Source organism: Azospirillum sp. (assembly GCF_050789165.1).
The window spans coordinates 52,607-166,471 of the sequence record NZ_JBOZRT010000093.1 but is presented as its reverse complement, the minus strand read 5'-3'; the positions used below and the strand labels follow the sequence as shown (position 1 = coordinate 166,471).

The following is a 113,865-nucleotide window of genomic DNA, read 5'->3' as shown; positions in this document are numbered from 1 at the left end:
GCGCCGAAGTCTTCGCGCCGGGTCGTGCGCAGCACGCCGCTGTCCACCAGCGCCGAGACCTCGCTGAGGATGCGGTGCTGCTCGACCATGTCCGGCGTGCCGAAGAGGGAACGGGTGAACATCAGCTCCCAATGCACCGACAGGCTCTTGCGCTTGAAGGGCACAATGTCGAACGTTTCCGGGTCGTCGATCAGCGCCAGTGCGCCCTGCGGCGCCAGGGCTTCCAAGATGGCGGCCTGGTGCCTGCCCGTCGCGGTCAGACCGGCGACGTAGCGCACCTGCGGAATGCCGATGGCCTTCAACCCTTCGTTCAGCGGCGTGCGGTGGTCGATGACGTGGTGGGCGCCCATGCCCAGGCACCACTCCCGCGTCTCCGGCCGGGAGGCGGTGGCGATCACCGTCAGGCCGGTTAGGCGCCGGGCGATCTGCGTCAGGATGGAGCCGACGCCGCCGGCGCCGTTGACGATCAGAATCGCATCGTCCGAGACCTTCCGCCCGTAGGGCACGCGCAGCCGGTCGAACAGCAGCTCCCACGCGGTCAGCGCGGTGAGCGGCAGCGCCGCGGCGTCGGCGAAGGACAGGCTGGCCGGCTTCGGCCCGACGATCCGCTCGTCCACGGCATGGAATTCGGCGTTGGTGCCGGGCCGGTCGATGGCGCCGGCGTAGAAGACCGCGTCGCCCGGCTTGAAGCGGGTGACCTCGGGACCGGCCGCCTCGACGATCCCGGCGGCGTCGAAGCCCAGGATGCGGGCGCTGCCCTCCGGCGGCGTGGCGGCGGCGCGCTGCTTCACGTCCACCGGGTTGACGGAGACCGCCTCCACCCGGACCAGCAGGTCGTGCGGGCGCAGCGCCGGCGCGGGCAGCTCCAGGTCGACCAGGGACTGCGAGGCCGCGATGGGGCCGGGGCGGTGGAAACCGATGGCTTTCATGGGCGGGGTCCTTTCACGGTGCGCATCCTCACCGTCCGTCTGGGCGGTGGTGAGGGATGGCAGGGTGCGCCCGCGCGACAAATTATTGAAACGCATAATTCAGATCGCATCGATCTGAAACTCTACTGGGTCAGCGCGCCCCAACCCCGCCGCCGACGCCGCTCACGACGATGGGGCGCCGGCGCGCAGCCGTTGCTCCAGGTTCAGGCTGTAGCGCGCCATGCCGTAGCACAGCACCCAGAACACCAGCCCGACGAACACGTATCCTTCGGAGGCGAAGCCCAGCCAGTTGGGGTCGGAGGTCGCGGTCTTGATCATGCCGATCAGGTCCAGCAGGCCGATCACCGCCACCAGCGACGTGTCCTTCAGGAGGCCGATGAAGGTGTTCACGATACCGGGGATGACGATGCGCAACGCCTGCGGCAGCACCACCAGGGCCATCACCGCCACGCGGCCCAGGCCCAGGCTTTCCGCCGCCTCGCGCTGGCCGGGCGGGATCGCCTGCAGGCCGCCGCGCACCACCTCGGCCATGTAGGCGGCCGAGAACAGCGCCACGCCGATCAGCGCCCGCAACAGCTTGTCGATGCCCACGCCCTCGGGCAGGAACAGCGGCAGCATGACCGAGGCGAGGAACAGCACGGTGATCATCGGCACGCCGCGGATGAACTCGATGAAGCCGATGCAGCTCAGCCGCACGACCGGCAGGTCGGAGCGGCGGCCGAGCGCCAGCAGGACGCCCAGCGGCAGCGACGCGCCCATGCCGGTCAGCCCGATGGTCAGCGTGAGGAACAGCCCGCCCCATTGCTCGGTCGGCACCACCGGCAGCGCCGGCCCGCCGCCGACCAGCAACGCGTACGCCAGCAGGGGGAACACCAGCGCCAGCAGATAGAGCGCCGCCGCCCGCACCGTCCGGAAGCGCAGCCCCAGCACGCCGGCTCCCAGCACCAGCGCGACCCACGCCGCCGCCCACGGCGCGCCCGCCAGCGCGCCTCCGGCCCAGCCCGCCGCCGCCGCGACAGCCAGCACGCCCGCGGCGCGCACCGGGGCGGAGCGCTGCCGCAGCCGGTCCAGCGCCGCGTGGTCGGCGACGAGCAGCAGCGGAGCCGCCAGGTACGCCGCCGCCAGCGCGGCGGTCCAGCCGCCGGCCGTCCATGCCAGCACCGCCCCGGCGAACGGAGCCCCGGCCAACGCCGCCACGCGCTGCACGACGGGCCGCCAGGGCAGCACCGCCGCCAGCGCCAGAACCAAGGTCAGCGCGACGGCATCGACGCGCCAGCGCTGCGCGACCGGGTAGAAGCCGTACATGAGCTGCCCGAAGCGAACCTTGACGAACACCCAGCACGCCCCCGGCCGAAGGCCGCCGGCCGTGTCCAGGCAGGCGTCGCGCGTGCTGCCGGCCCAGGTGGCGTCCAGCACCGCCCAGCGCAGCAGCGGCGGCGCCAGAACGGCGAACAGCGCGGCGAACAGCAGCGTCGCGACGGTGCTCCAGGGCGAATAGAACAGGTTCGCGCGCATCCAGCGCCAGGGGCCGGTGCGTACGACGGGCGGCGGCAGGCCGTCGGTGGAGGGGGGCGGGGTCATCGCCGGACGATCGCCATCTTGCGGTTGTAGAGGTTCATGGCGGCCGAGATCGCGAAGCTGACCACCAGATAGACCAGCATGGTCATGCCGATGGTCTCGATGGCCTGCCCGGTCTGGTTCAGCGTGGTGCCGGAGAACACGGCGACCATGTCGGGGAAGCCGATGACCACGGCCAGCGAGGAATTCTTGAGCAGGTTGAGGTACTGGCTGGTCATCGGCGGGATGATGACGCGCATGGCCTGCGGCAGCACCACCAGCCGCAGCACGCCCGCCGGGCCGAGGCCGAGGGCGCGCGCCGCCTCCACCTGCCCCTGCGGCACCGACAGGATGCCGGCGCGCACCGTCTCGCCGATGAAGGCCCCGGAATAGAGGGTGAGCGCCAGCCACAGGGCGATCAGCTCCGGCACCAGCGTCAGGCCGCCGGCGAAGTTGAAGCCCTTCAGCGCCGGCACTTCCCAGCCCAGCAGCACGCCGCCCCACGCCAGCGTCGCCACCGCCGGCAGCACCACGAGCGCCAGCCCCGCCCAGCCGACGGGCAGCCGCCGCCCGGTGATTCGCGTCCGCCGCGCCGCCCACAGCGCCAGCCCCAGCGCCGCGGCGGCGCCCAGCACGGCCGCCGCGCCGACCATCCAGACGGCGTCGGTGGTGAGCGGCCGCGGCACGGTCAGGCCGCGGTTGCTGAGGAACGCCACGCCGCCCAGCGAGATCGCGTCGCGCGGGCGCGGCAGCGGCGCCAGCACGGCGGTGTACCAGAACAGCAGCTGCAGCAGCAGCGGCATGTTCCGCACCGTCTCGATGACGCCGGCCGCGGTGCGCGACACCAGCCAGTTGCGCGACAGCCGCCCGACGCCGAGCAGGAAGCCCAGCACGGTCGCCGCCGCGATGCCCAGCAGCGACACGGTAAGCGTGTTCAGCGCGCCGACCACGAAGGCCCGGCCATAGGTGCTGGCCGGGCTGTAGTCGATCAGGCGGAAGTTGATGTCGAACCCGGCGCGGTTGCCGAGGAAGCGGAATCCGGAGGCGATGCCGGCCTTCTGGAGGTTGTGGATGGCGTTGTCGACGCCCCACGCCAGCAGGCCGAGCAACGCCGCCAGGATCACCCCCTGGATCGCCAGCGCGCGCACGCGGCGGGCGCTCCACGCCGGTTCGCGCGGCGGCGCCTGGGACGCCCCGCGGTCATCCGCGCCGCCGCCCGCCATCGTGCGCCCGGACACTCAGCGCACCGGCGGCGCGTACATCAGGCCGCCCTTGCTCCACAGCGCGTTGATGCCGCGTTCCAGGCCCAGCGGCGTCTTGGTGCCGACGTTGCGCTCGAACACCTCGCCGTAGTTGCCGACGTGCTTGACGATGCGGTACGCCCAGTCGCGCTCCAGGCCCCAGCGCTCGTTGCCCAGCGCCTCGTCGCTGCCCAGCAGGCGGCGCACGTCCGGGTTCTTGGCGTTGCGCTGCTCGTCCACGTTGGCCGTGGTGACGCCCAGCTCCTCGGCGTTGATCATGGCGAACAGCGTCCACTTGGCGATGTTGGTCCACTGCGGGTCGCCGGCGCGCACCGCCGGGCCCAGCGGCTCCTTGGAGATCACCTCGGGCAGGATGACGTGGTTGGCCGGCTTCGACAGCGTGGTGCGCCGCGCCGCCAGCCCCGAGGTGTCGGTGGTGTACACGTCGCAGCGGCCGGTGTCGTACAGCTTGGTCGCCTCGTCCGAGGACTCGAAGACGACCTGCTTGAAGGTGATGCCGTTGGCCGCGAAGAAGTCGGCGATGTTCTGCTCGGCGGTGGTGCCGGCCTGGATGCAGACGCTGGCGCCGTTCAGCTCCTTGGCGCTCTTCACGTTCAGGTCCTTGGTGACCATGAAGCCCTGGCCGTCGTAGAAGTTCGCGCCGACGAACTCGAGGCCCAGGTTGACGTCGCGCGTGAAGCTCCAGGTGGTGTTGCGCACCAGCACGTCGATCTCGCCGGTCTGCAGCGCGGTGAAGCGCTCGGTGGTGGTGACCGGGCGGTAGGTGACCTTGGCGGGGTCGTTGAAGACGGCGGCGGCGATGGCGCGGCAGTAGTCCACGTCCATGCCGGACCAGACGCCCTGCGCGTCCGGCACCGAGAAGCCGGGAACCTTGCCGCTGACGCCGCAGACCACGCTGCCGCGCTGCTTCACGGTGTCGAGCACGCCGGCCTGCGCGCCCGCGGCCAGGGTTGCGGTGAACGCCGCGACGGCGGCGGCCAGGATGAGTCTCACGGATGGTCTCCCTGTTCGTTTCGTTGGTGCTGGGATCCGGACGGCTTCGGCGGTCGTCCCCGACACACCCCCACGCCGCGAGGAGAGGGGGTCCGGATTGCGTACCGATGTTTGCGCTCGCAGGCAAGGCCGGCCGCCGCTGGGCGGGAATGCCGGCGGCGCAGGCCGCGGAGGATTGGACAGACCACCCTGCGCATCCATACAATGTTCCGGATTCCGTGGGTTCGCGCCGGAGTGAATGGATTGAGCAGCGTAAAGGGCGCAAGCGGCTGGGTTCCGCAGATCGGGAACCGGGACAAGCCGGTCTATCTGGCGATCGCCGATGCCATCGCCGACGACGTCCGGACGGGCCGGCTCGTCCCCGGCCAGCGCCTGCCGCCGCAACGCCTGCTGGCCGAGCGGATGGGCATCGACTTCACGACGGTGTCCCGCGCCTATGTCGAGGCGCGTCATCGCGGGCTGGTCGACGCCCGCGTGGGGCAGGGGACCTTCGTCCGCGCGCCCGCCGTGGCGGAGCGTGCCGGCGGGGCGCGGAGCGCCGCCGCCGCCGCGGCGCCGCGCGTCATCGACATGACGATGAACCAGCCGCCGCTGCCGGAGTCGGCGGACCTGCTCGGCCGGCTGCGCGACGGCATGGCGGCGGTCGTCCGTCAGCTCGATCTGTCGGAACTGCTGCATTACCCCGGGGCCGGCAGCGCGCCGGAGGACCGCGCGGCGGGTGCGGCGTGGCTTGCCGCGCGCCTGCCGGCCGTGCCGGCCGAGCGCATGATGGTCGCGCCGGGCACGCAGGGCGCGCTGCTGGCGCTGCTGACCGCGCTGACCCGGCCCGGCGACACGGTCTGCGCCGAGGCGCTGACCTATCCCGGCTTCAAGGCCATCGCGGGGCAGCTCGGCCTGCGCATCGTCGGCGTGCCCATGGACGGCGAGGGAATCGACCCGGACGCCCTGCGGCGGGCCTTCGCCCGGCATCGCCCGAAGGCGCTCTACTGCATTCCGACCCTGCACAACCCGACCACCGCCACCCTGCCGCTGGAGCGCCGCCTCGCGGTCGTCGCGGCGGCGCGGGAGCACGGCGTCCCCATCATCGAGGATGACGTCTACGGCCCCCTGCCAGCCGCCCCGTTGCCACCCCTGGCGGCACTGGCGCCGGAGGCCGTCCACCACATCGCCGGCCTCGCCAAGTGCCTGTCGCCGATGCTGCGGATCGCCTACGTCGTGTCGCCCGACGCGCGGCAGAGCCTGCGGGTGGCCGCGGCGCAGCGCGGCACGACGCTCATGCCGTCGCCGCTGACGGCGGCGGTCGCCCGCCGCTGGATCGGCGACGGCACCGCCGCCGCCGTCCTGGACGCCGTCCGCGCCGAGGCGGCGGCCCGGCGCGCGCTCGCCGAGGCCATCCTGCCGGCGGACGCCATCGTCACCAAGCCGGAGGCGTTCCATCTCTGGCTGTGCCTGCCCCGGACGTGGTCGCGCGGCGAGTTCATCGCCTATCTGCGCACGCGGGGCATCGCCGCGGTGGGCAGCGACGCCTTCGCGACCATGCCGGACACGCCGGACGCGCTTCGCATCTGCCTGGGCGCCGCGGCCGACCGGGCGGAAACCCGGCAGGTCCTGGACATCATCGCGGACGCCCTCGACCAGCTGCCGTCCGCGGCCGGCGTCATCATCTGACCGGCCGCGCGCCGGAGGGTCCCGCTGCGGCAGCTTGCCGCAATGCGATCAATCGCTCTTGCTCTCACCGTATTGTTTGCATACAATTTCCATGCAAACACGACGAAGGGCCGGGCCGGATTGAACGCCGGGACGGCGGCCGGATCGGCCGCGCCTTCGTAAGAAAAAACCACGAAGGCATCCTATGCAGAAACTCGCCCGGTCTGCGCGCGCAGACCATCGGGACGCCGCGCCCGCTCCGGCCGCGCCGGCTCCCGCCCCGCTCTACGCCGCGCACCGGAAGATCTACCCGAAGGCCGTCAAGGGGCGGTTCCGGCGGATCAAGTGGGCGCTCGCCGCCGTGCTCCTGGCGCTCTACGCGGTCTTGCCCTGGCTGAGCTGGGACCGCGGGCCGGGCATGCCGGACCAGGCGGTGCTGCTCGACCTCGCGGCGCAGCGCTTCTACGTGTTCGGCGTCGAGCTTTGGCCGCAGCACATCTACTACGTCACCGGCGCCATGATCCTGGCGGCGGTCGGGCTGTTCCTGGCGACCGCGCTGGCCGGCCGGGTCTGGTGCGGCTACGCCTGCCCGCAGACCGTGTGGACGGACCTGTTCGTGCTGGCCGAAGAGTGGATCGAGGGCGACCGCGGCGCCCGCATCCGGCTCGACGGCGGGCCGCGCACCGCCGCGTGGTTCCTCAAGAAGACGGCCAAGCACGCGGTCTGGATGCTGATCGCGGCGGCCACCGGCGGCACCGCCATCCTCTATTTCATCGACGCCCGCGGCTTCCTGGCCGATCTGGCGCGGCTGGAGGCGTCGCCGCTGGCGCTGGGGTGGATGCTGTTCATGGCCGCCTGCACCTACGCCATGGCCGGCTTCATGCGCGAGCAGATGTGCCGGTATGTCTGCCCCTGGCCGCGTTTCCAGGCCGCCATGCTGGACGACGAGAGCCTCGTGGTGACCTACCAGGACTGGCGCGGCGAAGGGCGCGGGCCGGTGCGCAAGGACCGCAGCTGGGAGGCGCGCCGGCTCTCGGGCCTCGGCGACTGCATCGATTGCGGGGCCTGCGTGCACGTCTGCCCGACCGGGATCGACATCCGCGACGGGCTCCAGATGGACTGCATCAGCTGCGGCCTGTGCATCGACGCGTGCGACGACGTGATGACGCGGATCGGCCGGCCGGGCGGGCTGATCCGCTACGACACGCAGGCGGCCCAGACCGCGAAGGCGGCATCCAGCGCGCCCGCCCCCTACCGCCTCGTGCGCCCGCGCACCATCGTCTACGCGCTGCTGCTGGTCGTCGTCGGCGGCGTGATGACCGCCGGGCTGCTGCTGAAGCCCACCGTCGATGTGGCCGTCCTGCGCGACCGCGCGCCGCTGTACGTGACGCTCGCCGACGGCAGCGTCCAGAACAGCTACCTGGTCAAGATCTCCAACATGAGCCTCCGGCCGCAGACCTATCGCATCGCCGTGTCCGGCATCGACGGCATCGCCGTGACCGCGCCGGGGGCGGACGCGCTGGCGAACGGGGAGCTGCAGCTTTCGGCCGGCGCCGACTCCGTGCAGACCTACCGCATCCACGCCCGGATCCCGGCCGGGGCGGTCGCCGCCCGCTCCACGCCGTTGAGCGTCACGCTGACCGGCGTGGCGGACGGCGCCACCCGCCGGGTGGATACGGTGTTCCTGGCCCCCTGAGCCCTCTGACGTGGCCCCGCCCTGCGAAAGCCGGGCGGCAGCCATGCCAATTGTCCGCGACAATATCGCCTATCAATCCATACAATAAGTGACGGTGTCGGTGCCCCCATGATGGAGCGTAGCATGACCACGGAGCCGCAGCCTCCCGCCAGGACCTCCTTCGCACTCGGAACGAAGGGGTGTTGCCCACGCTGCCACAAGGGCCGCCTCTTCAACGGATTCCTGAAGCTGGCCCCGCGCTGCGGGGTCTGCGGGCTCGACTACTCCTTCGCCGACCCGGCGGACGGCCCGGCGTTCTTCGCCATGTCCATCGCGAGCTTCCCGGTCGTCGGCTTCGCCGCCTGGCTGGAACTCGCGCTTCGGGTGCCGCTGCTGCTCAACATTCTTCTGACCTCGGCGCTGATCGTCGGCGTCTGCTGCGCCCTGCTGCGGCCGCTGAAGGGGTGGCTCGTCTGCTCGCAGTACGTCAACAAGGCCGAAGAGGGCCGCCTTGTCGTTGCGGACCGCGAGTAGTTCGAAGCGACGCTCCACATGAAAGCGGCGTTCCGGATGCGTTGATCCCCGATCGCCCGCCGTCGGCATCAGGGGGCCGGCGTGTCAGCCCTCATGGTCCGCTGCATCATGGCACGGAAGGCGCGGGGGCTGCGGTAGCCGACCGCGGCGGACACCTCGTGCGGGGCGCCGCCCTGGGCCTGCCGGGTCAGCGCCGCGAGCAGGCGGACGCGGCGGCGCCACGCGCCGAAGCTCAGGCCGGTTTCCTCGCGGAACCGCCTGGTCAGCGTCCGCCGGCTCATGCCCACGCCCTCCGCCCAGGCGTCGATGCCGCCGTCCAGGCCGGGATCGTCGATCAGCGCGCGGCAGAGCCGCCGCAGGCGCGCGTCCCGAGGCAGGGGCAGCGCGAACGGCGTGTCGGGAGCGCGGGCGATCTCGTCCAGCACCAGCGCCGCCAGGTGCCCGCCCCGCCCGGTCAGGTCGTAGAGCGTCGGCTCTGCGGCGAGCGCTACCAGAGTGGCATCCAGCAGCGGCGACACGCGGATGACCCGGCAGCCGGGTGGAACGACGGCGAGCGCCTCCGGGGCGAGGTAGGCCGTGCGCATCGTCACCGCGCCGTGCATGGCGACGTCGTGCAGCACGCCCGGCGGGATCAGGAGGGCGTGGCCCGTCGGCACCGCCCAGGTCCCGCCCTCGGTGGTCGCGACCATCAACCCGGCCGTTGCGTACAGGAGCTGGGCGCGGGGATGGCTGTGCCGCCCCGTCGCCGCGCCGGACGGGAAGTCCTTCGCCATCACCGCGACGAGGCGGGGGACGTCCTGGTAATCGTCGGCGAGGGTCGAGCGCATGGTGTCCGCGTGCAGTTTGGCCCGAACGCTGTCGAGATTGGCCCCACGCCGCGAACGGGTCAAGCTATACGGGAGTCCTGGCCCTCGACCGCCGGAAGGAAGCCATGGCCCCCGACGTCCTGTCCCGCCGCACGATCCTGTTCGTGAACATCGCCCACGCGCTCGACCACTTCGTGCTCCTGATCTACCCCACGGCCGTGCTCGCGATGGCGCCCGAACTCGGGCTGACCTACGCGGCGCTCATCGGCCTCTCGACGGGCACGTTCGTCGCCTTCGGCCTGTTCTCCCTGCCCATGGGCTGGCTCGCCGAGCGCTGGGGACGGCGCACCCTGCTGGCGGCTTTCTTCGGCGGCTGCGGCCTCTCGCTCCTGGGCCTCGCGGCCGCCTCCGCGCCGGTGGTCATCGCGGGATGGCTGCTGGTGCTGGGCCTGTTCTCGGCGATCTACCACCCGATCGGCTCGGCCATGCTGGTGAGCCATGCCCGCCGCCTCGGCCGCGACCTGGGGTGGAACGGGGTGTGGGGCAACCTCGGGGCGGGCCTCGCCTCGGGCGTCACCGCGCTGATCGCGGCGTGGCTCGGCTGGCGGGCGGCCTTCGTGGTGCCGGGTCTGGTATGCCTCGCGGCGGGAGCCGCCTTCCTGGCGTTGGTCCCGATGGACGGGGAGGGGCATGGCGCGGCCAAGGGCGGAGCACCGACGATCCCGGTGGCTCGCCCGCTCCTGCTGCTGGCGATCTTCGGCGTCGCCATCGTCGCCGGCGGCATGACGTTCAACGTCACCACGATCGCCTTGCCGAAGGTGCTGGACGAGCGGTTGGGGCTGGCGCTGCCGCTCGCGCTCACGGGCTCTCTGGCCACCCTCGTCTTCGTGTTCGGCGCGCTGACCCAGCTCCTCATGGGCCGGCTGGTCGATCGCTTCGCCCTGCCGGTGGTCTTCGCCGGTCTGGCGCTGCTGCAACCGGTGGGACTCGGGCTTGCGGCGGCGTCCACCGGCCTGCCCCTGCTCGTCGGCCTGATCCTCGCCATGGCGGCGATCTATGGGCAGGTGGTGGTCAACGACGCGATGGTGGCGCGCTACGTGCCGCCCCGGCTGCGGGCCAAGGCGTTCAGCGTGCGCTACTTCCTCGGCTTCACCACCAGTGGGCTCGCCGTGCCGCTCATCGCCCTGCTGCACGGGTGGGGCGGCTTTCAGGCGGTGCTCGGCGTCTCGGCGCTGTTCGGCGGGCTCGTGTCGGCCTGCGCGGCCGGGTTCTTCCTGGCGACCCTGGCCCGTCACGCCTGCTCACCGATGGAGGTGACGTCATCCGAGACCCGCTAGGCGGATGAGCACAAGGCTGGCGGCGGCGAGCACCGCCAGGGACAGCAGCGCCGCAACGGTGACGCGCCCTCCCGAGCGCCCCATCAGGCGGAGATCGACCTCCAGACCCAGCGCCGCCATGGCCAGCAGCGTGAGGTGGCCTGCCGCCGACGCGAGGACCGTGGTCACGGCCTCCGGAATCGTGTCCAGCGACCGCAAGGTCCCCAGCGCGAGGAAGCCCAGGACGAACCAGGGCACCATCGCGCGCATCGGCGGGCGGGGCCTCGTGTGGTCGCGACCGGCTAGGGACAGGGCGAACACCACAGGCCCGAGCATCAGGACGCGAACCAGCTTGACCAGCGTTCCGACCTGAACGCTCAGCGCGCCGACCGGAACCGTGGCGGCCAGCACCTGCGGCACCGCATAGACGGTAAGCCCGGCCAGCACCCCGTACTGGGTTTGGGAGAGGCCGAGCGGCTCCGCCAGCAGCGGCAGGCCGAGCACCACGGGAACGCCCAGCACGGCGGTGAAGGCGATCGCCAGCGCGGTCTCCTCGCCATCGGCGCGGACGGCCGGCGCCACGGCGATGATGGCCGAGTTGCCGCAGATCGAATTCCCGCAGGCGACCAGCAGCGCCAAGCGATGCGGCAGCCCGACCGTCCGTCCGGCCGCATAGCTTGCCACGATCGAAGCCGCCACCACGCCCGCGATCCCGGGAATCAGGATGGGGCCGGCGTCCAGAACCGCGCGGAACCCGAAGGATGCACCCAGCAGCACGATGGCGACTTCGAGAAGCGGCTTGGCCGCAAACCGCAGCCCCGGCCGCAGGGCGGGCGGCGGCACCCAGATGGTCCGGACGACGGCCCCCACGAGGATTGCCAGAACCAGCCCCTCCAGCCACGCCCGTCCGAACCATGCAACCTCCGCGGCTTCGAGTGCCGCTGCAGCCGCCGCGATGGACGCGCAGGCCGCCAACCCCGGCAACAGGGCGGCCGCCCTGCGCAAGACTGGTGCCGTTTCCGGAACGTCCGCCATCGTCCATCACTCCGCGTTCGGGGATTGACGGAATTCTGGGCGTCCGGAACCGTTCTCTCAAACGCATTGTCTTTGCCATTCCGTTCGATAATATCGAACAGACCAAGCGAGCGCGGAGGAACCATTGACGCTGGAGCAGCTGCGGATTTTCGTCGCGGTCGCCGAGCGCGAGCATATCCGCCGGGCCGCCGAGGCGTTGCACCTGACCCAGTCCGCGGTCAGCGCCGCGATCCGCGCCGTCGAGGAGCGGCACGGTGTCACCCTGTTCCACCGTGTCGGCCGGCGCATTGAGTTGACGGAGGCGGGCCGGCTGTTCCATGGGGAAGCGGCGGCGGTGTTGGCCCGCGCCCGGGCAGCCGAGCGGTTGCTCGAAGACCTCGGCACGCTCGTCCGCGGGACCCTGCCGCTCGCCGCGAGCCAGACGGTGTCCAACTACTGGCTGCCGCCGCGGCTGGTGCGGTTCCGCGCCGAGCATCCGGGAATCGCGACGGTGCTCCACGCCGGCAACACGGCCGAGGTCGTCGGCCGGGTTCTGGATGGCAGCGTGGATCTCGGCATCGTCGAGGGCGAGATCGATGCGCCGGCCCTCACGGGCCGGGCGGTCGCGCACGACCGGATGGTGATCGTCGTGGCGCCGGGGCATCCCTGGGCCCGGATGCCGCCCGCAGACGCCGCCGCGCTGGCCGAGGGCGACTGGGTGCTGCGCGAGCCCGGCTCCGGCACGCGCTCGGTGTTCGAGGCTGCCCTGCGGCGGCACGGGGTCGAGATCCCGGCGGCGCGGGTGGTGCTGGAGTTGCCGTCGAACGAGGCTGTCCGTTCCGCCGTTGCGGCCGGCGGCGGCGCCACGGCCATCTCCGAGCATGTGGTCGAGGCGCTGGTGGCCTCGGACCGTCTGGCCACCGTCGCTTTTGAGCTTCCGCCGCGCCGCTTCGTTGCGCTCCGGCACAAGGAACGCCAGCTCGGGGCGGCGGCCCGCGCCTTCCTGGAGATGATCGGATAGTCGGCCCGGCTCCTGACAGTGCCGTCAGCCGCTCGACGGGCACTCCTCCCGCGAACGGCCGGGTCGCGAAGATGCGTTCGCTGCCGCCCACAGGCGGGGGCGAATAAAGATTGACTTTCCTCTCTTTGCTCCTATTTTTTGATGCATCATGAATCGTACGTCGCGCTATATCCGCTTCATCAATCACGCGGGTTGCCTGAAAGCAGGCAATTAGCCACGGGTGTCGGCCTGTCAGTATCTGACGAGTCCGCTCCCGGCGTGCTGAACTCTTCCAAAACACTTGAACCCTGATTCGCGTTCTCACTGAGAGCGTGACCGAATCCCATGCCGGACCTTTCCGCATCCGTGCGGCGGGAGGCTGAGTATATGTTTGGGAGGCGTCCATGCGTTCCAATCCTGTCCCATGCCAAAAACGGGGCCGCAGGCACAGCGGCGCTCCAGCCGGGCAAAGTGCCGGGGCGCGTTTGGCGCTTCGAAGATCACGCCCTGATTGCCGAACCGTGCGTGGCTGACCGTACACCCGCAATCCTGCGAACCCGCTTGGCGCCCTGTCATGTGCGCCGATTGCCCGTGCTAACCGAAGGGGAAAGAATTGGTGAAATCCGCAGCTCTCATCCGTGTGGCGACGGACTTGGAGGCCCAGTCCAGGACGGCCCATGCGGAGGATCCGACGCTGGCTCCATCCAACGTCACGGCCGGTCCTTGGGGGGCTGGAGAGGGCCAGGACGCGTGCAAGGACCACTTCATCGCACGCAACGGAAAGCTGTTCGCGGGCTCGCACCTGATCATCGACCTGTGGGGCGCCGCGCGCTTGGACGATCTGACGCACGTGCGCGAGACGCTGATCGAGGCGGTGCGGGTCGCCGGCGCGACGCTGCTGCACATCCATCTGCATCACTTCACCCCGAACGGCGGGATCTCGGGGGTGGCGGTGCTGGCGGAGTCCCACATCTCCATCCACACATGGCCGGAGCGGGAATACGCCGCGCTGGACGTCTTCATGTGCGGCGACGCCGAACCCATGAAGGCGGTTCCGGTGCTGCAACGCGCGTTCACCCCGTCGCGGATCGACTGCGATGAGCTGCTTCGAGGCGAAGTCAACGAATGAGCGACTGGTATACGGAGACGCTCCATTCGGATGTGGCCCAGAGGCTCCGCATGGGCCGCATCCTTTTCCGCGACAAGACCGAGCATCAGGATCTCGTGATTTTCGAGAGCCCGACCCTTGGGCGGGTGATGGCGCTTGACGGTGTCATCCAAACCGCCGAGGGCGACGAGTTCGTCTATCATGAAATGCTCACCCATGTGCCCGTCCTGGCGCACGGACGGGTGCGGCGCGTGCTCATCGTCGGGGGCGGCGACGGCGGCATGCTGCGCCGGGTGCTGGAGCATCCTGGTGTCGAGCGGGTGACCATGGTGGAGATCGATCGCACCGTCGTCGATCTCGCCATCCGGTACCTGCCCTCGATCAGCGCGGGCGCTTTCGACGACCCGCGTGCCGAACTGGTGATCGCCGACGGTTGCCGGTTCGTGAAGGAAACGGACCAGACCTTCGATGTCATCATCATCGATTCCACCGATCCGCAGGGACCGGGGGCGGTGCTGTTCACGGAGGAGTTCTACCGCGATTGCAAGACACGCCTGACGCCAGGCGGCATCCTGTGCACGCAGAATGGCGTTCCGTTCCTTCAGCCGCAGGAGCTGCGCGACAGCCACGGCCGGTTGAAGCGGCTGTTCGCCGATGTGTCCTTCTTCGTGGCGCCGGTGCCCACCTACTACGGCGGCTTCATGGCCTTCGGCTGGGCCACCGACGATGAAGCCTTGCGCCGGTGGACGGAGGCGGAGATCCGTCCGCGGTTCGAGGGGGCGGGATTGAAGACCCGCTACTACACGCCGGCGATCCACGCCGCCAGCTTTGCGTTGCCCGCATTCATGCTGGAGATTCTGGGCCGCTCCGGGGAGTCGGGGGAGCACAGGTGACGTCTCCGTCGATGGTAGGACGCGGCGGGTCGCCGGCTCCATCGACAGGGAGTGGGCCGCTGACAGACGTTCATGTGCATGGCCCGAATTCGTGGCGGTCATGATGACGAAATAGGTTTAATCATTGAATTCAGGAAGTAGCCCACCCATGAGAACGCCTCCGCAAGCCGGTTGCCCAGTGAAGGGCTTGACAAAAGGGCGCGGTGGCTCAATTATTCATGCCATCATGATCACAAGCCAATCCGTCAGCCGCTTCCTTTTGTTTTCGGGTGGCCTGCTCGCAGGATAGCTTGCCCTGGCGTCCTGGGCGGAACCAACCCGCTTGACCAGGATCCAGGGCCTCTGCTGACGTCGTGATCGCGCCGAACGTCGAAGAGACGGTCGGCGTCGCCGTGCAGCAGTCACTCACAATCCCGGATAGTTGACACGCTTCGAACGTGGGCGTGCGTCCGTCGCAGGCAATGCTGGCGGGTGCGCACCCGTTCGACCGTCGCGGCATGGCCGGCCGCGCTGCCGCCGCCGCGTCCGGAGTGAGGACATCTCCCGCGTCTACCTGGCTTGGGTGAGGGTCATGCAAAAGAACGTGGAAGCCCCAGTGTCTGCCGAGGCCATCATCATTGGCCTGAGTGATTACCTTCGACTTGCCAACCTGCTGATCGCTCCCGGCTCAGCAATGCCACCCGAGGTGCGTTCATCCTTCCTGGAGGCGCTCGACGCCGCCATCATCGTTGACACCGAACACCTGCCCAGCGACGTGGTGCGGATCGGATCCTCCCTGGTCATGCGCGATTGCGCCACCGGAGAGGAGCGCGCCTGCATCCTCGGCTGGCCGGAGCATGGGGGCACAACCGACTGCGTCTCCGTCCTGACTCCTTTGGGCAGCGCGCTGATCGGCGCGGCTGAGAACACGGTCGTCGCCTTGAAGGAAGCCGGCGGTCGCGCCAGACGCCTCCGGATAGCGAATGTGGACAACAGTGGGCTGCTGCCGCGCTGGCGGCATGAAAACCTCATCTGACCGCCCTCGGTGTTGGTCGGCGCCGCCCCGGCGTTCGGCGCGGCTCGTCTTTGTAGGAAACGACAATGGAGGTGGCCATGTGTGTAGACCGCGTGGACAGCAAGGATCTTCCGCCCGTCGCCATGACGGATCGCGATTGGCGCAGGCTGCGGCGGTTGGTCAGATGTGCGGCGGCCTTGTACCATCCCGTGTCGGAACTCCTGGCACGGGAGGTCGGGCGTGCAACCGTGTGTCCCGTCGAAGAGATTCCTTCGGACGTCGTCACCATGAACTCGCGGGTGGTGTTCCGCACCGGACGCGGTGACGGCGTTCAGTCCCGGTTCCTGGTCTTTCCTGAACGCTACACGCCCAATGGATATTGCGTTTCGGTCACCAGTCCCCTGGGCGCGGCGCTGATCGGACTGAGGACCGGCAGCAGTTTCCACTACCGGTCCCTGGACGGGGAGCCCCGGTGCGTGTTCGTGCAGGACGTCGCCTATCAGCCGGAAGCCGCCACGCGGGAGCGCATCCTGCAGGATGCGTAGGAGGCGGCCTCTGCCGTGGGCCGTTTGTGACCCGGCGTCGCTTCGAAGCGCACCGGGGCAATCGGGGTGGCTGGAGTCCGGTTCGAGGTTGTCGTTTCCCTTTTCGAGCGCTCACGGGTGGAATCTGAAATGCGTCCGGCTCATCGAGCGCACCAGCCACAACCGGTTGGTGCCCTTCCGCCGCCTTGCGCCCCGCAGGATCGCGCGAGCGACCACGCGGAGGTGATTCCGCTATCCGCTTGGAAAACGGACGGGCATGCCGCGTCCGTGCGTGCCGTCGTTGCTTTGGAGGACAAGACGTCGGAGATGCCGCAGACACAACGCGCTTCGCCATCTCCGGTCGTCTCACGCCTGGTCTGGCCTGCAGCCGCTGTGCTGCTCAATGTGTCGCTTCTATACGGCCATCCTCTGATCCTTCAGGCCACCGGCGTGTCCGCAGAGGATCGGGCGGCGGTGATTCCCTATGCCGCACTGGCAGCGACCAGCTGTTTCTCGGTTGCGTGGTTGTCGGCGCGGCTCGTCGCGCTGGCGGTAGAGCATGCGAACCAGCGGCGGCGGCTGCCGAAGCTCTTTCAGGAGGCGGTGACGGCCGCGTTCTTCCTGGCCGCGCTCTTCGCGACCTTCGGCTTGGCGCAGGACGGAACCGTCATCGGCTCCCTGGCCACCTCCGGCGTGGTCATAGCGATCCTTGGCTTCGCGCTGAGGAACGTGATCGCCGACGTGGTCCTTGGGATGGCCCTGGGCTTGGAGCGCTCCTACCGCATCGGGGACTGGCTCAAGATCGACAACGGCGTCTGCGGCGTCGTCGTGGAGATCAACTGGCGGACCACACGGCTGCTGACGCGCAATCAAACGCACGTCATCCTCCCGAACAGCCGCATTGCGCAACGGCAGTTGATCAACTACAGCGCACCGAAGCGCCAATACCGGGATCAGCTGCGGATCTGCCTGCCGCACTCCGTGCCGGCCGCCGACGCGAAACGTGTCCTCCTTGCCGCTGCCCGGAGCGCCTATCGGAACCAATCGGGTCCTGCACCGGATGTGCGGGCCGTTGCCTATGCCCCGGGGGGGATCGAGTACGCCGTCCGCTACTGGGTGCCGAGCTACGCCGAGGAGGCCGACTGCCGGGATGTGCTTCTCACGGCCATCGACACGGGTTTGCGGCATGAAGGGCTGCATGTCCTCGGGGACGTGCTGGACGTGGCGATGCCGGGCTGTCCTGCCAGAAGAGCGGTGAATGCACGGCAGGATGAGAGTCCGCCCTTGCGTCAGGACTTTGCAAGACCGTCGAAAGAGGAGGCATAAGTGCGCGTGCTGCTCACCCGTCCTGCCAGCGACTCCGCGGAACTGGCGCGAGTTCTGGAAGGTCGAGGCTATCGTTGCCGGATAGCGCCCCTGTTCATCGTGGCGGAGTGCGGCTGGGATCCCGCGCTCCTTGACGGTGTGCACGCGGTCCTGCTCACGTCGCGGAACGCCGCGCGGCAGCTCGCCAGGGCATGGACTCTTTCCCGCGACGTAAAGGTCTTCGCGGTCGGGCCCGCCACCGCGGCGGAGGCGGGCGCCTTTGGCTTTCGAAACGTCACGGCGGCGGCTGGAACCGCCGAAAGCCTCCTGGATCTGGTTCGGCGAAGCCTCGCCCCGAACGCGGGGCGAATTGCCTATATGTCCGGTGCCGTCGTTTCGGTCGACATCGCGGCAGATCTCCGCCGCGACGGCTTTGCCGTAGAGCAGCTGGTCGTGTACCACACGATCCCCGTCAAGCGCCTGTCGCCATTGTCGATGGCCGAGATTCGCCTCGGGAACATGGATGTCGGGCTCTTCCTTTCCAGAAGGACGGCCCAGGTGTTCAGAGACTTGATGTGCGAGGCCGCGCTGGACCCGTACTGCGCATCGATGAGCGCCATCGCGATAAGCGCAAAAGTAGCTCAGGAGTTGCAGGATCTTCCGTGGCGTTCGCTTGAATATACGGATGAGCCAAGCCTGAATTCCGTGCTCGCCGCGCTGAATCGAATGAAGGGCGACAGGCGATGCGCGGAAGAGAGAGCCGGCAGGCACGTCCTCGCCGGCTCGGACTTGGGCGGACGCTGACGCGCACGGGATCGCCCGCCGGGCGTCGGGGCGTTGGCTGCCCCGCTGGCGCCGGGTCCTGAGCGTGCTGGAGCGGCGCCCGATCCCGGCTAATGCTTGGCATTGCATCCGTGAGATCGCGCGCCGGTTCCGGATTGCAAAAGGGGCTCAGGCGTCGTCCGCCATGATGTGGGTGCCCGTTTCGCCGCGCAGCATGGGGATCGCCTCTTCGAGGCGGCCGATCATCACGCGCCGCCCGCCGCCTTCGAGGAACTGGATGGCCGCGTCGATCTTCGGGCCCATGCTTCCGGGCGGGAAATGCCCCTCGGCATGGAGCCGGCGGATATCCGACAGGCTCACGCGATCGAGATTCCGCTGATCGGGCTTGCCGTAGTTGATCGCCACCCGCGACACCGCGGTGAGGATGATCATGTCCTTGATCCCGAGGACATTCGCCATCAACGCGGTGGTCCGGTCCTTGTCGATGACCGCCTCGACGCCGCGCCGTTGCCCGCGGCCCTCGCGCACGACCGGCACGCCGCCGCCGCCGCCGGCGATGACCACCGATCCGCTGTTGGCGACCGTCTGGATCAGGGAAATGTCGACGATGTGCTTGGGCAGCGGCGACGGCACGACGTGGCGCCAGCCGCGCCCCGAATCCTCGCGCATGTTCCAGCCCATCTCGGCGGAAAGCGCCCCGGCCTCCTCCTCGGTGTAGAAGTAGCCGATGGGTTTTGTCGGGTTCTGGAAGGCCGGATCGTTCGGATCGACCTCCACCTGGGTGAGCAGGCAGACCACATGGCGCGGGTTGCCCTTCGCGCGCAGCGCATTCTCCAACGCCTGCATGAGGAGGTACGCGATGCCGCCCTGGCTGTGGGCGACGCAGATGTCGAGCGGCATGGGCTCGACGCGGCCACGGGCGATGGCATGGCGCAGCAGCATCTTGCCGACGACGGGACCGTTGCCGTGGGTGATCACCAGCTCCGTGCCGAGTTCCATGACCGGCAGCAGGGACCGGGCGGTGTCCGCCGCGATCTGCTTTTGCTCCTGGGCTGAGCCGCGGCTTCCCTCGGGGTGCATGGCGTTGCCGCCGATGGCAATGATGAGACGATCGGGGATCTCTTCTCTCAACGACATTTCAATGTCTCCACGGGATCTCGGGAGCCGCGTGTCGCGGCCGGGTCTCGTCGCAGGCCCCTTCGGTGCGGTCCGCGGTTCTTCGCGCGGGGCGGAGCGAACCGCGGACCGTGCGGCACTTCAGCTTGCGCGCGCTTCCTTGTCGGCGAAGGCCAGCAGGGCCTTCTCGAAGCACTCCATCGGCGGGTAGGTGATGCCCGCGCCGATCATGCCGATGCCGGGCTCCTTGTGCGCGATGGCCGTATTGATGACCGGCAGGATGCCCGTCTGCAGGACCTTGCGGATGTCGATGCCGGTCGGGACGCCGCGGAAGTTCAGCAGCGGGATGGTGACGTTCGGGTTCTCCGCCGAGGTGATCTCGACCATCCGGGTCGAGAAGCCGATCGCCTCTTCGATGGTGCCGCCGACGAGCGCCACGATGGCCGGGGCCGTGGCCATCGCGAAGCCACCGATGCCGTAGGTCTCGGTGATCGCGCTGTCGCCGATGTCGAGGCCGGAATCCTCCGGCTTGTAGCCGGCGAACAGCGGTCCGATCACCCTCTGCGCCGGCCCGGTGAACCACGTGTTGCCCGGCATGCCGCTGACGCGGATGCCGAACTCGACGCCGTTGCGGCACATGGTCGTAACGATCGTGCTGTGCTCGATCCCGTGCGCCGCGTCGAGGGCGCACTTGCACAGCGCCATCCAGGTCGGGCCCGAGAAGTAGTCGCTGCTGGCGACGAAGTCGAAGACTTCGCGCTTTTCCCTGGTGGAGAACCCGGTCTCCAGGATGAAGGGCGTCAGCTTCTGGATCAGCAGCGCGGTGCCGGCGTTGTTGCGGTTGTGGCACTCGTCGCCCATGTGCAGCGCCTGGGAGAGGAGAAGCCGCAGATCGATCTCGCCGGCGAGCTCCATGGCGTCGCGCAGCACGGGGCCAAAGACGTCCCGCATCCAGTTCAGACGGGCAATGACGCTTTCGTCATTGGCGCCCATCCGCAGGATCTTCGCCATCTGCTCGCTGAGGTTCGTGAAGGCGACGTTGCCGTGCGTCTTGTTCCTGACCACATGCATGAACATCGACGCCGAGGTCACGCCGGCCATCGAGCCGACGCAGTCGTGTTCGTGGCACGGAGAGAACTCGATCTCTCCCGAGCCGGCGAGTTCGGCCGCCTCGTCGATGTTTCTGGCGAGCCCCTCGAACACCAGCGCGCCGGTGACGGCGCCGCGCATGGCCCCGTTCATGCGCCCCCAGGCGATCGGCGGGCCGGCGTGCAGGATCGTCTTCTTGGTCATGCCGGGCACGACGTCGATGGCGCGGCCGAAGCCGACCAGCACCGGGTGCGCGGTGATGATCCGCTCGACCGCCTGCTGGTTCGCCGCGGCGATCCGCTCGGCCGCCGCCGGCTGCGACAGGGATCCCAGGGCGGCGATCAGTTCCGGCTTGCCGCCGCCGGGCGGCCGCCAGTCGAGCTGCGTCACGCTGGCGCCCTGCCGGACAAGGTCGTCCTTGAACAGCTCGATGCCGACGTTGATGACGTTCACGCCCTGGAACAGTTCGTTGATCTTGCTCATCACTGCATTCCCTTTTCCACAAAGCCGCGGGCGAGCAGGCCGGCGTTGGTGCAGCTGCTCGCGATCGTCACGCCGGCGTCGGACAGCTTGCGCGTCTGCTCGCCCAAGGCCGGGGTGTCCAGTTCCGTCCCCAGCACGTAGCCGAGGATCTCCAGGTGCCGCCCCTCGGCCGCGGCAGCCCGCTTCGCGTCGAGGATGGCGGGCAGCATTACGCCCACAGGGTCGGGGTGCGCGCCGTAGCCGAGGATGAAGTCGAGGACGATGACGCCGACGGACGGGTCCCGCGCCTCCTCGACGAAGCGCGCCGTGCGCAGCGACGGGTCGATCATCGGGTGCGGCTTGCCGCGCGTGAACTCGTCGTCGCCGAAGTCGATGAAGGTGTGCTCCTGGCTGACGTTGACATTGGCCAGCTGCCGCGCCGGATCCTTCGCGATGTTGCTGTAGACGTTGGAATATTTTTCCTCAGCCAGCAGCATCATTTCGTAGCACAGCGTGCCGCCGCACAGCAGCGTGCGGATGTACTTCTGCTCCGGATTGAGCTTCGCCTTGATTTCCTCGATCAGGGGCAGGTTCAAGGCGCGCTTGTTGATCTCCTCTTCCTTCTTGCCGCCGAGGATCACGGCCTTGAGCGCCGCCTCCTTGGTGGTCTTCGCGAAGTGTGCCCCGGCCTTCACCACCGCCTCTTCCGAACCGCCGAGGAGGCAGACCACAACCGGTTTCCGGCACGCAGCGACCTCGCGCAGCACTTTCTCCTGCACCGCCTTGGCCGGCGGCTTGGACACCAGGACGATCACCTGGGTGGCCTCGTCGGCATCGAGCGCCCGCAGGGCGTCGATCATCATGATGCCGCCGACCTTCTCGCTCAGGTCGCGGCCGCCGGTGCCGATCATCTGCGTGAGCCCGCCGCCGAAGTCGTGGATGCGGGCGGCGATCTCCTGGCTGCCGGTGCCCGAGGCGCCGACCAAACCGATGTTGCCCTTGCGCACGGCGTTGGCGAAGCAGAGCCCGACGTGGCCCAGCATGGCGGTGCCGCAGTCCGGCCCCATCATCAGCAGGCCCTTGTCGTGGGCCAGCCGCTTCAGCGCCACCTCGTCGTCGATGCCGACGTTGTCGCTGAACATCATGACGTGCAGGCCGTTGTCGAGCGCCCGCTTCGCCTCCAGGGCGGCGAAGTCGCCGGGCACCGAAATGATCGCCAGGTTGGCGCGGGGATTGTGCGCGACGGCGGACTCGAGCGTGGCGTACGTCACCTGCCCGGTGCCGGCGGGAGCCGACTTCTGCTTGAACAGGACGTCGATCTCCTCCAGCGCCCGCTCGCCCGCGGCCTCCGTCTCGGCCCGGACGACGATCATCAGGTCGCCGCTCTTGGCTTCGGCCAGCTCGGGCGCCAGCATGCCGACGTTGTGCAGGACCTGCTTGTTCATTTCGGTCGCCATCGCCACGACCGCCTGCTCGACCCCGGCGATGGTGTTCGCGCGGGTCGACAGCGACATGAGCGACACCGAATCGAAGTAGGTGTTCTTCTTAATGACGATCTTGAGAGCCATGATGGTGTTCTCCAGTTGTCAGAGCCGCTTCCAGGCCGCACACGAGGCCCCAAGCGATGTCTGTTCCCGACGACGACCCGATCCGCAGGACGTCGTCGAGAGCCGGGCGGAACTGCCCCTGATGTTTGCCAAGCAGCTCGGACGCGAGCCGGGCGACGGAGTCCCGGACCCTGCCCTGTGCAGCCATTTTGATGGCCGCGTGACTGATGGCGTTGGTGTTGGCCTTGGACATCGGAACCACGCCGGCGCAGAAGCCCTGGATCGCCGGTGCAAGCGGCTCCGTGGCGTTGAGCGCTGCCAGGAGGCCGACCAGAAAGTCGTCTCCCGACGGCGTCAGGCCCGGGCCAAGGCCGATCAGCTGTCCGGCGTGCGTGAGAGCCGCCGCCAGATCCTGGCGTTTCACCGCATCCAGGAGCTGGTCACCGGCGTGCCGGAGCATCTCGCTGGTGACGCCGGAAATGGCCGGCCCGGACTGTGCCGGGATCATGCCGCCCCGCGTGCCGTAGCGTTCGATGTGGGCGCGGGCCGCGGTGAGCCGCACGCGCAGCGCGTCACTGCCGCACGTCCGGACCGGCGCCGTCATCCGCCATTCGGCCGCGTGGGTGAGGGCGACCGTGACCTTGCCCCGGATCGACAGCGCGCCATCGACGGCAACGGCGTCGTCGCCGACCATGACCCCGATTGCCTGGAAACCCGGCACCTCCACGACCAGCGTGTTCGGCCCATCGTCCATTCCGTCGGCCATCAGCGTGTAGAGGTCGGCGCTAGCTGCGCATTGCAGATTGACCGCCTTGTCGAACACGCTGTGAACGATCCCGCGGAACTGCGCCTGCCTGATGGAGCTGATGAACGCGGCGTCTCCGGAGCGCGCCTGTAGGATGGTTGTTTCGTGCATGTGTCCGTCGGGCCGTCTGCCCGCTCCTTCGGTCTCGGCCGGATCCCGGGGTCAGGCGACCCGGTCCAGGGCAGCGCGCAGTTCGGCCCGTTCGCGCCGGAGGTTGGCGTTCTCCGGTGCGAAGCCGGATGCGTGGTCGAGAACCCGCAGCGCGTCGGCCGGATGGCCCAGCAGCACCAGCGATTGCGCCTTGTGGCGGTGGTAGAGCGGGTTCGTCGGGTCGGCCGCGATGGCGTTCTCCATCGCGGCCACGGCGTCCTCATGCCGGCCGAGCGACCTCAGGCTGTTCGCCTTGTGGAACCAGAAATCGTAGCGGCGCGCATCGTGCGCCAGCAGCCGGTCCATCTCCGCGACCGCGTCCTCGTGGCGTCCGAGTTCGCGCAGGTAGTTGGACTTGTGGTAGCGATGGAACGGCAGGTCCGGCTTTCGCCCGATCGCCGTGTCGTATTCGCGCAGCGCCAGTTCCGGCTGCTGAAGCAACCGGTAGCAGTTCGCCGTGTAGAAGTAGAATTCGATGTCGCCCGGAGCGAGCTGCAGCGCGGCCTTGTAGATGGAGATGGCCTCGTCGTAGCGCTTCAGCTCGGACAGGAAATAGCCTCTGTAATAGAGGAGGTCGAGATTTGCGCCGTCCTGGACGAGCGCCCCGTCGATGACGCGCAGGGCATCCTCGTAACGCTCCGTCCGGGCGAGGCTCTTGGCTTCGCGGATCGCCGTACAGGCCGGAGACGGCGCGGGCGTCTCCTTGCGGAGGATCGAGACCACCCGCCGCTGGTTCAGGTCCTGCGCGTGCTGCAGCGACGACTTGCCGTCGCGATCGGGCTGGTGAGGGTCTGCGCCCGCGTCGATCAGCGCTTCGACGATGTCGGCGTAGAGCCGCCCGCCGTCGCCGAGGATCACCGCCTCCAGCAGCGCCGACCAGCCCAGATCATTGGCGTGGTTCACGTCGATGCCGGCCTTGAGGCAGATCTGGACCGTGCGCAGGTAGCCCTTCTCGCTGGAGGGCAGCAGAGCCGTTCCGCCGAAGCGGTTCACGCTCTTCAGGTCCGCGCCGGCGGCGATCGTCAGCTTGAGGATGTCGTGGAAGCCGTTGGCTCCGGCGCACAGGTAAGGGGTCAGCAGGGTGACGTCCCGGGCGTTGACGTCGCTGCCGGCCTCGATCAGGCGCTTGGCCAGCGCGACGTCGTTCCTCTGCGTCGCCACCATCAGGGCGGTTCGCCCGCCGGCGTCCTTCCGGGTGAGATCCGCGCCCTCGCGCAACAGGCGCTCGACGGTTGCCGGATCGCCCTCTGCGGCAGCGGCGATCAGCGTCGGGTTGGTGGACTGGTCGCTCATCGGTGATCTTCCTTCAAACGGATACGCGGCATGTCGGTGAGAGGGGGCGGGCTCGTCCGCGTGCTGCCCACGAGCCCGCTCCGTGCGTCGGCGGTGGCGGCGCTCAGTCGCTCTCCTGCAGTTGCCGGGGTGCGGCAACGACGGGCGCCGCTTCGGCGATCTCGCTGCGCTGGTTGAGGTGATGCTTCAGCAGGAAGACGCCGGCGATCATCAGGTAGGCGTAGACGAGCGGCATGGCGGCGGGTTGGGCAAAGCCGACGCTCGGCGAATGGATGACACCGAACAGGACCAGCACCGCACCGACGGTCGCCGCGACGGCTCCCCGGACCGGCTTGTCGAGGATGGCGAAGATCGCGATGCAGCCCCAGATCATGCTGCCCAGCGGCGCCCCGTTGCCGAGGTTCGTCAGGCCGACGTAGTAGACGCCCTTCTTGGCCAGCACGTCGGCGCCGACGGCCTTCGCGGTCGTGCCGGCGGCCGAGAGCACGTTGTTGGTCAGCGTCAGCGCCCAGTTGGCGATCCAGGGGAAGAAGCACACGAAGATGACGGGCACTTCGTTCTTCGGCGTCTCGCGCACCACCTGGTTGGCCGTGACGATGCCGATGTAGATGAGGATCGGCGCGACGGCGACCATGGGAATGACGGCCAGCAGGAACGCGCCGAGGCCGAACAGCGTGACCAGCAGCATCGAGGTGCCGGTCGCGAGGGTGTAGCCGATGCCGGCGCCGATCGACTTCCAGCCGGCATGGCCGACGTAGACGGTCACCGGGAACGGGTTGCCGAACAGCATGCCCAGCGTGGACGACAGGCCGTTGGCCAGCATGACGGCGCGCGTCGGGTACGGGTCCCCGGCGGCGTGCGCGCTCTCGATGTTCTCCAGGTCGAAGACGTAGTTGGCCAGGCCCAGCGGCACCGCCGAGGCGAGGTACGGCACGGCGTGCGGCAGGCCTTCGATGAAGCTGCCGATGTGGAGCGTCGGCGGGCTGAAGCCGAAGGAGGTCATCGACGCCTGGATGGCCTCGGGGCTCTGCAGGCCGAAGGCCCACGCCAGAGCCGTGCCGACGGCGAGCAGCAGGAAGCCGGTCGGGATCTTCTTGAAGATCGGCGACTTGCCGAACCAGTTGATGAAGATGAGGATCATCACCACGAACGCGACCGTCGGCGTCTCGAACGACTGCAGCATCGGGTTCATGGCCAGCAGCAGCATGCCCAGGCCGGCGAGGCACGACAGCAGCACGGTGCGCGGGATGTTGCGGCGGATGAGGTCGCCCAGGAACGAGCCGGCGACCAGGATCATTGCTTCGACGAAGCACCAGACGAGCGCGATCTGCAGGGCGAACTCGGCGTTCTTGGTCTGCAGGAAGACCGGCAGGATGACGAGGAACGTCACGGTGAAGATCGACGGGGCGCTTGGGCCGGACGGCAGCGCCGTGACATCCTTCCGTCCGGTGGCCTTCACCACCCGCAGCGCGAAAATGGTGTACCAGACGCTCGCCGCGAACACGGCAAGACCGAACGCCGGCGCGATGCGCCCGTAGACCATGTCTTTCGGCAGGCCGACGACGAACACCAGAAGCCCGATCATCGTCAGGAGATTGGTCAGGTTATTGGACAGAAGCCCAAAATAACCGGCCCAGTCACCTCTTTTCCAAAACAACGATTTTTCCACATTAGCCTCCTGTGGGCTGCCGAACATCGGCATGCGATGCGGTGTGGAGGTGTACTGCGTGAGATCACGGGAAGTCGGTCGCGACTCGTTGCTCACGCTCGAGACGGCGGACTCTTTTATTGGTCGGGTCTCGGCATTTCTACACCTACCGGGGTGTCCTCCGCCGGCGAGCTATTCTTGCACCAGCTTGTCATGAGGCGAGGGGCGCCCAACTGCCCGGAATAAGAGCAAGCGGTGTGCCAGAGTGCCGGAACGGGAAAAACTGGCGGCCCGTTGAAGAGCAGGGCGCAAGCGGCAACGATGGCCGTTGCATTTGGCCATTGCATTCCGCAATGGTTCGGCGGGACCAAGGCAAAAGAGCAGGGTCTGGTCCGGGCCGTTTGCGCGGCCTCTGCCACGGGCCGGGAGGCGAGTGGTCCGCCCTCGGCGGCATCGCCGTCCGGAGGGAGCGCTCGGGCGAACGCGGCGAGAGGATGACCGCGGTTCGGCATCGGGCATGCATCAGGGGGCGATGAGGGCGTCGCGCCCCGCCTCCGGTCACCATGAGCGTAGAAATGAGACCTGCACGGCTGTCGTCCTCGTTCCTTACTCTGGTGCTGGCCACCAACGCCGGGCGCCGCATCGTGGCCGGCGGCGTGCTGGTGATTGCGCTGGTCCTGATCGGAGCCGGGCTGGCCTCCTGGCAGCGCTACGTCGATGAGACCGAGGCCGCACGGCGTGAAACGGGCAATGTCGCCCTGCTGATCGCAGAAGAGCTGTCACGCACCATCGAGGCGGTCAATGCCGTGTTCAAAGGGATCGCCAAGCAGGTCGGTGACAATGGCGAACGGTCGGCAGACGATCAGCGCCACTGGCTTCGTTCGGAAGCCCTGCATGGCATCATGCGCGAGCGCAAGGCCGGCATTCCGGTCGTGGATCGCATCTGGCTGCTGGACAGCACAGGAACGGTGCGCAACTCCTCCGAGACGTACCCGACCCGCCAGCTCGATGCGCACGAGCGGTCCTTTTTTCAGAGGCTGCTCGAAAACCCGTCGCGCGAGACGGTGGTCAGCGGCGCGATCCGCAGCCTCATCGACGAGGATTGGATCTTCGTGTACGCGCGGCGCCTGCGTGGGCCCGACGGCCAGTTTCTGGGTGCCCTGACGGCAGCGCTGCGCGTGCAGCGGTTCGAGGAGGCGTTCGGCCGCATCTCGCTGGGCAAGAATGGCGCCATCTGGCTCGTGCACCACGAGACCCTGGAGATGCTGGCGCGCCACCCGCGCCTGGAGCCGCTGTACGGCAGCACGACCAACGCGCGCTGGGACCGAACGGACACGTCGGCGGTGTCCTTCTGGTTCGATGATCAGGATGGAATCACGCGCCTCGTCGGCGCCCAGAAGGTCCGCGACGTTCCCATCTGGGTGATGGCTTCGCAGTCCCATAAGGCGATGCTCGACACCTGGTGGGATCAGACGCTCGGGATCATCGGCATCGCCGGCGCCGCCATCCTGGCGCTCGCGGCGTTGATGCTGAATCTGGCGGCGCAGATGGCGCGGCATGAGCAGATGGAGGACGCGCTGCGCGAGAGCGGCAGGGCCAAGGCCGATTTTCTCGCCACCATGAGCCACGAGATCCGCACGCCGCTCAACGGGATCATCGGGATGGCCGGTCTGCTGCTGGACACCGCGCTGAACCCGGAACAGCGCCGCTTCGCAACGACGCTGCGCGGATCCGCGGACCACCTTCTGCTGATCGTCAACGACATCCTGGACATGTCGAAGCTGGATGCCGACCAGCTCGACTTCGAGGAGATCTCGTTCGACCTCGACGACTGCGTGCAAACCGCTCTGGAGGTGCTGTCCCCGCGGGCGCACGGCAAGGGCATAGACCTCGGCTACGTGATCGCCCCCGATGTTCCGCGATGCCTGCTCGGCGATCCCGGCCGGCTGCGGCAGGTGCTCTTCAACCTCGTTGAGAACGGCATCAAGTTCACCGAGCATGGCGGCATCGCCGTCGAGGTCCGGCGCGTCGATGGCGAGGCGTTGGAGGTCCTGGTCCGCGATACCGGGGAGGGGATCGCGCCCGACGTCCTGCCGCGTCTGTTCACGGCCTTCGTTCAGGGAGACAGCTCGACCGCGCGCCGGCACGGCGGCACGGGCCTCGGCCTTGCCATTTGCCGGCGGCTGGTCGAGCGCATGGGCGGAACGATTTCGGCCGACAGCGTTCCCGGCCGCGGCAGCACCTTCCGGTTCTCGGTGCGGTTGAAAGGCACCGCCTCGCGCGGGAACGACCCTGGACGCCCTTCGGTTCTGTCCGGGCAGCGGGTGCTCGTCATCGACCGGAGCGCCTTCGCCCGCGACCTTTCCGCGCGCCTGCTGCGTGCGCTCGGCGCCACGGTGGAGGATGTCGAGAGCACACGTGAGGGTCTTCAGGTTCTACGCGGCGCGGCGGTCGACGGTGCGCCGTTCGATACGGTCCTGTTCGACACCCATGGCTCGGGCTCGGACGGCACCGGCTTTGTGGATGCGGTGCGCCGTGAGCCAACGCTCGCACGGATCCGGCTCATTCAGGCCGTTTCGTCCGTCCAGACGTCGGATCCTGGACAGGCGCCGGCTGCCGGCGTCGACGCCGTGCTGAGAAAGCCGCTCATGCCGGATGCCCTCGGCCGCTGCCTGTCTCCGGAGAGCGTGGGCGAGTGCGACGCCGGGGCCGAGGGGAACGCGTCACCGGAACGGCCGACAGCCACGCCCGAGGTCCAACGCCGGCTTCGCATCCTCCTGGCGGAGGACAATCACACCAACCAGGTCGTCGCGCTGACCATGCTCGAACGCATGGGGTACCGTGTGGACGTCGCCGGCAATGGTGTCGAAGCGGTGGAGGCGGTGCAATCCCGGCCCTACGATCTGGTTCTGATGGACATGATGATGCCGGGCATGGATGGCCTCGACGCGACGCGCGCCATCCGGACCCTGTCGGGCCGTGTCCGAGACGTTCCCATCCTGGCGCTGACCGCCAACGCCTTTGCGCACGACCGTGAAGCGTGCCTGAACGCCGGGATGAACGGCTTCATCGCCAAGCCCCTGACGGCGGAGCGGCTGGCTGCGGCGATCGCGCCCTACCTTCAGGAGGAGGGGCCGGAGGATGGCGCGGACGTGGCGCTCGACGACAAGGCGCTCGCCGCGCTGCTGCGCGACCTTGGGCGCGAGGGGCTGATGGACGCCGTTGCCGCCTTCGTCGCCGACGCGCCGAAGCGGCTGGAGCGCATGCGCGAGGACCTGCACGCCCCCGATCTTCGGGCGCTCGCCATGGAAGCGCATGCGCTCAAGAGCATTACCTTGACCTTCGGCCTGCCCGAGCTTGCCGACTGGGCGCAAGACGTCGAATTGCGTGCCAAGGCGGGCAAACCGCTCGCGCCGGGCGACGTCGAGGGGCTTGCGGCCGCCGTGCAGAGTGCCCTGCCGCGTGTCCGGCGGTGGGCGTCCGAGATCCCGCCGGATGGCCAGCGCTGAGGCGCGTCCTAACCAGCGTTATCCGGTCCGCCACTGCTGACGCTTGCGATGGATGGTGGAGACGTTGATCCCCAGGCGGTTCGCCGCTTCGGTGAGATTGCCGCCGCAGAGCGCCACCGCACGCTCGATGGTGTCCCGCTCGACCTCGGCCAGGGGGCGGATCGCGTCACGGGTAGCCAGCGCCGTGTCGGGCGACGCAGGCCCTTCAGCCGGCTGGGGAAGGGCGGTCGCTTCGGCGCGCAGCCATGCAGGCAGCATGGCGGGTGTTACCAGTTCCCCATCGTGCATCACGACGACGGAGCGCACCATGTTCTGGAGCTGGCGGATGTTCCCTGGCCATCGGAAGCCGCGCAGCCAGGATTCGGCCTCCGGCGTGAAGCCACGAAACCGGCGCCCTTCCAGGGCGCCATACTCCGCAAGGAAGTGGTTTGCGATGAGCACCACGTCCTGCCCCCGCTCACGCAGCGGCGGCAGGTCGATGGGGAGGACATAGAGCCGATAATAGAGATCCTCGCGGAAGCGCCCGGCCTGCACTTCGGCGAGCGGATCGCGATTGGTGGCGCACACGATCCGCACGTTCACGGACCGTGTGCGGTCGCTGCCGACCGGCTGGACAACGCCCGTCTGCAGGAAGCGCAGGAGCTTGACCTGCAGGGCAAGCTCCATGTCGCCGATCTCGTCCAGGAACAGGGTGCCGCCATCGGCCTGGACGATCAGGCCGGCGCGGTCCGTGGTTGCTCCCGTGAAGGCGCCGCGGACATGCCCGAACAGCTCGCTTTCCATCAGCTCCTTCGGGATGGCGCCGCAGTTGACGGCGACGAACGGACGGTTGCGGCGCTCGGAGCGGCGGTGGATGGCCTCCGCGGTCACCTCCTTCCCCGTGCCGCTCTCGCCGGTGATGAACACGGTGGCCGAGCTTCGGGCGGCCTGCTCGATCACCCGATAGACCGCCTGCATCGAGAGGTCCGCTCCGATGAACCCTTCGAACCGGCCCGTCGCCAGATCGGCCCGCAAGGTATCGACGATGCTTCGCAGCTGCTTGCGCTCCAGGACATGGCGCAAGGTGGTGAGCAGCCGCTCCGCCTCGATCGGCTTGGTCAAAAAGTCGTCGGCGCCGGCGCGCATGGCCTCCACCGCGGTGTCCACCGATCCATGCGCGGTCACCACGATGACGGGAACGTCGTTGCCCGCCTCGCGCAGCTCCTGGAGCAGATCGATGCCCCTGCCGTCCGGCAGTTCCAGATCGAGCAGCACCGCGGTCAGCGGCGCCTCCGGCACGAGCGCCCGGGCCCGCGTGAGGGTGTCGGCATGCAGCGACGCGAACTGTCCCCGCTCCAGCTGTTTGGCGTAGATGACCGCGAGCGGCTGTGCGTCTTCGACGATGAGGACCAAGGGGCGCGACATGGAAATGCCTCTTTGCGATCCGGGAACGGGAACGAGGTTGCCGCAAGGGGTACCACGGGCCCGTCGCAGCAGGATATGGGCTGCAGGCATGGCATTGCGCAATGCCGCAGGCCATCCCGGGGAACGTGTTGCCCCGGCTTCGCCGATGCCGTCGCGGCCCGTTCCAGCTCCCCGTGTCTGCGGTGCCCGAGGACTGCGGCGCGCCTGCAAAGGCGGTGGGTCGAGGATGCGCCGGGTGTGGAAACCTGTTGCAGGCCGGATGCCTTCCAAGGCGCACGCGCCACCCCGACAGGCTCCCTCTGGAGCGCCGCACGGGGCCCAACTTGAGACGGATGGATAAGTTTTTGAGACGCGCTGTCGGGCGGCCCGGGATGCGCGTTGTTACTGTTTCTCCGACGGCTGCGGGGCCGGAGCGCCACCAGCGCCCTATCGGGAGGAACGCGACATGACCATGATGAACGCCGCGACGGACGAGCCCGTCGGGGACGCGCTCAAGCGGCTCCTCGCCGGTGCGGCGACGGATCCCGACCTGCGGCGGCGCCTGCTCGCCGACCCGAAGGCGGCCCTCGCCGAGTCCGGCCTGTCCGTTGCCGACGGCGTGACGGTGAGCGTGGAGGAGACGCCGCTGGCCGACGCCGCAGCGGTCCTGTCGCGCTGGACCGCCGCCTCCATCGTCCTGCCCGTGCCGACCCGGCCAGACGCCGATCCCAACGCTGGTTCCGATGGCGTTCTCACGGACGACGACCTCGACGGAGTGTCCGGCGGCGGCCCGTTCACCTCCATCATGAACGCCCTGACGCTTCTCCCGACCATCCCCATCGTGTCGTTCTTCAAGTACGGGCCCGCGTCCGTTCCCGGCGTCACCAAGGATCTGGCCGACAGCGTCGCCAAGCAGTGGCACGACAAGAGCACCGCCTGATCCGCGGCCGCCCACGCCCCAATCCCCTACGAGGAAAGCACGCCCATGCCCGCCCATCTGACGCAGTCCCAGCAGTTCATCATCGACAAGGCCCTGGCGGACGCGGGGTTCCGGCGCCGCCTGATGGCCGATCCGGCCGCGGCGATGCGCGACGCCGGCCTCGTCGTGCCGGAGAGCGTGACCTTCACCGTCCTGGAGGACACCGCGACCCACATCCATCTCGTGCTGCCGCCCCAGCTGGATGAGGGCGAGCTGTCCGATGGCGACCTCGACGGCGTCGCCGGCGGGCGCCAGGCCGCCATCTCGCCCTGGAAGCTCTTCCGGACCCGCGACGCGTGAGCCGCGGCACGGTCGGGACACGCAAGAGCCACCGGCAGCAAGGGAACCAGCCGCCATGACGGACATCGCACAGCCCTTGGACCGCGCCCTCGCGAGGGCGGAGACGGACGCCGACTTCCGGCAGCGCCTGCTGGCGGACCCCGCCGCCGCCCTGGCCGAGGAGGGCGCCGCGCCGCCCGCGGGCTGCACCGTGACCGTGGTGGCGGACACCGCGAGCCACGCGCACATCGTCCTGCCCTACGCGCCGTCGGAGAGTGGGCCGTCGGACCTGTCGGACCAGGATCTCGACGGCGTGGCTGGCGGCTTCATCCGACCGCCGTCCTGGTGGGGGGCGTGGCACGCCCAGGTTCGCGCGCGCATGCAGGCCGACCCCGCCTCGTCCGCCGCCCCCGCCGCGAACCCGCCGACCGGCCACACCGGCGGGGCGTAGGCCGGCGCCTGGCCCGGCACGGACTCTGCGCCGGCGGTCTCGAAACCTGGCTCCTGCCCCGGGGGCCACTTTGAGACGGTAGGCCAAGTTTTTGAGACGCAGCGGCGGGCAGCGCGCCGGATGCCGATGCTAGCGTTCGGACATCAGGCACGGGAGGGCACGATGAGCCAAGCGGAACTCGAACGCTTCGCCGCGGCGGTGCAGGAAAGCCCGTCCGTGTTCGACGGTTACGCGGATCTGGTGACCGCCCGGGAGATGGCCGTGCGCCTGCGCCAGGACGGCTACGACGTGACCGACGCCGAGGTCGAGGAGGCGGCGCGCAAGGGCGGCGACCTGTCCGACGAGCAGCTCGACCAAATCGCCGGTGGTCTTCCCGGGATGATCCTCGGCACCCTGGTGGTCGGCGCGGTGGCGAGCGGGATCATCCTGGCGGCCGGCGTGGGTGTGACCATCGCTGCCGCCGTCACCCAATCCAAGAGGCAAGCCGGCTAGGCCGGCGCAACATCACGGGAGCACCGGCATGAGCCACGTGGAACTGCAGCGGTTCGCCGCCGCGGTGCAGGAGTCTCCTGCGCTGCTCGACAGCTACAAGACGGCGGCGAGCCCGGCCGACCTGGCCGCGCGCCTGCGCGGCGACGGCTACGACGTGACCGACGCCGAACTCGAGGAGGTCACCCGCGCGGGCAGTGAGCTGTCCGACGACCAGCTGGACGCGGTGTCCGGCGGCTTGGTGGCCGAGTTGGCGGCCACCGCCGTCGGGATCGCCGGCCTGACGGCGCTCGGCGGCGCCATCCTCGGCATCGTGCTCGGGGCCAAGAAGGCCGGAACGATCCCCGAAACGCGCTGGGGCTGACGCCGAGAACAGGGACGCCGGTCCTCGCCAATGTCGCTGTTCCGCAAGAGCGCGCTCGACCGGCTGTCCAGCCCCGAACGGCTGGACACCGTGTTCGTCGCGGCCCCGCCGCGCACATGGATCGTCTTCGCGGCGGTGGCCCTGTTGGTCGCCGCCGCCGTCGTCTGGTCGGTCGTCGGGCGGATCCCGACGCGCATCGCCGGCGACGGCATCGTGATGAGCGCGCGCAGCGAGGTGTTCTCCGCTGCCGCCAAGGCCGCCGGCTCGCTCCTGGAGTTCCGCGTGCAGCCCGGCGAGCGGGTGGCCGCCGGCCAGACGCTGGCGGTCATCAGCCAGTCGCTCGCCGCGCGGCGGCGCGACGCGGAGGAGGCGACGCTGCGCCAGATGAAGGCCCGGCACTCCGGCCTGCTGGCCGAGGAGCACGAGCAGCGCACGCGCCGCGTGACGATCCTCGACGCGCAGAAGGCGGCGCTGGCCGACCAGCTCCGCCGCCAGCGCGAGCGGCTCGGCATCGTCCGCATGCAGGCGGCGGACCAGCGCCAGCTGCTGGAGCGCGGCTTCACCACCCGCGCCCGGGTGCTGGAGAGCGAGCGGGAGGTCAACGACCTCATCGAGCGCCTCGACGCGCTGGAGCAGAAGACGCTGTCCCTGGACGCCGAGGAGATGCGGCAGCAGGCGGACTGGCGGCTCAAGATCCTCGACCACGAGAACGACACCAGGCGCCAGGAGGAACGGCTGCGCACGCTGGAGGTCGAACTGCGGGAAAGCTCGATGGTCGAGGCGCCGGTGCCCGGCATCGTCACCGAACTGGCGGCGTCGCTGGGCGACGTGGTGGCTGCCGGCGCGCCGGTCATCCGCATCGTGCAGGAGGCGGACGACCTCGACGCGCTGGTCTTCCTGCCGCCCCTGAAGGCGAAGCAGGTCCGCCCCGGCATGAACGTCCAGGTCGAGCCCGGCATTGCCAAGAAGGAGGAGTACGGCGCCGTGCTCGGCCGCGTGCAGACGGTGTCGGACCTGCCGGCCTCGCGCGAGGCTCTGGCCGCCATGCTGCACAACGAGGATTTGGTCCGCCTCTTCATGCGCGACGGGCCGCCGATCATCGTGCGCGCCGAACTGGAAATGACCACCGGCACCACCTCCGGCCTGCGCTGGTCGGGCGGCGGCGGCCCGCCCTTCCGCATCGAGCCGGGAACGCTCGCCCGCCTCACGGTGTCGGTACGCGAACAGGCGCCGATCACGCTGGTGCTGCCCTTCCTGCGCTCACTGGTGGGGGCGTAGATGGCCGGCGCCCCGGCGCCCCGCCCGCATCCGCACCGGCGCGTCCGCACGCCGACTCTGCTGCAGATGGAGGCGGTGGAGTGCGGCGCCGCGGCGCTCGGAATCGTCCTGCACCATTTCGGGCGCCACCCGCCGCTGGAGGAGCTGCGCGTCGAATGCGGCGTCTCGCGCGACGGCAGCAAGGCGAGCGACGTGGTGCGCGCCGCCCGGCGCTACGGCTGCGAGGCGAAGGGCATGCGGCTGGAGCCGGCCGACGCCCTGGCCCGCCCATTCCCCTTCATCGCGCACTGGAACTTCAACCACTTCCTGGTGGTGGAGGGGGTGCGCGGCAACACCGTGTTCCTCAACGACCCCGCGGTGGGCCCGCGCCGCGTCACGCTGGCGGAATTCGACGCCGCCTTCACCGGCATCCTGCTGGCCATCACGCCGGGGCCGGATTTCCGGCCCGACCCGAAGCCGCCGGGCGCGCTGCGGCAGTTCGTCCCGCTGCTGCGGCAGGCCGGGTCGGCGGTGCCGCTGTCGGTGCTGGTCGGCCTGCTGCTGATCGTGCCCGGGCTGCTCATCCCCGCCTTCACCAAGGTGTTCGTCGACGACGTCCTGGTCCAGGAGAAGACCGACTGGCTGCGGCCGCTGATCGCGGTGATGCTGGCCACCGCCGTGGTCTACGGCGTCCTGACCTGGCTGCAGAAGCTGGTCCTGCTGCGCGCCCAGACGGCGCTCGCCATCGGCGCCTCGGCGCGCTTCCTGTGGCACCTGCTGCGCCTGCCCATGGAGTTCTTCACGCAGCGCCACGCCGGTGACGTCGCCAACCGCGTGGGCGCCAACGACCGGCTGGCCGGCATCGCCGCGAACCAGCTGGGCGCGGGCGTCGTCAACGCGGCGAGCGCCGGCTTCTACGCGCTGGTCATGCTGGCGCTCGACCCGGTGCTGGCGGCCGTCTGCCTGGGGCTGGGGTCGACAAACCTGACGGTCTGGCGGCTGCTCGCCCGTCGGCGGGAGGACGCCGGACGCCGGCTGGCGCAGGACCTCGGCCGCTTCGAGAGCGCCACCGTCACCGGCATCCTGGCGATCGAGACGCTGAAGGCGACGGCCACCGACGACGACTATTTCGCCCGCTGGTCGGGCCTGCAGGCCAACCACAACGCCAACCAGCGGCAGCTCGGCGCCTACGGGCTGGCGGCCAGCGCGGTCGAGCCGCTGATCGGCGGCCTCACCACCGCCGCCATCCTGGGCGTCGGCGGGCTGCGGGTGCTGGAGGGCGACATGACCATCGGCACGTTGGTCGCCTTCCAGATGCTGGTGCAGAGCTTCATGGGGCCGCTCGCCGCCCTGGTGACGGTGTTCGGTGCCGTGCTGGAGGCCAAGGCCGACCTGGCGCGCGTCGGCGACGTGCTGCGCCACCCGCGTGCCCGGCCCTTCGCAGCGCCGGCCGAGGCGCCGCCGGCCGAGGCCGCGCCGAGGCGGCTGGAGGGGCGGGTGACGCTGCGCGCGGTGACCTTCGGCTACCAGCGCTACGCCCCGCCGCTGATCGAGGACTTCGACCTGGAGGTGGCGCCCGGCGCCCGCATCGCGCTGGTCGGCGGGTCGGGCAGCGGCAAGTCGACCCTGGCCAAGCTCATCGCCGGGCTGCACCAGCCCTGGAGCGGCAGCATCCTGTTCGACGGCACGCCCATGGAGGCGCTGCCGCGCGCCACCCTCGTCGCCTCGGTCGGCGTCGTCGGGCAGGAGGTGCACGTCCTGCGCGGCAGCGTGCGCGAGAACCTGTCGATGTGGGACCCGACCGTCACCGACCGGGCGTTGGGCGATGCCCTGCGCGACGCCGACGTTCTGGAGGTGGTGGCCGCGCGGCCCCGCGGGCTGTCCGGCGCGGTGGACGAGGGCGGCGCCAACTTCAGCGGCGGGCAGGCGCAGCGCCTCGCCATCGCGCGGGCGCTCGCCCGCGACCCGTCGATCCTGGTCCTGGACGAGGCGATGTCGGCGCTGGACGCCCTGTCGGAGCAGCGCATCGACGAGGCGATCCGCCGGCGCGGCTGCACCTGCATCGTCGTCGCGCACCGGCTCAGCACCGTGCGCGACGCCGACGAGATCATCGTGCTCGACCGCGGCCGGGTGGTGGAGCGCGGCTGCCACGACGAGCTTGCCGCCTGCGACGGCGCCTACCGGCGCCTGATGGGCGGCGAGTGACGGCCATGCCCGATTCCCCCGCCACCGGCCTGGTCCGCGACGACGCGCTCCTCGCCCTGTCCGGCAACCGTCCGCTGCGGCTCGACGGGCAGTCGCGGCTGCTGCGGGTGACGGAGGGGCGGGTGTCCGTGCACGCCATCCGCGTCCGCGACGACGGCGCGCCGACCGGCACGCGGCTGCACGTCGTCACCGTCGGCCCCGGCGACACGCTGCCCGGCTGGCCGGAGGCGGGGATCGGGATCGGCCTGTTCGCCGTCGCCATCGGCGTGGCCCAGGCGGTCCCGGTGGAGCGGGCCGACGCGCCATCGAACCGCGTGGCGATGGACGGGCTGAACGCCGTGCTCGCCGCGTTCGGCGAGCACACCTCCGCCGAGGTGCCGGCCGGCGCGCACTGGATCGAACCGGGCGAGACGCTCACCGTCGACCGCCGCCGCGTGATCGTCGGCCATCGCGCCAGCTGGGCCGTGCTCGATGGGGATCCCGCGCCGCGCCTGCTGACGCCGCGCACCTGGCTCACCGTCGAGGAGGGCGCCACCGTCCGCGCGCTGACCACGGCGGATGTGCTGGCGCGCTTCGGCTGGGCGCCCATCGACGCGGTGTGCGGCGGCGCGCTGGCGCGGCTGCACGCGGAGATCGGCCGCTCCGACCGGGATGCGCGCGAGCGCATCGCGGCGCGCCGCGGCAGCGATGAGGCCGCCGTGCGCAACGCCGTGCGCGCCGCCATCGACGTGCTGGGCGACGCCGCCGACGCCGGCCCGGATCCCGCCACGGGAAGCGCGGACGCGGCGGATGCCGCGGTGCAGCGGGTGGCGCACGACCTCCGCATCCCATTGCGCCCGCTGCCCGGCGACGACGCCGGGGAACCGGACGAGGGCCTGACCACCGCGGTGCAGCGGCACGCGCGGGCGTCGGGGTTCCGCTGCCGCGAGATCGCCTTACCGGACGCGTGGTGGCGGCAGGACTTCCCGTCCTTCGTCGGCGCCTGGGGGGAGACCGGCACGCCCTGCGCGGTGCTGCGCCGGGGCGCCGGCCGCTTCGAGGCGGTGGCGGCCGACGGCGGGCGGCAGCGGGTGACGGCGGAGCTGGCCGCGCGGCTGGCGCCGGGCGGCGTCGCCCTCTACCGCACGCTGCCGGCCCGGGCGCTGGGGGTGCGGGACATCCTGTCCTTCGCGCTGTCCGGATCGGCCGCCGACCTCACGACGGCGGTGGGCCTGACCGTCGTGACGGTGCTCCTCGGCCTGCTGACGCCGGTCGCCACGGGGGTGCTGGTGAACGAGGCGGTGCCCTTCGCCGAGACGGCCAGCATCGCCCACATGGCGCTCGGCCTCGCCGGGATCGCCGTGGGCAGCGCCATGTTCGCGCTGGTGCGCGCGGTGCTGCTGCTGCGCTTCGAGGGGCGCGCCGACGCGCAGCTGCAGGCGGGCGTCTGGGACCGCCTGCTGAAGCTGCCCGCCGGTTTCTTCCGCGGCTTCAGCACCGGCGACCTGCTGATGCGCGCGCTGTCGCCGACGTCGCTGCGGCGCGTGGTGTCCGACACCCTCATCAGCAGCGGCCTGTCGGGCCTGTTCTCCATCGTCAACTTCGGGCTGATGCTGACCTACGACGGCCGGCTCGCCCTGGGGGCGGTGGCGGTGACGGCGCTGGCGGCGGTGCTGCTCGCCGGCACCGGCCTCGTCCAGCTGCGCTTCGAGCGCCGCACCGTGGAGCGGGCGGCGGAGACCTCCTCGGCGCTCCTCGACGTCCTCACCGCGCTGGCCACCGTCCGCGCCAACGGCGCCGAGGACCGCATGTTCGCCCGCTGGCTCGGCCTGTTCAGCGCGCAGCGGCGCGAGGCGTTCCACGCCGGGCTGGCCGGCGGCGCCTTCGCCGTGCTGAACGCGCTGGTCCCGCTGCTCGCCACGCTGGCCTTCTTCCTGATCGTCGCCTCGGCCGAGAAGACGGTGTCGGTGGGCGACTTCGTCGCCTTCAACGCGGCGTTCGGGCAGTTCATCGGCGCCGCGCTCGGTGTGGTGACGGCGCTGACGGCCTCGCTCGACGCGGTGCCGATCGTCAAGCGGATGAAGCCGATCCTCGACGCCGTGCCGGAGGCGACGGAGGACAAGCCGGCGGCCGGGCCGCTGCAGGGCCGCATCGCGATCAGCGGCATCACCTTCCGCTACGGCGACGGGCCGCCTGTGCTGGAGGACGTCGGCTTCACCGCCGAGCCGGGCGCCTTCGTTGCGCTGGTCGGCGCCTCGGGCTCGGGCAAGTCGACGCTGTTCCGCCTGCTGCTCGGCTTCGAGACGCCGGAGCGCGGTTCGGTGTCCTACGACGGGCAGTCGCTGGCCGACGTCGACCCGGCGTCGGTGCGCCGGCAGCTGGGCGTGGTCCTGCAGAAGGGCACGCTGCTGCCCGGCTCCATCCTGGAGAACATCGTCGGCTCCGCGCCGCTCGGCATCGACGACGCCTGGGAAGCGGTGCGGATGGCCGGGCTGGAGGAGGACATCCGCGCCATGCCCATGGGCCTGCACACGCTGCTGTCGGATGGCGCCGCCACGCTGTCGGGCGGGCAGCGCCAGCGCCTGATGATCGCCCGCGCCATCGTCCGCAAGCCGCGGGTCCTGCTGCTGGACGAGGCGACCAGCGCGCTCGACAACCGCACCCAGGCCATCGTGGCGGACAGCCTGGCGCGTCTCAACGCCACCCGCGTCGTCATCGCGCACCGCCTGAGCACGGTCGTGCACGCCGACGAGATCTGCGTGCTGGACGCCGGGCGGGTCGTGCAGCGCGGCACCTACCGGACGCTGATGGAGCAGGACGGGCCGTTCCGCACCCTGGCCCGGCGCCAGCTCATGGACGGCTGACCCCGAGGCTAAAGAACGGCCAGGGTGCGCAGCCAGGATCCGACGGTGGCGGGAAGCTGCGACATGCCGGCGGCGTACGCCGGCCGACCCTGCCGGGCGTCGCGTGGCGAGAGACCGAAGGCGGTGCGGAAGGCGCGGCTGAAGGATGTCTCCGACCCGAACCCCCATTTGTAGGCGATGTCGGCGATGCGCTGGCGCTGCCCGGCCGAGACCAGCTCGGCCATGCTGCGGGCGAGACGGCGCTGCAGGATGTAGGCGGACACCCCGCCCATCGGCTCGAACAGGCGGTAGAGCGTCGGGCGCGACATCCCGAAGGTTCGGCAGATGTCGGCCGCCCCGAACTCGGGGTCGGCGAGGTTGTCCTCGATGCAGCGCTTGATGGCGTTGAGGCGGGCGGCGTGCATCTCGGGCCGCACGAGGTCGAGCGCGTCGAGCTTCGGCCCCAGGCATCCGGCGACGAAGCCGGCCGAGCCGCGGGCCACCGCCAGCGCGTCGCGGGCGGACAGCCCTTCGGCCGCGGCGTGCAAGGATCGGATGTGGCCGCCGAGCAACGCGCCGACCGCGCTGTGGCCCGGAATCACGAGGCCGTGCAGCGCATCCGGCGCCGGCAGCAGCGGCGCCAGCATCTCGCGCGGGATGCACAGCGTCAGGTTCGCGAAGGTCCGATCGACGGTGGCGAGCGGCTGGGCGAGGTCGATCACGCAGACGTCGCCCCGGTGCACGGTGACCTCGCGCTGCCCCATGGTGCCGGCGAACTCGCCCTCCAGCATTAGCTGGACCATGTAGTGGTCGATCCCGCTGCGCGCGATCACGTGCGGCGTGCGGCTGAAGGTCTGTGTGACCGACGCGCAATGCGTCAGCAGCACGCTGCCCAGGTGGTAGGCCTCCAGCGAGCCGCGGAAGGTCCGTACGGCGGCGCCGTCGCTGACGCTCACGTCGAAGGCGGGCGACATCTGGTCGCGCCAGATCCAGAACGCCTCCTCCGGCGCCATCGCGCCGCTGTCGAAGCGGTGCACCGGCAGGGCGCCGTCCGTGGTGCTGTCGATGGTGCCGTCGGAGGTCGTCGTCATGCGTGCGTCGGGCGTCCGTATGGTCGGTTTCGCCAACCATTCGAGCACGTGCAATCCGCGCGCTGTCAAGTCGTATCGTTAAACTATAACTTGTGTTTTAGCCTTCTTCCGCCAAAACCTTGGGGAAGAAATGGGCAAACGCCAGACACCGGCGCCTGCGTTGTCGGGGAATGGTTGCCTACCAATCGACGGTCTGGTGTCCCTTGGCGGCCAGGATCACCGTGGAGACGGTGCCGGCCACGGCGAGACCCAGGCCCAGCAGGCAGCCCCCGACGATGCCGACGGCGATGAGGCTGCCTCCGGCCACGTGGTCCAGGTCTTCGTCCGTCAGGTCCCCGCCCCGGCGCACGGTCTCCTCGACTTCGGCGTCCGTGACGTCGTACCCGTCGCGGCGCATCTGCGCGGCCATCTCACCGGCGGTCGCGACCGTCCTGTAGGCGTCGAGACACACCGGCGTCTCCTGCACGGCGCTGGCAAACCGACGAAGTTCCGCTTGGCTCATGCTCCGCTCCTGTCCGGGTCCACGACGCTGAGCGCGTGATGGCCCGAGCGTAGCGGATCGGCGCCTGGAACGCTCTCCGGCCCGTCTCAAAAACTTGGCGGCGCGTCTCATTCGCCGTTCCCCGGCCCGGTGGCCGGAAGGCTATGGCCGCGGGGCATCCCGTTCCGGCAGCACGGGCGCCGGGCTGCGTTGGCTGGAGAACGGCGGCCGCCGCTGCCGACTCCCGGACCACGGCATGGCGGAGCGCCGCCACGGCCCCAGGCAAGCGGCGCTTGTTTGGGGTCGGCGAGCAGCGCCCGCCGACCCCGGCGGTTCAGTCCATCGTCGGGATGACGAAGCTGGCGCCGTCCTTGATGCCCGACGGCCAGCGCGAGGTGACCGTCTTGGTCTTGGTGTAGAAGCGCACCGCGTCCGGCCCGTGCTGGTTCAGGTCGCCGAAGCCCGAGCGCTTCCAGCCGCCGAAGGTGTAGTAGGCCAGCGGCACCGGGATCGGCACGTTCACCCCCACCATGCCCACCTGCACCCGCGCCGCGAAATCGCGCGCCGCGTCGCCGTCACGGGTGAAGATCGCCACGCCGTTGCCGTACTCGTGCTCGTTCGGCAGCCGCAGCGCCTCCTCGTAGTCGGCGGCGCGCACCACCGAGAGGACGGGGCCGAAGATCTCCTCCTTGTAGATGCGCATGGAGGGCGTCACCTCGTCGAACAGACAGCCGCCCATGTAGAAGCCGTTCTCGTAGCCCTGCATGGTGAAGTTGCGCCCATCCACCACCAGCTTGGCGCCCTCGCTGATGCCGAGGTCGACGTAGTCGCGCACCTTCTGCAGGTGCTGCTTGGTCACCAGCGGGCCGAAGTCGGCGTCGGCGTCGGTGGAGGGGCCGATCTTCAGCGACTCCACGCGCGGCACCAGCCGCTCCATCAGCGCCTCGGCGGTCTTCCGGCCCACCGGCACCGCCACGGACACCGCCATGCAGCGCTCGCCGGCCGAGCCGTAGCCGGCGCCGATCAGCGCGTCCACCGCCTGGTCGAGGTCGGCGTCGGGCATGACGATCATGTGGTTCTTGGCACCGCCGAAGCACTGCACGCGCTTTCCGTTGGCGCAGCCGCGGGTGTAGACGTACTCGGCGATCGGGGTCGAGCCGACGAAGCCGACCGCGGCGATGTCCGGGTCGTCGAGGATGGCGTCCACCGCCTCCTTGTCGCCGTTGACGACGTTGAGGATGCCCGGCGGCAGCCCGGCCTCCAGCATCAGCTGGGCCAAGCGCAGCGGCACGCCGGGGTCGCGCTCGGACGGCTTGAGGATGAAGGCGTTGCCGCAGGCGATGGCCGGGGCGAACTTCCACATCGGGATCATGGCGGGGAAGTTGAACGGCGTGATGCCGGCCACCACGCCCAGGGGCTGGCGCATGGAGTAGAGGTCGATGCCGGGGCCGGCGCCCTCGGTGTACTCGCCCTTCAGCAGGTGCGGGATGCCGCAGGCGAACTCCACCACCTCCAGGCCGCGCTGGATGTCGCCCTTGGCGTCGGCGACGGTCTTGCCGTGCTCGCGCGCCAGCAGCAGCGCCAACTCGTCGTATTCGCGCTGCACGAGGTCGAGGAACCTCATCATCACGCGGGCGCGGCGCTGCGGGTTGGTGGCGGCCCAGGCGGGCTGCGCGGCCTTCGCGTTCTCGACGGCGGCGCGCACCTCGGCCTTGCTGGCCAGCGGCACGCGCGCGGTCACCTCGCCGGTCATCGGCGTGAAGACGTCGGCGAAGCGGCTGGACTCGCCGCGCACCGGCTTGCCCCCGATGAAGTGATGCAGTTCGGTCATGGTTCCTCCCGTCTGTGTTCTTGCGAGCCCCCCGGAGGGGATGCGGTGGCGTATATTACACAGGTCGGGCGTGCGATGCGCCGTGCAAAGGTGACGCGTCCGGGTCCGGACCGCGATCTTTGACAATAGTCAAGGACCGCCCCCGATTAGCGGACCGAAATTCCTTCGCACGAGAAACATTGGCGAGGGGAGAGGCCGGTGCCGGACACTGCGGCCGGAACGGCGGAGGCGGCCGGCGTGGCGGGACCGGCGGGCGACGGCCGGCACGCGCACGCCACCATCGACGGGCTGGTCCGGCGCGGCCTGGTGGCGCTGTTCGCCATTGTGCTGCTGGCGGGCACCGCGGCGCTGCTGATGCACGACGCCGTCTCGTCGCTCGACCACACGGCCGAGGCCATCAACCTCAGCGGCCGGCAGCGCATGCTGACCCAGCGCGCCGCCCTGTTCGCCACCCGCCTGTCCTCCGCCGAGGAAATGGAGCGCACCGTCCTCCAGGCCGAGCTAACCGCGGTCCTCGACGACATCGTGCGGGCGCAGGAGGTGCTGACCGGCTCCCCGGCCGTGCTGCCGGAGGTGCGGGCGCTCTACGCCGGCGTCTGGCGGGAGGATGGCGTCTTGCACCACACCGTCGAGTCGCTGCGCCCCTTCCTGTCCGCCCAGCCGCGCGGCCTCCCGGTGCCGCGCGTCGACGGGGTGCTGGCGGAGCTGGACACCCTGACCGGCCGGGTGGTGGTGCTGGTCAACGCGGCGGTGCAGCGCTCCTGGCTGCTCAGCCTGATCGTCTTCGCGGTCATCGCCGGCACGGCGGTGGTGACCATTCCGCTCGCGATCCTGCCGCCGGCACGGCTGGTGCACCGGCAGGTGGATGGCATGACGGCGCTGGCCTCCCGCCTGGAGGCCGCCCGCGCCGAGGCCGACGAGGCGAACCGGGCCAAGTCCGACTTCCTGTCGCGCATGAGCCACGAGCTGCGCACGCCGCTCAACGCCATCCTCGGCTTCGGCCAGCTGCTGCACTGCGGCGCCTCGGCCCCGCTGACCGCGCAGCAGGCGACCTGCGTCGGCCACATCCTGGAGGCCGGGGACCACCTGCTGCAGCTCATCAACGACATCCTCGACCTCGCCAAGATCGAGGCGGGCAAGGTGCAGCTGGCGATCGAGGACGTGCTCCTGGACACCGTCCTGCACGAATGCCGGACCATGACCGAGGCGATGGCGGCCAAGCACGGCGTGTCGGTGCTGATCGAGCCGCCGGGGCCGGCGCTGGCGGTCAGCGCCGACCACATGCGGCTGCGGCAGGTGGTGCTGAACCTGCTGACCAACGCCATCAAGTACAACCGCCCGGATGGCACGGTGACGCTGGCGTGCACCGCGGCGGCGCCCGGCCGGCTGCGGCTGTCGGTGGCCGACACCGGCCCCGGCATCCCCGAGGCGCTGCGGCCGAAGCTGTTCCAGCCCTTCACCCGCCTGATCGGCGAACGCCGCGAGATCGAGGGCAACGGCATCGGCCTGACCATCGCTCGGCAACTGGTCGAGATGATGGGCGGCACGCTGGACTACACGACGGCGGAAGGGGAGGGGACGACGTTCTGGGTGGAGCTGCCTCTGGTTGGCGAGGTCTCTTCGCTCGTTCCCCACCCCAACCCTCCTCCACTCAGTGGAGGATTAGGGTGGGGGTCGGCAGCCGGCGCGTAAGCAAAAACCCCTGCGGCCATTTTAGCGATGCGGTGATATACGCTCTGCCGTATCGTGCGCGTGCTGCCGCGCTGCCGGGAGGGGTTGGGATGCGGGTGTTGCGGATCGCCGCCAAGGTTTCCGCCTGGGCGCTTGCCGCGCTGCTGGTCGTCGCCGGAGCGGCGCTGGCCGCCGAGCCCGTGCGCTTCACGCTGCTCTACGCCCACTCCACGACCGAGCTGCAGGAGCAGCAGGGGCGCGGCGGGCTGGCCCGTCTCGCCGCGGCGGTGAAGGCGGAGCGCGCGCGCGGGCAGCCGGTCTTCCTGCTGCACGGCGGACAGGCCTTCGCCCCCAGCGTTCTGTCGTTCTACGACGAGGGCGCGCACATGATCGACCTGCTGAACGACCTGCAGATCGACGCCATGGCGGCGCTGAACCGCGACTTCCATTACGGCGAGGACGTGCTGCTGGCGCGCGCCCACGAGGCGAACTTCCCCATGGTCACGTCGAACGCCATCGACCGCACCACCGGGCGCGTGCACGACGGGCTGGTGGATTCGGTGGTGCTGAAGGCCGGGCCGCTGCGCATCGGCGTTCTCGCCGCCACGCCGGCCCGCACGCGCGAGGTGGCGCGCGTCACCCGCACCGACGTACCCGATCCCGCCGTCGTGCTGGCCGCCAAGGCCAAGGCGATGCGCGCTGGCGGCATCGACCTCGTGGTGGTGCTGACGGGCAATTCCGGCGACACGCACAAGGCGGTGATCGCGGCCGGCATCGCCGACATCGTGCTCTACCAGGACCGCGGCAAGGCGTACGAGGTGGTGCACGACGGCAAGCGCCTCGCCGCTTCGGTGGACGCGCAGGCGGGCTGGGTGCTCGCCCTCGACGCGGTGGTGGTGCCGGGGGTGGGCGGCGGCAAGGCGTCGTCGCTGCAGCCGTCGCTGGCGGCGCGGTTGATCGACACCGCCGCGGTTCCGCCCGACGCCGCCATGGCGTCGCGGGTCAAGGTCTACACCGACCGCCTCGACGCCCAGCTCGGCCTCCAGGTCGGGCGGCTCGACGGCGCGCTCGACACGCGGCGCGAGGCGGTGCGCGGCGGCGAGAACGCCTTCGCCAACCAGATCGCCGACGCGGTGCGCGCGGCGCTCGACGCCGATCTGGCGCTGATCAACGGCGGCGCCATCCGCGGCGACCGGCAGTACGCCGCCGGCGCCACGCTGACCCGCCGCGACATCTTCACCGAACTGCCCTACCACGACCCCGTCGTGCTGCTGGACCTCACCGGCAAGGAGCTGCTCGACACGCTGGAGCTGGCCTACGGCGCGGTGGAGCAACTGCACGGCCGCTTCCTGCACCTCTCCGGCGCCCGCGTCACCGTCGACCTGACCAAGCCGGCGGGCCAGCGCGTCGTCGAGCTGACCATCGGCGGCAAGCCGGTGGAGCGCGAGCGCCACTACCGCGTCGGCACGCTGTCGTACCTCGCCGCCGGCAACGACGGCTACGGCCTGCTGGCGGCGGCCCCGCGGCTGGTGGGCGAGCGCGACGCCGACTTCGCCTCCATGCTGCTGATCGGCAGCGTCGCCCGCGACGGCGTGCTGAAGCCGGCGCTCGACGGCCGCATCGCGCTGCGCCGCTAGGGTCCGGCCCGGATGTCCAGCCCGCCCCCACGCCCGCTGCCGCCCCCCGCCCCGCCCTTGCGGGTGCGCCGGCGCATGGGCATCGCGGCGCGCATCACGCTGGGCGTGGCGATCATGGGCGTGCTGGTGGTGCTGACCGGCGTGGTCTCGCTGACCGCGTTCCGCCAGTTCCGCGGCGAGGTGGCGGCGCTGTCCAACGAGGCGTTGCCGCGCGTCATCACCAGCGCCGAGCTGCTGACCGACTTCCACGGCGTGGTGGCGCAGATCTCCAGCCTCGCCGCCGCCGCCACTGAGGCGCAGCGCAAGGCCGCCTCCGACAAGCTGAGCGGCGAGCTGGACTACATGCAGATCCTGGTGCGCCGCCTGCGCGAGAACCTCGCCGCCTCGGGGTCGGCGGAGGCCGGCGCCCCGGTTCTGGAGCAGCTGCGCACCTCGCTCAGCGTGCTCGACGGCACGGTGACCGACCTCGATTCCGAGGTGTCGCGCACCATCACCGCCGCCCGCCGGCTGGCCATGGCGACGCAGGAGCTGGCGGGCTTCGCCGCCGGGCTGGAGCGCTTCGCCGAAGGCGACGACGCGGCGCGCGCCGGCGCCTGGAGCGTGCGCATGGCCGCCCTGGTGGCGCGCGGCGCGCGGGCCCCCGACCTCGACCACCTGAACCGCCTGACCGTCGAGCGGCGCGACATCGAATCCGCCATCGGCTGGCTGGGCCGCCCGGACGACGCCGTCTCCGGCGCGCTGCCCGAGGCGATGGACCGCGCCGAGGCGGAGCTGGCACGCGTCCTGCTCGGCCCCGACGGGGTGTTCGAGGTGGCGGCGGAGCGCCTGCGCTCGCGCAACCGCGCCCAGGCGCTCTACACCCAGGCCCGCAATCTGGTGGAGGCGGTGGACCGCGCCGTGCAGGCGCTGCACCATCGCGTGCAGACCGACGCCGACACCCGCGCCCAGGATCTGGCGCTGCTGACCGGCACCCAGTCGACGCTGGTGATGGCGCTGGTGGCGGCGTCGTTCCTGCTGGTGGTGGGGGTGTTCTTCTTCTTCCGCTCGTCGGTGTCGTCGCGGCTGCTGGCGCTCAACGGCGCGGTGCTGGCCCGGCTGGCCGGCGAGCCGACGCGCATCCCGGTGCGGGGCGAGGACGAGATCGCCGACATCGGCCAGTCCATCCGCTTCTTCATCGACGAGATCGGCCGCCGCCAGCAGGACCTCGCCGCCAACGAGCGGCGATTCCGCGACCTCGTCGAAGGCTCGATCCAGGGCATCGTCATCCTCCGCGGCTTCGTGCCGCTCTACGCCAACGAGGCCTTCGCCCGCATCGTCGGCATGAGCGTCGGCGAGGTGCTGGCGCTGCCGACGCTGGCCGCCTTCCTCGGGCCGGAGGAGGCGGAGCGCACCAGCGCCGCCTGCGACCGCATCATCGCCACCGGCGAGTCGCCGCCCACCCGCCGCCTGCAGGGCCGGCGGGGCGACGGGGCCGAGGTGTGGGTGGAGCTGTCCGGCCGTCGTGTCGACTGGATGGGCGAGCCGGCGGTGCAGGCCGTCGTCGTCGACGTCACGCGCGAGGTGGAGGCGGAAGCGGCGCTCGCCCGCACCTCGGCCGAGCTGGGCGCGGCGGTGGCGGCGATGCCGAGCGGCCTGCTGCTGCTCGACGGCGACTTCGCCATCCGCATCTGCAACCACCGCCTGCTCGCCATCCTGGGCTACCCGGCGGAGCTGGGGCGGCCCGGCCGGCCCTTCGCCGACCTCTTCGCCTATGAGGTGGCCGCCGGCCGCATGGGCTCCGCCGAGGGCGCCGCGTCGCGCATGAGCACCGAGGCGCAACTGCGCTCCGGCCAGCCCCTGGTGGCCGAGCGCACGCTGTCGGACGGCACCACGGTGCTGATCCAGGGCAACCGCCGGCCGGGCGGCGACGGCTACGTCCTCACCGTCACCGACATCACCGAGCAGCAGCGCACCCGCGACGAGCTGCGCCAGTCCAAGGAGGCGGCGGAGCGCGCGCTGGACGACCTGACGCTGGCGCAGAAGAGCCTGATCCAGGCGGAGAAGATGGCCTCGCTGGGCCAGCTGGTGGCCGGCGTGGCGCACGAGGTGAACACCCCGGTCGGCGTCACCCTCACCGCCGCCACGCAGCTGCAGATCGAGGTGGACGAGATCGCCGCCCGCCACGGCGCCGGCCGCCTCAAGCGCTCGGCCTTCGAGGACTTCCTGTCGACCAGCCGCGAGCTGTCGCACCTGATCGCCGCCAACAGCGAGCGCGCCGCCGACCTGATCCAGTCCTTCAAGCTGGTCGCCATCGACCAGTCGAGCGGCGAACGCCGCCGCTTCGTGCTGGCCGACTACATCGAGGAGCTGCTGCGCAGCCTCAGCCCGGCGCTGCGCCAGGCCGGCTGCGCGGTGGCGGTGGACTGCCCGCCGGCGCTGGAGGTGGACGGCTACCCCGGCGCCCTGTCGCAGATTCTCACCAACCTCGTGATGAACGTGCTGACGCACGCCTACGACCCCGGTGCTGCCGGTCGCATCCGCATCACCGTCCGCCCGGCGCCGAACGACCATGTGGTGCTCGACTTCGCCGACGAGGGCCGCGGCATCGCACCGGACGTGCTGCCGAAGATCTTCGACCCTTTCTACACCACCACCCGCGGCACCGGCGGCAGCGGCCTGGGCCTGCACATCGTCTACAACTTGGTGGCCGGCACCCTGCGCGGCGGCATCACGGCGGCCAGCGAGCCGGGGCAGGGCACCTGCTTCACCCTGAGCTTCCCGCGCGTCACCCCGAAACCCGTGGCGGCGGACGCGGAGGTAGAGGGGGTGGCGGATTGACGGGGGGATGCCCGCCTCCTTTTCCCCCACCTTTGGCTGAGCCGTCGGCGCTTGCGGGGTGCCGGGTCGCCCGCAGGCCTCCGTATGCGCAGATGCGGGCCCTGCCCCGATAGCGGATCATCGAGCCCATGGGGCCATGCCTTTGGGGGGGACGATCATGGGACCTCTGCCGCTTGTGCCGATGTTTCGCGCCGTCGTGACGGCGGGCCTGCTGTTCGCCCTGTCCGGCACCGCCGGCTGCTCCTCGCCGACCCGCCTCGATGCGGTACCGGTCGCCGTTCAGGCCAAGGCCAGTGTCGTGGGAATGCCCGGTGTCCGCTACTGGGCGGACGGCGACACCAGTGACTTTCAGCAAGACGGCCTGGAGTCCGTGCAGCGCGAGAAGGCGCTGCTGCAGCAGGAGGGCCATCGTGGACCGCTCCCCCCGGCGAACTTCCTGGCGGTCTCGGGCGGGGGCGAGGACGGGGCCTTCGGGGCGGGGCTGCTGGTGGGGTGGAGCGCCGCCGGGACGCGCCCCCGTTTCAAGGGGGTTACCGGCATCAGCACCGGGGCGCTCATCGCGCCCTTCGCCTTTCTCGGGCCGGAGTACGACGACAAGCTCAAGGAGGTCTACACGACCATCACCGGCAAGGACATCCTCGAAGAGCGTGGCTATCTGGCCGCCATCACCAACGACGCCATGGCGGACACCGCGCCGTTGCGCAAGCTCGTGCGGCGGATCTTCGACCAGCGCATGCTCGACGCCATCGCGGTGGAGCATGAGAAGGGCCGCATCCTGCTGATCGGCACCACCGATCTCGACGCCCGCCGCCCGGTCATCTGGAATGTTGGCAAGATCGCGGCCAGCCGGCATCCGCAGGCTCTCGATCTGGTCCAGACCCTGCTGGTGGCCTCGGCCGCGATTCCCGGGGCATTCCCGCCGGTCATGATCAGCGTCGAGGCGGATGGGCGGAAATTCGAGGAAATGCACGTGGACGGCGGCGCAACGGCGCAGGTGTTCGTCTATCCGCCCGGCTTGAACATAAAGGAGGCTTCGGAGGCAGCGGGGATTGCACGCCAGCGGCGACTGTACGTCATCCGCAACGCCCGGCTCGATCCGGACTGGGCCCAGGTCGAACGCAGGACCCTGAGCATCGCGAACCGCGCCGTGTCGTCGCTGATCCAGACGCAGGGGGTCGGCGACCTGTACCGCATCTACATCACCACGCAGCGAGACCACATCGACTTCAACCTCGCCTACATTCCCTCAAGCTTCAAGACCACGCTCAAGGAGCCGTTCGACCCGGTCTACATGAAGGAACTGTTCAAGGTTGGCTACGACTTGGCGGTCAACGGCTATGCGTGGGCCAAGACCCCGCCCGGCTACGCCGCCCCGGAGGTCGAGCCGCCGATCCCGCCGCGGACCGTCAAGGCGGCGAACGGGAAGCGGCGCGGCGCCAAAGCCGGCTCGTGACGTCCGGACTGGCCGCCGGCATAGCCGCCCTGCGCCCGCCGGATGCCCACCGCGCTGGACAGCCCTGCGCTGTTAACGCTACCACTGCTCGGGCTTGCCATCACCGTCCGAGCCTGCCGCCGCCATGGACATCGCCGCCTCCCTGTCCGTCGTCGTCAACGTGATGGCGCCGGTATTCCTGATCGCGGCGCTGGGCTTCGCGTGGCACCGGGCCAAGCTGCCGTACGACAGCGCCTTCATCACCACCTTCGCCATCAACGTCTCCAGCCCGTGCCTGGTGTTCTCGTCGCTGACCAAGCTGACGCTGAGCGGCGGCGAGCTGCTGACGATGACCATCGCGTCGGTCGCCTGCATCGCCGCGTCGGCGCTGCTGGCGGTGCCGCTGCTGCTGGCGTTCAAGCTGCCGTTGCGCACCTACCTGCCGGCGCTGAGCTTTCCCAACGCCGGCAACCTCGGCCTGCCGCTGTGCCTGTTCGCCTTCGGGGAGACCGGGCTGGGCCTCGGCGTGCTGTTCTTCGCGGTGTTCTCGGTGGCGCAGTTCACCATCGGGCCGGTGACGGCGTCGGGCACGCTCGACCTCGGCCGGCTGGCGCGCACGCCGGTGATCTACGCCGTGGCGGCGGCGCTGGCGGTGCTGCTGACCGGGGTCAAGCCGCCGCTGTGGGTGACCAACACCACCACGCTGCTGGGCAACGTCGCGGTGCCGATCATGCTGCTGTCGCTCGGCGTGGCGCTGGCCAGCCTGCGCATGAACAGCCTGCTGCGCGCCGGCTCCCTGTCGGCGGTGCGGCTGGTGCTGGGGTGCGCCGTCGGGCTGGCGGTCGCCGACGTGATGGGGTTGACCGGCGTCATGCGCGGCGTCGTGGTGCTGCAGAGCTCGATGCCGGTGGCGGTGTTCAACTACCTCTGGGCGTTGCGCTACAACAACGCGCCGGAGGAGGTCGCCGGCATGGTGCTGGGCTCCACCGCGCTGGCGTTCCTCGGCCTGCCGGCGCTGCTGGTCGGGGTGATGTAGCCCCTCACACCACCACCGCCATGTCCGCCGTGCGCTCCCGGTTGCGCAGGTACTGGCTGCGGCCGGAGTGGTACGGCACCGGCCAGGGCTGCCCCGCGTAACCCAGTTCCGCCGCCGCGTGCAGCGTCCAGTACGGGTCGGCGAGGTGCGGGCGGGCCAGCGCGCAGAGGTCGGCGCGGCCGGACGCCACGATGCTGTTGACGTGGTCCGGCTCGAAGATGTTGCCGACCGCCATGGTGGCGATGCCCAGCTCGTTGCGGATGCGGTCGGAGAACGGCGTCTGGAACATCCGGCCGTAGACCGGCTTCGCCTGCGCCGAGGTCTGCCCGGCCGACACGTCGATCAGGTCGGCGCCGTGCTCCGCGAAGGCCTGCGCGATGCGCACCGCGTCGTCGCCGTCGATGCCGCCGGGCACCCAGTCGGTCGCGGAGATGCGCACGGCCATCGGCCGCTCCACCGGCCAGACGGCGCGCATGGCGTCCCACACCTCCAGCGGGAAGCGCAGGCGGTTCTCCAGGCTGCCGCCATACGCGTCCTCGCGCCGGTTGGTCAGCGGCGTGATGAAGCTGGACAGCAGGTAGCCGTGCGCGGCGTGCAGCTCCACCATGTCGAAGCCGGCCTCCACCGCCCATTCCGTGGCGCGGCGGAACTCGGCCACCACGCGCTCCATGTCGGCGCGGGTCATCGCGCGGGGGATCTGGTTGCGCGGGCTCCACGGCACCGGGGAGGGGCCGAGCACCGGCCAGTTGCCGCTCTCCAGCGGTTCGTCGTAGCCCTCCCAGCCCACACGGGTCGAGCCCTTCGGGCCGCTGTGCCCCAATTGCAAACAGATCTTCGCCGGCGTGTGGGCGTGCACGAAGTCGGTGATGCGCCGGTACGCCGCCACGTGCTCCGGCGCGTACATCCCGCAGCAGCCGGGGGAGATGCGCGCTTCCGCCGAGACGCAGGTCATCTCGGTGTACACCAGCCCGGCCCCGCCCTGGGCGCGTGCCCCGAGGTGCACGAGGTGGAAGTCGTTCGGCGTGCCGTCCACCGCGCTGTACATCGCCATCGGCGACACCACCACGCGGTTCGCCAATTCCAGCCCGCGCAGCCGGAACGGCGTGAACATCGGCGGCACCGCCGCGTCCCGGCCGGAGAACCAGCGCTCCACCCCCTCCACATAGGCACGGTCGCGCAGCCGCAGGTTCTCGTGGCTGACGCGCTGGCTGCGGGTGAGGAGCGAGTAGGCGAACTGCTCCGGCTCCAGCCGGGCGTAGCGGTCGACGTTCTCGAACCACTCCATGGAGTTGCGGGCGGCGGATTGCAGCTTCAGCACCTCGACCTTGCGCTCCGCCTCGTAGGCATTGAGCGCCGCCGGCACGTCGTCGCCGCTCTGCTGCAGCGTGCGGGCCAGCGCGATGGCGTCCTCCAGCGCCAGCTTGGTGCCGGAGCCGATGGAGAAGTGCGCGGTGTGCGCCGCGTCGCCCATCAGGACGATGTTGTTCTTCACCCAGGTCTCGTTGGAGACGCGTGGGAAGTTGATCCACGCCGAGCCGCGCAGGTGCCGCGCGTTGGTCATCAGCGCATGGCCGTCCAGGTGCTTGGCGAACAGCCGCTCGCAGAAGGCGACGCTGGCGTCCGCATCGGCGTCGGCGAGGCCGGCGGCGACCCAGGTCTCCTCCCGCGTCTCGACGATGAAGGTGGAGAGATCGTCGTCGAAGCGGTAGGCGTGCACCTGGAACCAGCCGTGCTCCGTCTCCTCGAACAGGAAGGTGAAGGCGTCGAAGATCTTGCGGGTGCCCAGCCAGATGTAGCGGCACTTGCGCACGTCGATGTCCGGCTGGAAGTGGTCGGCGTGCTGAGCGCGCACCCGGCTGTTGATGCCGTCGCAGGCGACGATCAGGTCGGCGTCCGGGAACTGGTGGGCGCCCTCCACCTCCGTCTCGAACACCAGCCGGACGCCCAGCTCCGCCGCGCGGTCCTGCAGGATGTTGAGGAAGCGTTTGCGCCCGATGCCGCAGAACCCGTGCCCGCCCGAGGTGATGACCCGTCCCTTGAAATGGACGTCGATGTCGTCCCAGTGGGCGAGGCTGTCGATCAGCCGCTGCTTGGAAGGTTCATCGGCGCCGGCGAGATTCTCCAGCGTCTGGTCGGAGAACACCACCCCCCAGCCGAAGGTGTCGTAGGGACGGTTGCGCTCGTAGACCGTGACATCGTGCGCCGGGTTGGCCTTCTTCATCAGGATGGCGAAGTACAGCCCCGCCGGCCCGCCGCCGATGCAGACGATCTTCATGGCCGCGCCCCCTCCTTCCAATTCTACCCTTTCGCCGTCATCCCCGCGATGGCGGGGATGACGGGTGAGGGCTGTTTCTTCCGGCCTCAAAACGCTCGAAACTTAAACTATCAGCCCGCCCCGCCTATGCCTAGTCGGCAAGAAGGACAGTCTCATCCCTAGTCCGTTTGCGGGTGCCGCCGTCGCTTGCCCGCTTCCTGCCGTTCCTTTATGCTTAAAGCGTCATGGGGAGGACTCGCATGGAGCGGCATCTGACCGGCCGGCACGCGCTGGTGACCGGCGCCGGGCGCGGCATCGGCGCCGCCGTCGCGCGCCGGCTGGCGGCGGAGGGGGCGCGGCTGACGCTGCTCGGCCGCACACGCGCGCCGCTCGACGCGCTGGCGGAGGAGCTTGGCGCCGCCGTCCTCCAGGCCGACGTGACCGACGACGCAGCGTTCGCCCGCGTCTTCGCCGCCGCCGGGCCGGTGGACGTGCTGGTCAACAACGCCGGCGCCGCGGCGACCGCGCCCTTCGGCAAGACCGACCGCGCGTTGTGGGACGCCATGCTGGCGGTCAACCTCACCTCCGTCTTCACCGGCTGTGCGCTGGCGTTGCCCGGCATGGTCGAGCGCGGCTGGGGCCGCGTCGTGAATGTCGCCAGCACCGCCGGCCTGCGCGGCTACGCCTATTGCGCCGCCTACGCGGCGGCGAAGCACGGGGTGATCGGCCTGACCCGCACCCTGGCGCTGGAGACGGCGCGCGCCGGCGTCACCGTCAACGCCGTCTGCCCCGGCTTCGCCGACACGGACATGACCGCCGAAACCCTGGGCCGCATCCAGGCGAAGACCGGCCGCAGCCGCGACGAGGCGCTGGCCGAGTTGACGAAGGCCAACCCGCAGGGCCGCCTCGTCCGGCCGGAGGAGGTGGCGGACGCCGTGGCGTGGCTGTGCGGCCCCGCGGCGGCCTCCATCACCGGGCAGTCGATCGCCGTGGCCGGCGGCGAGGTGATGTGATGACGGACCAGACCATGCCCCCCGTGACCGACTACGAAACCGCGGCCGAGCGCTGCAAGGCGGAGCTGCGGCTCTGGCTGCGCCTGCTGTCCTGCACCAACCTGATCGAGAACGCGGTGCGCGGCCGCCTGCGCGAGACCTTCGACGTGACTCTGCCGCAGTTCGACCTGATGGCGGCGTTGGAGCGCGAGCCGAACGGCCTGACCATGGGCGAGCTGTCGCGCCGCCTGATGGTATCCAGCGGCAACGTCACCGGCGTCACCGAGCGCCTCGTCGCCGAGGGGTTGGTGGTGCGCGAGCCGTCGCCCAGCGACCGCCGCGCCTTCCTCGTCAAGCTGACGCCGGCCGGCCGGCGCGCCTTCCTGGCCATGGCGATGGTGCACGAGGGCTGGATCGCCGACTTCTTCGACGATCTTCCGGGTGAGGATGTGGAGGCGCTGATGGCGCTGCTGGGCAAGGTGAAGCAGGCGGTGCACGCCAAGACCCGGAACGGGAAGGAGACCCCATGACCCGAATGTCGGACTATCAGGCGAAGCATTTCCTGTGGGCGGTGCAGGGCCGCGTCGCCACAGTGACGCTGAACCGGCCGGAGCGCAAGAACCCCCTGACCTTCGACTCCTACGCCGAGTTGCGCGACGTCTTCCACGCCCTGCGCTTCGATGAGGATATCAAGGCGGTGGTGGTCTCGGGCGCGGGGGGCAACTTCTGCTCCGGCGGCGACGTGTTCGAGATCATCGAACCGCTGACCAAGATGAGCATGCCGGAGATGCTGCGCTTCACCACCATGACCGGCGATCTGGTCAAGGAGATGCGCGCCTGCCCGCAGCCCATCGTCGCCGCGGTGGACGGCGTCTGCGCCGGGGCGGGGGCGATCATCGCCATGGCGTCCGACCTGCGCTATGGCACCGCGCGGTCCAAGACGGCGTTCCTGTTCACCCGTGTGGGCTTGGCCGGCTGCGACATGGGGGCGTGCGCGATCCTGCCGCGCCTCATCGGCCACGGCCGGGCGTCGGAACTGCTCTACACCGGCCGCGCCATGACCGGCGAGGAGGCCGAGCGCTGGGGCTTCTTCAACCGCCTGTGCGAGCCCGACGCCGTGCTGGGGGAGGCCACCGACCTCGCCCGCGGCCTCGCCGAGGGGCCGAGCTTCGCGCACGCGGTGACCAAGCGGATGCTGCACCAGGAATGGGCGATGAGCCTCGACGACGCCATCACCGCCGAGGCGCACGCCCAGGCCGTGTGCATGGCGACGCAGGACTTCCGCCGGGCGTTCGAGGCGTTCGCCGCGAAGCGGACTCCCACCTTTGAAGGCAATTAACCCCCTCTCCCGCGCAGTGGGGGAGGGTTGGGGTGGGGGTCCGTACAGGCACGCCACCGAACCGCCGGCGCCCGTCCCCCATCCTCCCATGCTGCGCATGGGCCCCTCCTTCCCCCATCTGCGACGGGGGAAGGTCTAGAGAGCGAGGTAGCGATGCCCGACAAGTCCTTCCTCTCCTGGCCGTTCTTCGAGGACTCCCACCGCCGGCTCGCCGAAGACCTCGATTCCTGGGCCGCCCGCGAGGCCGCCCCGCTGGCGCAGGCCGGCGAGCACGACGTGGACGGCGCCTGCCGCGACCTGGTCCGCCGCCTGGGCGACGGCGGCTGGCTGCGCCACGCCGTGCCGGAGCCGGGTGGCCGGCTCGACGTGCGCTCACTGTGCCTGATCCGCGAGACGCTGGCCCGCCACGCAGGGCTGGCCGACTTCGCCTTCGCCATGCAGGGGCTGGGCACCGGGCCGATCACGCTGTTCGGCTCCGACGCCCTGAAGGACCGCTACCTGCCGCCGGTGCGCGCCGGCCGTGCCATCGCCGCCTTCGCCCTGTCGGAGCCGGAGGCCGGTTCGGACGTCGCCGCCACCGCCACCACCGCCGTCCGGGATGGCGGGTCCTACGTGCTGGACGGCACCAAGACCTGGATCTCCAACGGCGGCATCGCCAACCACTACGTGGTCTTCGCCCGCACCGGCGAGGCGCCGGGTGCGAAGGGCCTGTCCGCCTTCGTGGTCGACGCCGACGCGCCCGGCCTCGCCATCGCCGAGCGCATCGACGTGACCGCGCCGCACCCGCTGGCGACGCTGCGCTTCGAGGGCTGCCGGGTGCCCGCCGACCGGCTGATCGGCAAGCCGGGAGAGGGATTCAAGGTCGCCATGGCGACGCTGGACGTCTTCCGCTCGACGGTCGGCGCCGCGGCGCTCGGCTTCGCCCGGCGGGCGCTGGACGAGGCGTGCGCGCGGGCCTCCTCGCGTCCGTTGTTCGGTGGCGTGCTGGCTGACCTGCAGATGACCCAGGCGAAGATCGCCGACATGGCGGTGGAGGTGGACGCGGCGGCCCTGCTGGTCTACCGCGCCGCCTGGACCAAGGACAGCGGTGCGCCGCGCGTTACCCGCGAAGCCGCGATGGCCAAGCTCTACGCCACCGAGGCGGCGCAGCGCGTCATCGACGCCGCCGTGCAGATCTTCGGCGGCCTGGGCGTGACCCGCGGCCAGACGGTCGAGGCGCTGTACCGCGAGATCCGCCCCTTGCGCATCTATGAGGGCGCCTCGGAGGTGCAGAAGATCGTCATCGCGCGCCAGATTCTAGCTGGATGATTCGGGGGGGATGATGGCGGTGGCCTCGATCTCGACCCACGCCTCGGGCTCGACCAGCGCCACCACCTGGACCAGCGTCATGGCCGGGAAGTGCGTGCCCATCACCTCGCGGTAGGCCTGTCCCAGCGCGCGCAGGCTGGACCGGTACTCGGCGATGTCGGTGACGTACCAGGTGAGGCGGGCCACGTGCTCCGGCCGCGCCCCGGCCTCGTTCAGCACGGCGACGATGTTGCACAGCGCCTGCCGGGCCTGCCCGACGAGGTCCGCGGCCGGGAAGCGCCCGGTCTCGTCCCAGCCGATCTGCCCGCCGACCACCACCAGCCGCCCCGTGCCGGCGTAGCCGTTGGCGTAGCCCTTCGGCAGCGGCCAGCCCGGCGGCTGGAGCGCCTGCAGGCCGGATTCCGGTGGAGTGCTCATGGCCGGACGCCTCCCTGTCTGTTTAAATTTAAACTATCAGGGCGGGGCTGTGCTGGCCAGCCCAATGACGCTGCCGCATCGGCCTATGCTTTAGGCTTAAAGCACGCGCTCACGCGGCGGTTGGCCGTTTAGGGACGGGCCGGGTCCAGGCACGGGGAGGCCCGTGGGCCTCGTCCGCCGCCCGACCCGGCCCGCGGATGTCAGAAGTTCACGTCGTCTCCGCCCTTGAGGGCCAGCAGCTGCCGCGCTTCGGCCGGGGTGGCGACCTCCAGCGACAGGCCCTCGATCACCTTGCGGATGGTCTTGACCTGCTCGGCGTTGGACTGGGCGAGGCGGCCGGGGCCGGACCACAGGCTGTCCTCCAGCCCGACGCGGACGTTGCCGCCCATGGCCAGCGACTGCGCGGCGATCGGCATCTGGTTGCGCCCGGCGCCGAGCACCGACCAGACGTACTGGTCGCCGAACAGCCGGTCGGCGGTGCGCTTCATGTGCAGCACGTCCTCGGGGTGCGGGCCGATGCCGCCCAGGATGCCGAACACCGTCTGCACGAACAGCGGCGGCGTCACCAGCTTGCGGTCGAGGAAGTGGGCGAGGTTGTAGAGATGCGCGGTGTCGTAGCACTCGAACTCGAAGCGCGTGCCGTTGCCCGAGCAGGTCTGCACGATGTACTCGATGTCCTTGAAGGTGTTCTTGAACACCACGTCGCGGCTGGCTTCGAGGTAGGCCGGCTCCCAGTCGTGCTTCCAGTCCTGGTAGCGGCCCAGCATCGGGAACAGGCCGAAGTTCATCGAGCCCATGTTGAGCGAGGCCACCTCCGGCTTGAAGGTGGCGGCGGGGCGCAGGCGCTCCTCCACCGTCATGGTGGGCGCGCCGCCGCTGGTCAGGTTGATGACGGCGTCGGTGCTCTGCTTGATGCGCGGCAGGAACTTGGCGAACAGCGCCGGATCCTGGCTCGGGCGGCCGGTCTGCGGATCGCGGGCGTGCAGGTGGATGACGGTGGCGCCGGCGTCGGCCGCGCCGATGGCGGCCTCGGCGATCTCGTCGGCGGTCACCGGCAGGTGCGGCGACATGGTCGGCGTGTGGATGCCGCCGGTGACCGCACAGGTGACGATCACCTTGCGGCCGGACTTCTTGCTGGTCATGGCCTCTCGTTCTCCCTCGTTGCTTTTCAGAGCGCCGTGATGTTGCCGCACACGCTTACCGCCTGCCCGCTGATGTTGCGGCCGGCGGTCGAGCACAGGAACAGCGCGGTGTTGGCGATGTCCTCGGCCGTCACCATGCGCTTCAGCGACGCCTTGTCGCGGTATTCCGCCTCCATTTCGTCGTAGGAGACGCCGAGCGTGTCGGCGCGGGCCGAGATCACCGCCTCGATGCGCGGCCCCTGGACGACGCCGGGCTGGATGGCGTTGACGCGGATGCCGTGCTCTCCCAACTCGATGGCGAGGCTCTTGACCATGCCGACGATGGCCCACTTCGCCGCCGCGTAGGGCAGCCGGTAAGCGTAGCCGAGCCGCCCGGCCACCGACGACAGCGCGACGATGGAGGCGTCCTGCGAGCGCTTCAGCAGCGGCACCGCGCGGTGCAGGCAGAAGAAGTGGCTGTCCAGGTTGACGGCGATGGTGCGGTGCCACTCGGCGTCGGAAATCTCCTCGACCGGCTTGGTCGGGCCGGCGATGCCGGCGTTGTTGACCAGGATGTCGAGGGCGCCCCAGTCGGCCTCGATCGCGTCGAACAGCCCGTCGACCTGCGCGCGCTCGGCGACGTCGGTGCGGGTGGCGCGGTGCTCCGGGTGCGCCTTGCGGAAGTCGGCCAGCGCGTCGTCGGCGATGTCGCAGACGTGCACCTTGGCGCCCGCGGCGATGAAGCCGTCGGCGATGGCCCGCCCGATCCCGGCCGCCCCGGCGGTGACCAGCACCCGCCGGCCGGCAAGGCCGAAGTCCATTCCCTGTGCTCCCAGCATCTCGTTCCCTCCGTTCTCGAATCCCCTCTCCCCTTGCGGGAGAGGGGTTTGGGGAGAGGGGGCATAGCAGCCGGCAGGCGGCGGTCAGTTTCCCGGCCGGCTGTCGCCGGCGCCACCCTCTCCCCCAACCCCTCTCCCCTCAAGGGAGAGGGGCTTGTATACTCAATCCTTTGCCGCTGCGGCCTTCTTGTGCGCCACCAGCGCCATCAGCCGGCGGTCGCGCCAGGCCTGCCGCTCGGCCAGCCGGTCGGCGGGCAGGGCGGCGCGGCGCTCCGCGTCGATGGCTTGTACCACGGGATGGCGCCAGCCGCAGGGCGGCAGCGGCTCGGCCGCCAGCCGGTCGTAGAAGCCGCCGTAGCGGGCGCCGTAGTCCGCCACCCCCTGCGGCGCGTTGAGGTCGATGGTCTCGAACGGCCCCATGAAGGACCAGCGCAGGCCGAGGCCGTCGCGCACCGTCTTGTCCAGGTCCTCGGCCGAGACGTAGCCGTGCGCCACCAGCTTCAGCGCCTCGTTCAGCAGGGCGCCCTGCAGCCGGTTCAGCACGAAGCCCTCGACCTCCTTCTGCACGGTGATCGGCACCTGCCCGGCCGCCTCGTGGAGCGCGCGGGCACGGGCAATCGCCTCGTCGGAGGTCCAAGGCGTGCGGCACAGCTCGACCAGCGGCACGAGGTGCGGCGGGTTCACCGGGTGCGCCACCAGGCAGCGCGCCCGCCCGGCCAGCCCCTCGGTGAAGGCGGAGCCGGGAATCGCCGAGGTCGAGCTGGCGAGGACGGCGTCCGGCCGTGCCAGCGCGTCCATGGCGGCGAACACCGCGCGCTTGAGGTCGCGGTCCTCCGGCAGGTTCTCCTGCACGTAGTCGGTGTCGGCGACCGCGCCGGCGAGGTCGTCGGCCATGGAGATCCGTCCCAGCACGGTCTCCGGCGCCTCGTCCAGCAGGCCGGCGCCGCGCAGGTCGCGCAGGCTGTCGCCGATGATGCCCAGCGCCACGCGGGCGGCGTCCGGCGAGGCGTCGGTCAGGCGCACGGCGCAGCCGGCGCGCGCGAAGACGATGGCCCAGGCGCGGCCGATCAGGCCGGCGCCGACGATGCCGACGGTGGTCATGCGTTCCGTTCCTCCCATGGATTTCTTGAGCGGTTTGCCGTCCTGGCCGTCATCCCCGCGAACGCGGGGATCCAGCAAGAGCCGCGACGGCGGCGACATGACTCATATGGCTCGCCGACGCGAGCGCTGGATCCCCGCGTTCGCGGGGATGACGGAAGGGAACGGGTATCCATGCTCACAGCCACAGCACCCGCCGCCGCAGGTCGAGGTCCTCCAGCAGCGGCCGGCTGGGCCCGGTGTGCACCACCCGGCCGCGCTCCAGCACGTAGGTCCGGTCGGACAGCGCCAGCACGAGGTCGAGGTTGTGGTCGACGATGATGATGGAGATTTCGCGGCGCAGCTGGTCGAAGACCTCGAACAGCTCCTCGGTCACGGCGGGCGACAGGCCCTCGAACGGCTCGTCCAGCAGCAGGACGCGGACGTCGCCATGCAGCGCGCGGGCCACCGCCACCATCTGCTGCTCGCCGCCCGACAGGTAGTCGGCGGGGGTGTCGAGCCGCGCCTTGAGCCGCGGGAAGAACTCGAAGATGCGCTGCTCGTCCCAGTGGATGCCGTTGCCGGTGCGCCGGCGCAGCCGGCCGAGCATCAGGTTCTCCGCCACCGTCATCCCGGCGAACAGCCCGCGCCCCTGCGGCACGTAGCCGACGCCGAGCCGGGATATCTCCGGCGCGCTGCGGCCCACGAGGTCCCGCCCGGCGAAGTCCAGCCGCCCCGACGACGGCGGCGCTACGCCGATGATGCCCTTCAGCAGGGTGGACTTGCCCGCTCCGTTGCGGCCGAGCAGCGCGACGATCTCGCCCTGCTTCACCTCCATCGACACGCCGTCGATGATGTGGCTCTTGCCGTAGTGGACGTTGAGGTCCGCGACGCCCAGCACGGTTTCCCCGCTCGCCGCCGCCTCGATGCGCGGGCGGGCGGCGATGGCGGCGGTGCCGGAGCCGATGTAGACCTCCTGCACCCGCGCGTCGGTGCGCGCGTCCTCGACCGTGCCGTCGACCAGCACCCGGCCCTGGTTCATCACTGTCACCGCGTCGGCGAAGCCGAAGACACGGTCGATGTCGTGCTCGACGATCAGCACCGGGATGTGCTGGCTGATGCGCTGGATCAGGCCGGAGATGCGCTCGCGCTCCGCCGCCGCCAGCCCGGCCAGCGGCTCGTCCAGCAGCAGGATGGAGGGCTTGGAGGCCAGCGCCAAGCCCATGTCGACCAGCCGCTGCCCGCCGTAGGACAGGCTGCCGGCCAGCGCGTGCTCCGTCCCGGTCAGGCCCATGAAGTCGATCACCGCCCGCGTCTCGGTGTTGATGGCGGCGAAGCGCAGCGCCGGCGTCCACGGGTTGCGGCGTGCGGCGTGGCGGGCCTGGGCGGCGAGGCGGATGTTCTCCTCCACCGTCAGCCCGGGGAACAGGTTGGTGATCTGGAACGAGCGCGCCAGCCCCGCCTGGCAGATGGCGTGCGGTCCCAGGCCCGACACCGTCCGCCCGCCGAGCGTGACGCGGCCGAGGTCCGGGCGGAACATGCCGGAGATCAGGTTGAACACCGTGGTCTTGCCGGCGCCGTTCGGGCCGATCAGCGCGTGGATGGTGCGGTCCCTCACCGCGAACGACACCCCGGCCACCGCCTGGATGCCGCCGAAGCTCTTGGAGATGCCGTCGCAGACCAGCGCGGTGCTTTCCGAGGCCGCCTGCTCGATGAAGGGCGGCACGCCGGCCGCGGCGCCCCGCGCCGACACGCGGTTCGCCATGGCTCCCGCCTCGTCGGGCGCCTTGCGGATCATTCCCAGCACCCGCGCGCCGATGCCGACCAGCCCGGCCGGCGAGAACAGGATGAAGCCGACGAACAGCAGGCCGAAGTAGAGCAGCCAGTTCTCCGTCCAGATCGACAGGAACTCGCGGAACAGGATGAAGAACACCACCCCCAGCGCCGGCCCCAGGAAGCTGCGCATGCCGCCGATCACCACCATGGCCAGCAGCTCGCCCGAGAAGGCGACGCTGGTCGGGTCGGCCGAGGCGAAGCGCTGGTTCAGCACGAACAGCGCCCCCGCGAAGCCCGTCACCATGGCCGACAGCACGAACGCCACCAGCTTGTAGCCACGCGTGTCGTAGCCGATGAAGCCGGCCCGCTGCTCGTTCTCGCGGATCGCCACCAGCGTGCGGCCGAGCGGCGACTGCACCACCCGCCACAGCAGCCACACCGCGCCGAAGGCCAGCACGCCCACCGTCGCGTAGAAGGCGGCGCGGTTGTCCAGGTCGATGCCGAACGGCGCCGGCCGCTGGATGCCGCCCAGACCGCTCTCGCCGCCGGTCAGGGCGGTCCAGCGGAAGGCGATGGCGTAGGTCATCGCGGTGAAGGCCAGCGTCATCAGCGAGAAGTAGACGCCGCGCCGCCGCAGGAAGAAGAAGCCCAGCACCACCGCCAGGACGCCGACCACCAGCACCGCGCCGGCCACCGGCAGTGCGAAGCCCTTGGGGGCCCAGTTCAGCTGGATCAGCGCCGCGGCGTAGGCGCCGATGCCCATCCAGGCGCCGTGCCCGAAGGACACCAGCCCGGTGGTGCCGACCAGCAGGTTCAGCCCCATGGCGGCGACCGCGTAGATCACGCAGTCGGTGGCCGAGGTCAGCGTCATCCCCGCCGCCTCGAACAGGAAGGGCAGGGCCAGGATGCCGAGCGCCGCGACCAGCGGCGGCGACGGCCTCCAGGCGCTCCAGGGCGCCGGGGCGGGATGGGCGGCGTGCGGGAGGGCGGGGGAGGTCATGCGTCGGCCCTCACTCGAACTTCTGGATGCGCTCGCCCAGCAGGCCGCGCGGGCGCAGCAGCAGGACCAGCAGCATCAGCAGGTACATGGACGCCTCGGCGGCCGGCGGCATGTAGTAGACAGCAAGGCCCCGCACCACGCCGACCAGCATGGCGGCCAGCACCACACCCCAGAAGCTGCCCAGCCCGCCGATCACCACGACGACGAAGGCGGCGGTGATGATCTCCGTCCCCATGGCCGGGTGGACGCCGGCAATGGGCGCCAGCAGCACGCCGGCCAATCCCGCCAGCCCGATGCCGATCGCCACGACGATGGTCATCACCGGCGCCAGCGAGATGCCCAGCACCGCCACCATGTCCGGGTTCTGCACGCCGGCGCGCACGACGCGGCCGAAGGAGGTCTTGTTGAACAGCAGCCACGTCAGCACCACCGCCGTCGCCGCCACGCCCAGCATCGCCAGCCGGTAGTACGAGTAGATGAAGTCGCCGAGGAACAGCTGGCCCTTGAGGAACGTCGGGATCTGGAAGGGCAGGGGAGCGGCGCCCCAGACGATGCGGATCACCTGCTCGATCACCATGGCGAGCCCGAAGGTGAGCAGCAGGCTGAGGATCGGGTCGGAGCGGTAGAAGCGCCGGAGCATCGTGCGTTCCAGCGCCACTCCCAGCAGCGCCACCAGCACCGGCGACAGCGCGAAGGCGCCGAGGAAGCCGAGGCGCTTCTCGACCTCGATGGCGAAGTAGGCGCCCAGCGCGTAGAAGGCGCCGTGCGCAAGGTTGACCACGCCGCCCAGGCTGAAGATCAGCGACAGCCCCAGCGCGATCAGCAGGTAGTACGCGCTGACCACCAGCCCGTTCAGCACCTGCTCGACGATGAAGACGAGTTCCACCTGCACCTCGCGGGATTCTGGGCCCTCCCCCGCCGGAGGCGGGGGAGGGCTTTTTGCTACGCCGGGAACGTGCAGGCGTTCTCTTCCTTGGTCGGCGCGATGATCTCCAGATCCTGCCCGCTCGCCGGCACCGCGGGGCCGAGGGCCAGAATGTCCCACTTGTCCTTCTGCTGGTTCTTCGGCTTCGGCCGGATCGAATACATCTCGGCGATCAGCTGGTGGTCCCAGTTGCGGAAATAGCCTTCCCGCCCCTTCATCACGTCGAACTTGGCGCCGGATTCCAGGTGCTTGACCAGGGCGGTGCTGTCGGTCGACTTGGTCTCCGCCATCGCCTGCGCCAGCACCTTGACGCTGAGATAGTCGCCCCAGGCCTGGTTCTCCGGCGGCTTGCCCCAGCGCTTGGTGAAAGCGTCGGTGAACTTCTGCGCGCTCGGCGAGGCCACGGTGTGGTGCCAGATGCACGGCCAGATGCCGGCGAAGGAGTCCGGCGCGCCCCACGCCGCCGCGGTGTCGAAGCCGCCGCCGGCGATCGGGAAGGGCAGGTTGTACTCGCTGTACTGCTTGATGAAGTTGGTGATCTGGTTGCCGGCGAGGTTCGACACCACCAGGTCCGGCCGCGCCTGCCGGATCTTCAGGATGAAGGGGCTGAAGTCGGTGGCGTCGGTCGGCACCAGCTCGTCGCCGACGAAGCTGCCGCCGTTCTCCTGCGCGAACTTCTTGGTCACCCGCAGCAGGTCATGGCCGAAGGCGTAGTCGGCGGTCAGGCCGAACCACTTCTTGCCCTTCACCATGTTCTCCAGCAGCAGCGCCTGCCCCACCGCCTTCACGTACATCGTGTTGGCGCCCTCGATGTGGAACATATAACGGTTGCAGGACTTGCCGCGCAGCTCGTCAGAATTGCAGCCGGTCTGGATGAACAGCGTCTTGTTGCGCCCCGCCACCTGCGAGATCGACAGGCCCGAGGCCGAGCTGATCTCGCCCAGGATGGCGGCGACCTTCTCGCGCTCGATCATGCGCTCGGCCTTAGTGGCGGCGGTGGAGGGGTTGACGCTGTCCTCGGCGAGCAGTTCCAGCTTCCGCCCCAGCACGCCGCCCGCCGCGTTCACCTCCTCGACCGCCAGCGTCACGCCCATCACCGCGTACTCGCCGAGCGGGCCGAGGAAGCCGGTGCGCGGCGTCAGATGGCCGATGCGGATCACGTCGGACTGCCCATAGACGATGGCCGGCGCGCCGATGACCGACAATGCGGCGATGCCGGCGCCCGATGTCAGCACGGTGCGGCGGGTGGGGTGCCCTCGGGTGCTCATGGTCGTCTCTCCTCCCCTGGTTTTGGCTTGGTTTCGGTGGAGCGCGCCGGCCTCGCTTCTCGGCGTTCTGGTGGTCCGGGGCGCCGTCGGATGATCGGTGATGAGATTCGGAATCGGACTCCTTCGGGAGTTCGGCGCGGCGAAGACACTTGCGGTCGCTGCGATATGTGATCACAGTTGCAGGGAACGGCCGGGCCGTCAAGATGTTCGAAGGGCGGATGATCCGTGCACAAAGATGCCCGCTGAAACCACGACCGCCATCGCCTCGTTGGGGAAGGTCGACCGCGAGACCATGGCGGGCCGGGTCTACCGCGACCTGCGCGATCTCATCATGGCCGGGCAGGTGTGTCCGGGCGAGCGGCTGTCGATCCGCGCCGTGGCGGGGGCGCTGGGCACCAGCATGATGCCGGTGCGCGACGCCATCGCCCGGCTGGCGGCGGAGCAGGCGCTGGAGGTGCTGCCCAACCGCACGGTGCGCGTGCCGATCCTGACGCGCCGCCGCTTCCAGGAACTGCGCACCATCCGCCTGATGCTGGAGGGCCACGCCACGACGATGGCGGCGGAGCGGGTGACCTCCCCGGCGCTGGAGGGAATCCGCGCCCTGCACGCCGCCTTCACCGCGGAGCACGCGCACGCCGAACCCGATGCCGGCCGGCTGATCGCCATCAACAAGGACTTCCACTTCCGCATCTATGAGGCGGCGGAGATGCCGGCGCTGATGCAGATCATCGAGGGGCTGTGGCTGCAGATCGGCCCGGTGCTGAACTTCGACCTGCGCAGCAAGTCGCGCCGGCTGTCCGACCGGGTGGCGTTGCGCTACCACCAGGGCATGCTGGAGGGGCTGGAGGCGCGCGACGGCGCCGCCGCCCGCGCCGCGCTGGCCGGCGACATCACCACCGCCGGCGACTTCATCCTGGCCTGCGACGCGCTGCTGGACGAGTGAAGGGGCTCTGCAGGTTGGGCTTCGCGTTCGGTTCGCCCCACCCTACGACGGTCCCAAGGCGCCGCGCTCTCCGGACAGCAGCGCGTCGATCCGCTCCCGCAGGGCGAGCAGCGCGCCGCGGTCCCTGGCCTTCAGCTCCGGCACGCCGTCCAGCCGGTCGAGCTGCTTCACGCAGCGCCGCACCGCCGACAGCGCACGGGGCAGGGCGGGGCGTGCCGCCAGACGCTTCGTCCGCGCCGCGCGCACCGTCAGCGCGCCGCCCCTGGCCTCCGCCCACAGCGCCATTTGGGTTTCCGGATCCCTGACCCGCGCGATCTCCACCAGCAGCGAACGCGGCACCACCCGGCGCACCTCCGGGTAGTCCGCCTTGATCGCGTCGGGCAGGCCGTTGAGGCTCAGCACGTCGCCGACCCAGGTCAGGCTGCGGTTCACCAGCCGGCCCAGCGCCAGCCGGTCCCAGCCCTTGGCGGCCAGACGCTGCAAGGCCTCGGCCAGCTCCAGCGCGTCCAGGCCCTCGCGCTGGGTGTTCTCGATCAGCGACAGCACCTCGGCCGGTTCGGACTGCCGCACCAGCGCCGGGATGGCCATTTCGCCGAGATCCCGCATCGCCCGCAGCCGCCGCGCCCCGGCCAGCAGCTCGTACCGGCCGCCGCCCAGCGGACGCACCACCACCGGCTGCAGCAGCCCGTGTTCGGCGATGGAGCGGGCCAGCGAGTCCAGCCCTTCGCCGTCCATGCGGCGGCGGGCGTGGGTGGCGGGCACGGCGATGGCGGCGACGGCGATCGACGCGACGTCGCCCGCCGTGACGGTGGTGGTCATGGCGCATGGGCTCCTGGCACAGGCCATGCGGCACGGGGCCCGAAGGTCCCGCGGCGATGGCGGTGAAGGAAGGGGAGGAGCGGGCGCACGTCGCCCGCTGCGGAGCCCAGGGTGACGATTTATAGGAATATTGTCAAGATTGGAAAGCGCAGGCCGGCGTTCCGGTCATGACGCCGCGCGGGTGACCGTCGAACGCTCGATCTGGGAGACGGTGAACAGCAGCTCGTAGGGAGTGAGCGGCTTGAGCAGGCGGTACCAGCCGTTTGCCTGGATCTTGCTCTTCACGGCGGGCGAGGCGTCGCCGGTGACCACGTACACCGGCACGCGGCCCTTGATCTCGCGCAGAACTTCCGGAACCGCCTCCAGCGCCGTCTGCTGGCCGAGGTGGAAGTCGCAGAGCAGAGCGTCGGGCTGGATGCCCCACGCCGCGATCTTCTCCGCCAGTTCGTTGCCGTTCTCCGCCACGATGGCCCGGTGCCCCGAGGCCTGGAGCAGCATCTCGGTGCTCGTGCGGATCAGCGCGTCGTCTTCGATCAATGCCAAGGTCGCCATGGGTCCGTTCCAGCAGGAGAGGTCACTCGTCGACACAACAGGCGGTGTGCTGCTGTGTTCCGAATATGGTATACCAGATCCCAGGTTGGTTTGAATAGAACTTTCGAAGGGGGTTTGGGAGAAATTATCCGTCCAACAGGGTGCCCCTCCCGCCGTACCCCGCGACGCTGCGGAATCGCGGGGGCTTGACGTGGCTCATGGCCGCGGATGCTCCGGGATGGGAGGATGACCGGGTATAAAGACGCTACGGGTCGCCTGTCATGGCTTCGATCATCTCCCTCGCCAGCTTCCGCGAGGCCCGCCGCCAAGCGCGGAGCACCCCCACGCCACCGGACCTTTCCGGCGACATGACGCACGCGGCCGACGAGCTGCTCGACCTCATCGTCCGGCTGGACATGCGCGGCGAGGGAAGCCGGCCGCTGATGGAGGCGGTGGACTGGCTGCGCGCCCGCGCCGCCGGCGCCGCGTCCGAGTCCTGAGTACGGTCAGCCGCCGCGGAAACCCTGCAGCCGCTCCGCGGGAATCGGCGGCAGCGGCGGGGTCGCGCGCGCCGTCCGGATCACGTCCGCGATGAAGGCGCGGTAGGGGTCCTCCGTGTCGGTCGGCGGGTCGCGTTGCTCCACCGGGCCGCCGTAGTCGGTGTCGTCCTGGACGAAGTGCGCGTACTCGCCCTGGGGGAGCTGCGGGCAGAGGAGGACCACGTGATGCCCGTCCTCCACCTCGCCGACGTGGCGGTTCGCCCGCGTCAGCCGGAAGCGTCCCTCGGCGTCCGGCGCGGCGAGAAGCTTCAGCCCGTGCTGCACCGTCGTCTTGTCCTGCGCGTTCCGGCGCACGTCCTCCTCGAAGGCGGCGCGCGGGTAGATGGCTTCCACGCTGCGCGGGTCGTTGATGTTCGCGGTGTCCATGGTGCGCCTCCCGTGTGTCCGGCGGCCGTGTGTCCGGTGGCCATGCGTCCGGTGAGGGACAAACCGCGGCGCCGGCGGCGCGGTTCCCGCGGCCCGGTGCGGGCGGAATGGGGGTAGCGCATGCCATCGGCCCGCCGGGCCTGTTTGCCATGCATGCCGAATGCGCCGCTCACCTGCACCTATCTGATCAAGCTCGGCGGGCGGGTGGTGAGGGTCTCCGTCACCTCCCAGCTGATCCGTCCCGTCGTCGTCCACTTCCGGGTCGAGCCGGTCGGGGAGGCCGACGCCTGCCGGCCCATCGTCGCGACGTGGAGCCAGGGCGCCTGGAACGTCTTCGAGGGCGCGGAGGGCACCGACCCGCGCCCCATCCTCGGGTTCGCGCTCGAACGGGGCTATCCGGTGTGTGCGCCCTGTCCGCGCGACCTGCCGGTGGTCAAGGGCTTCCTGACCCGACTGGCGCAGGCCTCCGCGCTGTGGCAGCGGTGACGGCCGACAGGAACCGTCACCGGCGGCCGGCGGCCAGACGTTCGCGGGCGGGCAGCGACAGCTCCGGCATCAGGGTGAGCACGGTGTCCTCGATCAGGTCGCCCATGCGGCGGCGTACGGCGCGGGCGGCGTCCATGCGGGCGCGCAGCTCGCCGACGTCCAGCGGCTCGCGCAGGGCCACCGCGCGGACGGCCGCCGATGCCTCGCGGGACTCCGCCTCCAGCGCGGCGAACCGGGCGCGCGTGGCGGAGAAGGCGGCGCGCAGCCGCACCGCGTCCGCCTCGGGCAGGTCGGGGGCGACGCGTTCGACCAGCCGGTCCGGCATCGGCCCGGACGGCGGCGGGCGGTGGTTCCACCAGCTGCTGGCCAGCATGGCGCCGAGGAACAGGTTGAGCCCCAGCGACGCCAGCACCAGCAGGCGGAAGGAGACGCGGGGCTGAGTCAGCGTGATCATCGCGGGCCTCCGTCGAACAGCGAGGGGACGTCCTCGGCCAGCAGCACGCCGTCGGACGGCGCCGGCCCGATGGTCAGCCCGCCGGCCAGCCAGCCGAGCGCCAGCAGGCCGGCGCACAGCGCGCCGGCGAGGCGCACCGGCATGTGGCCGAACAACAGGACCAGCAGCGTCTCACGCGGCGCCGCGCGGGCCTGCCGCGCCACGGCGGCGAGCAGCCGCCCGACGCGCTCGTCGCTGACCCGCGGCGGCTCGGCGAGCATCCCCTCGACGGCGCGCGTCGCCCGCCACGCCGCGGCGGCCTCCTCCGAGGCGGCGAGCAGCCGTTCGGCGGCGGTGCGCGCGGGCGGCGGCCAGCGGGTGAGGTCGCTGCCGTGCGCGTCCAGCAGGCTGAGGAAGTCGTCGTGGGTCATGGCGTCCTCCCGGCGGCGAGCGCCGTCCTCAGAGCCCGGCGGGCCCGGGCGAGCAGGGATTCGAAGGCGTCCTCGCCGACGCCCAGCACCTCGGCGGCCTGCCGCTGGCTGAGCCCTTCCTGGTGGAAGAGGACGACGGCGGCGCGCTGCCGCTCGGGCAGCTCCAGCAGCGCCTTGCCGACCTGGTCGGCGGTCTGGCGTTCGGCGATGAGGTCGACGGCGTCGGGGCGCTCGTCGGCCAGTTCGGCGGCGTCGTCCAGCGGCTGGAAGCCCGGCCGGCGCTTGCGGTCGATGGCGAGGTTGACGACGATCCGATACAGCCAGGTGGCGAAGCGGGCGCGCCCCGGCTCCCACCGGCCGGCGTGCTGCCAGACGCGCAGGAAGGCGTCCTGGGCGATCTCGTCGGCGTCCGAGGCGTTGCCGGTCAGCCGCTGCGCCAGCGCCACGGCGCGGCACATGTGGCGGGCGGCGAGGTCCTCGAACGCCGCCGCGTCGCCGGCCGCGACGCGGCCCATCAGCGCGTCGTCGCTGTCGGGGGTATGCGTCATCGGCGAACGCGCGGGCCAGACCGCATGCCATCCTCTCAGCGCTGCCAGCATAGGATGCCTCCGCCGACCATAAGCGCTTCCGGCGTGCGGCGCACGCGGCGCGTGGGAGCACCTTGCCCCCTCCCTAACCCTCCCCCGCTCCGCGGGCGAGGGGACTGCCGGCGCAACGGCGGAGTTCCCTCCACCGCCGAAGGCGGGGGAGGGTTAGGGAGGGGGCAAAAAGTCGCCATCGCGCTCACTCCGCCGCCAGCCGGTGCCGCGCGCCGCGGCGCTGCGCCAGCCGCTCCAGCGCCAGATAGACCACCGGCGTGGTGTAGAGCGTCAGGATCTGGCTGACGATCAGCCCGCCCATGATGGCGATGCCGAGCGGCCGGCGCAGCTCGCCGCCCGTTCCGTAGTCGAAGGCCAGCGGCACGGCGCCCAAGAGCGCCGCGAAGGTCGTCATCATGATCGGGCGGAAGCGCACCAGCGCCGCCTCGCGGATCGCCTCGAAGGGCGGCAGGCCGCGTTCGCGCTCGGCCTCCAGGGCGAAGTCGATCATCATGATGGCGTTCTTCTTGACGATGCCGATCAGCAGCACGATGCCGATCATCGCCACGATGGACAGGTCCTGCCCGGCCAGCACCAGCGCCAGCAGCGCGCCGAGCCCGGCCGAGGGCAGCGTCGACAGGATGGTCAGCGGGTGCAGCGTGCTCTCGTACAGCACGCCCAGCACGATGTAGACGGTGATCAGCGCCGCCAGGATCAGCAGGGGCTGCGACGAGAGCGAATCGCGGAACGCCTTGGCGTTGCCGGCGAAGCCGCCCCGAATGCTGGGCGGCATGCCGATCTCCTCCGCCGCCTTGCGCACCGCGACGGTGGCCTCGCCCAGCGAGACGCCGGGGGCGAGGTTGAAGGACAGGTTCGCCACCGGGAATTGCCCCTGGTGCTGGACGGAGAGCGGCGCCGACAGCGTCTCGAACCGCGCCAGCGCCGCCAGCGGCACCATGCGGCCGTCGCGCGCCTTGACGAACACCCGGTTCAACCCGTCCGGCCCCTGCTGCTGCGCCGGGTCCACCTCCAGCACCACGTGGTGCTGGTTCTGCATGGCGTACATGGTGGAGACCTGCCGCTGCCCGAAGGAGTCGTAGAGCGCCGCGTCCACGTCCTGCAACGCCACGCCCAGGCGCGAGGCAGCGTCACGGTCGATGGTGACCATGGAGCGCAGCCCGCCGTTCTGCTGGTCGTTGCCGACGTCGCGCAGCTCCGGCACGGTGCGCAGCTTGGCGACCAACCGCGGCGCCCAGGCGTTCAGCTCGGACAGGTCGGTGTCCTGGAGCGCGTAGATGTACTGCGACTGGCCGGTGCGCCCGCCGATGCGGATGTCCGACACCGGCTGCAGGAACAGCCGCACCCCCTGCACGTGCTGGGTCCGGCCGCGCAGGCGGTTGATCACGACGTCGATGGGCTCGCGCTCGGTCTGCGGCTTGAGCGTGACGAACAGCCGTCCGGTGCTGCCCGACATGCCGCCGCCGATGAAGGAGCCCACCCCCTCCACCGCCGGGTCGCCGGCCACCGCCTCCTGGATGGCGCGCTGGCGGGCCAGCATGGCCTGGAAGGAGATGTCCGGCGGCGCGTCGGTGGTCCCGAACAGCAGGCCCGTATCCTGCTGCGGGAAGAAGCCCTTGGGGATCGCGGTGTAGAGCCAGACGCTGGCCGCCACGGTGGCGAGGGTCGCCAGCAGCATCACCGCCCGGTGCAGCAGCACCCAGTCCAGTCCGGCGGCGTAGGCGCGGTGCACCGCGTTCCAGCCGCGCTCCAGCAGGCGGGATAACAGGCCGGGCGGCGCGCGCCCGGCCTCGGCGCGCAGCAGCGTCGCGCACATCATCGGCGTCAGCGTCAGCGACACGAAGGCCGACACGCCGATGGCGACCGACAGCGTCACCGCGAACTCGCGGAAATAGCGGCCGATGATGCCGCCCATGAACAGGATGGGGATGAACACCGCGACCAGCGACAGGCTGATCGACACCACGGTGAACGCCACCTGTCGGGCGCCCTTCACCGCGGCGGCCAGGGGGCGCATGCCCTCCTCGATGTGGCGGACCACGTTCTCGACCACGACGATGGCGTCGTCCACCACGAAGCCGACCGAGATGGTCAGCGCCATCAGCGACAGGTTGTCGAGGCTGTAGCCGCAGGCCCACATGGCGGCGAAGGTGCCGGCCAGTGACAGCGGCACCGCCGCGGCCGGGATCAGTGTCGCCGAGACGCGGCGCAGGAACAGGAACATCACCATCACCACCAGCGCGACGGTCAGCGCCAGGGTGAACTGCACGTCGCGGATCGAGGCGCGGATGGTCGGCGTGCGGTCGGTGCGCTCCGACACGTTGACGCCGGGCGGCAGCCAGCGCTCCAGCTGCGGCAGCTCGGCGTAGACGCGGTCGACCGTCTCCACCACGTTGGCGCCGGTCTGCTTCTGCACCTGCACCAGCACGGCGCGCTTGCCGTTGTACCAGGCGGCGACGCGGGCGTTCTCGGTGGCGTCGATGACCGAGGCGACCGCCGACAGGCGCACCACGGCACCGCCCTTCTCGGCGACGATCAGGTTGCGGTAGGCCTCGGCGCCGAACAGCTGGTCGTCGGCGCCGATCGCCCAGTTCTCCCGGTTCCCGTCGAAGCTGCCCTTGGGCGCGTTGGCGTTGGCCTGGGAGATGGCGGCGCGCACGTCCTCCAGGCTGAGGCCCATGGACGCCAGCGCCGCGGCGTTGGCGCGCACCCGCACGGCGGACTTCTCCGCGCCGCTGATGCTGACCTGGGAGACGCCCTCGATCTGCGACAGGCGCTGGCCGATGACCGTGTCGGCGAGGTTGAAGACGTCGCCCGGCGCCAGCGTGTCGGAGGTCACCGCCAGCACCAGCACCGGCGCGTCGGCCGGGTTGACCCGGCGCATGCGCGGCGGGTTGGGCAGGTCCTTCGGCAGGTCGCCGCCGGCCGCGTTGATGGCCGCCTGCACGTCGCGCGACGCCGCCTCGATGTCGCGGCCGAGGTCGAACTGGACGACGACGGAGGTGGAGCCCAGCGTGCTGTTCGAGGTGATCTCCGTCACGTCGGCGATGCGAGCCAGCCGGCGCTCCAGGGGTGTCGCGACGGTGGAGGCCATGATCTCCGGGCTGGCGCCGGGCAGCGACGCGGAGACGACGATGGTCGGGAACTCCACCTGCGGCAGCGAGGCGACCGGCAGGAACCGGTAGGCGACGATCCCCAGCAGCAGCACCCCCACCATCAGGAGCGAGGTGCCGACCGGGCGATGGATGAAGGGGGTGGAGAGGCCCATGGCGCTACTCCGCCGCCGACGTCTTTTCCCTCTCCCCTCCGGGGAGAGGGGCAGGGTGAGGGGGTTCACGGGGGACCGGGAGCGGACGCGATGCCAGAGCCCCCTCGCCCAACCCTCTCCCCAGGGGGGAGAGGGCTTTACGCCCGCCCTTCAGCCACGCGCCCAGGCGGTCCATGTACAGGTAGACCACCGGCGTGGTGTAGAGCGTCAGGACCTGGCTCAGCAGCAGCCCGCCGACGATGGCGATGCCGAGCGGCCGGCGCAGCTCCGACCCCGTGCCATGCTCCAGCGCCAGCGGCAGCGCGCCCAGCAGTGCCGCGAAGGTCGTCATCATGATCGGCCGGAAGCGCAGCAGCGACGCCTCGTAGATCGAGCGCTCCGGGGGCAGGCCGCGCTCGCGCTCGGCCTCCAGGGCGAAGTCGATCATCATGATGGCGTTCTTCTTGACGATGCCGATCAGCAGCACGATGCCGACCAGCGCGATCAGCGACAGGTCGTTGCCGGTCGCCATCAGCGCCAGCAGCGCGCCGATGCCGGCCGACGGCAGCGTGGACAGGATGGTGATCGGGTGGATGGTGCTCTCGTACAGGATGCCCAGCACGATGTAGACGGCGACCACCGCGGCGAGGATCAGCCAGGGCTGGCTGGCGAGCGAGGAGCGGAACTCCGCCGCCGTGCCGGTGAAGGTGGCCGAGACGGTGTCGGGGAAGCCGATCTCCGCCTGCGCCTCCTGGATCGCCTGCACCGCGTGGCCCAGCGAGGCGCCGGCCGCCACGTTGAAGGACAGCGTCACCGACGGGAACTGCCCCTGGTGGGTGATGACCAGCGGCGCCGTGGTGCGCTCCACCGCCACCAGGGCGTTCAGCGGCACCGCTTGGCCCGTCTGCGACTTCACGTAGATCTTGGACAGCGAGTCCGGGTCCATCTGGAAGCCCGGCTCGACCTCCAAGATGACGCGGTACTGGTTGGTCTGCGTGTAGATGGTGGAGACCTGCCGCTGGCCGAAGGCGTCGTACAGCGTGTCGTCGATGGCCTGCGGCAGCACGCGCAGGCGGGACGCCGCGTCGCGGTCGATGCGCAGGAAGACCTGCAGGCCGTCGGGCTGCTGGTCGCTCGCCACGTCGGCCAGCTCCGGCCGGGCGCGCAGGGCGGTGAGCAGGCGCGGCGCCCAGGCGGCCAGCTCCTGCGGGTCGGGGTCCTGGAGGACGTACTGGAACTGGGTGCGGCTGACGCGGGCGTCGGTCTGCACGTCCTGCACCGCCTGCATGAACAGCGACACGCCCTCGAGGTTCGCCGTGGCGGCGCGCAGGCGGGCGACGATCTCCTCGGCGGACGCCGCGCGCTGGTCGCGGGGCTTCAGCGCGATGGTCAGGCGGCCGGTGTTGTTGGTGGCGTTCACCGTGCCGGCGCCGACGAAGCTCGCCACCCCCGCCACGTCCGGGTCGCGGCTCACGATCTCCGCCACCGCGCGCTGCTTCTCGCCCATGGCGCGGAAGGAGATCGACGGGGCGGCGTCGGTGACGCCGATGATGACGCCGGTGTCCTGCTGCGGCAGGAAGCCCTTGGGCACCACGTCGTAGAGGTACAGCGTGCCGCCCAGCGTCAGGATGGCAACCAGCAGCGTCGCCGGCTGGTGGCGCAGCACGAAGCGCAGGGAGGCGGCGTAGCCGGCCAGCGCCGCGTCGAAGGCCCGTTCGGTCCAGCGGAACAGGCGGCCTTCCTCACCGGTCTCGCGCTTCAGCAGGCGCGCGCACATCATCGGCGTCAGGGTCAGCGACACGATGGCCGAGACCACCACGGCGATGGACAGCGTGATGGCGAACTCGCGGAACAGCCGGCCGACCACGCCACCCATGAACAGCAGCGGGATGAACACCGCGATCAGCGACACCGTCAGCGACACCACGGTGAAGCCGATCTGCCGCGCGCCCTTCAGCGCCGCATCGAGCGGCCGGTCGCCCTCCTCGATGTAGCGGACGATGTTCTCGATCATCACGATGGCGTCGTCGACGACGAAGCCCGAGGCGATGGTCAGCGCCATCAGCGACAGGTTGTCGAGGCTGAAGCCGCACAGCGCCATGACGCCGAAGGTGCCGATCAGCGACAGCGGCAGCGCCGCCGCCGGGATCACCGTCGCCCACGCCTTGCGGAGGAACAGGAAGATGGTCAGCACCACCAGCGCCGCGGTCAGAACCAGCGTGAACTGCACGTCGCGCACCGAGGCGCGGATGGTGTCGGTGCGGTCGGTCAGCACCGACACGCGGATCTGCGGCGGGATGGCGACTTGGAGCTGGGGGAGCAGCTCCTTGATGCGGTCGACCGTCTCGATGATGTTGGCGCCGGGCTGTCGCTGGATGTTCAGCAGCACCGCCGGCGTGCCGTCGTGCCACGCGGCGAGGCGCGTGTTCTCCACCGAATCCACCACCGCGCCGATGTCCTGCAACCGCACCGGCGCGCCGTTGCGGTAGGCGACGATGATCGGCCGGTAGGAGGCGGCGGACGCCATCTGGTCGTTGGCGCCGATGGAGAAGGCCTGCCGCGGGCCGTCGAAGCTGCCCTTGGGCGCGTTGACGTTGGCCTGGGTGATGGTGGTGCGCACGTCCTCCATGGTCAGGCCGAGGCCGGCGACGGCGGCCGGGTTGACCTGCACGCGCACCGCCGGCCGCAGCCCGCCCTCGATGCCGACGTAGCCGACGCCGTCGACCTGGCTGAGCTTCTGCGCCAGCAGCGTGTCGGCGGCGTCCGACACCACCTCCAGCGGCAGGCTGTCGGAGCTGAGCGCCAGCACCATCACCGGCGTGTCGGCCGGGTTGACCTTGGAGTAGGTGGGCGGGTTGGGCAGCCCCTTGGGCAGGCCGCCGGCCGCGGCGCTGATCGCCGACTGCACGTCCTGCGCCGCCGCGTCGATGTTGCGGCTGAGGCTGAACTGCAGCGCGATGGTCGACACCCCGAAGGAGCTGGTGGAGATCATCGAACTGAGCCCGGCGATCTGCCCCAGCTGCCGCTCCAGCGGCGCGGTGACCGACGAGGCGATGACGTCCGGGCTGGCGCCCGGCAGCTGCGTCGTCACCTGCACGGTCGGGAAGTCCACCGTGGGCAGCGAGGACACCGGCAGCATCCGGTACCCCAGCAGGCCCAGCAGCACCACCGCCACCATCAGCAGCGCGGTGGCGACCGGGCGCAGGATGAACGGGGCGGAGATGTTCATGGCTGCGGCGCCGGTTCGTGGGTCTGGCCGCGGTTCGGGCGGCCGTTGCCGCCGCCTTCGCCCCGCTCGCGGCGCCGCTCGCGCGGCTGCTCGCCGGCCGCCGCGGGCGGCGGGGCGTTGCCCGCCGCGGCCTCCGACGCCGCCACCCGGGCGCCGGGCTGCAGGCGGTACTGGCCGTCCACCACCACGCGCTCGCCGGGGCTCAGCCCCTCGTCGACCAGGGCGCGGGTGTCCTCGCTGCGCGCCACCTTGACGGGGCGCTGCTCGACCGTCTGGTCCTCCTTGATGACGTAGGCGTAGGTGCCCTGCGGGCCGCGCTGGACCACCGAGGCCGGCACCACCGTGCCCCCCTTGCGCACCGCCGCCAGCAGGCGGACGTTGACGAACTGCCCCGGCCAGAGCCGTTGCGGCTCGTTGGGGAAGACCGCCTTGAGGCGCACCGTGCCGGTGCCGGTGTCGATCTGGTTGTCGACCACGGCGAGCGTTCCTTCACCCAGCGGCGCCCGCCCGGCGCGGTCGAGCGCCACCACCTTGACGACTCCCGCCGCCTGGGCGTCGAGCACCTGGGGCAGAGCCTGCTCCGGCAGGGTGAACAGCACCGAGATCGGCTGCACCTGGGTGATGGTGGCCAGCCCGTTCTGGTCGGACGCGCGGACGATGTTGCCCTGGTCGACGCCGCGGATGCCGATCCGCCCGCCGATGGGCGCGGTGATGGTGGTGTAGCCCAGCTGCACCTTGACCGTCTCGATGGCCGCGTCGTCGGAGCGGACCAGCGCCTCGAACTGCGCCACCTGGGCCCGCTGGGTGTCCACCGTCTGCTTGGAGGCGTACTCGCGCAGGTTCAGGTTGCGCTCCAGGTCGCGCCGGGCGTTGGCGAGCTGCGCCTCGTCCTGCGCCTTCTTGGCCTCGGCCTGGGCGAGCTGGGCCTGGAGCGGGCGCGGGTCGATGCGCGCCAGCACGTCGCCGGCCTGGACCGTCTGCCCCTCGGCGAAGGCGACCTGCTGCAGCTCGCCGTCCACGCGGACGCGCACGGTGACGCTGTTGAATGCCTGCACGGTGCCGATGCCGTCCAGCCAGATCGGCACGTCCTCGCGCCCGACGGTGCCGGCCACCACCGGCACCGGCCCTCCGAAGGCCCGCCGCCCGGCCGCGGCCGGGCCGCTCTGCGGCTGCGCCAGCCGATCCTGCACGGCGTAGCCGACCCCTGCGACGACGAGGGCGACGGTGAGCCCGGCGACGGCCGGTTTCCAACGGATGATCATGGGGCGGGCGGCGGCGGATGGTTGTGGTCTCTCCCTTGTACGGGCCGCCCGTCCGGATCCGTCGCGGGTATCGCGGGGAGGGGACTACGCCGGCGTCCCCTTCCGTGCGGCCCGCCGCTTGGGGCCAGGGGTTTCCGCGTCGAACAGCTTGCCCTGCGCGTTCCGGATGTGGGCCTGCATGGCCGCGCGCGCCGCCCGGGCGTTGCGGCCCTTCAGCGCGTCCAGGATAGCCCGATGGTCGGCGCACATGCTGCGGGCGATGGTGTTCCCGGAATACTGCTCCTCGAACTTGCTGTAATGCGGCGACCGCCGCTTCTTCCACAGCAGGTCGGTGATCTCGACGAACACCGGGTTTCCGGTCATCGCGCCGATCAATTCATGAAAGCGCCGGTCGTGGTCGTGGAAGGCCGTCCTGTCGCCCAGGGTGCCCTCCATCTCCGCGACCAGCCGGGCGAGGTCGGCCAGCTGAGCGTCGGTGGCCTTCCGCGCCGCCAGCGCGGCGATCTCGCCCTCGATGGCCTCCCTGGCTTCCATCAGGTCCGCGACGCCGACGCCCTCGTCGTTCGGGACCGCCTCCTGGTCGGGAAGCTTACGGGAGACGTACACCCCATGCCCGGTCCGGATCTCCACCCATCCGTTGATCTCCAGTGCGATCAGCGCCTCGCGCACCGACGACCGGCTGACCCCCAGCTGCTTCGCCAGGTCGCGTTCCCCGGGCAGCAGCTGGCCCGCCGCGAAGTGCCCGTCGCGGATGTACTGGATCAGCACGTTCGAGATCTGCCGGTACAGGCGCTCGACCTTGATCGTCGGCAGGTCCATGGGTCGCTACTCCGGAGGGGTGGTGGGGGGTGCGGTGCGCATAGGAATGCGTCCGCCACCGGGCAAGATCAAGGCGTTCGGAGCCGTGCGGGCGAGAAACATTCCGCTTGCCAGGGCCGCCCGCACGGGCGTAGCGTCGGCCCACTGGTCAGGCCAGTAGACCTCCAGTCCACCAAGCCGTGCGGGGCCGGCGCTCCCGCGTTCGGGCGTTTCCTTTGAGGGCAGATCATGAAGATGACGTTCCGGTGGTACGGCGACAGCGACCCGGTGCCGCTCAGCCACATCCGTCAGATCCCGGGCATGCACGGCATCGTCTCCGCCGTCTACGACGTGCCGGTCGGGGAGCCGTGGCCGGTCGCCACCATCCAGGCGCTCAAGGACAAGGTGGAGGCGCACGGCCTGACGCTGGACGTGATCGAGAGCGTGCCGGTCCACGAGGACATCAAGCTCGGCAAGCCGTCGCGCGACCGCCTGATCGACAACTACTGCACCACGCTGCGTAACCTCGCCCGGTGCGGCATCCAGGTGGTCTGCTACAACTTCATGCCGGTGTTCGACTGGACGCGCACCGCGCTCGACATGCGCCTGCCGGACGGATCGACGACCCTGTCCTTCGACGTCGAGACCGTCGATCGGATCGACGTCAGCCAGGGCATTTCGCTGCCGGGATGGGACGCCAGCTACCGTCCGGAGGAGCTTCGGGCACTGCTCGCCGAATACGCGGCGGTCGATGAAGAGGCCCTGTGGCAGAACCTCGAACACTTCCTGAAGCGCGTCATCCCGGTCGCCGCCGAGGCCGGTATCCGCATGGCCATCCACCCGGACGATCCGCCCCGCCCGATCTTCGGCCTGCCGCGCATCGTGAAGAACCGCGACGACCTCGCGCGGCTGCTTGCCATCGTCGATGACCCGGCCAACGGGTTGACGCTGTGCTCGGGCTCGCTGGGGGCGTCCTGCAAGAACGACATCCCCGCCATGGTGCGGGAGTTCGCCGGCCGCAAGCGGATCCACTTCGCGCACCTGCGCAACGTCAAGGTCACCGAGGCCGGCGACTTCCACGAGACCAGCCACCGCTCGGCGGACGGCTCGCTCGACATGGCCGAGATCGTGAAGGCCTATTACGAGGCCGGCTTCGACGGTTACGTCCGTCCCGACCACGGCCGCATGATCTGGGGCGAGACCGGCAAGCCCGGCTACGGCCTCTACGACCGCGCGCTCGGGGCCGTCTACCTGAACGGCCTGTGGGAAGGCATCGCCAAGGCCGAGAGCCAGGGGTGAGCCGCTTCATGGCAAGGCGGAGTCCGCCCTAGAAGGGGTGCGGCCCGTCCCAAGGACCGATGGACGCGGTGTGGCTGACCAGCCCGGTGTCCTCGTGCCAGAGGTGCAGTTGGAATCCCGGCGGCTCCATGATGAAGCAGGCCGGCCCGCCCGCGCTGAGGTCGAGCGCGACCTGATGCGCGGTGGACGGCGCCGTCGACGCCAGCGTGCCGGCCCAGCGCCGCTGGATCGGGCGGTGCATGTGGCCGCACAGCGCGCGCTCCACCTGCGGGTGGCGGCGCACCACGGCGGCGAACGCGTCCATGCCCTCGAAGCCGAAGCTGTCCATGTGGCCGATGCCGGTGCGGAACGGCGGATGGTGCAGGAACAGCACCGTCGGCCGCTCCGGCTGCTCCGACAGCGTGGCGTCCAGCCACGCCAGCCGCTCGGCGCACATTGCCCCGCCGACGGCGCCGGGCACGGTGGTGTCCAGGCCGATCAGCCGCACCGGCCAGTCCTCCACCGCGTACTGCACGAAGGCGCCGCCGCGCGGCAGGAAGGGCACGTCGGGGAAGGACGCGGCCAACGCGCCGCGTTCGTCGTGGTTGCCGGGAACCGGCAGCACGGGGGCCTTCAGCGGCTGCAGGATCTCGCGCAGCAGCCCGTACTCCTCCGGCCGGCCGGCGTCCACCAGGTCGCCGGTCAGCAGCACCACGTCGGGCGGCGTGCTCAGCGCGTTCACCGCCGCCACCGCCCCGGCGAGGAGCGACGCGGTGTCGACGCGGCGGCAGAGCAGGCGGCCCGGCCCCTTGATGTGCGGGTCGGTGAGCTGGGCGATGAGCATCGGCGTTCCTCCGGCAGGCGCTTTCCGCAGGCTGCGGCGGATCGCGGCGGCGCGGAAGCCCCCAATTGGCCGGCCGTGCCGCGATGTGCGTTTTCGCACAGGCATCGGCGCCGTCCGGGGGCATGGTCCGTCCCGCCGCTTCCCGGAGTGACCCTGATGTCCCTGCTCGATGATCTGGTGGTGCAGACCGCCGTCTTTCCCCTGCTGGCCGGCCTGGTCGGCGTCGGGCTGCTGCGCTTCGCCGCCGGGCCGGCGCGCGGCCGGCGGTTGGCCGCCGCGGGCGTGGCGTTGGCGTTCCTCGCCGCCTACGCGCTGATCGTCGGCGTGCCGGCGCTGCCGCCGCCGTCCAGCATGGGCCGCCTGTTCTGGAGCGCGGTGGCCGGCGTGGTTCTCGGCGTCGCCGCCGATCTGGCGGGGTTGGAGCCGAAGCGCGGCTCGCTGCTGGTCGGCGTGTGGCTGACGGCGGCGCTCGCCTGGGTCGCCTACCCGGTGCTGCCGGGCGGCCTGCCGACCGTCACCGCCGCCGTGGTGCTGGTGGCTGCCGCGTGGTTCGCGCTGTCGCGCACCGCCTCCCATGGAGTCGCCGGTGCGGCGACGCCGGGCGTGGTGTTGCTGGCGGCGGCGCTGGGCGTCGGCGGCGTGGCGCTGGTCGGCGCCTCGGCCTCGGTGGCGCAGCTCGCCTTCGCCTTGGCGGCGGCCACCGGCGGGCTGCTGCTGTGGAACTGGCCGGTCGAGCACCATGGCTGGGGCACCGCGGGTCAGGCCGCGCTCGGCATCCTGGTGCTGCTGGCCGCCGCGCTCACCTTCTTCTCCTCGGCTCCGGCGGAGGCCCTGGTCGCCGTCCTGCCGGCCTTCTTCGCCGACCGGCTGCGCGACCGCCTGCCGCTGCCCGAGACGGCCTTCGGCCGCGCCGCCGGCACCGTCGCCCTCACCGTCATCGCCGTCGTGCCCGCCGTGGCGGCCGTCGGCATCGCCCTTCTGCTCTCCGTCGGCACCGAAGCGTCCGGCTACTAACCCTCCATCCTCCTAGGAAAGACCATCATGAAGACCGTTCTGTTCGCCGCCGCTCTCCTGGCCTCCGTCACCGCCACCGCGCAGGCCGCGCCGGTCGCCTACAAGCTCGACCCCTCGCACATGAGCGTGGCGTTCATCGTCAACCACCTCGGCTTTTCCAACGTGATCGGCCGCTTCAACACCGCTGCGGGCGAGGTCTCCTTCGACAAGGACGCGGTGCAGAACAGCGCGCTGAAGGTGACCATCGACGCCGCCAGCGTCGACACCGCGCACGCCAAGCGCGACGAGCACCTGCGCTCGCCGGACTTCTTCAACGCCAAGGAGTTCCCGCAGATCACCTTCAAGAGCACGAAGATCGAGAAGACCGGCGACAGGACCGGCAAGCTGCACGGCGACCTGACCATGCTGGGCACCACCAAGCCGGTGATCCTCGACGTCACCTTCAACAAAGAAGGCGTCAGCCCGGCCAGCAAGCTGGAGACCGTCGGCTTCTCCGCCCGCGGCACGGTGAAGCGCACCGACTTCGGCATGAAGTACGGCGCGCCGAACATTGGCGACGAGATCCAGCTGCTGATCGAGGCCGAGGCGGTCAAGTCGTAAGGCTGGACCGTTCCACAGACGGGGGCGGTGCGCATGCGCCGCCCTTTCGCCTGACTCATCCATCCTCCATCGCCCGCCGCACCCGCTCCTCGAGCGCCGCAGGGTCGTGCAGCGCCAGCGCGCCGCGCCGCTTCTCCAGCAATCCCTCCTTTTCCAGCGCCGAGAGCACCCGCGACACCGCCTCGCGCCGGGTGCCGACCCGTCCCGCCAGATCGGCGTGCGGCGGAGGTGGGGAGACCACCGCGCCGCGCCCGTCCGGCCGCGCCAGCCGCAGCAGTTCGGCGTAGATGCGGTGCTTCACGTCCAGCGTGTTGAACTCGTTCACCCGGCCGGCCAGCTTGCGGATCTCGCCGGTCAGCAGGCGCAGCACCTGGTCGCAGACGTCCGGGTGGCGGTGGATGCACTCGCGGAACAGCGAGGCCGGCATGCGCGCCACCGTGGCGCCGGTCACCGCGACGATCCCGGCGGAACGCGCCTTGCCGTCGATGGCCGCCATCTCGCCGAAGAACTCCCCCGCGGGGATGTCGCGCAGGATCACCTCGCGCCCCGACACGGCGCGGATCGTCACCCGCACCAGCCCGGCCAGCACGAAGAACACGTCGGTGCCCTCGTCCTCGTGGTCGATGATCCACTGCCCGGCCTCGACCCGCCGCCACAGGCAGCGCGCCGACAGCGCGGCCAGCTCCGCTGGGTCCAGCGAGCGGAACAGCGGGAACCCCGCCAGGGTATCGGTCGGCCGAGACATGCATCCCCGTCATTGGAAAGCCGGCGGATGATCCCATAAGATCGCCGCCCGCACCACCACACGCCCCCGGCATGACCCCGCGCCCCATCGAACGCCCGTTGCGCCTGTTCACCGGGCTGCTGCTGTTCACCTTCGCCACCAGCCATTTCCTGGCGCACGCCACGGGACTGCTGCTTCTGCCCGCGATGGAGACGGCGCGCACCGTGCTGCTGTGGCCGTGGCGGACGCTGCCGGGGGAAGCGCTGCTGGTCGCCTCGGTGCTGACGCATGGCGGGTTGGGGTTGTGGGCGCTGTACCGGCGGCGCCACCTGCGCATGCCGGCGACCGAGGCGTGGCAGCTCGGCCTCGGCCTGTGCATCCCGATCCTGCTGATCTCGCACGGCATGGCCGGCCTGTTCTCCGACGAGATCACCGGCACGCAGCTCACCTACACCCGGGCGCTCTACCTGTACTGGATGGTGTCGCCCGACCTGATGTTGCCGCGGCAGATCGTGCTCTTGCTGATCCTCTGGCTGCACGGCTGCATCGGCGTGCGTGGCTGGCTGCTGGTGAAGCCCTGGTACCGCCGCTGGGCGCCGGTGCTGGGGGCGCTGGCGCTGAGCCTGCCGCTGCTGGCGCTGGCCGGGATCTTCAACGGCGCCTGGGACGTCGAGCGGCGCGTCGGCGCCGAGCCCGCGGTCGCTGCCGTCGCCAACCCGCCGGCCAATCCGGAGGACGCCGCCGGCCGCGCCGCCCTGGCCCAGCTGAGCGGCTGGCTGGTCGACGGCTACGTGCTGCTGCTGGTCGGCACCATCGGCCTGCGGCAGCTGCGCAACTGGCACGCCAAGCGGTCCAACCCGGTGCGGGTGACCTATCCGGGCGGGCGCGTGGTGGTGGTGCCGCGCGGCACCTCGGTGCTGGAAGCGAGCCGCGCCGCCGGCATCCCGCACATGGCGCTGTGCGGCGGGCGCGGGCGCTGCTCGACCTGCCGGGTGCGGGTGTCGGGTGGGGTAGGGGCGCTGCCGGCGCCCAACCCGACCGAGGCCGCGGTGCTGGAGCGGATGGCGGCGCCGCCGTCGGTGCGGCTGGCCTGCCAGCTGCGCCCCACGTCCGACCTGACGGTGGCGCCGCTGCTCACCCCGCGCGACGGCGCCGCGGTGCCGGTGGCGATCGAGGAGGGGCCGGCGACGGGCCGCGAACTGCCGATCACCGCACTGTTCATCGACCTGCGCGGCTCGACCTCGCTGGCGGCGGCGCGGCTGCCGTACGACGCGCTGTTCATCGTCGGGCGCTACCTGCAGGTGGTGGGGGAGGTGGTGCGGCGGCACGGCGGCTACGTCACTGCCATCGCCGGCGACGGCGTCATGGGCATGTTCGCCGACGAGGCCGACCCCGGCGCCTCCGCCGCCAGCGCGCTGCGCGCCGCCGAGGCCCTGTGGCGGGAGATCGGCGATCTCAGCCGGGAGCTGGCCGAGGAGCTGGAGGCGCCGCTGGGCTTCGGCATCGGCATCCACACCGGGGTGGCGGTGGTGGGGCCGACCGGCTGCGGCACCTCGGGCTCGATCCAGTTCATCGGCGACCCAGGCAACGTCGCCGCGCGACTGGAGGAGCTGACCAAGGATTTCGGCGCCACGGTGATCCTGTCGGACAAGGTGGCGGTGCTGGCCGGCTGCCGCGCCCCCGACCGGCTGGACCGCCGCGAGGTGGCGATCCGCGGCCGGGAGGGCACATTGGCGGTGCGGCTGGTGCACCGCCGGGAGGATCTGATGGGCGCGCTGGAGGGGGGCTGACGCCCCTCACTCCGCCGTGCTCACTCCGCCGGGTGCGCCGCGGCGTGGGCGGGAGCCTCCGCCCGCTTGCCCGCGCCGGCCAGATGGCGCAGCAGCACGTAGAACACCGGCGTCAGCACCAGCCCGAACAGCGTCACGCCGATCATGCCGGAGAACACCGCCACACCCATGGCGTGCCGCATCTCCGCGCCCGCTCCGGTCGAGGTGACCAGCGGCACCACGCCCATGATGAAGGCGATGGAGGTCATCAGGATCGGCCGCAGGCGCAGCCGGCTGGCCTCGATCGCCGCCTGCACGGCGGTGCGGCCCTGATGCTCCAGCTCGCGGGCGAACTCGACGATCAGGATGGCGTTCTTCGCCGACAGACCGACCAGCACCATGAAGCCGATCTGCGTGAAGATGTTGTTGTCGCCCCCGGTCAGCCACACCCCGGTCAGCGCCGACAGCACGCTCATCGGCACGATCAGCAGGATGGCCAGCGGCAGCGTCAGGCTCTCGTACTGCGCCGCCAGCACCAGGAAGACCAGCAGCACGCTGATCGGGAACACCCACAGCCCGGCGTTGCCGACCAGGATCTTCTGGTAGGTGAGGTCGGTCCACTCCAGCTTCACGCCGCGCGGCAGCACCTCGGCCGCGATGCGCTCGGCCGCCGCCTCGGCCTGCCCCGAGGAGTAGCCGGGCGCCGGCCCGCCGTTGACGTCGGCGGCGGTGAAGCCGTTGTAGCGCACAACCATCTCCGGCCCGTAGCTGGGGTGCACGGTGACCAGCGACGACAGCGGCACCATCGTCCCCTGGGCGTTGCGGGTCTTCAGCAGGCCGATGTCGTCGGCGTGCGCGCGGAACGGCGCGTCGGCCTGCACCCGCACCTGGTAGACGCGGCCGAAGGCGTTGAAGTCGTTGACGTACAGCGAGCCGAGATAGATCTGCATGGTGTCGAACACGTCGCCGACGTTGACGCCCAGCTGCTTGGCCTTCACCCGGTCGAGGTCGACGTCGAGCTGCGGCACGTTGATCTGGTAGGCGGAGAAGGTCGGTCCCAGTTCCGGCGTCTGCGCCGCGCGCTTGACGAAGGCGGTCACCGCCTCGCTCAGCGCCTCGTAGCCGAGGTTGCCACGGTCCTCCAGCTGCATCTTGAAGCCGCCGAGCTGGCCCAGGCCCATCACCGGCGGCGGCGGGAAGATGGCGACGAACGCCTCCTTCAGGCCGGCGTAGCGTTTCTGCAGGTCCATGGCGATGGCACCGGCCGACAGGGACGGGTCCTTGCGCTCGGCGAACGGCTTCAGGGTGACGAAGACGATGCCGGCGCTGGAGCTGTTGGTGAAGCCGTTGACCGACAGGCCCGGGAAGGCCACCGCGCTCTGCACGCCGGGGCGCTGGAGCGCGATGTCGGTCATCTCGCGGATCACCGCCTCGGTGCGGTCGAGGGACGCGCCGGTCGGCAGCTGCGCGAAGCTGATCAGGTACTCCTTGTCCTGCATGGGCACGAAGCCCGAGGGCACCGTGCGGCCGAGGATCACCGTGGCACCGATCAGCAGCGCGTAGACCGCCAGGATGGCGCCCTTGTGCCGCACCACGCCGCCGACGCCGCGCCCGTAGCCGTCGCTGGAGCGCTGGAACACCCGGTTGAACACCCGGAAGAAGCCGCCGAACACGCGGTTCATGGCGCGGGTCAGCCAGTCCTGCGGCTGCTCGTGGCCGCGCAGCAGCACCGCCGACAGCGCCGGCGACAGGGTCAGCGAGTTGAAGGCTGAGATGACGGTGGAGATCGCGATGGTCATCGCGAACTGCTTGTAGAATTCGCCGCTCAGGCCGGTCATGGCGGCCAGCGGCACGAAGACGGCGACCAGCGTCAGCGCGATGGCGATGATCGGGCCGCTGACCTCCTGCATGGCGCGGATGGTGGCGTCGCGCGCCGACAGGCCGGAGGCGATGTTGCGCTCGACGTTCTCGACCACGACGATGGCGTCGTCCACCACGATGCCGATGGCCAGCACCATGCCGAACAAGGAGAGCGCGTTGATCGAGAAGCCGAAGGCCAGCATCAGCGAGAAGGTGCCGACGATGGAGATCGGCACCGCCAGCAGCGGGATGATCGAGGCGCGCCAGGTCTGAAGGAAGACGATCACCACCAGCACCACCAGCGCCACCGCTTCCAGCAGCGTGTGCACCACCGCCTCGATGGAGGAGCGGACGAACTGCGTCGGGTCGTAGACGATGGAGTAGTCGACCCCGTCCGGCATGTCGGCCTTCAGCTCCGCCATCACCTTGCGCACCTCGTCGGAGATGGCGAGCGCGTTGGCGTCCGGCGTCTGGTTGATGCCGAGCGCCACCGCCGGCTTGTTGTCGAGGAGCGAGCGCAGCCCGTACTGCGCCGCCGCTAGCTCCACCCGCGCCACGTCGCGCAGGCGGGTGACGCCGCCGTCGGCGCCGGTCTTCAGCACGATGTCGCCGAACTCCTCGGCGGTCTTCAGCCGTCCGCGGGCGTTGATCGACAATTGCAGGGGCACGTCGGGCAGGCTGGGCGAGGCGCCGATGACGCCGGCCGCCACCTGGACGTTCTGCTCGCGGATGGCGTTCACCACGTCGGTGGCGGTCAGCCCGCGCTGCGCCACTTTGCCGGGGTCGAGCCAGACGCGCATGGCGTAGTCGCCGGCCCCCCACACCTGCACCTCGCCGACGCCGGCGATGCGGGTCAGCCGGTCGCGGACGTTCAGCAGCGCGTAGTTGCGCAGGTACGTCATGTCGTAGCGGTCGCTGGGCGACAGCAGGTGCACGACCATGGTGAGGGTGGGGGAGCTCTTCACCGTGGTGACGCCCAGGCGCTGCACGTCGGAGGGAAGCCGCGGCATGGCCTGCGCCACGCGGTTCTGCACGAGCTGCTGCGCCTTGTCGGGGTCGGTGCCCAGGCGGAAGGTGACGGTCAGCGCCATGTTGCCGTCGCTGTTCGCTTGCGACTGCATGTACAGCATGTTCTCGACGCCGTTGATCTGCTCCTCCAGCGGGGAGGCGACGGTTTCGGCGATGACCTTGGGGTTGGCGCCGGGGAACTGCGCGCGCACCACGACGGACGGCGGCACGACCTCCGGGTATTCGGAGATCGGCAGGCGGAACAGCGCGATCGCCCCCGCCAGGAACAGCGCCACCGACAGCACGCCGGCGAAGATCGGCCGGTCGATGAAGAACTTGGAGATGTTCATGTGGGGTCTCCGTAGGGATGCCCCCTCCCTAGCCCTCCCCCGCTCGCGCGGTGGAGGGAACTCCGCTGCCGCGGCGGCAGCCCCCTCTCCCGCGAAGCGGGGGAGGGATGGGGAGGGGGCACTTTGTTGCTTTTACCGCGCCGCCGTCTGGGTCTTTTCCTCGCCCATGGCGACCATCTTCGGCGTGACCGGCATGCCCGGCCGGGCGCGCTGGATGCCGTTGACCACCACGCGCTCGCCGGCCGACAGGCCCGCCGTCACCACGCGCAGCCCGTTCTGCAGCGCGCCGAGCTTCACCGGCCGGTACTCGACCGTGTTCTCCGGCGTCACCACCAGGACGAACTTCTTGTCCTGGTCGGTGCCGATGGCGCGGTCATCAACTAGCAGCGCGTCGTAGGGCGCGGTGCCGCCCACCTTCACCCGGGCGTACAGGCCGGGCACCAGCAGGCCGTCGGGGTTGTCGAACTTGGCGCGCACGCGGATGGTGCCGGACACGCTGTCCAGGCGGTTGTCCACGTGCTCCACCGTGCCTTCGCGGGGCGTGCCGTCCTCGTTGGCGAGGCCGAGGCGGACCGGGATCGCGCCGGAATCCTTCACCGGGGCGATGTGGCGCAGGTAGGTCTGCTCGTCCACGTCGAAGGAGGCGTAGATCGGCGACACCGAGACCAGCGTCGTCAGCGGCTCCGCCGCGGCGCCGGCGGCGACCACGTTGCCGACGGTCCGCTCCGCCCGCGACACCCGGCCGGACACCGGGGCGGTGACCTGGGTGTAGCCGAGGTTGAGGCGGGCCAGCTCCAGCGCCGCCTGCGCCGCCTTCAGGTTGGCGGCGGCCTCGCGGGCGGCGTTGTCCTTCTGGTCCATGGTGCTGCGCGAGATGGTGTCGTCGCGCACCAGCTTCTGCGCGCGGTCGAGGTCGGACGCCGTGAAGCGCACGCGCGCCTGCGCCGCGGCGACCTGCGCCTCGGCGCGCGCCACCTCCGCCTCGTAGGGGCGCGGGTCGATGGTGAACAGCACGTCTCCCTGCTTCACCAGGGCGCCGTTGCGGAAGTGCACGGCGACGATGGTGCCGGGAACCTGCGGGCGGACGTCGACGCGGTCCACCGCCTCCAGCCGGCCGGAGTAGGACTGCCAGTCCACCACCGGGCGGGCGAGCACGCCGGCGACGTCCACCTCGGCCGGGGGAGGCGCGGGAGCGGCGGTTTGGGCTTCGGCCGGGCTGCGCAGGGTGGCGACGCCGGCGACGGCGGCCACCGACACGCCGGCCGCGAGGAGAAGGGCATACGTCTTGCGGGGCATGGCTTTACCTGTGGCTTTGATGGTGGGGACGGGCGCCGGACAGGCGGCGCCGGAAGAAATCGGAGACGGCCGTGAGGGCCGGCGCGTGACAGGGAAGGCCCGCATGGGAGACCCCCGCGAAACGCGTGACCTCGGTCGGCACCCCGGCGTCGATCAGCCGGGCGGCGTAGCTCTCGGCCTCCGGCCGCAGCATGTCGTCCTGCGCGGTGGCGATGAGGATCGGCGGCAGCCGGCCGAGCCGGCGCGATTCCAGGGGGGCTGCGTAGGGGTGCAGGCGCAGAGCCGCCTCGGGCAGGTAGGCGCGGTAGCAGCGGGCGCACTCGGCCATGCCGGCGTCGCCGTCGCGGACCCGCGTCAGGCTGGGGTCGAGCATCGGGCCGAGCAGCGCCTGCGCCGCGATCTCCGGCCCGCCGCGGTCGCGGGCGAGCAGGGTGAGCGACACGGCGACGTGCCCGCCGGCGTCGTGGCCGGCGACGCCCAGCGGGCCGGCCCGTTCGGCCAGCCAGCGGGCGGCGGCGTGCGCGTCTTCGACCGCGGCGGGGAAGGGGTTGGCGGGGGCGAGCGCGTAGCCGACCGCGACCACCAGCGCCGGGATGCTCTCGGCCAGCGCCGCGGCCGGCACCTCCGCCTCGTCCAGCGAGCCGGAGGTGAAGCCGCCGCCGTGGAAGTACAGCACGCCGGGCAGCAGCCCGGTCGCCGCCGGCCGATACAGGCGCAGCGGGACCTCGCGGCCCTCCACCTTCAACGACGTGTGCGAACGATCCATCCCGATGCGGCGCCGAGCGCCCCTCCCGCAATGCAGCGAGAGGGATATTGGTCGAGCGCCGTAGTGGGATAAAGCCGCCGCGGTCGGGAACTGAATTCAGCTGGGATGAACAATCGGGGCGGGGTGGGGGCTTTTGGCCTTCCTCACACCACGCACTCGCACGCGCTCTCGCGCTCCGCCGGGGCCGCGCGCTCCATGCACGCGTCCTCCGGCAGGTCCTCGCCCTGGAGCAGCGGGCAACGCTCGAACAGCTCCGCCACCCAATCGACGAAAACCCTAACCTTCGGCGACAGGTGCCGGTTGTGCGGGTACACCGCGGAGATGGGAATGCGCGGCGGCCGCCAGTCGCGCAGGATCTCGCGCAACGCGCCGCTGCGCAGGTGCGGCAGCACCATGAAGCGGCCGGGCTGCAGCAGGCCCAGCCCCTCCAGGCCGCAGGTCACGTAGGCGTCGGCGTCGTTGACGGAGATGACGCCCTTCATGGCGATCTCCTCTTCCCGGCCGTCGCGCTGGAAGCACAGCGCGAAGTTCCGCCCGGTGCGGCTGCCGAAATAGTTCACCGCCACGTGGCGCTCCAGGTCCTCGATGGTCCGGGGCTCGCCGTGCTCGGCCAGATAGGCGGGGCTGGCGCAGGTGATCTGCTGCATGGCGCCGATGCGGCGCGCCACCAGGCTGGAATCCGACAGCTCGCCGACGCGGATGACGCAGTCCACGCCCTCCTGGATCAGGTCGATCGCGCGGTCGCCCAGCCCGAGCATCAGGTCGATGTCCGGGTACTTGGCGTGGAACTCGTGGATGGAGGGAATGATGACCAGCCGGCCGATGGAGCCCGGCATGTCCACCCGCAGCCGGCCGCGCGGCGTCTTGCGCGCGCTGGTGAAGGTGGATTCGATCTCGTCGATCTCCGACAGGATGCGAGTGGCGCCCTCCAGGTACGCCGCGCCGTCCAGCGTCAGGCTGAGCTTGCGCGTGGTGCGCTGGAGCAGGCGCACGCCCAGCGACGCCTCGAGGTTCTGGATCGTCGTCGTCACCGAGGCGCGTGGCAGCCCCAGCGTGTCGGCGGCCTTCGAGAAGCTGTTCGCCTCGACGACGCGGACGAAGACGCGCATCGCGTGCAGCTTGTCCATGCGGATCCCATCCCTTCCAACGACGACGTGCGCGAGCAGAAATGGTGTTGCGGACGCCGGGTGGAAAGCGCAAGGCCTATTTCCGCTTGCCCTTGAGCAGGTCGATGCGCCGACGCGAGAACTCGCCGTCGTTGACGAAGGTCAGCTCCATCCAGCGCGTCTCGTCGCGGCGGATGCGCACGGTACCGGAGCGGTCGAGGTGCCGCGTCTTGTGCGCGTCGAGGAACACGGTCAGCCCGCGCCGCGAGGCGAAGCGGATGGACAGATCGCTGCCGGCGAAGATCTCGCTGAGGTCGCGGTTGGAGACGATGCCGGTGACCGACAGCAGCGGCACGTCGAGCGGCAGCACGGCGCCGCGGTTGTTGGCGTTGAACGCGGTGGAGCCGAGCGGCGTGGCGACGCAGATGCCGGTGCCGCGCAGCTCGTACCCCTCGAACTCGCCGTCCGAGCTGTCGAGGTGGAACTCGTGGCAGTCCGCCACCCCGGCGCCGATCACCACGTCGTTGTAGGCGGCGCCGATCAGCTCGTCGTTCGCCTCGACCCACAGGGGGTGGACGCGGTGGCAGGGCATCGCCGCCGGGTCCAGCTCGGCCAGCTGGTCGGCGACCGAGCTGGGATTCATCAGGAAGTTCAGGTTGCCACGCCCGACGCCGAGGAAGCGGATCGGCCGCGCCGGCTGGTCCGGCGGCGGGGTGCGGCGGTGCAGCGCGCGCAGCATGGCGCCGTCGCCGCCGACCACGACCACGATGTCCGGATGGTCGTTGTCGATGAAGCGGGCGTAGCGCTCCTTGAGCGCGGCGATGAAGCCGGACTGCCGGGGATCGTCCGGTTCGTACTCGAACGTCAGGCGCATGGACCCATCCCCCTGCTGGCGGCCAGACGGCAGGCAGGATAGCGCCCCGCCGCCGGGTTTCGTCCAGCGGCACCCCCGGCTTTTCCACATGCCGGAAGCGTTTCCGAGGGGTGGAAATGTGGGGAGGGGGTGGTTTCGAGGCGGGGGGCGCCATGTCAGGTGGAGGGAGAGGCTCTCGAAACGACTGGGGAAGCACCATGAAGCAAGTGATGTTCGTCGAACTCGGCATGGGCGTCGACCTGCATGGACAGGACGTCACCAAGGCCGCCGTCCGCGCCGTGCGCAACGCCATCGAGCGCAACTCCATGCCGGGCATGCGCGCGCTGGTGGACGGCGACACCAGCCGGATGCAGGTGCGCGTCCACCTCGCCGTCCCGGCCGACGCCGACCGGCTGGACGTCGAGGCGGTGCGCGCCGTCTTCCCCTACGGGCAGGTCAGCGTGCAGGTCGGCCCCGGCGGCATGCTGGCGCCGAGCGGCATCTTCCTCGCCGACAAGAACGACCGGAACGAGATGATCTACGTCGTCAACGCCGCCGTCGAGGTCGGGATCTGACGGCGCGGCTTTGATCCCGGCGCCGTTTCGCCTAGCTATAACCGGACGACCGCCCAAGGCCGGGCGGGCACGCAGGGAGAGGAACGACATGGCAGGCGAACTCATCACGTTGCGGGCCGAGGACGGCCACGACTTCGGCGGCTATCTGGCGCGGCCGGACGGCGCGGCGCGCGGGGCGGTGGTGGTGGTGCAGGAGATCTTCGGGGTCAACCACCACATCCGCTCGGTCTGCGACCGCTACGCCGCCGCCGGCTGGACGGCGCTGGCCCCGGCGCTGTTCGACCGCGTCGAACGCGGGGTGGAACTGGCCTACGACCAGCCGGGCATCGACCGCGGCCGGGCGATCATGGGGCAGGTGAGCATGGACGGAGCGCTCGCCGACGTCGGCGCCGCGCTGGCGCATCTCGGTGCGCCGGGCTCTGCGGCGGTGGTCGGCTTCTGTTGGGGCGGCACCCTCGCGTGGCTGGCCGCGGCCCGGCTGCCGGTGCGCGCCGCCGTCGGCTACTACGGCGGCCAGATCGCCAAGCACGTCCAGCTGACGCCGCGCGCGCCCGTGCTGCTGCACTTCGGCGAGAAGGACACGGCGATCCCGCTGTCCGTCTCCGAGGAGGTGCGCGCCGCCCATCCCGAGGTGATGGTGCACCTCTACCCCGCCGGGCACGGCTTCAGCTGCGACGAGCGGGCCAGCTACGACGCCGCCAGCGCACAGCGCGCCTGGACGCGCACCCAGGGGCTGCTGGAGGCGGCATTCTAGCGGGGCGTGCACTCCCTCCAATGCCCCGGCCTCCAACTTGGACGGGGTATTGGCGCATTGGAGGTATCCCGCTCGCGGTAAGAGGCGGGGCAAAGGGGAAAAGACCGCGGGCCGCCGGCCCATCGCCGCTCAAAAGCGTTATTACAAGGATTCGTTGCAATCCTTGAGCGGCATCGCATGAGACCGGTCGTCTTCGATGAGTGCTTCGGCTGGCTGCATCCGGCGGCCGGCCGCCGTGGCGTGGTGCTGTGCGGCCCGCTGGGGCTCGAAGCGTACTGCACCCATCGCGCGTGGCGGGCGCTGGCCGAACGCCTTGCCGCGGCCGGGCTTCCGACGCTGCGCTTCGACTACCCGGGCACCGGGGACTCGCGCGGCGGCGACGACGATGCCGCCCGGGTGCGCGCCTGGATAAACGGTGTCCACGCAGCCGTGCGGTGGATGACCGACACCCTGCAATTGCAGGAGGTAGCGCTGGTCGGGACGCGCCTCGGCGCCGCGCTGGCCGCGGAAGCGGCGGCCGAGCGGGGCGGGGTGGACCGGCTGGTGCTGCTGGCGCCGTGTTCCGGCGCCGCCTTCGCCGCCGAGGTCCGGGCCATGGCCCGGCTGGCCGGCGCGCCGCAGCCGGACCCGGACGCGCTGGAGTTCAACGGCTTCCGCCTGAGCGCGCAGACGCTGGCCGACCTGAAGGCGCTCGACCCGGTGCGGCTGGCCTCCGCGCCGGCGCCGCGGGCGCTGCTGCTGGCCCGCACCGACGTGCGCGATGCCGCCCTGCTGGCCGGGTATCTGTCGGGCCTGGGGGTGGCGGTGGACGAGGAGCCCTTCGCCGACTATGCCGCGCTGATGCGCAGCGTGGAGCGCGGCGTGGTGCCCGAGGCGCCGCTGGAGCGGGTCGCCGCGTGGTTGGCCGCCGACGCGCCCGCCGCCCGCGCCGAGCCTGCCCCATTGCCTGATGCCCCGCCGCGGCTGGCGCTGCCCTCGGCGGTCGAGACGCCGGTGCTGTTCGGCCCTGGAGGCGGGCTGGCCGGGGTATGGTGCGAGCCGGCGGGCTTCGCCCCGGCGGACCGGCCGGCGCTGCTGCTGCTGCCGAGCGGCGCGTGGCACCACGTCGGCTTCGCCCGCCTGTCGGTGGAGATCGCCCGGCGCTTGGCGGCGCACGGCTACGCCTCCTTGCGCATGGACCTGTCGGGCCTGGGCGACAGCGCGTCGAAGACAGGGCAGCCGGACGGGTTGATCTACCGCCGCGGCTCGCTCGCCGACACGCGCGCCGCGCTCGACTGGCTGGAAGCGCGCGGGCGGCGGCGCTGCCTCGTGCTGGGGGTGTGCGCCGGGGCGGCGCTGGCGCTGCACACCGCGCTCGAGGACGAGCGGGTGGTCGGGCAGGTGATGATCAACCCCGGCCTCTTCACGCTCGGCGACGGCGCCACCGCCGAGGCGCTCGGTCGTGACGAGAGCCATCCCGCCGCCTTCTACCTGGCGCAGCTCGGCGATCCCGCCAACTGGCCGCGCGTGGTTCGCGAGGCCGCCCGCCGGCCGGGCCGCCTGCTCGACGTTCCCGTGGCGCTGCTGCGCCGCGTCCTGCGCCGCTTCAGCGGATCGGCGCCGCAGGCGGCGTTCCGCCGGCTGGGCGCGCGCGGCGTGCGGACGCTGCTGGTCTACAGCGCCCACGACGTTTCGCTGGGCGAGTTGGAGGCGCATTTCGGGCCCGGTGGCGCATGGTTCGCCGACCAGCCCGGCGTGTGGCTGGAGACGCTGCCCGACGCCGATCACAACCTGACCGGACGCGCGGCACGCGACGCCTTCCACAGCCTGCTTGATGCCTATCTGGCCGGCGATCCGGACGGTGACGCCGTGGGAGCGATCGACGGCGCGCCCTGCGCCGAGCGGGCGTGAGGAGGAACCTCGCGCGCCGGGGGGCGTTGGGGGCGCCATGAAGATCTTCATCTGCCAGCGGTGCGGCCAGCGCGTCTATTTCGAGAACGTTCGTTGCGAGCGTTGCGGCGCCGATCTCGCCTATCTGCCAGACCGGATGATGGTCGCCGCGGTGACCATCGCGGCCGACGGCACCGTCACGCCCATGGATTCGAAGCGGGACGGCTACCGGCTGTGCGGCAACGCGCAGTACGGCGCCTGCAACTGGCTGCTGGAGCCGGGCGACGACCAGCCGCTGTGCCGCGCCTGCCGGCTGAACCGCATCATCCCCGACCTGTCGGTGCCGGAGAACCTGCGGCGCTGGCAGAGGATCGAGCTGGCCAAGCACCGCGCCGTGCACAACCTGCTGCGCTTCGGCCTGCCGGTGGTGCCCAAGGCCGGCACCGCGCCCGAGGGCATCGCCTTCGAGTTCCTCGCGCCCGAGGCCGCGCCCGCGCCGGTGATGACCGGGCACGCGGGCGGTGTCATCACCCTCAACATCGCGGAGGCCGACGACGCCGAGCGCGAGGCCCGGCGGGTGGCGATGGGCGAGCCGTACCGCACGCTGCTCGGCCATTTCCGGCACGAGCTGGGCCATTACTACTGGGAACGGCTGGTCGAGGGCACGCCGCTGATCGACGAGTTCCGGGCGCTGTTCGGCGACGAACGGCAGGACTACGCCCAGGCGCTGCGGCGCCACTACGACCAGGGGCCGCCGGCGGACTGGAACGAGCGCTTCATCAGCGCCTACGCCTCGTCCCACCCCTGGGAGGACTGGGCGGAGTGCTGGGCGCACACCATGCACATGGTCGGCACGCTGGACACCGCGGCCAACCTGAAGCTGGTGGTGATCGGCGTCGATGCCAAGCGCGAGGTCGGTTCGGACGCCTACCGCTGCACCGACTTCGAGGCGCTGCTCGACACCTGGTACCCGCTGACCGAGGCGCTGAACGCGCTGAACCGCAGCATGGGCGTGAACGACCCGTACCCGTTCGTGGTGAACGCGCCGACCACGGGCAAGCTGGCCTTCATCCACCGGGTGATCCACGGCGCGGGGAGGGCGTGACGGCGGGCGGGGCCCCGCCTTGAACCGTCAGCGCGGGGCCTGCCAGCGGCGCCATGCCGCGAACAGCGCCAGCCCGCCCGACGCGGCGCCGACATAGACGAACAGCGCGCGGCTGCCGAAGCATTCCATCGCCAGCGTCGCCAGCATCGGCCCGAGCGCGGCGCCGAGCGCCCACGAGAGCAGCAGCGCGCTGGACAGCGCGACCGCCTCGCCGGGCGGCGCGTGATCGTTGGCGTGGGCGACGCAGATGGCGTAGAGCGACAGGGCGGCGCTTCCCCACAGCGTGAACAGGACGAACAGCACGGTGTCCGACGCCGCGCCGGCCGTGGCGATCAGCAGCGCCGCGGCCGCGGAGGTGCCGGCGAGGGCGAGGATGACCAGACGCCGGTCCCGACGGTCGGAGAGACGGCCGATCGGCCATTGCACGACGGTGCTGCCGACCTGCACGCCGGACATGATCACCGCGATCACGGTGGCCGAATGCCCCATGCCGGCGAGATAGGCGGGGCCGATCCCGGTGACCGCCGTGTTGCACAGACCGATCACGAGGCAACCGACAAAGGCGACCGGCGACACCCGAACGTACCGCCAGGGCATGCGGGCCTGCGCCGCCGTCATCGACGGCGGCTCCTCCCGGACGGCCGCCACCGGCAGCAGCGACAGCGCATAGCAGGCGGCGGCCGCCCCGACGAGCCAGACGCCCGGGAGGCCGGGGCTGGCCAGCAGCATCTGCCCGCCGACCACCGCGACCTTGCACGCGACCATGTACAGCGAGAAGACGCTGCCCCGGGCCCCGGGGCCCGCCCGGGCGGCCAGCCAGCTTTCGGCCACCGTCAGCATGCCGACATAGGACATGCCCATCAGCACCCGCATCCCGGTCCACGCCCACGGGTTCGGCAGCACTTCCAGGAACACCGTCACGGCCCCGGCCAGCAGGGCGAAGGCGCCGAACGCCCGCACCATGCCGATCCGGCCGATCAGCCAGGGTGCGGCCCAGCAGCCGGCGATGAAGCCGATCGAGTAGCCCGAGGCCACGGCGCCGACCGCAAGCGGCGGCGCCATGGCCTCGGCGAGACGGATCGGCAGCAGGACTTGCAGGATGCCGTTGCCGACCTGGACGAGGCACACGCCCAGGATCAACGCGATCAGCACCGGGGTGCGCGAGGCCAGCGTCAGGGAATGCAACACGGGTGTGGGTGCCGCGCCGGGAGGAGAGGGGAGGGAAACGCCGGTCAGTGATCGTCGGGCAGCGCCGCCAGCACGTCCGGCGGCGTGGGAAGGGGGCGTGCCCCGGCAAGGTGCCCATCGACCAGCGCGCGCAGGAAGGCGCGCGTGCGCTCCTGGGCCGGGGCGGAGAAGACGCGCTCCGGCGGTCCGGATTCGACCAGGCGGCCCTCGGCCATGACGACCACCGTGTCCGCGACCTCGCGGGCGAAGCCCATCTCGTGCGTCACCACCATCATGGTCATGCCCTCGTCGGCCAGCGCCTTCATGACCAGCAGCACCTCGCCGACCAGCTCGGGGTCGAGCGCCGAGGTCGGCTCGTCGAACAGCATCACCTTGGGGCGCATGGCCAGCGCCCGGGCGATGGCGGCGCGCTGCTTCTGCCCGCCCGACAGGGTCGACGGGTAGACGTCGGCCTTCTCCTCCAGCCCGACCTTGCGCAGCAGGTCGAGGGCGAGGTCGTGCGCCTCCGCCTTCGACGTCCCGCGCACGACCATCGGCGCCCGCATGACGTTCTCGGCGGTGGTCATGTGCGGGAACAGGTTGAAGGACTGGAACACCATGCCGGTCTCGGCCCGCACGGCGTTCAGCTCGCGGTCCGGCAGCGGCTGGCCATCCCTGATGATGCTGCGGCCGCCGATCAGGATCTCGCCTTGGTCGGCGATCTCCAGGCAATTGCAGCAGCGCAGCAGCGTGCTCTTGCCCGACCCCGACGGCCCGATGACGACGGTCGTGCTCGACGCCGCCACCGTCAGGCTGACGTCCTTCAGCACCTCGATGCCGCCGAAGCTCTTGTGGAGATTGCGGATCTCGATCACCGGTTCAGCCCCTTTCCACGCTCAGGCGCCGCTCGGCGATCCGAAGCAGGTGCGACGCCGCGTTGGTCAGCACGAAGTAGATGAGCGCCACCACGAGATAGACCTCCAGCGCGCGGAAGCTGGTGGAGATGATGCGCTGCCCCTCCCGCATCACGTCGTCGATGGTCAGCAGCGACACCAGCGCCGAGTTCTTGATGAGCGCGATGGTCTCGTTGCCGAGCGGCGGCAGCATGCGCCGGAACGCCTGCGGCAGGATCACCTCGCGCATCGCCTGCCGGTACGACATGCCCAGCGAGCGCGCCGCCTCCATCTGCCCGGCCTCGATCGACTGGATGGCGCCGCGCACCACCTCCGACACGTAGGAGCCGCTGTAGATGCCGAGGCCGAGCACGCCGCACAGCAGCGCCGGGAGCAGGATGCCGAACTGCGGCAGGCCGAAGAACAGCAGGAACAGCTGGACCAGGAGCGGCGTGCCGCGGATGAAGGCCACGTAGCCGGACGCCAGTCCGTAGACCACGCGCCGCCGCGGGTTCAGGCGGGCGATGCCGACCGCGAGGCCGAGCACCGCGCTGAGCAGCAGCGCGGCGGCGGTCACCTCGACGGTGACCGCCGCCCCCTTGAGCAGTTCCGGCAGCCCCGCCCAGACCGGGTCGAAGTTCAGGGTCACGGACAGGGTCCTCCGTTCACTTCTTGGCTTCGAACCACTTGTCGATCAGCTTCTGGTAGGTGCCGTCGGCCTTCAGCTTGGTGATGGCGGCGTTCACCTTGGCGACCAGCTCCGGGTTGTCCTTGCGCATGGCGAAGCCGTAGTCCTCGGTCGTCAGCTGCTTGTCCAGCACCTTAACGGTCGGGTGGGTCTGGGCGTACAGCTTGGCGGCGGGCTTGCCCGTCACCACGAAGTCGGTGCGGCCGGTTTCAACCTGGCCGAACATTTCGGCGTTGGTCTCGACCTCCACCACCTTCACGGTCGGGTAGTTGTCCTTGAGGAACTTGACCGACTTGGTGCCGATCTGCACCGCGGCGGTCTTGCCGGCGATGCTCTCCGGCCCGGTGATCGCGGTGTTGCCGGCCTTGACCATGATGACGAGGCCGCCCGGGTAGTAGGTGTCGGAGAAGGCGACCACCTGCCGACGCTCGTCGGTGATGTACATCGCCGAGGCGATCATGTCGAAGCGGTTGGCCAGCAGGCCGGGGATCAGGCCCTTGAAGTCGATGTCCACCCACTCGACGCCCTTGGTGGCGCCCAGTTCCTTGGCGATGGCCTCGACCAGCTCGATGTCGAAGCCGGTCTTCTTGCCGTCCTGGCTGAACTCGAAGGGCGCGAAGGTCGCGTCGACACCGACGCGGTAGGTGCCGGTCTTGGCGATGGACGCCAGCACCGCGTCCTCGGCCCGCGCCGGCGTGGCCGTGGCGGCCGTGAAGAGCGTCGTGGCGGCCACGGCGGCGGCGGCCAGAAGCGTTTCGAAAGACCTCATCACAATCATCTCCCTGATCGTTGCACCCGCCCGATGGAGGGCCGGCTGGTCGTGGGTCGGCGGTGGCGACGCCCGTCCTCGTGTGCAGCTGTCTTGGCAGCTTTGCGTTTAGCCTATAAAACACATGTTGTGTGGACGCAACTGCATATCGGTGTACATCAGTATGTGAGCATGAGACCGGAGGCTTGGCAACGATTCTTGCTGTCCCGGGCGCGGCTCCGTCCACCATCGTTTTGCCAACAAAACAACAATGCACCAGGATGAACCCATGAGCGTCTTCGACTTCCGCCCGGCCCGGCGCCCGCTTCTGGTCAGCCTGCCGCACGTCGGCACCGGGCTGCCGCCTGGGCTCGCCGACCGGCTGTCCGCCCCGGCACAGGCGTTGCCGGACACCGACTGGCATCTGCCCCGGCTGTACGATTTCCTGGAGGAGCTGGGCGTCGGCGTGATCCAGGCGCGGTTCTCCCGATTCGTCGTCGACCTCAACCGCGCGAGCGACGACGCTCCGCTCTACGCCGGTCCGACGACCGGCCTGTGTCCGTCCACGCTGTTCGACGGCACGCCGGCCTACCGCCCCGGCGCCGAGCCCGACGCCGCCGAGGTGGCGGAGCGGGTGGCGCGCTGGTGGGCCCCGTACCATGAGGCCATCGCGGCGGAGATGGCGCGCCTGCACGCCACGTTCGGACGGGCGGTGCTGTTCGACGCGCACTCGATCCGGTCGGTGGTGCCGCGGCTGTTCGACGGCCGGCTCCCGGACCTCAACCTCGGCACCAACCAGGGCCGCAGCCTGGACGCCGACCTCGGCGCCCGGCTGGCCGAGGTGTGCGCCGATGCGGGCGCGGACGGCTTCACCCACGTGCGCGACGGCCGCTTCAAGGGCGGCCACATCACCCGCCACTTCGGCCGTCCGGCGGAGGGCTGGCACGCCGTCCAGCTGGAACTGGTGCAGGCGACCTACATGGTGGAGGATCCCCCCCACGCCTTCGACGAGGCGCGGGCCGCGCGCATCCGGCCGCACCTGCGCCGCTTCGTCGAGACCCTGCTGGCGTGGGCGGAGGACCGGGCATGACGGAGGGGACGATGGACGGGCTGTTCTGCCGGCGGGCGCTGCTGCCGGACGGTTGGGCGTCGGACGTGGCACTGCGCTTCGACGATCAGGGCCGCATCGCCACCGTCGAGCCCGGCAGCGACGGCGCCGGCCTGCCGCACGCCGCCGGGCCGGTCGTCCCGGGCATGGCGAATCTGCACAGCCACGCCTTCCAGCGCGCCATGGCCGGCCTCGCCGAGCGGTCGGGCGCCTCGGACGACAGCTTCTGGACGTGGCGGGAGACGATGTACGGCTTCGTCCGGCGGATGACGCCGGAGGCGGTCGAGGCGGTGGCGGCGCTGCTCTACATGGAGATGCTGGAGCAGGGCTATACCGCGGTGGCGGAGTTCCACTACCTGCACCACGACGCCGACGGCCGGCCCTTCGCCGACCGGGCGGAAATGTCGCGCCGCATCCTCGCGGCAGCCGACAGCGCGGGCATCGGCCTGACCCACCTGCCGGTGCTCTACGCGCACGGCGGCTTCGGCGGGCAGCCGCCGAAGGACGGGCAGAAGCGCTTCGTCAACGACGTCGATGGGCTGCTGTCCATCGTCGCGGCGACGCGCGCGGCGTGCGGCGATTCCCCGAACCGCCGCGTCGGCCTTGCGCTCCACTCGCTGCGCGCCGTGACGCCGGACGAGATGCGCGACGCGCTGGACGGTCTCGACGGGCTGGACCCGACGGCGCCCGTGCACATCCACATCGCCGAGCAGACCGCCGAGGTCGATGACGGGATTGCGTGGAGCGGGCGGCGGCCGGTGGACTGGCTGCTGGACAATGCTCCGGTCGGGCCGCGCTGGTGCCTCGTGCACGCCACCCACGTGACGCCCGCCGAGGTCGCGGCGCTGGCCGCCAGCGGCGCGGTCGCCGGCCTGTGCCTGACGACGGAGGCCAACCTCGGCGACGGGGTGTTTCCCGCCGCGGACTTCCTGGCGCAGGGCGGCCGGTTCGGCATCGGCTCCGACAGCCACATCAGCGTGTCGGCGGCCGAGGAACTGCGTCTGCTGGAATACGGACAGCGCCTCGTGCACCGGCGCCGCAATGTCCTGTCCGGCGGTCCCGGGCGGTCGATCGGCGCGGACCTCTACCGTGCGGCGCTGGCCGGCGGCGCACAGGCGTTGGGGCAGGCGGACGCCCAGGGCGCGCTGGCGCCAGGATGCCTCGCCGATCTGGTCGTCCTTGACGCCAACGACCCGAAACTGTTTTCTCGCGCCGACGACGTCCTGCTGGACGCCTACGTCTTCGCCGGCAGCGGGCGCGTGGTGCGCGACGTCGTCGCTGCGGGACGCCTGGTCGTTCGCGACGGACGCCACGTGCGGCAGGACGGCATCACGGCCGCCTATCGTCGGGCGGTTCAGAGGCTGCTGCAGGATTCATGAGCGACACCGAGCCCAACTACATCGCCCCGGCGCTCCAGCGCGGTCTCGCCATCCTCGAGCTGTTCACGCCCCAGCGCCGGGTGCTGACGCTGAGCGACATGGCGAAGGCGCTGGGGATCGGCCGCGCCTCGGCCTTCCGGCTGGCGTTCACGCTGGAGCACCTCGGCTATCTCGACCGAACCGGCAGCGACGGCAAGGCCTACCGCCTCGCCCCGCGGGCGATGCAGATCGGCTACCATTACCTGTCGGGCCTCGACTGCGCCGAGGTCGCCATCCCGTTCATCGACGCGCTGAGGGACGCCACGCAGATCTCCGCCCACATGGGCGTGCGCGACGGAACGGAGGTCGTCTACGTCTACCGCGCCCACTCGCACATGACGCTGTCGAGCAACATCGCGGTCGGCTACCGGCTGCCGGCGCACGCCACGGCGATGGGGCGGATCCTGCTGAGCGGCCTGTCCGACGAGGCCATCGCCCAGCTCTACACCGGCGTGCGGCTCGACCGCTTCAGCGAGGCGACGGCGGTCACGCTCACCTCGCTGATCCAGCAGGTGGCGACGGACCGGGCGCGCGGCTGGACGCTGAACCGCTCGTCCTTCGTGTCGGGCATCGTCGCCATCGCCGCGCCGGTCCGCGACCACCGCGGCGCCGTCGTCGCCGCCATCAACCTGTCGGGGCCGAGCGCGGTGATGGACACGCCGTCGATGCTCGACCACCTGACCGCCAAGGTGGTGGACACCGCGGCCGGCATCTCCCGCCAGCTCGGCTGGACGGTGCGGGTCTAGCGGTCGTCCACCCGGGCGACGAAGGCCCAGGCGCCCTCGTCCGCGTCGACGGTGCCGCCCTCGCCGTCCAGGCGCAGGGTCCAGCCCGCCGGCACGCGCACGCCGCCTCCGTCCCGGCACACGGTGACCGCGCCGTCCACGGCGTGGATCAGCACGACGCGCGCGGCGGGCACCGACACGGCATGCTCCGCCGTGACGATGTCGAGCGATCCCCGCGCCCGCTCACGGTCGACCATGAGATTGAAATCGCGGATCGGCCCGTCGAGTAGGTCGCACTGCACCTTGGCGTCGCCGGAGAAGCGCACCGCCGGGTCGCCCCGGCGCGCCTCGGTCGCGACACCGTCGATGGTGAGCCGCATGCCGGTCCCTTCGACGACGGCGATCAGGCGCTCGTAACTGTCGAACGCGGAGAACGGCCCGGACTGCCCGACATCGGCGACGCTGACGCGCCAGAGGAACCGGCCGGACGCGTCGGCGGACGGAGCCACCGCGATTTCGGTCGTGGTCCCTCCGCCGTTCTTCCAGGGCATGCGACGGTAGCCGGCGGGATCGAGGAGCGTCTGGGTCATCGGCGCGTGCTTCGTTTGCAGGGAACTCGGACGCTCTCCTTACCCCATGACGGAGCCGGCACCAACCGTCCGCTGCATGGATCATTCCTGCAATCATTCCATAGGGTTGGCGCATTCATGCGTGTGCAGTGGGACGATGTACGTCTAATCACGCGAAATTCATGTTGAAAAATGATCGTTGCGCAAGCCATCATTTCCGTGGGGCGTCGGTGCGTGGGGGGACGGATGACGGGCACACGATTGCTGGTGAAGGTCCGCGGCGACGGCACCGTCTTCGCCAATGGCGGCAAGAAGAGCTTCGGCGGGAAAGGCGCCGCCCCCCGTGTGGTCCTCAGGCTGCCGCCGGGACAAGGCGGCGGAGCGATGGGGATGGCGGGCGCCGGCGGCGCGGCGTGGCTGAGCGTCGACGTCGGCGCCGACGCCACTCCGTGGGACGCCGCCCATGCGCTGGTCGCTCCCGGCGCGCGGTTCGCGGCGGGAGCGGCCGGCGTCGAGTTCGTCGAGCCGGACGTCGAGCAGCAATGGCTGCCGGACGAGCCAACCCCCGGGATGCCACGCTTCGCGGCGTCGAGCCCCTGCGGCTTCACCGATCAGGACCACGGAGGCGGCAAGGCGGTCGGCCCCGGGCCGGGGTGGAACCACGCCGCCGCATACTCCGCGTTCGGCGCGGCGCAGGAGCACTTTGGTGCGGCGCTGGCGGAGAAGCTCCGCCGGGTGACGATCGCCCACCTCGACACCGGCTACGACCCCGGCCACATCACCAGGCCGGTTGGGCTCGACACCGAGCGGCAGCGGAACTTCGTGGACGGAGGCCCGCCCGACAGTGCGGTGGACACCATCCCGGCCGGGGCGTCGCTGAGCAACCGCGGCCACGGAACGGCGACGCTGGCGCTGCTGGCCGGCGGGCGGCCGGATCCGGCCGCTCCGCAATGGCAGGGCTACGAGGGGCCGGTCGGCGGCGCGCCGTTCGCCACGGTCATCCCGATCCGCATCGCCGACTGGGTGGTGCGCTTCACCACCGGCACGATGGTGCAGGGCTTCAACCACGCCATCGACAGCGGGGCCCATGTGCTCTCCATGAGCATGGGCGGCCTCAGCTCGGTCGCGCTGACCGACGCGGTCAACCTTGCCTACGACCGGGGTATCGTGCTGGTCACCGCGGCCGGCAACAACTTCGCCGGGCGGCCGTCGCCGAAGTCGATCGTGTTTCCGGCACGCTACCGCCGCGTGCTGGCCGCCTGCGGCGTGATGGCCGACGGGCGGGCCTACGCCGGGCTGCACGGCGGGACGATGCAGGGCAACTACGGCCCGGACAGCAAGATGGCGACGGCGCTCGGCGCCTTCACGCCCAACGTGCCCTGGGCGGTCATCGGCTGTTCCGGTCTGGTCGCGATGGACGGCGCCGGCACCTCCGCGGCCACGCCGCAGGTCGCCGCCGCCGCGGCGCTCTGGCTGGCCGAGAACTTCGAGGAGGTCATGGCCCTCCCGGAGCCGTGGATGCGGGTGGAGGCCGTGCGCAACGCGCTGTTCGCCTCCGCGGCCAAGTCGACCACCGCCATGGACGCGGCGGAAACCCTGGAGAAGATCGGCCAGGGCGTCCTGAAGGCGGACGCCGCGCTGGCGGTGCCGTTCGCGAAGGCGGCGGCCAAGCTGACCCGGCTGCCCCCGGCGGAGGCGAGCTGGAGCTGGATCAACCTGATCCTCGGCGGCGGCGTCAGCGTCGCGCCGGGCGCCCCCGCCGGGCGCGAGGCGATGTTCGCGCTCGAGCTGACGCAGATGGCGCAGCGGGTCGCCTCGGTCGACGCGGCCATCGCCGACTGCGACCTTCCCGGAAGCCGGATCTCCCCGGCGGCCTGCCGCCGCTACCTCGAAGCGGCGCTCGACGACGGCAAGCCGTCGCAGGCGCTGAAGGCGAGGCTGGAACAGCTGCTGGGGCGGCCCCAGGCGGCGCGGGTGCGGGCGCCGCTGGCGGCGACGCCCGCGGTCAGGCGCAAGCCGAAGGAGCCGCCGCCGCCCCGCCGCCGCCTGCGGGCCTACGCGCTCGACCCCTCCGTCGCCAAGTCGCTGTCCTCCGTCGCGGTCAACGAGGCGGTGCTCAGCCTCCCCTGGGAGGAGCCGCTGCTTCCCGGCCCGGTCGGCGAGTACCTGGAGGTGGTCGACATCGACCCGGCGTCGAACCGGCTCTACGACCCTGTCGACCTCAATGAGCCGAAACTGCTGGCGCAGGACGGATGGCCGCCGTCGGAAGGCAACCCGCAGTTCCATCAGCAGATGGTCTACGCCGTGGCGATGACCACCATCGGCCATTTCGAGGAGGCGCTGGGACGCAAGGCGCTGTGGGCGCCGCGCCGCACGACGTCCCCCGACGGCGGCCCCGGCGAGTCCTACGCGGTGCCGCGCCTGCGCATCTACCCGCACGCGCTGCGCACCGACAACGCCTACTACAGCCCGGAGAAGGTGGCGCTGCTGTTCGGCTACTTCCCGGCGGCGTCGCGCCCCGGCGACGTCACGGCGCCCGGGTCGATGGTGTTCTCCTGCCTGTCGAGCGACATCATCGCCCATGAGATGTCGCATGCCCTGCTCGACGGCCTGCACCGCCGCTTCCAGGAGGCGTCGAACCCGGACGTGCCGGCGTTCCACGAGGCGTTCGCCGACATCGTCGCGCTGTTCCAGCACTTCACCATCCCCGAGCTGGTGCGCTTCCAGGTGGCGCAGGCGCGCGGCCGGCTGGACGCCGCGCACCTGCTGGGCGGCTTGGCGAAGCAGTTCGGCGAGGGCACGCGGCGCGGCGGGCCGTTGCGCGACTACCTGGGCGGGGAGGTGCCCGCCCTGTCCTACGCCACGACCACCGAGGTGCACGCCCGCGGCTCCATCCTCGTGTACGCCGTGTACCAGGCGTTCCTCAAGATCGTCGACCACCGCACAGCCGATCTCATCCGCATCGCGACCGGCGGCACGGGCGTGCTGCCGGAGGGGGCGCTGCACCCCGACCTCGTCGGCCGCCTCACCGACGAGGCGTGCAAGACGGCGCGGCACGTGCTGCGCATGTGCATCCGCGCGCTGGATTATTGCCCGGCGGTGGACATCACCTTCGGCGAGTACCTGCGCGCCCTGATCACCGCCGACCGCGACCTGGTGCCGGAGGACCGCTTCCACTACCGCGTCGCCTTCATGGAGGCGTTCCGCGCCAGCGACATCCTGCCCCGCGACGTGCGCACCGTGTCGGAGGAGACGCTGGCCTGGAGCACCATGGCGGAGCCGAGCCCGCCGTGGCTCAAGACCGTCTTCGCCGACCTCGAACTCGGCTGGGACCGCGTGCACGACCGGTCGACGCTGTACGCCTCCATCGAATCCAACCGCTGGGCGGTGTGGAGCCGGCTGAAGAAGGTGCTCGCCGAGGATCCCTCGCTGTGCGCGGCGTTCGGGCTGAAGCCGGACGTGCCGCGCTACGGTGAGGACGGGAAGCCTCGCACGGCCGCCGACGGGGCCACGACCTTCGAGGTGTTCGGCGTCCGGCCGGCGCGGCGCGTGGCGCCGGACGGAACGTTCCGGACCGAGGTCATCGCCACGATCCAGCAGCGCCAGGCCCTCCCGGTGGACCCCGCGAAGCCGGACGGCGCGTGGTTCTGGTTCCGCGGCGGCGCCACGCTGATCATCGATCCGCGCGAGGGCCACCGCGAGGTGCGCTACTGCATCGTCAAGAACAGCGACAGCAGCAGCCGCCAGGACCGCCAGCGCCGCACGGCGGCGGGCGGCTTCCTCTCCCCGCTCCGCGCGCTCTATTTCGGGAACGCGCCGGGCGAGCCCTTCGCCATGCTGCACGCCGACAAGGGGGCCTTCTGAGATGGCGGGAACGCGCAGGACCAGGACCGGCGGCCGGGGAGCCGCCGGGGCGGGCGACACCACCGCGGGCGCCGGCAACGCGCCGCCCGGCGGGGTGACCGTCCGGCACTATTGCCAGGGCATCGGCGACTGCCACCTCCTCGGCTTTCCGAAGGCGGACGGCGGCACCTTCTGGATGTTGATCGACTGCGGCGTCCACACCTCGGTCAAGGGCGGCGCGGCCAGGATCGACGCGGTCGTGGCGGACATCGCCGAGCGCACCGGCAAACACATCGACGTGGTGGTGGTGACGCACGAGCACACCGACCACACCTCGGGCTTCCTTTCGGCGCGGGAGCGCTTCGCCGAGTTCACCGTCGGCGAGGTGTGGCTGGCCTGGACGGAGAACGGCCACGACCCGCAGGCGCGGGAACTGGACCGCTACAAGGAGCAGGCGCTGGCCGCGCTGCAGCTGACCAGCCAGCGCCTCGACCACGCCAAGGGACTCGGCGAACCGCTGAGCGCGCTGCGTGGCGGCCTGGACGCGCTGATGGGGTTCAGCTTTGGCGCCAAGGGCGACCGGGTGCGCGCCACCCGCGACGCCGCCGTGGACATCGCCGAGGGGCGGGTGCGCTATTGCGAGCCGACCGACCCTCCCGTCGAGCTGCCGGCGGTGCCGAACCTGCGGATCTACGTCCTGGGGCCGCCCCGCGACGCCGCGCTGCTCGGCATCACCGCGCGGTCGAGCGAGATGTACCACGCGTCGGCCAGCAGCGGCTGGCCGATTGCCAACGCGCTGGCCGGGGCCTTCGCGGCCGGCGGCGCATCGATCGCCGAGGGCGAGGACATCGCCTCGCCCTTCGACCCGAACGTCGGCACCGAACTGGAGCGGATCGCCGCCTCGGCGGCCACCGCGGTCCCGCCCGACGTCCCGGAGGCGATCGCCGGGTTCGCCCGCGCCCATTACTTCGGGCCGACGATGACGCCGGCTCCGGCGATGCGGTCCCGGCAGCCCAGGACGCCGGACGCCGCAGCCTTCGACCAGTCCTGGCGAAGGATCGATCTGGACTGGCTGGGCGTCGGCGCCGATCTGGCCATGCAGCTCGACAGCCGAACGAACAACACGAGCCTGGTGCTCGCGTTCGAGTTCAAGGACAGCGGGCGCGTGCTCCTGTTCGCCGCCGACGCCCAGGTCGGCAACTGGCTGAGCTGGCAGAACACCCGCTGGACCGTGGACGCGAAGACGGTGACCGGGCCGGATCTGTTGGCCCGCACCGTCTACTACAAGGTCGGGCACCACGGCAGCCACAACGCCACGCTTAAGGAAAAGGGGTTGGAACTGATGGCGAGCAGGGATCTCGCCGCCTTCATCCCAACCAACGAAGAGGACGCGCGGAAGGTGGGCTGGGGGCAGATGCCGTTCGGTACGCTCCTCGACGCGCTGGAAGACCGGTGCGACGGCCGGGTGATCCGCGCCGACGACCCCTGGCTCGGCACCGACCAGGGCGCGCCGTCGTTCCGGACGCCCGGCGGGGCAATCCGGTCGGTGCGCCACAAGCCGGGCCTGTGGGTCGAACTCGACCTGGCCTGAACGGCGAACGTCTACGCGTCGTCAACCGCGCCCCTGCTCAAGCCTCGTCAACGTGCGGGCGAGCTCGGAGGCGTTGCGCGCGCCCATCTTCTCCAGGACGCGGGCACGGTGGGTCTCCACCGTGCGGATCCCGATGTCCAGCCGGCGGGCGATGGTCTTGTTGGGGAGGCCTTGGGCCACCAGTTCCATCACCTCGTGTTCGCGCGGGGTGAGCAGGGTCATCCGGTGGCGGATGTCCGCCGCCTCGACGCCGGCCTGTCGCTCGCTCCGGTCGCGTTCGCAGGCCTCGTGGATCCGCTCGATGAGCAGGTCCTCGTCGAACGGCTTCTGCAGGAAGTCCACCGCGCCGGCCCGGAAGGCACGGACGGCGGCGGGAACGTCGCCATGCCCGGTGATCACGATCACCGGCAGGGTCAGGCCCCGCCGGATCATCTCCTGCTGCAGCGTCAGCCCGTCCATGCCGGGCATGCGGATGTCGATCACGGCGCAGCCCGGCTGGCCGGGATCGGCGGCGGCCAGGAACTCCGCGGCGGAGGCGCACGGGCGGACGGTCAGCCCGGCCAGTTCCAGGTGCAGCCTCAGCGCGTCGCGGACCGCCTCGTCGTCATCGACGATGAAGATGACGGGAACGTCAGGCGTCATCGGAATCGGTCCCGGCTCCGTGGATGGGAATGGTGAAGCGGAACACCGTCTCCCCGTGGGAAAGACGTTCGCTGGTCAGGGTGCCGCCGTGGCCCTCGACGATGCTGCGGGCGATGGACAGGCCCAGCCCCATGCCCGTGGCTTTGGTGGTGACGAACGGAGCGAACAGGTTGCGCTCGACGACGCCGGCCAGCCCAGGTCCGCTGTCGCGCACGCCGACCGTGACGAACCCCGCCTCGGCCGCGGGATGGGCGAAGACCACGATGCGGCGCCGGCGGGGATCGGGCGCGTCCATCGCCTCGGCGGCGTTGCGCACGAGGTTGAGGATCACCTGCTGCAGTTGCACCGCGTCGCCGCTGACGGCGGGCAGGCCGGGCGCCACCTCGGCCTGGATGGACACCGAATGCTGCCCGGCGAGGGGGGCGGCCAGCGCCAGGCAATCGGTGACCAGCGCGCCGACCGACAGCGGCGCGCGGTCGCTGCGCCCCTTGCGCACGAAGTCGCGCAGGCTGCGGATCACCCGGTCGGCGCGCTCGGCCTGGGCCACGGTCTTGTCGAGGATCTCGCTCAGGCGGGGCGAGGCCTGCTCGAGCTTGGCGATCTTGCGGGCGGCGCGAGCGTAGCTCATGGTGGCCGCCAGCGGCTGGTTCAGCTCGTGCGCCAGGGCCGCCGCCATCTCGCCGGCCTCGGTCAGGCGCGACGCGCGGGCGAGGTCCGACTGGCGCTCGCGGAACGCCGCCTCGACCCGACGGCGCTCGCTGACCACGGCGCCCAGCAGCAGCGCGGTGACCGCCAGGGTCAGCATGAGCAGCTGGAAATGGGTGGTCCTGGCGGTCTCCGCCCCGGTCGCCTGGATGGCGACGATCAGCCCGGCCTGGGTGGCCGCCGAGGCGAGTGCCGCCCCCGCCAAGCCGTGCCTCACCGCCACCGCCACCGCCGGCAGGAACAGCAGGTAGAAGTGCTCGTACTGGGCCGAGGCGAGCGGTCCGAAATCCAGCCACAGCGTAACGCCGATGAGCAGGCCGTACGCCGCCAGCTCGGCCGCCCCCCTCCAGGACGCATGGGGCACCGTGCCGCGCAGGGCGACCAGCACGACGGGCGTCAGCACCGTGATGCCGATGACCTCTCCGACCCAGTACCGCAGCAGGGCCCCGGCGAAATCCGACCAGGGGAACAGGCCGACCAGCGTGTGGAGGGCGATGTAGCCCGTCCCCACCGCCAGCGGCGTCAGCGCCGCGCCGGCGAGCAGCAGCACGATGTCGCGCAATCGGGACAGGTGGGGATCGAGGCCGAGCCGCCGGCACAGCACCCAGGCCGCCCCGCCGTAGCCGGCGGCGAGGATGCCGTTCGCCACCACCGTCGTCCACAGGGCGACGGGCAGGTCGCGCACCATCAGGTCGCCCGCCATCAATCCCAGCCAAGCCAGGGGCACGGCGCGGACGCCGACGACGATCAGCATCCCCATCATCAGCCCGGCGGGGGGATTCCACGGGGTGATGTTGAGCGGCGCGACCTCGTGGATGAAGCTGATCCAGTCCAGGGCCAGGTGGGCGGCCAGATAGGCCGGCACGATGGCCCAGCGGCCGCGGAGATCCTTCGGCATGTCCTCCCGTCCGATCGATGTCGTGCGCCGTCCGGCACGCCTGCCCGTAACGATAGGGGCGGCCGGCCGCAATGCAATCCGTATTAGCCGGCATAGACAGGGCCGGCGGCCTCTTCCGATCATGCCCCGGAGATGAAAGCACGAATCCGGCACGCCCGATGGGGGCGGGGAGCACCGCCATGACGAACCTGCGACGAATCCTGCTGGCCACCGACCTCGAACCGAAATCGGATCGGGCGATGGAGCGCGCGGTGCAGCTCGCCCGCCAGTTCGGCGCCGAATTGACCGCCCTGCACGTCGTCCATGACGGGGAGGGTCCGTACGCCCATCTGCCGCTCCACCACATCGAGGCGGAACTGCAGCGCCACCTGCTCGCGGTTCCCGGCGCCGCCGACGTCGCGATGCGGGCGGTCGCCGTGCAGGGCGGGGCGGTGGGGCCGCAGGTCGCCGGCTATGCCGGGCTGTGGCGGCCCGACTTGGTCGTGACGGGCGTCCACGCGCGCGACCGCTTGGCGGACCTGTTCCTGCCACCCACCATCGAACGGATCGCCATCGCCGACGAGACGCCCGTGTTGATCGTGCGCGACAAGCCGCGCGGTCCCTATGCCCGCGCCCTGGTTCCCGTCGATTTTTCCGAACGCTCGCGCGCCTCGGTGGAGGCCGCGCGCCGGCTGGTGAGCGACGGCAGCCTCCACGCGCTGCATGTCGCGGACCTTCCGCTTTCCCCCCGCTCCCCGATGGGGCTGCCCGCGGCCAAGGACCTTACCCACGAGTTCGCCGACGAGTTCGGCGGAATGCTGGGGGGAATGGCTCCCGGCGGTCCCGCAGTCACCCGCGAGGTGCGGATCGGCCACCCCGTCGCGGAGATCGTCCGGACGGCGCGGCACGGGCGCTACGA

Annotated in this window: 94 protein-coding genes (2 of these 94 only partly in view); 46 read left to right on the top strand and 48 right to left on the bottom strand. The window is 70.9% G+C overall.

Going from position 1 to position 113,865, the window contains the following annotated elements; translation table 11 throughout:
* From ACRWK7_RS20790 to ACRWK7_RS20775, 4 genes are all read right to left on the bottom strand, one after another.
* Window positions 1-929: the 5' portion of a zinc-binding alcohol dehydrogenase family protein gene (locus ACRWK7_RS20790; protein ID WP_431858189.1), read on the bottom strand. 115 nt of this gene lie to the left of the window's left edge; only the first 929 of its 1,044 coding nucleotides appear in the window; its start codon is at window positions 927-929; the stop codon falls past the left edge of the window.
* A 162-nt stretch (window positions 930-1,091) separates the two neighbouring features.
* Window positions 1,092-2,510, bottom strand: coding sequence for an amino acid ABC transporter permease (locus ACRWK7_RS20785; RefSeq protein ID WP_431858188.1), 1,419 nt, complete (start codon window positions 2,508-2,510; stop codon window positions 1,092-1,094).
* Window positions 2,507-3,724 carry an amino acid ABC transporter permease gene (locus ACRWK7_RS20780; RefSeq protein WP_431858187.1) on the bottom strand — a complete coding sequence of 406 codons (1,218 nt, stop codon included), beginning with the start codon at window positions 3,722-3,724 and terminating at the stop codon, window positions 2,507-2,509. Before ACRWK7_RS20780 ends, ACRWK7_RS20785 begins: the two co-directional genes overlap by 4 nt.
* Window positions 3,725-4,741: an amino acid ABC transporter substrate-binding protein gene (locus ACRWK7_RS20775; protein ID WP_431858186.1), complete on the bottom strand. Its 1,017-nt coding sequence runs from the start codon at window positions 4,739-4,741 to the stop codon at window positions 3,725-3,727.
* A gap of 243 nt (window positions 4,742-4,984) precedes the next feature.
* Here ACRWK7_RS20775 and ACRWK7_RS20770 point away from each other — a divergent pair, with 243 nt between their 5' ends.
* The 3 genes from ACRWK7_RS20770 (at window position 4,985) to ACRWK7_RS20760 (ending at window position 8,597) form a co-directional block, all read left to right on the top strand.
* Complete coding sequence (locus tag ACRWK7_RS20770; protein WP_431858185.1) at window positions 4,985-6,409, top strand: PLP-dependent aminotransferase family protein; 1,425 nt, start codon at window positions 4,985-4,987, stop codon at window positions 6,407-6,409.
* Between the two features lie 184 nt (window positions 6,410-6,593).
* Entirely contained in the window at window positions 6,594-8,084 is a 1,491-nt protein-coding gene (gene ccoG / locus ACRWK7_RS20765) for a cytochrome c oxidase accessory protein CcoG (RefSeq protein WP_431858184.1), read from the top strand.
* Window positions 8,085-8,207: 123 nt separating this feature from the next.
* Window positions 8,208-8,597: a DUF983 domain-containing protein gene (locus ACRWK7_RS20760; protein ID WP_431858183.1), complete on the top strand. Its 390-nt coding sequence runs from the start codon at window positions 8,208-8,210 to the stop codon at window positions 8,595-8,597.
* 68 nt (window positions 8,598-8,665) lie between these two features.
* Here ACRWK7_RS20760 and ACRWK7_RS20755 read toward each other — a convergent pair whose 3' ends face one another.
* Window positions 8,666-9,424 carry an AraC family transcriptional regulator gene (locus ACRWK7_RS20755; protein WP_431858182.1) on the bottom strand — a complete coding sequence of 253 codons (759 nt, stop codon included), beginning with the start codon at window positions 9,422-9,424 and terminating at the stop codon, window positions 8,666-8,668.
* 104 nt (window positions 9,425-9,528) lie between these two features.
* Between ACRWK7_RS20755 and ACRWK7_RS20750 the strand changes: the two genes are divergently transcribed.
* Window positions 9,529-10,740 carry an MFS transporter gene (locus ACRWK7_RS20750; protein ID WP_431858181.1) on the top strand — a complete coding sequence of 404 codons (1,212 nt, stop codon included), beginning with the start codon at window positions 9,529-9,531 and terminating at the stop codon, window positions 10,738-10,740.
* On the opposite strand, the gene ACRWK7_RS20745 is transcribed toward ACRWK7_RS20750, so the two are convergent.
* Complete coding sequence (locus ACRWK7_RS20745) at window positions 10,723-11,754, bottom strand: YeiH family protein (RefSeq protein WP_431858180.1); 1,032 nt, start codon at window positions 11,752-11,754, stop codon at window positions 10,723-10,725. The genes ACRWK7_RS20750 and ACRWK7_RS20745 overlap by 18 nt on opposite strands.
* A gap of 124 nt (window positions 11,755-11,878) precedes the next feature.
* Between ACRWK7_RS20745 and ACRWK7_RS20740 the strand changes: the two genes are divergently transcribed.
* The 7 genes from ACRWK7_RS20740 to ACRWK7_RS20710 all read left to right on the top strand — a co-directional run bounded on the left by ACRWK7_RS20740 (window position 11,879) and on the right by ACRWK7_RS20710 (window position 18,361).
* The gene (locus ACRWK7_RS20740) at window positions 11,879-12,754 is read left to right on the top strand and encodes a LysR family transcriptional regulator (RefSeq protein WP_431858179.1); all 876 of its coding nucleotides are present in this window, start codon (window positions 11,879-11,881) and stop codon (window positions 12,752-12,754) included.
* 631 nt (window positions 12,755-13,385) lie between these two features.
* Window positions 13,386-13,862 carry an adenosylmethionine decarboxylase gene (gene speD / locus ACRWK7_RS20735; protein WP_431858178.1) on the top strand — a complete coding sequence of 159 codons (477 nt, stop codon included), beginning with the start codon at window positions 13,386-13,388 and terminating at the stop codon, window positions 13,860-13,862.
* On the top strand, window positions 13,859-14,734 hold the full coding sequence (gene speE / locus ACRWK7_RS20730) for a polyamine aminopropyltransferase (RefSeq protein WP_431858177.1): 876 nt from the start codon (window positions 13,859-13,861) through the stop codon (window positions 14,732-14,734). The genes speD and speE overlap by 4 nt, the downstream gene beginning before the upstream one ends.
* A 571-nt stretch (window positions 14,735-15,305) precedes the next feature.
* The gene (locus tag ACRWK7_RS20725; RefSeq protein WP_431858176.1) at window positions 15,306-15,749 is read left to right on the top strand and encodes a GreA/GreB family elongation factor; all 444 of its coding nucleotides are present in this window, start codon (window positions 15,306-15,308) and stop codon (window positions 15,747-15,749) included.
* 65 nt (window positions 15,750-15,814) lie between these two features.
* The gene (locus ACRWK7_RS20720) at window positions 15,815-16,273 is read left to right on the top strand and encodes a GreA/GreB family elongation factor (protein WP_431858175.1); all 459 of its coding nucleotides are present in this window, start codon (window positions 15,815-15,817) and stop codon (window positions 16,271-16,273) included.
* Window positions 16,274-16,540: 267 nt separating this feature from the next.
* A complete protein-coding gene (locus ACRWK7_RS20715; RefSeq protein WP_431858174.1) occupies window positions 16,541-17,578 on the top strand; it encodes a mechanosensitive ion channel family protein in 1,038 nt (345 codons plus the stop codon).
* Window positions 17,579-18,361 carry a uroporphyrinogen-III synthase gene (locus ACRWK7_RS20710; protein WP_431858173.1) on the top strand — a complete coding sequence of 261 codons (783 nt, stop codon included), beginning with the start codon at window positions 17,579-17,581 and terminating at the stop codon, window positions 18,359-18,361. It begins immediately after the preceding gene.
* A 147-nt stretch (window positions 18,362-18,508) separates the two neighbouring features.
* Here the strand turns inward: ACRWK7_RS20710 and arcC are convergent, their stop codons facing one another.
* The 6 genes from arcC to ACRWK7_RS20680 form a co-directional block, all read right to left on the bottom strand.
* On the bottom strand, window positions 18,509-19,471 hold the full coding sequence (arcC, locus tag ACRWK7_RS20705) for a carbamate kinase (RefSeq protein WP_431858172.1): 963 nt from the start codon (window positions 19,469-19,471) through the stop codon (window positions 18,509-18,511).
* Window positions 19,472-19,597: 126 nt separating this feature from the next.
* Window positions 19,598-21,028, bottom strand: coding sequence for a DUF1116 domain-containing protein (locus ACRWK7_RS20700; RefSeq protein WP_431858171.1), 1,431 nt, complete (start codon window positions 21,026-21,028; stop codon window positions 19,598-19,600).
* Window positions 21,028-22,575: an acyl-CoA synthetase FdrA gene (gene fdrA / locus ACRWK7_RS20695; RefSeq protein WP_431858170.1), complete on the bottom strand. Its 1,548-nt coding sequence runs from the start codon at window positions 22,573-22,575 to the stop codon at window positions 21,028-21,030. The genes ACRWK7_RS20700 and fdrA overlap by 1 nt, the downstream gene beginning before the upstream one ends.
* Window positions 22,553-23,470, bottom strand: a complete 918-nt coding sequence (locus ACRWK7_RS20690; protein WP_431858169.1) for a DUF2877 domain-containing protein — start codon at window positions 23,468-23,470, stop codon at window positions 22,553-22,555. Before ACRWK7_RS20690 ends, fdrA begins: the two co-directional genes overlap by 23 nt.
* 51 nt (window positions 23,471-23,521) lie before the next feature.
* Window positions 23,522-24,802: an ankyrin repeat domain-containing protein gene (locus ACRWK7_RS20685; RefSeq protein ID WP_431858168.1), complete on the bottom strand. Its 1,281-nt coding sequence runs from the start codon at window positions 24,800-24,802 to the stop codon at window positions 23,522-23,524.
* 103 nt (window positions 24,803-24,905) lie between these two features.
* Window positions 24,906-26,387: a hypothetical protein gene (locus ACRWK7_RS20680; protein ID WP_431858167.1), complete on the bottom strand. Its 1,482-nt coding sequence runs from the start codon at window positions 26,385-26,387 to the stop codon at window positions 24,906-24,908.
* A gap of 638 nt (window positions 26,388-27,025) precedes the next feature.
* Between ACRWK7_RS20680 and ACRWK7_RS20675 the strand changes: the two genes are divergently transcribed.
* Window positions 27,026-29,959: a response regulator gene (locus ACRWK7_RS20675; RefSeq protein WP_431858166.1), complete on the top strand. Its 2,934-nt coding sequence runs from the start codon at window positions 27,026-27,028 to the stop codon at window positions 29,957-29,959.
* Between the two features lie 18 nt (window positions 29,960-29,977).
* Here ACRWK7_RS20675 and ACRWK7_RS20670 read toward each other — a convergent pair whose 3' ends face one another.
* Window positions 29,978-31,363: a sigma-54-dependent transcriptional regulator gene (locus ACRWK7_RS20670; RefSeq protein WP_431858165.1), complete on the bottom strand. Its 1,386-nt coding sequence runs from the start codon at window positions 31,361-31,363 to the stop codon at window positions 29,978-29,980.
* A gap of 445 nt (window positions 31,364-31,808) precedes the next feature.
* On the opposite strand from ACRWK7_RS20670, the gene ACRWK7_RS20665 reads away from it, so the two are divergent.
* From ACRWK7_RS20665 to ACRWK7_RS20630, 8 genes are all read left to right on the top strand, one after another.
* Entirely contained in the window at window positions 31,809-32,282 is a 474-nt protein-coding gene (locus ACRWK7_RS20665; RefSeq protein WP_431858164.1) for a hypothetical protein, read from the top strand.
* Window positions 32,283-32,327: 45 nt separating this feature from the next.
* Complete coding sequence (locus ACRWK7_RS20660) at window positions 32,328-32,621, top strand: NHLP leader peptide family RiPP precursor (RefSeq protein WP_431858163.1); 294 nt, start codon at window positions 32,328-32,330, stop codon at window positions 32,619-32,621.
* A 55-nt stretch (window positions 32,622-32,676) separates the two neighbouring features.
* The gene (locus ACRWK7_RS20655) at window positions 32,677-33,051 is read left to right on the top strand and encodes an NHLP leader peptide family RiPP precursor (protein WP_431858162.1); all 375 of its coding nucleotides are present in this window, start codon (window positions 32,677-32,679) and stop codon (window positions 33,049-33,051) included.
* Window positions 33,052-33,213: 162 nt separating this feature from the next.
* Entirely contained in the window at window positions 33,214-33,543 is a 330-nt protein-coding gene (locus ACRWK7_RS20650) for a Nif11 family protein (protein ID WP_431858161.1), read from the top strand.
* A gap of 28 nt (window positions 33,544-33,571) precedes the next feature.
* A complete protein-coding gene (locus ACRWK7_RS20645; protein WP_431858160.1) occupies window positions 33,572-33,904 on the top strand; it encodes a Nif11-like leader peptide family RiPP precursor in 333 nt (110 codons plus the stop codon).
* Window positions 33,905-33,934: 30 nt separating this feature from the next.
* Window positions 33,935-35,182: an NHLP bacteriocin system secretion protein gene (locus ACRWK7_RS20640; protein WP_431858159.1), complete on the top strand. Its 1,248-nt coding sequence runs from the start codon at window positions 33,935-33,937 to the stop codon at window positions 35,180-35,182.
* Entirely contained in the window at window positions 35,183-37,366 is a 2,184-nt protein-coding gene (locus ACRWK7_RS20635; RefSeq protein WP_431858158.1) for an NHLP family bacteriocin export ABC transporter peptidase/permease/ATPase subunit, read from the top strand.
* A gap of 5 nt (window positions 37,367-37,371) precedes the next feature.
* Window positions 37,372-40,209, top strand: coding sequence for an NHLP bacteriocin export ABC transporter permease/ATPase subunit (locus tag ACRWK7_RS20630; protein WP_431858157.1), 2,838 nt, complete (start codon window positions 37,372-37,374; stop codon window positions 40,207-40,209).
* Window positions 40,210-40,217: 8 nt separating this feature from the next.
* On the opposite strand, the gene ACRWK7_RS20625 is transcribed toward ACRWK7_RS20630, so the two are convergent.
* The 3 genes from ACRWK7_RS20625 to ACRWK7_RS20615 all read right to left on the bottom strand — a co-directional run bounded on the left by ACRWK7_RS20625 (window position 40,218) and on the right by ACRWK7_RS20615 (window position 43,591).
* On the bottom strand, window positions 40,218-41,279 hold the full coding sequence (locus ACRWK7_RS20625) for a helix-turn-helix domain-containing protein (RefSeq protein WP_431858156.1): 1,062 nt from the start codon (window positions 41,277-41,279) through the stop codon (window positions 40,218-40,220).
* A gap of 178 nt (window positions 41,280-41,457) precedes the next feature.
* A complete protein-coding gene (locus ACRWK7_RS20620) occupies window positions 41,458-41,781 on the bottom strand; it encodes a hypothetical protein (RefSeq protein WP_431858155.1) in 324 nt (107 codons plus the stop codon).
* 313 nt (window positions 41,782-42,094) lie between these two features.
* The gene (locus ACRWK7_RS20615) at window positions 42,095-43,591 is read right to left on the bottom strand and encodes a CoA-acylating methylmalonate-semialdehyde dehydrogenase (RefSeq protein WP_431858154.1); all 1,497 of its coding nucleotides are present in this window, start codon (window positions 43,589-43,591) and stop codon (window positions 42,095-42,097) included.
* A gap of 198 nt (window positions 43,592-43,789) precedes the next feature.
* Here ACRWK7_RS20615 and ACRWK7_RS20610 point away from each other — a divergent pair, with 198 nt between their 5' ends.
* From ACRWK7_RS20610 to ACRWK7_RS20590, 5 genes are all read left to right on the top strand, one after another.
* Window positions 43,790-45,283, top strand: a complete 1,494-nt coding sequence (locus tag ACRWK7_RS20610) for an ATP-binding protein (protein ID WP_431858153.1) — start codon at window positions 43,790-43,792, stop codon at window positions 45,281-45,283.
* An 89-nt stretch (window positions 45,284-45,372) separates the two neighbouring features.
* On the top strand, window positions 45,373-46,899 hold the full coding sequence (locus ACRWK7_RS20605; RefSeq protein ID WP_431858152.1) for a bifunctional metallophosphatase/5'-nucleotidase: 1,527 nt from the start codon (window positions 45,373-45,375) through the stop codon (window positions 46,897-46,899).
* Window positions 46,900-46,911: 12 nt separating this feature from the next.
* Entirely contained in the window at window positions 46,912-49,716 is a 2,805-nt protein-coding gene (locus ACRWK7_RS20600; RefSeq protein WP_431858151.1) for an ATP-binding protein, read from the top strand.
* 157 nt (window positions 49,717-49,873) lie between these two features.
* Window positions 49,874-51,169, top strand: a complete 1,296-nt coding sequence (locus tag ACRWK7_RS20595; RefSeq protein WP_431858150.1) for a patatin-like phospholipase family protein — start codon at window positions 49,874-49,876, stop codon at window positions 51,167-51,169.
* Window positions 51,170-51,293: 124 nt separating this feature from the next.
* Window positions 51,294-52,184 carry an AEC family transporter gene (locus ACRWK7_RS20590; protein ID WP_431858149.1) on the top strand — a complete coding sequence of 297 codons (891 nt, stop codon included), beginning with the start codon at window positions 51,294-51,296 and terminating at the stop codon, window positions 52,182-52,184.
* Between the two features lie 4 nt (window positions 52,185-52,188).
* Here ACRWK7_RS20590 and ACRWK7_RS20585 read toward each other — a convergent pair whose 3' ends face one another.
* A complete protein-coding gene (locus tag ACRWK7_RS20585; RefSeq protein WP_431858148.1) occupies window positions 52,189-54,459 on the bottom strand; it encodes a bifunctional salicylyl-CoA 5-hydroxylase/oxidoreductase in 2,271 nt (756 codons plus the stop codon).
* Between the two features lie 239 nt (window positions 54,460-54,698).
* Between ACRWK7_RS20585 and ACRWK7_RS20580 the strand changes: the two genes are divergently transcribed.
* From ACRWK7_RS20580 to ACRWK7_RS20565, 4 genes are all read left to right on the top strand, one after another.
* Window positions 54,699-55,451 carry an SDR family NAD(P)-dependent oxidoreductase gene (locus ACRWK7_RS20580; RefSeq protein ID WP_431858147.1) on the top strand — a complete coding sequence of 251 codons (753 nt, stop codon included), beginning with the start codon at window positions 54,699-54,701 and terminating at the stop codon, window positions 55,449-55,451.
* On the top strand, window positions 55,451-55,960 hold the full coding sequence (locus ACRWK7_RS20575) for a MarR family winged helix-turn-helix transcriptional regulator (RefSeq protein ID WP_431858146.1): 510 nt from the start codon (window positions 55,451-55,453) through the stop codon (window positions 55,958-55,960). The genes ACRWK7_RS20580 and ACRWK7_RS20575 overlap by 1 nt, the downstream gene beginning before the upstream one ends.
* On the top strand, window positions 55,957-56,769 hold the full coding sequence (locus ACRWK7_RS20570; RefSeq protein WP_431858145.1) for an enoyl-CoA hydratase family protein: 813 nt from the start codon (window positions 55,957-55,959) through the stop codon (window positions 56,767-56,769). Before ACRWK7_RS20575 ends, ACRWK7_RS20570 begins: the two co-directional genes overlap by 4 nt.
* A gap of 153 nt (window positions 56,770-56,922) precedes the next feature.
* Window positions 56,923-58,077 (top strand): acyl-CoA dehydrogenase family protein, encoded by a 1,155-nt coding sequence (locus ACRWK7_RS20565; protein WP_431858144.1) that lies wholly within the window; start codon window positions 56,923-56,925, stop codon window positions 58,075-58,077.
* Here ACRWK7_RS20565 and ACRWK7_RS20560 read toward each other — a convergent pair.
* From ACRWK7_RS20560 to ACRWK7_RS20530, 7 genes are all read right to left on the bottom strand, one after another.
* Complete coding sequence (locus ACRWK7_RS20560; RefSeq protein ID WP_431858143.1) at window positions 58,066-58,494, bottom strand: RidA family protein; 429 nt, start codon at window positions 58,492-58,494, stop codon at window positions 58,066-58,068. The two genes, ACRWK7_RS20565 and ACRWK7_RS20560, sit on opposite strands and share 12 nt — an antisense overlap.
* A 200-nt stretch (window positions 58,495-58,694) precedes the next feature.
* On the bottom strand, window positions 58,695-59,636 hold the full coding sequence (locus tag ACRWK7_RS20555; RefSeq protein WP_431858142.1) for a 3-keto-5-aminohexanoate cleavage protein: 942 nt from the start codon (window positions 59,634-59,636) through the stop codon (window positions 58,695-58,697).
* A 26-nt stretch (window positions 59,637-59,662) separates the two neighbouring features.
* Complete coding sequence (locus ACRWK7_RS20550; RefSeq protein ID WP_431858141.1) at window positions 59,663-60,436, bottom strand: SDR family oxidoreductase; 774 nt, start codon at window positions 60,434-60,436, stop codon at window positions 59,663-59,665.
* Between the two features lie 180 nt (window positions 60,437-60,616).
* Window positions 60,617-61,555 carry a 3-hydroxyacyl-CoA dehydrogenase gene (locus ACRWK7_RS20545; RefSeq protein ID WP_431858140.1) on the bottom strand — a complete coding sequence of 313 codons (939 nt, stop codon included), beginning with the start codon at window positions 61,553-61,555 and terminating at the stop codon, window positions 60,617-60,619.
* Between the two features lie 175 nt (window positions 61,556-61,730).
* Complete coding sequence (locus ACRWK7_RS20540) at window positions 61,731-64,307, bottom strand: branched-chain amino acid ABC transporter ATP-binding protein/permease (protein WP_431858139.1); 2,577 nt, start codon at window positions 64,305-64,307, stop codon at window positions 61,731-61,733.
* A gap of 10 nt (window positions 64,308-64,317) precedes the next feature.
* Window positions 64,318-65,193 (bottom strand): branched-chain amino acid ABC transporter permease, encoded by an 876-nt coding sequence (locus ACRWK7_RS20535; RefSeq protein WP_431858138.1) that lies wholly within the window; start codon window positions 65,191-65,193, stop codon window positions 64,318-64,320.
* 56 nt (window positions 65,194-65,249) lie between these two features.
* On the bottom strand, window positions 65,250-66,500 hold the full coding sequence (locus tag ACRWK7_RS20530) for an ABC transporter substrate-binding protein (protein ID WP_431858137.1): 1,251 nt from the start codon (window positions 66,498-66,500) through the stop codon (window positions 65,250-65,252).
* Window positions 66,501-66,735: 235 nt separating this feature from the next.
* Between ACRWK7_RS20530 and ACRWK7_RS20525 the strand changes: the two genes are divergently transcribed.
* Window positions 66,736-67,443, top strand: coding sequence for a GntR family transcriptional regulator (locus tag ACRWK7_RS20525; RefSeq protein ID WP_431858136.1), 708 nt, complete (start codon window positions 66,736-66,738; stop codon window positions 67,441-67,443).
* A 42-nt stretch (window positions 67,444-67,485) separates the two neighbouring features.
* Here the strand turns inward: ACRWK7_RS20525 and ACRWK7_RS20520 are convergent, their stop codons facing one another.
* Window positions 67,486-68,262: a ParB/RepB/Spo0J family partition protein gene (locus ACRWK7_RS20520; protein ID WP_431858135.1), complete on the bottom strand. Its 777-nt coding sequence runs from the start codon at window positions 68,260-68,262 to the stop codon at window positions 67,486-67,488.
* A gap of 165 nt (window positions 68,263-68,427) precedes the next feature.
* Window positions 68,428-68,814: a response regulator gene (locus ACRWK7_RS20515; protein ID WP_431858134.1), complete on the bottom strand. Its 387-nt coding sequence runs from the start codon at window positions 68,812-68,814 to the stop codon at window positions 68,428-68,430.
* 260 nt (window positions 68,815-69,074) lie between these two features.
* Here ACRWK7_RS20515 and ACRWK7_RS20510 point away from each other — a divergent pair, with 260 nt between their 5' ends.
* Window positions 69,075-69,293, top strand: coding sequence for a hypothetical protein (locus tag ACRWK7_RS20510; RefSeq protein WP_431858133.1), 219 nt, complete (start codon window positions 69,075-69,077; stop codon window positions 69,291-69,293).
* Window positions 69,294-69,299: 6 nt separating this feature from the next.
* Here ACRWK7_RS20510 and ACRWK7_RS20505 read toward each other — a convergent pair whose 3' ends face one another.
* Window positions 69,300-69,719: a hypothetical protein gene (locus ACRWK7_RS20505; protein ID WP_431858132.1), complete on the bottom strand. Its 420-nt coding sequence runs from the start codon at window positions 69,717-69,719 to the stop codon at window positions 69,300-69,302.
* A gap of 153 nt (window positions 69,720-69,872) precedes the next feature.
* Between ACRWK7_RS20505 and ACRWK7_RS20500 the strand changes: the two genes are divergently transcribed.
* On the top strand, window positions 69,873-70,205 hold the full coding sequence (locus ACRWK7_RS20500) for a hypothetical protein (protein ID WP_431858131.1): 333 nt from the start codon (window positions 69,873-69,875) through the stop codon (window positions 70,203-70,205).
* 16 nt (window positions 70,206-70,221) lie between these two features.
* Here ACRWK7_RS20500 and ACRWK7_RS20495 read toward each other — a convergent pair whose 3' ends face one another.
* The 7 genes from ACRWK7_RS20495 to ACRWK7_RS20465 form a co-directional block, all read right to left on the bottom strand.
* Window positions 70,222-70,659 (bottom strand): periplasmic heavy metal sensor, encoded by a 438-nt coding sequence (locus tag ACRWK7_RS20495; protein ID WP_431858130.1) that lies wholly within the window; start codon window positions 70,657-70,659, stop codon window positions 70,222-70,224.
* Window positions 70,656-71,069: a hypothetical protein gene (locus tag ACRWK7_RS20490; protein ID WP_431858129.1), complete on the bottom strand. Its 414-nt coding sequence runs from the start codon at window positions 71,067-71,069 to the stop codon at window positions 70,656-70,658. Before ACRWK7_RS20490 ends, ACRWK7_RS20495 begins: the two co-directional genes overlap by 4 nt.
* Window positions 71,066-71,617 (bottom strand): RNA polymerase sigma factor, encoded by a 552-nt coding sequence (locus tag ACRWK7_RS20485; protein ID WP_431858128.1) that lies wholly within the window; start codon window positions 71,615-71,617, stop codon window positions 71,066-71,068. The genes ACRWK7_RS20490 and ACRWK7_RS20485 overlap by 4 nt, the downstream gene beginning before the upstream one ends.
* A 235-nt stretch (window positions 71,618-71,852) precedes the next feature.
* Window positions 71,853-74,933: a multidrug efflux RND transporter permease subunit gene (locus ACRWK7_RS20480; RefSeq protein WP_431858127.1), complete on the bottom strand. Its 3,081-nt coding sequence runs from the start codon at window positions 74,931-74,933 to the stop codon at window positions 71,853-71,855.
* A 4-nt stretch (window positions 74,934-74,937) separates the two neighbouring features.
* Complete coding sequence (locus ACRWK7_RS20475; RefSeq protein WP_431858126.1) at window positions 74,938-78,141, bottom strand: multidrug efflux RND transporter permease subunit; 3,204 nt, start codon at window positions 78,139-78,141, stop codon at window positions 74,938-74,940.
* Window positions 78,138-79,403 carry an efflux RND transporter periplasmic adaptor subunit gene (locus tag ACRWK7_RS20470; protein ID WP_431858125.1) on the bottom strand — a complete coding sequence of 422 codons (1,266 nt, stop codon included), beginning with the start codon at window positions 79,401-79,403 and terminating at the stop codon, window positions 78,138-78,140. The genes ACRWK7_RS20475 and ACRWK7_RS20470 overlap by 4 nt, the downstream gene beginning before the upstream one ends.
* An 84-nt stretch (window positions 79,404-79,487) precedes the next feature.
* On the bottom strand, window positions 79,488-80,222 hold the full coding sequence (locus tag ACRWK7_RS20465; RefSeq protein WP_431858124.1) for a FadR/GntR family transcriptional regulator: 735 nt from the start codon (window positions 80,220-80,222) through the stop codon (window positions 79,488-79,490).
* Between the two features lie 228 nt (window positions 80,223-80,450).
* Here ACRWK7_RS20465 and uxuA point away from each other — a divergent pair, with 228 nt between their 5' ends.
* The gene (gene uxuA / locus ACRWK7_RS20460; protein ID WP_431858123.1) at window positions 80,451-81,500 is read left to right on the top strand and encodes a mannonate dehydratase; all 1,050 of its coding nucleotides are present in this window, start codon (window positions 80,451-80,453) and stop codon (window positions 81,498-81,500) included.
* A 28-nt stretch (window positions 81,501-81,528) separates the two neighbouring features.
* Here the strand turns inward: uxuA and ACRWK7_RS20455 are convergent, their stop codons facing one another.
* On the bottom strand, window positions 81,529-82,323 hold the full coding sequence (locus tag ACRWK7_RS20455) for a phosphodiesterase (RefSeq protein ID WP_431858122.1): 795 nt from the start codon (window positions 82,321-82,323) through the stop codon (window positions 81,529-81,531).
* A 156-nt stretch (window positions 82,324-82,479) separates the two neighbouring features.
* Between ACRWK7_RS20455 and ACRWK7_RS20450 the strand changes: the two genes are divergently transcribed.
* Window positions 82,480-83,337: a hypothetical protein gene (locus ACRWK7_RS20450; protein WP_431858121.1), complete on the top strand. Its 858-nt coding sequence runs from the start codon at window positions 82,480-82,482 to the stop codon at window positions 83,335-83,337.
* A 27-nt stretch (window positions 83,338-83,364) separates the two neighbouring features.
* On the top strand, window positions 83,365-83,937 hold the full coding sequence (locus tag ACRWK7_RS20445) for a YceI family protein (protein ID WP_431858120.1): 573 nt from the start codon (window positions 83,365-83,367) through the stop codon (window positions 83,935-83,937).
* Window positions 83,938-83,992: 55 nt separating this feature from the next.
* On the opposite strand, the gene ACRWK7_RS20440 is transcribed toward ACRWK7_RS20445, so the two are convergent.
* On the bottom strand, window positions 83,993-84,682 hold the full coding sequence (locus ACRWK7_RS20440) for a Crp/Fnr family transcriptional regulator (protein ID WP_431858119.1): 690 nt from the start codon (window positions 84,680-84,682) through the stop codon (window positions 83,993-83,995).
* 71 nt (window positions 84,683-84,753) lie between these two features.
* Here ACRWK7_RS20440 and ACRWK7_RS20435 point away from each other — a divergent pair, with 71 nt between their 5' ends.
* Window positions 84,754-86,451, top strand: a complete 1,698-nt coding sequence (locus tag ACRWK7_RS20435) for an adenylate/guanylate cyclase domain-containing protein (protein WP_431858118.1) — start codon at window positions 84,754-84,756, stop codon at window positions 86,449-86,451.
* A 20-nt stretch (window positions 86,452-86,471) separates the two neighbouring features.
* Here ACRWK7_RS20435 and ACRWK7_RS20430 read toward each other — a convergent pair whose 3' ends face one another.
* The 5 genes from ACRWK7_RS20430 to ACRWK7_RS20410 form a co-directional block, all read right to left on the bottom strand.
* Window positions 86,472-89,648, bottom strand: coding sequence for an efflux RND transporter permease subunit (locus ACRWK7_RS20430; protein ID WP_431858117.1), 3,177 nt, complete (start codon window positions 89,646-89,648; stop codon window positions 86,472-86,474).
* A gap of 132 nt (window positions 89,649-89,780) precedes the next feature.
* On the bottom strand, window positions 89,781-90,944 hold the full coding sequence (locus ACRWK7_RS20425) for an efflux RND transporter periplasmic adaptor subunit (protein WP_431858116.1): 1,164 nt from the start codon (window positions 90,942-90,944) through the stop codon (window positions 89,781-89,783).
* A 4-nt stretch (window positions 90,945-90,948) separates the two neighbouring features.
* The gene (locus tag ACRWK7_RS20420) at window positions 90,949-91,710 is read right to left on the bottom strand and encodes an alpha/beta hydrolase (RefSeq protein ID WP_431858115.1); all 762 of its coding nucleotides are present in this window, start codon (window positions 91,708-91,710) and stop codon (window positions 90,949-90,951) included.
* 143 nt (window positions 91,711-91,853) lie between these two features.
* Window positions 91,854-92,837 carry a LysR substrate-binding domain-containing protein gene (locus ACRWK7_RS20415; protein WP_431858114.1) on the bottom strand — a complete coding sequence of 328 codons (984 nt, stop codon included), beginning with the start codon at window positions 92,835-92,837 and terminating at the stop codon, window positions 91,854-91,856.
* 76 nt (window positions 92,838-92,913) lie between these two features.
* Window positions 92,914-93,690, bottom strand: coding sequence for a hypothetical protein (locus ACRWK7_RS20410; RefSeq protein ID WP_431858113.1), 777 nt, complete (start codon window positions 93,688-93,690; stop codon window positions 92,914-92,916).
* 197 nt (window positions 93,691-93,887) lie between these two features.
* Between ACRWK7_RS20410 and ACRWK7_RS20405 the strand changes: the two genes are divergently transcribed.
* From ACRWK7_RS20405 to ACRWK7_RS20390, 4 genes are all read left to right on the top strand, one after another.
* Window positions 93,888-94,244, top strand: coding sequence for a Lin0512 family protein (locus tag ACRWK7_RS20405; RefSeq protein WP_431858112.1), 357 nt, complete (start codon window positions 93,888-93,890; stop codon window positions 94,242-94,244).
* An 88-nt stretch (window positions 94,245-94,332) separates the two neighbouring features.
* Window positions 94,333-94,998 (top strand): dienelactone hydrolase family protein, encoded by a 666-nt coding sequence (locus tag ACRWK7_RS20400; protein ID WP_431858111.1) that lies wholly within the window; start codon window positions 94,333-94,335, stop codon window positions 94,996-94,998.
* A gap of 177 nt (window positions 94,999-95,175) precedes the next feature.
* Complete coding sequence (locus ACRWK7_RS20395) at window positions 95,176-96,888, top strand: alpha/beta fold hydrolase (protein WP_431858110.1); 1,713 nt, start codon at window positions 95,176-95,178, stop codon at window positions 96,886-96,888.
* A gap of 37 nt (window positions 96,889-96,925) precedes the next feature.
* Window positions 96,926-97,972 (top strand): zinc-binding metallopeptidase family protein, encoded by a 1,047-nt coding sequence (locus ACRWK7_RS20390; RefSeq protein ID WP_431858109.1) that lies wholly within the window; start codon window positions 96,926-96,928, stop codon window positions 97,970-97,972.
* Between the two features lie 27 nt (window positions 97,973-97,999).
* Here ACRWK7_RS20390 and ACRWK7_RS20385 read toward each other — a convergent pair whose 3' ends face one another.
* The 4 genes from ACRWK7_RS20385 to ACRWK7_RS20370 are packed head-to-tail and all read right to left on the bottom strand — an operon-like array spanning window position 98,000 to window position 101,489.
* Window positions 98,000-99,160, bottom strand: a complete 1,161-nt coding sequence (locus tag ACRWK7_RS20385) for an MFS transporter (protein ID WP_431858107.1) — start codon at window positions 99,158-99,160, stop codon at window positions 98,000-98,002.
* Window positions 99,161-99,204: 44 nt separating this feature from the next.
* Window positions 99,205-100,014: an amino acid ABC transporter ATP-binding protein gene (locus ACRWK7_RS20380; RefSeq protein WP_431858106.1), complete on the bottom strand. Its 810-nt coding sequence runs from the start codon at window positions 100,012-100,014 to the stop codon at window positions 99,205-99,207.
* Between the two features lie 4 nt (window positions 100,015-100,018).
* Window positions 100,019-100,681, bottom strand: coding sequence for an amino acid ABC transporter permease (locus tag ACRWK7_RS20375; protein WP_431858105.1), 663 nt, complete (start codon window positions 100,679-100,681; stop codon window positions 100,019-100,021).
* A 16-nt stretch (window positions 100,682-100,697) separates the two neighbouring features.
* Window positions 100,698-101,489 carry a transporter substrate-binding domain-containing protein gene (locus ACRWK7_RS20370; protein WP_431858104.1) on the bottom strand — a complete coding sequence of 264 codons (792 nt, stop codon included), beginning with the start codon at window positions 101,487-101,489 and terminating at the stop codon, window positions 100,698-100,700.
* Between the two features lie 268 nt (window positions 101,490-101,757).
* Between ACRWK7_RS20370 and hutG the strand changes: the two genes are divergently transcribed.
* From hutG to ACRWK7_RS20355, 3 genes are read left to right on the top strand one after another with little or no spacing between them, the layout of a single operon-like run.
* Window positions 101,758-102,558: an N-formylglutamate deformylase gene (gene hutG / locus ACRWK7_RS20365; protein WP_431858103.1), complete on the top strand. Its 801-nt coding sequence runs from the start codon at window positions 101,758-101,760 to the stop codon at window positions 102,556-102,558.
* Entirely contained in the window at window positions 102,555-103,955 is a 1,401-nt protein-coding gene (locus ACRWK7_RS20360; protein ID WP_431858102.1) for a formimidoylglutamate deiminase, read from the top strand. The genes hutG and ACRWK7_RS20360 overlap by 4 nt, the downstream gene beginning before the upstream one ends.
* Window positions 103,952-104,740, top strand: coding sequence for an IclR family transcriptional regulator (locus ACRWK7_RS20355; protein ID WP_431858101.1), 789 nt, complete (start codon window positions 103,952-103,954; stop codon window positions 104,738-104,740). Before ACRWK7_RS20360 ends, ACRWK7_RS20355 begins: the two co-directional genes overlap by 4 nt.
* Here ACRWK7_RS20355 and ACRWK7_RS20350 read toward each other — a convergent pair.
* Window positions 104,737-105,309 carry a HutD/Ves family protein gene (locus ACRWK7_RS20350; protein WP_431858100.1) on the bottom strand — a complete coding sequence of 191 codons (573 nt, stop codon included), beginning with the start codon at window positions 105,307-105,309 and terminating at the stop codon, window positions 104,737-104,739. The two genes, ACRWK7_RS20355 and ACRWK7_RS20350, sit on opposite strands and share 4 nt — an antisense overlap.
* A gap of 225 nt (window positions 105,310-105,534) precedes the next feature.
* Here ACRWK7_RS20350 and ACRWK7_RS20345 point away from each other — a divergent pair, with 225 nt between their 5' ends.
* Window positions 105,535-109,152, top strand: coding sequence for a S8 family serine peptidase (locus ACRWK7_RS20345; RefSeq protein WP_431858099.1), 3,618 nt, complete (start codon window positions 105,535-105,537; stop codon window positions 109,150-109,152).
* A 1-nt stretch (window position 109,153) separates the two neighbouring features.
* Window positions 109,154-110,722, top strand: a complete 1,569-nt coding sequence (locus ACRWK7_RS20340; protein ID WP_431858098.1) for an MBL fold metallo-hydrolase — start codon at window positions 109,154-109,156, stop codon at window positions 110,720-110,722.
* A gap of 21 nt (window positions 110,723-110,743) precedes the next feature.
* Here the strand turns inward: ACRWK7_RS20340 and ACRWK7_RS20335 are convergent, their stop codons facing one another.
* On the bottom strand, window positions 110,744-111,364 hold the full coding sequence (locus ACRWK7_RS20335; protein WP_431858097.1) for a response regulator transcription factor: 621 nt from the start codon (window positions 111,362-111,364) through the stop codon (window positions 110,744-110,746).
* Window positions 111,354-112,967 (bottom strand): MASE1 domain-containing protein, encoded by a 1,614-nt coding sequence (locus ACRWK7_RS20330; RefSeq protein ID WP_431858096.1) that lies wholly within the window; start codon window positions 112,965-112,967, stop codon window positions 111,354-111,356. Before ACRWK7_RS20330 ends, ACRWK7_RS20335 begins: the two co-directional genes overlap by 11 nt.
* A 179-nt stretch (window positions 112,968-113,146) precedes the next feature.
* On the opposite strand from ACRWK7_RS20330, the gene ACRWK7_RS20325 reads away from it, so the two are divergent.
* Window positions 113,147-113,865, top strand: the 5' portion of a protein-coding gene (locus ACRWK7_RS20325) for a universal stress protein (protein ID WP_431858095.1). The gene runs 136 nt beyond the window's last position; only the first 719 of its 855 coding nucleotides appear in the window; its start codon is at window positions 113,147-113,149; its stop codon lies off the right edge, out of view.

What these genes read in the sequence shown, in the direction of transcription:
- ACRWK7_RS20725 (WP_431858176.1), top strand. Translation starts at nt 15,306, where the DNA reads ATGCAAAAGAACGTGGAAGCCCCAGTGTCTGCCGAGGCCATCATCATT.
- ACRWK7_RS20685 (WP_431858168.1), bottom strand. Translation starts at nt 24,802, where the DNA reads ATGAGCGACCAGTCCACCAACCCGACGCTGATCGCCGCTGCCGCAGAG.
- ACRWK7_RS20495 (WP_431858130.1), bottom strand. Translation starts at nt 70,659, where the DNA reads ATGATCACGCTGACTCAGCCCCGCGTCTCCTTCCGCCTGCTGGTGCTG.
- ACRWK7_RS20600 (WP_431858151.1), top strand. Translation starts at nt 46,912, where the DNA reads ATGTCCAGCCCGCCCCCACGCCCGCTGCCGCCCCCCGCCCCGCCCTTG.
- ACRWK7_RS20630 (WP_431858157.1), top strand. Translation starts at nt 37,372, where the DNA reads ATGCCCGATTCCCCCGCCACCGGCCTGGTCCGCGACGACGCGCTCCTC.
- ACRWK7_RS20755 (WP_431858182.1), bottom strand. Translation starts at nt 9,424, where the DNA reads ATGCGCTCGACCCTCGCCGACGATTACCAGGACGTCCCCCGCCTCGTC.
- ACRWK7_RS20635 (WP_431858158.1), top strand. Translation starts at nt 35,183, where the DNA reads ATGGCCGGCGCCCCGGCGCCCCGCCCGCATCCGCACCGGCGCGTCCGC.
- ACRWK7_RS20530 (WP_431858137.1), bottom strand. Translation starts at nt 66,500, where the DNA reads ATGAGCACCCGAGGGCACCCCACCCGCCGCACCGTGCTGACATCGGGC.
- ACRWK7_RS20645 (WP_431858160.1), top strand. Translation starts at nt 33,572, where the DNA reads ATGAGCCACGTGGAACTGCAGCGGTTCGCCGCCGCGGTGCAGGAGTCT.
- ACRWK7_RS20470 (WP_431858125.1), bottom strand. Translation starts at nt 79,403, where the DNA reads ATGATCATCCGTTGGAAACCGGCCGTCGCCGGGCTCACCGTCGCCCTC.
- ACRWK7_RS20345 (WP_431858099.1), top strand. Translation starts at nt 105,535, where the DNA reads ATGACGGGCACACGATTGCTGGTGAAGGTCCGCGGCGACGGCACCGTC.
- ACRWK7_RS20605 (WP_431858152.1), top strand. Translation starts at nt 45,373, where the DNA reads ATGCGGGTGTTGCGGATCGCCGCCAAGGTTTCCGCCTGGGCGCTTGCC.
- speE (WP_431858177.1), top strand. Translation starts at nt 13,859, where the DNA reads ATGAGCGACTGGTATACGGAGACGCTCCATTCGGATGTGGCCCAGAGG.
- ACRWK7_RS20760 (WP_431858183.1), top strand. Translation starts at nt 8,208, where the DNA reads ATGACCACGGAGCCGCAGCCTCCCGCCAGGACCTCCTTCGCACTCGGA.
- ACRWK7_RS20565 (WP_431858144.1), top strand. Translation starts at nt 56,923, where the DNA reads ATGCCCGACAAGTCCTTCCTCTCCTGGCCGTTCTTCGAGGACTCCCAC.
- ACRWK7_RS20415 (WP_431858114.1), bottom strand. Translation starts at nt 92,837, where the DNA reads ATGGACAAGCTGCACGCGATGCGCGTCTTCGTCCGCGTCGTCGAGGCG.
- ACRWK7_RS20440 (WP_431858119.1), bottom strand. Translation starts at nt 84,682, where the DNA reads ATGTCTCGGCCGACCGATACCCTGGCGGGGTTCCCGCTGTTCCGCTCG.
- ACRWK7_RS20340 (WP_431858098.1), top strand. Translation starts at nt 109,154, where the DNA reads ATGGCGGGAACGCGCAGGACCAGGACCGGCGGCCGGGGAGCCGCCGGG.
- ACRWK7_RS20420 (WP_431858115.1), bottom strand. Translation starts at nt 91,710, where the DNA reads ATGGATCGTTCGCACACGTCGTTGAAGGTGGAGGGCCGCGAGGTCCCG.
- ACRWK7_RS20335 (WP_431858097.1), bottom strand. Translation starts at nt 111,364, where the DNA reads ATGACGCCTGACGTTCCCGTCATCTTCATCGTCGATGACGACGAGGCG.
- ACRWK7_RS20785 (WP_431858188.1), bottom strand. Translation starts at nt 2,510, where the DNA reads ATGACCCCGCCCCCCTCCACCGACGGCCTGCCGCCGCCCGTCGTACGC.
- ACRWK7_RS20745 (WP_431858180.1), bottom strand. Translation starts at nt 11,754, where the DNA reads ATGGCGGACGTTCCGGAAACGGCACCAGTCTTGCGCAGGGCGGCCGCC.
- ACRWK7_RS20395 (WP_431858110.1), top strand. Translation starts at nt 95,176, where the DNA reads ATGAGACCGGTCGTCTTCGATGAGTGCTTCGGCTGGCTGCATCCGGCG.
- ACRWK7_RS20580 (WP_431858147.1), top strand. Translation starts at nt 54,699, where the DNA reads ATGGAGCGGCATCTGACCGGCCGGCACGCGCTGGTGACCGGCGCCGGG.
- ACRWK7_RS20575 (WP_431858146.1), top strand. Translation starts at nt 55,451, where the DNA reads ATGACGGACCAGACCATGCCCCCCGTGACCGACTACGAAACCGCGGCC.
- ACRWK7_RS20615 (WP_431858154.1), bottom strand. Translation starts at nt 43,591, where the DNA reads ATGACCGAACTGCATCACTTCATCGGGGGCAAGCCGGTGCGCGGCGAG.
- ACRWK7_RS20590 (WP_431858149.1), top strand. Translation starts at nt 51,294, where the DNA reads ATGGACATCGCCGCCTCCCTGTCCGTCGTCGTCAACGTGATGGCGCCG.
- ACRWK7_RS20660 (WP_431858163.1), top strand. Translation starts at nt 32,328, where the DNA reads ATGCCCGCCCATCTGACGCAGTCCCAGCAGTTCATCATCGACAAGGCC.
- ACRWK7_RS20490 (WP_431858129.1), bottom strand. Translation starts at nt 71,069, where the DNA reads ATGACCCACGACGACTTCCTCAGCCTGCTGGACGCGCACGGCAGCGAC.
- ACRWK7_RS20560 (WP_431858143.1), bottom strand. Translation starts at nt 58,494, where the DNA reads ATGAGCACTCCACCGGAATCCGGCCTGCAGGCGCTCCAGCCGCCGGGC.
- ACRWK7_RS20370 (WP_431858104.1), bottom strand. Translation starts at nt 101,489, where the DNA reads ATGAGGTCTTTCGAAACGCTTCTGGCCGCCGCCGCCGTGGCCGCCACG.
- ACRWK7_RS20435 (WP_431858118.1), top strand. Translation starts at nt 84,754, where the DNA reads ATGACCCCGCGCCCCATCGAACGCCCGTTGCGCCTGTTCACCGGGCTG.
- fdrA (WP_431858170.1), bottom strand. Translation starts at nt 22,575, where the DNA reads ATGGCTCTCAAGATCGTCATTAAGAAGAACACCTACTTCGATTCGGTG.
- ACRWK7_RS20405 (WP_431858112.1), top strand. Translation starts at nt 93,888, where the DNA reads ATGAAGCAAGTGATGTTCGTCGAACTCGGCATGGGCGTCGACCTGCAT.
- ACRWK7_RS20555 (WP_431858142.1), bottom strand. Translation starts at nt 59,636, where the DNA reads ATGACCAGCAAGAAGTCCGGCCGCAAGGTGATCGTCACCTGTGCGGTC.
- ACRWK7_RS20680 (WP_431858167.1), bottom strand. Translation starts at nt 26,387, where the DNA reads ATGATCGGGCTTCTGGTGTTCGTCGTCGGCCTGCCGAAAGACATGGTC.
- ACRWK7_RS20625 (WP_431858156.1), bottom strand. Translation starts at nt 41,279, where the DNA reads ATGACGACGACCTCCGACGGCACCATCGACAGCACCACGGACGGCGCC.
- ACRWK7_RS20450 (WP_431858121.1), top strand. Translation starts at nt 82,480, where the DNA reads ATGTCCCTGCTCGATGATCTGGTGGTGCAGACCGCCGTCTTTCCCCTG.
- ACRWK7_RS20670 (WP_431858165.1), bottom strand. Translation starts at nt 31,363, where the DNA reads ATGTCGCGCCCCTTGGTCCTCATCGTCGAAGACGCACAGCCGCTCGCG.
- ACRWK7_RS20585 (WP_431858148.1), bottom strand. Translation starts at nt 54,459, where the DNA reads ATGAAGATCGTCTGCATCGGCGGCGGGCCGGCGGGGCTGTACTTCGCC.
- ACRWK7_RS20350 (WP_431858100.1), bottom strand. Translation starts at nt 105,309, where the DNA reads ATGACCCAGACGCTCCTCGATCCCGCCGGCTACCGTCGCATGCCCTGG.
- ACRWK7_RS20750 (WP_431858181.1), top strand. Translation starts at nt 9,529, where the DNA reads ATGGCCCCCGACGTCCTGTCCCGCCGCACGATCCTGTTCGTGAACATC.
- ACRWK7_RS20650 (WP_431858161.1), top strand. Translation starts at nt 33,214, where the DNA reads ATGAGCCAAGCGGAACTCGAACGCTTCGCCGCGGCGGTGCAGGAAAGC.
- ACRWK7_RS20550 (WP_431858141.1), bottom strand. Translation starts at nt 60,436, where the DNA reads ATGGACTTCGGCCTTGCCGGCCGGCGGGTGCTGGTCACCGCCGGGGCG.
- ACRWK7_RS20525 (WP_431858136.1), top strand. Translation starts at nt 66,736, where the DNA reads ATGCCCGCTGAAACCACGACCGCCATCGCCTCGTTGGGGAAGGTCGAC.
- ACRWK7_RS20545 (WP_431858140.1), bottom strand. Translation starts at nt 61,555, where the DNA reads ATGACCACCGTCGGCATCGTCGGCGCCGGCCTGATCGGCCGCGCCTGG.
- ACRWK7_RS20455 (WP_431858122.1), bottom strand. Translation starts at nt 82,323, where the DNA reads ATGCTCATCGCCCAGCTCACCGACCCGCACATCAAGGGGCCGGGCCGC.
- ACRWK7_RS20430 (WP_431858117.1), bottom strand. Translation starts at nt 89,648, where the DNA reads ATGAACATCTCCAAGTTCTTCATCGACCGGCCGATCTTCGCCGGCGTG.
- ACRWK7_RS20520 (WP_431858135.1), bottom strand. Translation starts at nt 68,262, where the DNA reads ATGACCACCACCGTCACGGCGGGCGACGTCGCGTCGATCGCCGTCGCC.
- ACRWK7_RS20515 (WP_431858134.1), bottom strand. Translation starts at nt 68,814, where the DNA reads ATGGCGACCTTGGCATTGATCGAAGACGACGCGCTGATCCGCACGAGC.
- ACRWK7_RS20480 (WP_431858127.1), bottom strand. Translation starts at nt 74,933, where the DNA reads ATGGGCCTCTCCACCCCCTTCATCCATCGCCCGGTCGGCACCTCGCTC.
- ACRWK7_RS20720 (WP_431858175.1), top strand. Translation starts at nt 15,815, where the DNA reads ATGGAGGTGGCCATGTGTGTAGACCGCGTGGACAGCAAGGATCTTCCG.
- ACRWK7_RS20595 (WP_431858150.1), top strand. Translation starts at nt 49,874, where the DNA reads ATGGGACCTCTGCCGCTTGTGCCGATGTTTCGCGCCGTCGTGACGGCG.
- ACRWK7_RS20505 (WP_431858132.1), bottom strand. Translation starts at nt 69,719, where the DNA reads ATGGACACCGCGAACATCAACGACCCGCGCAGCGTGGAAGCCATCTAC.
- ACRWK7_RS20500 (WP_431858131.1), top strand. Translation starts at nt 69,873, where the DNA reads ATGCCGAATGCGCCGCTCACCTGCACCTATCTGATCAAGCTCGGCGGG.
- ACRWK7_RS20540 (WP_431858139.1), bottom strand. Translation starts at nt 64,307, where the DNA reads ATGACCTCCCCCGCCCTCCCGCACGCCGCCCATCCCGCCCCGGCGCCC.
- ACRWK7_RS20690 (WP_431858169.1), bottom strand. Translation starts at nt 23,470, where the DNA reads ATGCACGAAACAACCATCCTACAGGCGCGCTCCGGAGACGCCGCGTTC.
- ACRWK7_RS20620 (WP_431858155.1), bottom strand. Translation starts at nt 41,781, where the DNA reads ATGAGCCAAGCGGAACTTCGTCGGTTTGCCAGCGCCGTGCAGGAGACG.
- ACRWK7_RS20330 (WP_431858096.1), bottom strand. Translation starts at nt 112,967, where the DNA reads ATGCCGAAGGATCTCCGCGGCCGCTGGGCCATCGTGCCGGCCTATCTG.
- ACRWK7_RS20410 (WP_431858113.1), bottom strand. Translation starts at nt 93,690, where the DNA reads ATGCGCCTGACGTTCGAGTACGAACCGGACGATCCCCGGCAGTCCGGC.
- ACRWK7_RS20570 (WP_431858145.1), top strand. Translation starts at nt 55,957, where the DNA reads ATGACCCGAATGTCGGACTATCAGGCGAAGCATTTCCTGTGGGCGGTG.
- hutG (WP_431858103.1), top strand. Translation starts at nt 101,758, where the DNA reads ATGAGCGTCTTCGACTTCCGCCCGGCCCGGCGCCCGCTTCTGGTCAGC.
- ACRWK7_RS20640 (WP_431858159.1), top strand. Translation starts at nt 33,935, where the DNA reads ATGTCGCTGTTCCGCAAGAGCGCGCTCGACCGGCTGTCCAGCCCCGAA.
- ACRWK7_RS20485 (WP_431858128.1), bottom strand. Translation starts at nt 71,617, where the DNA reads ATGACGCATACCCCCGACAGCGACGACGCGCTGATGGGCCGCGTCGCG.
- ACRWK7_RS20400 (WP_431858111.1), top strand. Translation starts at nt 94,333, where the DNA reads ATGGCAGGCGAACTCATCACGTTGCGGGCCGAGGACGGCCACGACTTC.
- ACRWK7_RS20425 (WP_431858116.1), bottom strand. Translation starts at nt 90,944, where the DNA reads ATGCCCCGCAAGACGTATGCCCTTCTCCTCGCGGCCGGCGTGTCGGTG.
- ACRWK7_RS20655 (WP_431858162.1), top strand. Translation starts at nt 32,677, where the DNA reads ATGACGGACATCGCACAGCCCTTGGACCGCGCCCTCGCGAGGGCGGAG.
- ACRWK7_RS20465 (WP_431858124.1), bottom strand. Translation starts at nt 80,222, where the DNA reads ATGGACCTGCCGACGATCAAGGTCGAGCGCCTGTACCGGCAGATCTCG.
- ACRWK7_RS20665 (WP_431858164.1), top strand. Translation starts at nt 31,809, where the DNA reads ATGACCATGATGAACGCCGCGACGGACGAGCCCGTCGGGGACGCGCTC.
- ACRWK7_RS20390 (WP_431858109.1), top strand. Translation starts at nt 96,926, where the DNA reads ATGAAGATCTTCATCTGCCAGCGGTGCGGCCAGCGCGTCTATTTCGAG.
- ccoG (WP_431858184.1), top strand. Translation starts at nt 6,594, where the DNA reads ATGCAGAAACTCGCCCGGTCTGCGCGCGCAGACCATCGGGACGCCGCG.
- ACRWK7_RS20445 (WP_431858120.1), top strand. Translation starts at nt 83,365, where the DNA reads ATGAAGACCGTTCTGTTCGCCGCCGCTCTCCTGGCCTCCGTCACCGCC.
- ACRWK7_RS20360 (WP_431858102.1), top strand. Translation starts at nt 102,555, where the DNA reads ATGACGGAGGGGACGATGGACGGGCTGTTCTGCCGGCGGGCGCTGCTG.
- ACRWK7_RS20700 (WP_431858171.1), bottom strand. Translation starts at nt 21,028, where the DNA reads ATGAGCAAGATCAACGAACTGTTCCAGGGCGTGAACGTCATCAACGTC.
- ACRWK7_RS20510 (WP_431858133.1), top strand. Translation starts at nt 69,075, where the DNA reads ATGGCTTCGATCATCTCCCTCGCCAGCTTCCGCGAGGCCCGCCGCCAA.
- ACRWK7_RS20675 (WP_431858166.1), top strand. Translation starts at nt 27,026, where the DNA reads ATGAGACCTGCACGGCTGTCGTCCTCGTTCCTTACTCTGGTGCTGGCC.
- ACRWK7_RS20475 (WP_431858126.1), bottom strand. Translation starts at nt 78,141, where the DNA reads ATGAACATCTCCGCCCCGTTCATCCTGCGCCCGGTCGCCACCGCGCTG.
- uxuA (WP_431858123.1), top strand. Translation starts at nt 80,451, where the DNA reads ATGAAGATGACGTTCCGGTGGTACGGCGACAGCGACCCGGTGCCGCTC.
- ACRWK7_RS20355 (WP_431858101.1), top strand. Translation starts at nt 103,952, where the DNA reads ATGAGCGACACCGAGCCCAACTACATCGCCCCGGCGCTCCAGCGCGGT.